This is a genomic window from Ruegeria sp. CDSA236 (assembly GCF_059611285.1).
Genome location: NZ_JBXWPG010000007.1, coordinates 54,772 through 167,580, shown reverse-complemented (window position 1 = coordinate 167,580; position 112,809 = coordinate 54,772). Strand labels below are relative to the sequence as shown.

114 protein-coding genes, 1 other RNA gene and 1 riboswitch (2 of these 116 cut by a window edge) are annotated in these 112,809 nt (G+C 58.1%); of the genes, 48 read left to right on the top strand and 67 right to left on the bottom strand.

What is annotated here, in order from left to right:
- The 4 genes from AC2FLB_RS13305 to AC2FLB_RS13290 form a co-directional block, all read right to left on the bottom strand.
- Nucleotides 1-1,893, bottom strand: partial view of a heavy metal translocating P-type ATPase gene (locus tag AC2FLB_RS13305; RefSeq protein ID WP_496709411.1) — the 5' portion only. The gene continues 285 nt to the left of window position 1, outside the view; only the first 1,893 of its 2,178 coding nucleotides appear in the window; its start codon is at nt 1,891-1,893; the stop codon falls past the left edge of the window.
- Nucleotides 1,894-1,896: 3 nt separating this feature from the next.
- Nucleotides 1,897-2,355 carry a FixH family protein gene (locus tag AC2FLB_RS13300; RefSeq protein WP_281973106.1) on the bottom strand — a complete coding sequence of 153 codons (459 nt, stop codon included), beginning with the start codon at nt 2,353-2,355 and terminating at the stop codon, nt 1,897-1,899.
- A 2-nt stretch (nt 2,356-2,357) separates the two neighbouring features.
- A complete protein-coding gene (gene ccoG / locus AC2FLB_RS13295; RefSeq protein ID WP_496706749.1) occupies nt 2,358-3,785 on the bottom strand; it encodes a cytochrome c oxidase accessory protein CcoG in 1,428 nt (475 codons plus the stop codon).
- A 100-nt stretch (nt 3,786-3,885) separates the two neighbouring features.
- Nucleotides 3,886-4,761 carry a LysR family transcriptional regulator gene (locus AC2FLB_RS13290; RefSeq protein WP_496709410.1) on the bottom strand — a complete coding sequence of 292 codons (876 nt, stop codon included), beginning with the start codon at nt 4,759-4,761 and terminating at the stop codon, nt 3,886-3,888.
- A gap of 100 nt (nt 4,762-4,861) precedes the next feature.
- Between AC2FLB_RS13290 and AC2FLB_RS13285 the strand changes: the two genes are divergently transcribed.
- Nucleotides 4,862-5,044 carry a hypothetical protein gene (locus AC2FLB_RS13285; protein ID WP_142636937.1) on the top strand — a complete coding sequence of 61 codons (183 nt, stop codon included), beginning with the start codon at nt 4,862-4,864 and terminating at the stop codon, nt 5,042-5,044.
- A gap of 103 nt (nt 5,045-5,147) precedes the next feature.
- On the opposite strand, the gene ccoP is transcribed toward AC2FLB_RS13285, so the two are convergent.
- Genes ccoP through ccoN form a run of 4 tightly spaced genes read right to left on the bottom strand, consistent with a single transcriptional unit; the run spans nt 5,148 to nt 8,582 of the window.
- Nucleotides 5,148-6,011, bottom strand: coding sequence for a cytochrome-c oxidase, cbb3-type subunit III (ccoP, locus tag AC2FLB_RS13280; protein ID WP_142636939.1), 864 nt, complete (start codon nt 6,009-6,011; stop codon nt 5,148-5,150).
- Nucleotides 6,008-6,220 carry a cbb3-type cytochrome oxidase subunit 3 gene (locus AC2FLB_RS13275; RefSeq protein ID WP_142636941.1) on the bottom strand — a complete coding sequence of 71 codons (213 nt, stop codon included), beginning with the start codon at nt 6,218-6,220 and terminating at the stop codon, nt 6,008-6,010. Before AC2FLB_RS13275 ends, ccoP begins: the two co-directional genes overlap by 4 nt.
- A gap of 11 nt (nt 6,221-6,231) precedes the next feature.
- Nucleotides 6,232-6,960, bottom strand: coding sequence for a cytochrome-c oxidase, cbb3-type subunit II (gene ccoO, locus AC2FLB_RS13270; RefSeq protein WP_142636943.1), 729 nt, complete (start codon nt 6,958-6,960; stop codon nt 6,232-6,234).
- A 14-nt stretch (nt 6,961-6,974) separates the two neighbouring features.
- Nucleotides 6,975-8,582, bottom strand: a complete 1,608-nt coding sequence (ccoN, locus tag AC2FLB_RS13265; protein WP_142636945.1) for a cytochrome-c oxidase, cbb3-type subunit I — start codon at nt 8,580-8,582, stop codon at nt 6,975-6,977.
- 195 nt (nt 8,583-8,777) lie between these two features.
- On the opposite strand from ccoN, the gene AC2FLB_RS13260 reads away from it, so the two are divergent.
- Nucleotides 8,778-9,617 carry a universal stress protein gene (locus AC2FLB_RS13260; RefSeq protein ID WP_142636947.1) on the top strand — a complete coding sequence of 280 codons (840 nt, stop codon included), beginning with the start codon at nt 8,778-8,780 and terminating at the stop codon, nt 9,615-9,617.
- 28 nt (nt 9,618-9,645) lie between these two features.
- Here the strand turns inward: AC2FLB_RS13260 and AC2FLB_RS13255 are convergent, their stop codons facing one another.
- Nucleotides 9,646-9,900: a GlsB/YeaQ/YmgE family stress response membrane protein gene (locus tag AC2FLB_RS13255; RefSeq protein WP_142636950.1), complete on the bottom strand. Its 255-nt coding sequence runs from the start codon at nt 9,898-9,900 to the stop codon at nt 9,646-9,648.
- A 72-nt stretch (nt 9,901-9,972) separates the two neighbouring features.
- Nucleotides 9,973-10,716 (bottom strand): transcriptional regulator FnrL, encoded by a 744-nt coding sequence (gene fnrL / locus AC2FLB_RS13250; RefSeq protein ID WP_281973102.1) that lies wholly within the window; start codon nt 10,714-10,716, stop codon nt 9,973-9,975.
- 61 nt (nt 10,717-10,777) lie between these two features.
- Here fnrL and hemN point away from each other — a divergent pair, with 61 nt between their 5' ends.
- Nucleotides 10,778-12,133 (top strand): oxygen-independent coproporphyrinogen III oxidase, encoded by a 1,356-nt coding sequence (hemN, locus tag AC2FLB_RS13245; protein WP_496709409.1) that lies wholly within the window; start codon nt 10,778-10,780, stop codon nt 12,131-12,133.
- A gap of 207 nt (nt 12,134-12,340) precedes the next feature.
- A complete protein-coding gene (locus AC2FLB_RS13240; protein WP_496709408.1) occupies nt 12,341-14,269 on the top strand; it encodes an elongation factor G in 1,929 nt (642 codons plus the stop codon).
- Between the two features lie 19 nt (nt 14,270-14,288).
- Here AC2FLB_RS13240 and AC2FLB_RS13235 read toward each other — a convergent pair whose 3' ends face one another.
- From AC2FLB_RS13235 to AC2FLB_RS13215, 5 genes are all read right to left on the bottom strand, one after another.
- Complete coding sequence (locus AC2FLB_RS13235) at nt 14,289-15,866, bottom strand: ABC transporter ATP-binding protein (protein WP_496709407.1); 1,578 nt, start codon at nt 15,864-15,866, stop codon at nt 14,289-14,291.
- Nucleotides 15,863-16,969, bottom strand: coding sequence for an ABC transporter permease (locus tag AC2FLB_RS13230; protein WP_142636960.1), 1,107 nt, complete (start codon nt 16,967-16,969; stop codon nt 15,863-15,865). Before AC2FLB_RS13230 ends, AC2FLB_RS13235 begins: the two co-directional genes overlap by 4 nt.
- Nucleotides 16,970-18,055 (bottom strand): microcin C ABC transporter permease YejB, encoded by a 1,086-nt coding sequence (locus AC2FLB_RS13225; RefSeq protein WP_142636962.1) that lies wholly within the window; start codon nt 18,053-18,055, stop codon nt 16,970-16,972.
- Nucleotides 18,056-18,064: 9 nt separating this feature from the next.
- Complete coding sequence (locus AC2FLB_RS13220; protein ID WP_496709406.1) at nt 18,065-19,969, bottom strand: extracellular solute-binding protein; 1,905 nt, start codon at nt 19,967-19,969, stop codon at nt 18,065-18,067.
- Between the two features lie 174 nt (nt 19,970-20,143).
- Nucleotides 20,144-20,653, bottom strand: coding sequence for a c-type cytochrome (locus AC2FLB_RS13215; RefSeq protein WP_281973121.1), 510 nt, complete (start codon nt 20,651-20,653; stop codon nt 20,144-20,146).
- A gap of 119 nt (nt 20,654-20,772) precedes the next feature.
- Here AC2FLB_RS13215 and AC2FLB_RS13210 point away from each other — a divergent pair, with 119 nt between their 5' ends.
- Nucleotides 20,773-21,606, top strand: a complete 834-nt coding sequence (locus AC2FLB_RS13210) for a prephenate dehydratase (protein WP_271949791.1) — start codon at nt 20,773-20,775, stop codon at nt 21,604-21,606.
- A gap of 1 nt (nt 21,607) precedes the next feature.
- On the opposite strand, the gene AC2FLB_RS13205 is transcribed toward AC2FLB_RS13210, so the two are convergent.
- From AC2FLB_RS13205 to nudC, 3 genes are read right to left on the bottom strand one after another with little or no spacing between them, the layout of a single operon-like run.
- Nucleotides 21,608-22,075, bottom strand: coding sequence for a GNAT family N-acetyltransferase (locus AC2FLB_RS13205; protein ID WP_496702638.1), 468 nt, complete (start codon nt 22,073-22,075; stop codon nt 21,608-21,610).
- 24 nt (nt 22,076-22,099) lie between these two features.
- Nucleotides 22,100-22,567 carry an SRPBCC family protein gene (locus AC2FLB_RS13200; protein ID WP_142636970.1) on the bottom strand — a complete coding sequence of 156 codons (468 nt, stop codon included), beginning with the start codon at nt 22,565-22,567 and terminating at the stop codon, nt 22,100-22,102.
- A 40-nt stretch (nt 22,568-22,607) separates the two neighbouring features.
- Nucleotides 22,608-23,588 carry an NAD(+) diphosphatase gene (nudC, locus tag AC2FLB_RS13195; protein ID WP_142636972.1) on the bottom strand — a complete coding sequence of 327 codons (981 nt, stop codon included), beginning with the start codon at nt 23,586-23,588 and terminating at the stop codon, nt 22,608-22,610.
- A 195-nt stretch (nt 23,589-23,783) separates the two neighbouring features.
- Between nudC and AC2FLB_RS13190 the strand changes: the two genes are divergently transcribed.
- The 3 genes from AC2FLB_RS13190 to rsgA all read left to right on the top strand — a co-directional run bounded on the left by AC2FLB_RS13190 (nt 23,784) and on the right by rsgA (nt 26,950).
- The gene (locus AC2FLB_RS13190) at nt 23,784-25,625 is read left to right on the top strand and encodes a 5'-nucleotidase C-terminal domain-containing protein (RefSeq protein WP_496709405.1); all 1,842 of its coding nucleotides are present in this window, start codon (nt 23,784-23,786) and stop codon (nt 25,623-25,625) included.
- A gap of 39 nt (nt 25,626-25,664) precedes the next feature.
- Nucleotides 25,665-25,763, top strand: an RNA gene (ffs, locus tag AC2FLB_RS13185) — signal recognition particle sRNA small type.
- 158 nt (nt 25,764-25,921) lie between these two features.
- Nucleotides 25,922-26,950 carry a ribosome small subunit-dependent GTPase A gene (rsgA, locus tag AC2FLB_RS13180; protein WP_496709404.1) on the top strand — a complete coding sequence of 343 codons (1,029 nt, stop codon included), beginning with the start codon at nt 25,922-25,924 and terminating at the stop codon, nt 26,948-26,950.
- Between the two features lie 21 nt (nt 26,951-26,971).
- Here rsgA and AC2FLB_RS13175 read toward each other — a convergent pair whose 3' ends face one another.
- Nucleotides 26,972-27,835 carry an alpha/beta hydrolase family protein gene (locus tag AC2FLB_RS13175; protein WP_496709403.1) on the bottom strand — a complete coding sequence of 288 codons (864 nt, stop codon included), beginning with the start codon at nt 27,833-27,835 and terminating at the stop codon, nt 26,972-26,974.
- 139 nt (nt 27,836-27,974) lie between these two features.
- A riboswitch (cobalamin riboswitch) is annotated at nt 27,975-28,194 on the top strand.
- Between the two features lie 83 nt (nt 28,195-28,277).
- On the opposite strand from AC2FLB_RS13175, the gene AC2FLB_RS13170 reads away from it, so the two are divergent.
- A complete protein-coding gene (locus AC2FLB_RS13170) occupies nt 28,278-28,682 on the top strand; it encodes a hypothetical protein (RefSeq protein WP_496709402.1) in 405 nt (134 codons plus the stop codon).
- A 1-nt stretch (nt 28,683) separates the two neighbouring features.
- On the opposite strand, the gene AC2FLB_RS13165 is transcribed toward AC2FLB_RS13170, so the two are convergent.
- On the bottom strand, nt 28,684-29,184 hold the full coding sequence (locus AC2FLB_RS13165; RefSeq protein ID WP_496709401.1) for a protein-tyrosine phosphatase family protein: 501 nt from the start codon (nt 29,182-29,184) through the stop codon (nt 28,684-28,686).
- Nucleotides 29,185-29,340: 156 nt separating this feature from the next.
- On the opposite strand from AC2FLB_RS13165, the gene AC2FLB_RS13160 reads away from it, so the two are divergent.
- From AC2FLB_RS13160 to AC2FLB_RS13145, 4 genes are all read left to right on the top strand, one after another.
- Entirely contained in the window at nt 29,341-31,092 is a 1,752-nt protein-coding gene (locus AC2FLB_RS13160; protein WP_496697659.1) for a DNA polymerase III subunit gamma/tau, read from the top strand.
- Between the two features lie 143 nt (nt 31,093-31,235).
- Nucleotides 31,236-31,580: a YbaB/EbfC family nucleoid-associated protein gene (locus AC2FLB_RS13155; RefSeq protein ID WP_496692484.1), complete on the top strand. Its 345-nt coding sequence runs from the start codon at nt 31,236-31,238 to the stop codon at nt 31,578-31,580.
- A 64-nt stretch (nt 31,581-31,644) separates the two neighbouring features.
- A complete protein-coding gene (gene recR, locus AC2FLB_RS13150) occupies nt 31,645-32,238 on the top strand; it encodes a recombination mediator RecR (RefSeq protein ID WP_496692485.1) in 594 nt (197 codons plus the stop codon).
- A 99-nt stretch (nt 32,239-32,337) separates the two neighbouring features.
- On the top strand, nt 32,338-32,925 hold the full coding sequence (locus AC2FLB_RS13145) for a hypothetical protein (protein WP_496692486.1): 588 nt from the start codon (nt 32,338-32,340) through the stop codon (nt 32,923-32,925).
- 369 nt (nt 32,926-33,294) lie between these two features.
- Here AC2FLB_RS13145 and AC2FLB_RS13140 read toward each other — a convergent pair whose 3' ends face one another.
- Entirely contained in the window at nt 33,295-33,924 is a 630-nt protein-coding gene (locus AC2FLB_RS13140) for a ribonuclease T2 family protein (RefSeq protein WP_496692574.1), read from the bottom strand.
- Nucleotides 33,925-34,054: 130 nt separating this feature from the next.
- On the opposite strand from AC2FLB_RS13140, the gene AC2FLB_RS13135 reads away from it, so the two are divergent.
- Both AC2FLB_RS13135 and AC2FLB_RS13130 read left to right on the top strand, forming a co-directional pair.
- Nucleotides 34,055-34,813, top strand: coding sequence for a DUF1013 domain-containing protein (locus AC2FLB_RS13135; protein ID WP_142636995.1), 759 nt, complete (start codon nt 34,055-34,057; stop codon nt 34,811-34,813).
- Nucleotides 34,814-34,864: 51 nt separating this feature from the next.
- Nucleotides 34,865-35,254 carry a hypothetical protein gene (locus AC2FLB_RS13130; protein WP_142636997.1) on the top strand — a complete coding sequence of 130 codons (390 nt, stop codon included), beginning with the start codon at nt 34,865-34,867 and terminating at the stop codon, nt 35,252-35,254.
- 42 nt (nt 35,255-35,296) lie between these two features.
- On the opposite strand, the gene AC2FLB_RS13125 is transcribed toward AC2FLB_RS13130, so the two are convergent.
- Both AC2FLB_RS13125 and AC2FLB_RS13120 read right to left on the bottom strand, forming a co-directional pair.
- A complete protein-coding gene (locus AC2FLB_RS13125) occupies nt 35,297-36,328 on the bottom strand; it encodes a permease (RefSeq protein ID WP_496692487.1) in 1,032 nt (343 codons plus the stop codon).
- On the bottom strand, nt 36,321-36,629 hold the full coding sequence (locus AC2FLB_RS13120; protein WP_142637001.1) for an ArsR/SmtB family transcription factor: 309 nt from the start codon (nt 36,627-36,629) through the stop codon (nt 36,321-36,323). The genes AC2FLB_RS13125 and AC2FLB_RS13120 overlap by 8 nt, the downstream gene beginning before the upstream one ends.
- A 135-nt stretch (nt 36,630-36,764) precedes the next feature.
- Here AC2FLB_RS13120 and pdxR point away from each other — a divergent pair, with 135 nt between their 5' ends.
- The 6 genes from pdxR (at nt 36,765) to AC2FLB_RS13090 (ending at nt 45,668) form a co-directional block, all read left to right on the top strand.
- On the top strand, nt 36,765-38,225 hold the full coding sequence (gene pdxR / locus AC2FLB_RS13115; protein WP_282021956.1) for a MocR-like pyridoxine biosynthesis transcription factor PdxR: 1,461 nt from the start codon (nt 36,765-36,767) through the stop codon (nt 38,223-38,225).
- Between the two features lie 126 nt (nt 38,226-38,351).
- Nucleotides 38,352-40,130 (top strand): sulfoacetaldehyde acetyltransferase, encoded by a 1,779-nt coding sequence (xsc, locus tag AC2FLB_RS13110; protein WP_142637005.1) that lies wholly within the window; start codon nt 38,352-38,354, stop codon nt 40,128-40,130.
- Nucleotides 40,131-40,135: 5 nt separating this feature from the next.
- Nucleotides 40,136-41,149, top strand: a complete 1,014-nt coding sequence (gene pta / locus AC2FLB_RS13105) for a phosphate acetyltransferase (RefSeq protein ID WP_496709400.1) — start codon at nt 40,136-40,138, stop codon at nt 41,147-41,149.
- A gap of 87 nt (nt 41,150-41,236) precedes the next feature.
- Complete coding sequence (locus tag AC2FLB_RS13100) at nt 41,237-44,050, top strand: molybdopterin oxidoreductase family protein (RefSeq protein WP_496709399.1); 2,814 nt, start codon at nt 41,237-41,239, stop codon at nt 44,048-44,050.
- The gene (locus AC2FLB_RS13095; protein WP_271949727.1) at nt 44,047-44,796 is read left to right on the top strand and encodes a 4Fe-4S dicluster domain-containing protein; all 750 of its coding nucleotides are present in this window, start codon (nt 44,047-44,049) and stop codon (nt 44,794-44,796) included. Before AC2FLB_RS13100 ends, AC2FLB_RS13095 begins: the two co-directional genes overlap by 4 nt.
- A complete protein-coding gene (locus AC2FLB_RS13090; protein ID WP_496709398.1) occupies nt 44,796-45,668 on the top strand; it encodes a dimethyl sulfoxide reductase anchor subunit family protein in 873 nt (290 codons plus the stop codon). Before AC2FLB_RS13095 ends, AC2FLB_RS13090 begins: the two co-directional genes overlap by 1 nt.
- Before the next feature lie 78 nt (nt 45,669-45,746).
- Here AC2FLB_RS13090 and dapA read toward each other — a convergent pair whose 3' ends face one another.
- Nucleotides 45,747-46,640 carry a 4-hydroxy-tetrahydrodipicolinate synthase gene (gene dapA / locus AC2FLB_RS13085; RefSeq protein ID WP_496709397.1) on the bottom strand — a complete coding sequence of 298 codons (894 nt, stop codon included), beginning with the start codon at nt 46,638-46,640 and terminating at the stop codon, nt 45,747-45,749.
- Between the two features lie 133 nt (nt 46,641-46,773).
- Here dapA and AC2FLB_RS13080 point away from each other — a divergent pair, with 133 nt between their 5' ends.
- Nucleotides 46,774-48,738 carry a lytic transglycosylase domain-containing protein gene (locus tag AC2FLB_RS13080; RefSeq protein WP_496692575.1) on the top strand — a complete coding sequence of 655 codons (1,965 nt, stop codon included), beginning with the start codon at nt 46,774-46,776 and terminating at the stop codon, nt 48,736-48,738.
- On the opposite strand, the gene AC2FLB_RS13075 is transcribed toward AC2FLB_RS13080, so the two are convergent.
- Nucleotides 48,712-49,581 carry a DMT family transporter gene (locus tag AC2FLB_RS13075; protein ID WP_281973084.1) on the bottom strand — a complete coding sequence of 290 codons (870 nt, stop codon included), beginning with the start codon at nt 49,579-49,581 and terminating at the stop codon, nt 48,712-48,714. The genes AC2FLB_RS13080 and AC2FLB_RS13075 overlap by 27 nt on opposite strands.
- Entirely contained in the window at nt 49,578-50,243 is a 666-nt protein-coding gene (gene mnmC2 / locus AC2FLB_RS13070; protein WP_496692492.1) for a tRNA (5-methylaminomethyl-2-thiouridine)(34)-methyltransferase MnmC2, read from the bottom strand. The genes AC2FLB_RS13075 and mnmC2 overlap by 4 nt, the downstream gene beginning before the upstream one ends.
- A gap of 49 nt (nt 50,244-50,292) precedes the next feature.
- Here mnmC2 and AC2FLB_RS13065 point away from each other — a divergent pair, with 49 nt between their 5' ends.
- Together AC2FLB_RS13065 and AC2FLB_RS13060 are read left to right on the top strand one after the other, a co-directional pair.
- Entirely contained in the window at nt 50,293-51,333 is a 1,041-nt protein-coding gene (locus tag AC2FLB_RS13065; RefSeq protein WP_496692493.1) for an NAD(P)/FAD-dependent oxidoreductase, read from the top strand.
- On the top strand, nt 51,330-51,809 hold the full coding sequence (locus AC2FLB_RS13060; protein ID WP_496692494.1) for a GNAT family N-acetyltransferase: 480 nt from the start codon (nt 51,330-51,332) through the stop codon (nt 51,807-51,809). Before AC2FLB_RS13065 ends, AC2FLB_RS13060 begins: the two co-directional genes overlap by 4 nt.
- Here AC2FLB_RS13060 and AC2FLB_RS13055 read toward each other — a convergent pair.
- The 4 genes from AC2FLB_RS13055 to AC2FLB_RS13040 form a co-directional block, all read right to left on the bottom strand.
- Entirely contained in the window at nt 51,801-52,589 is a 789-nt protein-coding gene (locus AC2FLB_RS13055) for an HTD2 family dehydratase (RefSeq protein ID WP_496692495.1), read from the bottom strand. The genes AC2FLB_RS13060 and AC2FLB_RS13055 overlap by 9 nt on opposite strands.
- Nucleotides 52,590-52,638: 49 nt before the next feature.
- A complete protein-coding gene (locus AC2FLB_RS13050; RefSeq protein WP_496692496.1) occupies nt 52,639-53,181 on the bottom strand; it encodes an NADPH-dependent FMN reductase in 543 nt (180 codons plus the stop codon).
- A gap of 115 nt (nt 53,182-53,296) precedes the next feature.
- Nucleotides 53,297-53,968 carry a YiaD family glycine zipper/OmpA-like lipoprotein gene (locus tag AC2FLB_RS13045; protein WP_142637036.1) on the bottom strand — a complete coding sequence of 224 codons (672 nt, stop codon included), beginning with the start codon at nt 53,966-53,968 and terminating at the stop codon, nt 53,297-53,299.
- Between the two features lie 117 nt (nt 53,969-54,085).
- Nucleotides 54,086-54,778 carry a helix-turn-helix transcriptional regulator gene (locus tag AC2FLB_RS13040; RefSeq protein ID WP_271949714.1) on the bottom strand — a complete coding sequence of 231 codons (693 nt, stop codon included), beginning with the start codon at nt 54,776-54,778 and terminating at the stop codon, nt 54,086-54,088.
- A gap of 103 nt (nt 54,779-54,881) precedes the next feature.
- Here AC2FLB_RS13040 and AC2FLB_RS13035 point away from each other — a divergent pair, with 103 nt between their 5' ends.
- The gene (locus AC2FLB_RS13035; RefSeq protein WP_496703340.1) at nt 54,882-55,067 is read left to right on the top strand and encodes a hypothetical protein; all 186 of its coding nucleotides are present in this window, start codon (nt 54,882-54,884) and stop codon (nt 55,065-55,067) included.
- Between the two features lie 2 nt (nt 55,068-55,069).
- Here AC2FLB_RS13035 and AC2FLB_RS13030 read toward each other — a convergent pair whose 3' ends face one another.
- A complete protein-coding gene (locus AC2FLB_RS13030; RefSeq protein WP_496709419.1) occupies nt 55,070-55,753 on the bottom strand; it encodes an RluA family pseudouridine synthase in 684 nt (227 codons plus the stop codon).
- Between the two features lie 60 nt (nt 55,754-55,813).
- On the opposite strand from AC2FLB_RS13030, the gene AC2FLB_RS13025 reads away from it, so the two are divergent.
- Both AC2FLB_RS13025 and AC2FLB_RS13020 read left to right on the top strand, forming a co-directional pair.
- Nucleotides 55,814-56,224: a nuclear transport factor 2 family protein gene (locus AC2FLB_RS13025; protein WP_142637264.1), complete on the top strand. Its 411-nt coding sequence runs from the start codon at nt 55,814-55,816 to the stop codon at nt 56,222-56,224.
- The gene (locus tag AC2FLB_RS13020; RefSeq protein WP_496709396.1) at nt 56,221-56,937 is read left to right on the top strand and encodes an SGNH/GDSL hydrolase family protein; all 717 of its coding nucleotides are present in this window, start codon (nt 56,221-56,223) and stop codon (nt 56,935-56,937) included. The genes AC2FLB_RS13025 and AC2FLB_RS13020 overlap by 4 nt, the downstream gene beginning before the upstream one ends.
- Here AC2FLB_RS13020 and rarD read toward each other — a convergent pair.
- The 10 genes from rarD to AC2FLB_RS12970 all read right to left on the bottom strand — a co-directional run bounded on the left by rarD (nt 56,928) and on the right by AC2FLB_RS12970 (nt 68,001).
- On the bottom strand, nt 56,928-57,830 hold the full coding sequence (gene rarD, locus AC2FLB_RS13015; protein ID WP_496702667.1) for an EamA family transporter RarD: 903 nt from the start codon (nt 57,828-57,830) through the stop codon (nt 56,928-56,930). The genes AC2FLB_RS13020 and rarD overlap by 10 nt on opposite strands.
- 142 nt (nt 57,831-57,972) lie before the next feature.
- Nucleotides 57,973-60,426, bottom strand: a complete 2,454-nt coding sequence (locus AC2FLB_RS13010; RefSeq protein WP_496709395.1) for a GcvT family protein — start codon at nt 60,424-60,426, stop codon at nt 57,973-57,975.
- A gap of 89 nt (nt 60,427-60,515) precedes the next feature.
- The gene (locus AC2FLB_RS13005) at nt 60,516-61,490 is read right to left on the bottom strand and encodes a GlxA family transcriptional regulator (RefSeq protein WP_496703330.1); all 975 of its coding nucleotides are present in this window, start codon (nt 61,488-61,490) and stop codon (nt 60,516-60,518) included.
- Nucleotides 61,491-61,502: 12 nt separating this feature from the next.
- On the bottom strand, nt 61,503-62,393 hold the full coding sequence (locus AC2FLB_RS13000) for a homocysteine S-methyltransferase family protein (protein WP_496703328.1): 891 nt from the start codon (nt 62,391-62,393) through the stop codon (nt 61,503-61,505).
- Nucleotides 62,394-62,405: 12 nt separating this feature from the next.
- Entirely contained in the window at nt 62,406-63,458 is a 1,053-nt protein-coding gene (locus tag AC2FLB_RS12995) for an alcohol dehydrogenase family protein (protein WP_496709394.1), read from the bottom strand.
- Nucleotides 63,459-63,460: 2 nt separating this feature from the next.
- Nucleotides 63,461-63,937, bottom strand: coding sequence for a cupin domain-containing protein (locus AC2FLB_RS12990; protein ID WP_281973075.1), 477 nt, complete (start codon nt 63,935-63,937; stop codon nt 63,461-63,463).
- Between the two features lie 19 nt (nt 63,938-63,956).
- A complete protein-coding gene (locus AC2FLB_RS12985) occupies nt 63,957-66,407 on the bottom strand; it encodes a GcvT family protein (protein WP_496709393.1) in 2,451 nt (816 codons plus the stop codon).
- A 15-nt stretch (nt 66,408-66,422) separates the two neighbouring features.
- Entirely contained in the window at nt 66,423-66,803 is a 381-nt protein-coding gene (locus AC2FLB_RS12980) for a GFA family protein (RefSeq protein WP_496697623.1), read from the bottom strand.
- A gap of 5 nt (nt 66,804-66,808) precedes the next feature.
- Nucleotides 66,809-67,432 carry a LysE family translocator gene (locus AC2FLB_RS12975; RefSeq protein WP_281973074.1) on the bottom strand — a complete coding sequence of 208 codons (624 nt, stop codon included), beginning with the start codon at nt 67,430-67,432 and terminating at the stop codon, nt 66,809-66,811.
- On the bottom strand, nt 67,432-68,001 hold the full coding sequence (locus tag AC2FLB_RS12970; RefSeq protein WP_142637059.1) for a helix-turn-helix domain-containing protein: 570 nt from the start codon (nt 67,999-68,001) through the stop codon (nt 67,432-67,434). Before AC2FLB_RS12970 ends, AC2FLB_RS12975 begins: the two co-directional genes overlap by 1 nt.
- Nucleotides 68,002-68,118: 117 nt before the next feature.
- Here AC2FLB_RS12970 and AC2FLB_RS12965 point away from each other — a divergent pair, with 117 nt between their 5' ends.
- On the top strand, nt 68,119-68,400 hold the full coding sequence (locus AC2FLB_RS12965; RefSeq protein ID WP_496692507.1) for a DUF1294 domain-containing protein: 282 nt from the start codon (nt 68,119-68,121) through the stop codon (nt 68,398-68,400).
- Nucleotides 68,401-68,439: 39 nt separating this feature from the next.
- Here AC2FLB_RS12965 and AC2FLB_RS12960 read toward each other — a convergent pair whose 3' ends face one another.
- The 3 genes from AC2FLB_RS12960 to AC2FLB_RS12950 form a co-directional block, all read right to left on the bottom strand.
- Nucleotides 68,440-68,964 (bottom strand): GNAT family N-acetyltransferase, encoded by a 525-nt coding sequence (locus tag AC2FLB_RS12960; RefSeq protein ID WP_496697618.1) that lies wholly within the window; start codon nt 68,962-68,964, stop codon nt 68,440-68,442.
- Nucleotides 68,965-69,033: 69 nt separating this feature from the next.
- Nucleotides 69,034-69,489 (bottom strand): GAF domain-containing protein, encoded by a 456-nt coding sequence (locus AC2FLB_RS12955; protein ID WP_496692509.1) that lies wholly within the window; start codon nt 69,487-69,489, stop codon nt 69,034-69,036.
- Between the two features lie 73 nt (nt 69,490-69,562).
- Nucleotides 69,563-70,735 carry a thiolase family protein gene (locus AC2FLB_RS12950; RefSeq protein ID WP_496709392.1) on the bottom strand — a complete coding sequence of 391 codons (1,173 nt, stop codon included), beginning with the start codon at nt 70,733-70,735 and terminating at the stop codon, nt 69,563-69,565.
- 100 nt (nt 70,736-70,835) lie between these two features.
- On the opposite strand from AC2FLB_RS12950, the gene AC2FLB_RS12945 reads away from it, so the two are divergent.
- The 3 genes from AC2FLB_RS12945 to AC2FLB_RS12935 all read left to right on the top strand — a co-directional run bounded on the left by AC2FLB_RS12945 (nt 70,836) and on the right by AC2FLB_RS12935 (nt 73,437).
- Entirely contained in the window at nt 70,836-71,174 is a 339-nt protein-coding gene (locus tag AC2FLB_RS12945) for an STAS domain-containing protein (RefSeq protein WP_496703315.1), read from the top strand.
- A gap of 32 nt (nt 71,175-71,206) precedes the next feature.
- Nucleotides 71,207-71,647, top strand: coding sequence for an ATP-binding protein (locus AC2FLB_RS12940; protein ID WP_496694160.1), 441 nt, complete (start codon nt 71,207-71,209; stop codon nt 71,645-71,647).
- Between the two features lie 212 nt (nt 71,648-71,859).
- Entirely contained in the window at nt 71,860-73,437 is a 1,578-nt protein-coding gene (locus AC2FLB_RS12935; RefSeq protein WP_496709391.1) for a gamma-glutamyltransferase family protein, read from the top strand.
- Nucleotides 73,438-73,471: 34 nt separating this feature from the next.
- On the opposite strand, the gene hspQ is transcribed toward AC2FLB_RS12935, so the two are convergent.
- Nucleotides 73,472-73,798 carry a heat shock protein HspQ gene (gene hspQ / locus AC2FLB_RS12930; RefSeq protein WP_142637073.1) on the bottom strand — a complete coding sequence of 109 codons (327 nt, stop codon included), beginning with the start codon at nt 73,796-73,798 and terminating at the stop codon, nt 73,472-73,474.
- An 80-nt stretch (nt 73,799-73,878) separates the two neighbouring features.
- Here hspQ and AC2FLB_RS12925 point away from each other — a divergent pair, with 80 nt between their 5' ends.
- Nucleotides 73,879-74,760 carry an AEC family transporter gene (locus tag AC2FLB_RS12925; protein WP_496677830.1) on the top strand — a complete coding sequence of 294 codons (882 nt, stop codon included), beginning with the start codon at nt 73,879-73,881 and terminating at the stop codon, nt 74,758-74,760.
- Between the two features lie 60 nt (nt 74,761-74,820).
- A complete protein-coding gene (locus AC2FLB_RS12920; protein WP_282021966.1) occupies nt 74,821-75,402 on the top strand; it encodes a transglycosylase SLT domain-containing protein in 582 nt (193 codons plus the stop codon).
- A gap of 12 nt (nt 75,403-75,414) precedes the next feature.
- Here AC2FLB_RS12920 and AC2FLB_RS12915 read toward each other — a convergent pair whose 3' ends face one another.
- The 4 genes from AC2FLB_RS12915 to AC2FLB_RS12900 form a co-directional block, all read right to left on the bottom strand.
- Entirely contained in the window at nt 75,415-76,011 is a 597-nt protein-coding gene (locus AC2FLB_RS12915) for a LolA family protein (protein ID WP_142637078.1), read from the bottom strand.
- A 39-nt stretch (nt 76,012-76,050) separates the two neighbouring features.
- A complete protein-coding gene (locus AC2FLB_RS12910) occupies nt 76,051-78,939 on the bottom strand; it encodes a DNA translocase FtsK (protein WP_496692515.1) in 2,889 nt (962 codons plus the stop codon).
- Between the two features lie 14 nt (nt 78,940-78,953).
- Nucleotides 78,954-80,135, bottom strand: coding sequence for an aminotransferase class I/II-fold pyridoxal phosphate-dependent enzyme (locus AC2FLB_RS12905; protein WP_496692516.1), 1,182 nt, complete (start codon nt 80,133-80,135; stop codon nt 78,954-78,956).
- A 107-nt stretch (nt 80,136-80,242) separates the two neighbouring features.
- Entirely contained in the window at nt 80,243-81,571 is a 1,329-nt protein-coding gene (locus AC2FLB_RS12900) for an amidase (RefSeq protein WP_496709418.1), read from the bottom strand.
- A gap of 89 nt (nt 81,572-81,660) precedes the next feature.
- On the opposite strand from AC2FLB_RS12900, the gene AC2FLB_RS12895 reads away from it, so the two are divergent.
- Entirely contained in the window at nt 81,661-82,887 is a 1,227-nt protein-coding gene (locus AC2FLB_RS12895; protein ID WP_496709417.1) for an FAD-dependent monooxygenase, read from the top strand.
- Here AC2FLB_RS12895 and AC2FLB_RS12890 read toward each other — a convergent pair.
- From AC2FLB_RS12890 to AC2FLB_RS12865, 6 genes are all read right to left on the bottom strand, one after another.
- Nucleotides 82,884-83,069: a Trm112 family protein gene (locus tag AC2FLB_RS12890; RefSeq protein ID WP_142637084.1), complete on the bottom strand. Its 186-nt coding sequence runs from the start codon at nt 83,067-83,069 to the stop codon at nt 82,884-82,886. The genes AC2FLB_RS12895 and AC2FLB_RS12890 overlap by 4 nt on opposite strands.
- Nucleotides 83,066-83,707 carry an LON peptidase substrate-binding domain-containing protein gene (locus AC2FLB_RS12885; protein WP_496692517.1) on the bottom strand — a complete coding sequence of 214 codons (642 nt, stop codon included), beginning with the start codon at nt 83,705-83,707 and terminating at the stop codon, nt 83,066-83,068. The genes AC2FLB_RS12890 and AC2FLB_RS12885 overlap by 4 nt, the downstream gene beginning before the upstream one ends.
- 27 nt (nt 83,708-83,734) lie before the next feature.
- Nucleotides 83,735-84,649, bottom strand: coding sequence for a thioredoxin (gene trxA, locus AC2FLB_RS12880; RefSeq protein ID WP_496709390.1), 915 nt, complete (start codon nt 84,647-84,649; stop codon nt 83,735-83,737).
- A 75-nt stretch (nt 84,650-84,724) separates the two neighbouring features.
- Entirely contained in the window at nt 84,725-85,513 is a 789-nt protein-coding gene (locus tag AC2FLB_RS12875; RefSeq protein ID WP_496692519.1) for an exodeoxyribonuclease III, read from the bottom strand.
- Nucleotides 85,514-85,584: 71 nt separating this feature from the next.
- Nucleotides 85,585-85,977, bottom strand: coding sequence for a GFA family protein (locus AC2FLB_RS12870; protein ID WP_496709389.1), 393 nt, complete (start codon nt 85,975-85,977; stop codon nt 85,585-85,587).
- A gap of 228 nt (nt 85,978-86,205) precedes the next feature.
- On the bottom strand, nt 86,206-86,892 hold the full coding sequence (locus tag AC2FLB_RS12865) for a response regulator transcription factor (protein ID WP_142637092.1): 687 nt from the start codon (nt 86,890-86,892) through the stop codon (nt 86,206-86,208).
- 163 nt (nt 86,893-87,055) lie between these two features.
- Between AC2FLB_RS12865 and ribA the strand changes: the two genes are divergently transcribed.
- Both ribA and AC2FLB_RS12855 read left to right on the top strand, forming a co-directional pair.
- The gene (ribA, locus tag AC2FLB_RS12860; RefSeq protein ID WP_496709388.1) at nt 87,056-88,150 is read left to right on the top strand and encodes a GTP cyclohydrolase II; all 1,095 of its coding nucleotides are present in this window, start codon (nt 87,056-87,058) and stop codon (nt 88,148-88,150) included.
- Nucleotides 88,147-88,647 (top strand): L,D-transpeptidase family protein, encoded by a 501-nt coding sequence (locus AC2FLB_RS12855; protein WP_496709387.1) that lies wholly within the window; start codon nt 88,147-88,149, stop codon nt 88,645-88,647. The genes ribA and AC2FLB_RS12855 overlap by 4 nt, the downstream gene beginning before the upstream one ends.
- On the opposite strand, the gene AC2FLB_RS12850 is transcribed toward AC2FLB_RS12855, so the two are convergent.
- Nucleotides 88,631-89,290: a YggS family pyridoxal phosphate-dependent enzyme gene (locus tag AC2FLB_RS12850; protein ID WP_496709386.1), complete on the bottom strand. Its 660-nt coding sequence runs from the start codon at nt 89,288-89,290 to the stop codon at nt 88,631-88,633. The two genes, AC2FLB_RS12855 and AC2FLB_RS12850, sit on opposite strands and share 17 nt — an antisense overlap.
- A gap of 102 nt (nt 89,291-89,392) precedes the next feature.
- Nucleotides 89,393-90,430, bottom strand: coding sequence for a porin (locus AC2FLB_RS12845; RefSeq protein WP_496692521.1), 1,038 nt, complete (start codon nt 90,428-90,430; stop codon nt 89,393-89,395).
- Between the two features lie 283 nt (nt 90,431-90,713).
- On the opposite strand from AC2FLB_RS12845, the gene AC2FLB_RS12840 reads away from it, so the two are divergent.
- From AC2FLB_RS12840 to holA, 4 genes are all read left to right on the top strand, one after another.
- Nucleotides 90,714-91,202 carry a DUF3576 domain-containing protein gene (locus AC2FLB_RS12840; RefSeq protein WP_142637277.1) on the top strand — a complete coding sequence of 163 codons (489 nt, stop codon included), beginning with the start codon at nt 90,714-90,716 and terminating at the stop codon, nt 91,200-91,202.
- Nucleotides 91,203-91,273: 71 nt separating this feature from the next.
- Nucleotides 91,274-93,988, top strand: a complete 2,715-nt coding sequence (gene leuS, locus AC2FLB_RS12835; protein ID WP_496709385.1) for a leucine--tRNA ligase — start codon at nt 91,274-91,276, stop codon at nt 93,986-93,988.
- On the top strand, nt 93,975-94,478 hold the full coding sequence (gene lptE / locus AC2FLB_RS12830) for an LPS assembly lipoprotein LptE (RefSeq protein WP_496709384.1): 504 nt from the start codon (nt 93,975-93,977) through the stop codon (nt 94,476-94,478). Before leuS ends, lptE begins: the two co-directional genes overlap by 14 nt.
- Nucleotides 94,475-95,503, top strand: coding sequence for a DNA polymerase III subunit delta (gene holA, locus AC2FLB_RS12825; RefSeq protein ID WP_271949662.1), 1,029 nt, complete (start codon nt 94,475-94,477; stop codon nt 95,501-95,503). Before lptE ends, holA begins: the two co-directional genes overlap by 4 nt.
- Here holA and AC2FLB_RS12820 read toward each other — a convergent pair.
- On the bottom strand, nt 95,500-96,672 hold the full coding sequence (locus AC2FLB_RS12820) for a TIGR03862 family flavoprotein (RefSeq protein ID WP_496709383.1): 1,173 nt from the start codon (nt 96,670-96,672) through the stop codon (nt 95,500-95,502). The two genes, holA and AC2FLB_RS12820, sit on opposite strands and share 4 nt — an antisense overlap.
- A gap of 47 nt (nt 96,673-96,719) precedes the next feature.
- Here AC2FLB_RS12820 and AC2FLB_RS12815 point away from each other — a divergent pair, with 47 nt between their 5' ends.
- Nucleotides 96,720-97,016, top strand: coding sequence for an HNH endonuclease (locus tag AC2FLB_RS12815; RefSeq protein ID WP_496692524.1), 297 nt, complete (start codon nt 96,720-96,722; stop codon nt 97,014-97,016).
- Here the strand turns inward: AC2FLB_RS12815 and AC2FLB_RS12810 are convergent, their stop codons facing one another.
- Genes AC2FLB_RS12810 through AC2FLB_RS12800 form a run of 3 tightly spaced genes read right to left on the bottom strand, consistent with a single transcriptional unit; the run spans nt 97,017 to nt 99,099 of the window.
- On the bottom strand, nt 97,017-97,754 hold the full coding sequence (locus AC2FLB_RS12810) for a VOC family protein (protein WP_496709382.1): 738 nt from the start codon (nt 97,752-97,754) through the stop codon (nt 97,017-97,019).
- Nucleotides 97,751-98,359, bottom strand: coding sequence for an enoyl-CoA hydratase/isomerase family protein (locus AC2FLB_RS12805; RefSeq protein ID WP_496709381.1), 609 nt, complete (start codon nt 98,357-98,359; stop codon nt 97,751-97,753). The genes AC2FLB_RS12810 and AC2FLB_RS12805 overlap by 4 nt, the downstream gene beginning before the upstream one ends.
- Entirely contained in the window at nt 98,356-99,099 is a 744-nt protein-coding gene (locus AC2FLB_RS12800; RefSeq protein WP_496709416.1) for an SDR family oxidoreductase, read from the bottom strand. Before AC2FLB_RS12800 ends, AC2FLB_RS12805 begins: the two co-directional genes overlap by 4 nt.
- A 139-nt stretch (nt 99,100-99,238) precedes the next feature.
- Here AC2FLB_RS12800 and AC2FLB_RS12795 point away from each other — a divergent pair, with 139 nt between their 5' ends.
- On the top strand, nt 99,239-100,768 hold the full coding sequence (locus tag AC2FLB_RS12795) for a DUF2125 domain-containing protein (protein ID WP_496709380.1): 1,530 nt from the start codon (nt 99,239-99,241) through the stop codon (nt 100,766-100,768).
- Between the two features lie 35 nt (nt 100,769-100,803).
- On the opposite strand, the gene AC2FLB_RS12790 is transcribed toward AC2FLB_RS12795, so the two are convergent.
- A complete protein-coding gene (locus AC2FLB_RS12790) occupies nt 100,804-101,547 on the bottom strand; it encodes an FkbM family methyltransferase (protein ID WP_496709379.1) in 744 nt (247 codons plus the stop codon).
- 155 nt (nt 101,548-101,702) lie between these two features.
- Here AC2FLB_RS12790 and AC2FLB_RS12785 point away from each other — a divergent pair, with 155 nt between their 5' ends.
- From AC2FLB_RS12785 to lpxK, 4 genes are read left to right on the top strand one after another with little or no spacing between them, the layout of a single operon-like run.
- Nucleotides 101,703-103,049: a TldD/PmbA family protein gene (locus tag AC2FLB_RS12785; RefSeq protein WP_496709378.1), complete on the top strand. Its 1,347-nt coding sequence runs from the start codon at nt 101,703-101,705 to the stop codon at nt 103,047-103,049.
- Entirely contained in the window at nt 103,036-103,836 is an 801-nt protein-coding gene (locus tag AC2FLB_RS12780; RefSeq protein ID WP_496709377.1) for an inositol monophosphatase family protein, read from the top strand. Before AC2FLB_RS12785 ends, AC2FLB_RS12780 begins: the two co-directional genes overlap by 14 nt.
- The gene (locus AC2FLB_RS12775) at nt 103,833-105,068 is read left to right on the top strand and encodes a 3-deoxy-D-manno-octulosonic acid transferase (RefSeq protein ID WP_496709376.1); all 1,236 of its coding nucleotides are present in this window, start codon (nt 103,833-103,835) and stop codon (nt 105,066-105,068) included. The genes AC2FLB_RS12780 and AC2FLB_RS12775 overlap by 4 nt, the downstream gene beginning before the upstream one ends.
- Nucleotides 105,055-106,053 (top strand): tetraacyldisaccharide 4'-kinase, encoded by a 999-nt coding sequence (gene lpxK, locus AC2FLB_RS12770; protein WP_496692533.1) that lies wholly within the window; start codon nt 105,055-105,057, stop codon nt 106,051-106,053. The genes AC2FLB_RS12775 and lpxK overlap by 14 nt, the downstream gene beginning before the upstream one ends.
- Nucleotides 106,054-106,089: 36 nt before the next feature.
- Here lpxK and AC2FLB_RS12765 read toward each other — a convergent pair whose 3' ends face one another.
- Together AC2FLB_RS12765 and AC2FLB_RS12760 are read right to left on the bottom strand one after the other, a co-directional pair.
- Nucleotides 106,090-106,752, bottom strand: coding sequence for a DsbA family protein (locus AC2FLB_RS12765; RefSeq protein ID WP_496677840.1), 663 nt, complete (start codon nt 106,750-106,752; stop codon nt 106,090-106,092).
- Nucleotides 106,753-106,766: 14 nt separating this feature from the next.
- Complete coding sequence (locus AC2FLB_RS12760) at nt 106,767-107,273, bottom strand: DUF721 domain-containing protein (RefSeq protein ID WP_496677841.1); 507 nt, start codon at nt 107,271-107,273, stop codon at nt 106,767-106,769.
- An 81-nt stretch (nt 107,274-107,354) separates the two neighbouring features.
- Between AC2FLB_RS12760 and mutY the strand changes: the two genes are divergently transcribed.
- Both mutY and AC2FLB_RS12750 read left to right on the top strand, forming a co-directional pair.
- Nucleotides 107,355-108,410 carry an A/G-specific adenine glycosylase gene (mutY, locus tag AC2FLB_RS12755; RefSeq protein ID WP_496709375.1) on the top strand — a complete coding sequence of 352 codons (1,056 nt, stop codon included), beginning with the start codon at nt 107,355-107,357 and terminating at the stop codon, nt 108,408-108,410.
- Between the two features lie 58 nt (nt 108,411-108,468).
- Nucleotides 108,469-109,605, top strand: a complete 1,137-nt coding sequence (locus tag AC2FLB_RS12750) for an alkane 1-monooxygenase (RefSeq protein WP_496692535.1) — start codon at nt 108,469-108,471, stop codon at nt 109,603-109,605.
- A gap of 84 nt (nt 109,606-109,689) precedes the next feature.
- Here AC2FLB_RS12750 and AC2FLB_RS12745 read toward each other — a convergent pair whose 3' ends face one another.
- The 3 genes from AC2FLB_RS12745 to rnhB form a co-directional block, all read right to left on the bottom strand.
- Nucleotides 109,690-111,072, bottom strand: coding sequence for an adenylate/guanylate cyclase domain-containing protein (locus AC2FLB_RS12745; protein WP_496709374.1), 1,383 nt, complete (start codon nt 111,070-111,072; stop codon nt 109,690-109,692).
- Nucleotides 111,073-111,218: 146 nt separating this feature from the next.
- A complete protein-coding gene (locus tag AC2FLB_RS12740) occupies nt 111,219-112,322 on the bottom strand; it encodes a site-specific DNA-methyltransferase (protein WP_142637139.1) in 1,104 nt (367 codons plus the stop codon).
- A 106-nt stretch (nt 112,323-112,428) separates the two neighbouring features.
- A protein-coding gene (rnhB, locus tag AC2FLB_RS12735) for a ribonuclease HII (protein ID WP_496692538.1) crosses the window boundary here: on the bottom strand, nt 112,429-112,809 show its 3' portion. The gene runs 237 nt beyond the window's last position; 381 of the gene's 618 nt are visible here — the last part of the coding sequence; its start codon lies off the right edge, out of view — the gene reads right to left on this strand; it ends in the stop codon at nt 112,429-112,431.

Below are 112,809 nucleotides of genomic sequence, written 5' to 3'. Positions count from 1 at the left end.
CGCCGCCGTGTCGTTCAGCCCGTCACCAACCATCAGGACGTGGCAGCCTTGATCCCGCAGGCTTTGCACATGGGTTGCCTTGTCCTGCGGCAGGGCCTGCGCAATCCATGTCTCAATCCCCAGCTTACCGGCCAGCATCTCAACCGCGCCTTGCGTATCGCCCGAGATCAAAATGACCTTTTTCCCCTCATCGCGAAACGCCTGAACCGCCTCAGCCGCACCGGCGCGCAATTTGTCCGAGAACAAGAACACTGAAGGCGCCCGCCCTGCTGACGACAGCCAGGCCGCAGTTTGTTCAGCCTCTTGCCCACCGGTCCATTCGGCGCGTCCCAGACGCACGGGATGGTCCTGAAAGATGCCTTCGGTGCCGTACCCCGGAACTTCAGAGATCCCCTCGACATTTGCGGGCGTGACCCCCGCTTGACGGGCAGCCTGCGCCAGCGCAACAGAGAGCGGGTGCGACGAGGCCTCGGCCAGTGCCAGTGCAATTTCCAGATCGCCGGGCGCATGATCCGCAAGATTGGTCAGCTCCGGCGTTCCCGAGGTCAGTGTTCCCGTCTTGTCGAACACAACCGTATCCACCTCGGCCAGGCGCTCCAACGCTGTGGCGTGTTTGATCAGCATCCCCTTGCGGAACAACCGGCCCGAGGCCGCAGTCGTCACCGCCGGCACGGCCAGACCCAGCGCACAGGGGCAGGTGATGATCAGAACCGCTGCTGCGATATTCAGCGCGGTGCGGATATCGCCGGAATAGATATACCAGCCCAGAAAGCTCAGCGCCGACAGGATATGCACGCCCGGTGCATAAAGCTTGGCTGCCTTATCCGCCAGCGAAGTATAACGCGACCGCCCAGATTCCGCGATGGCCACAAGATCGGCCATGCGGTGCAGCGAGGTATCCTCACCCACGGCTGTCGCCCGTACGGTCAATGGACCCGTTAAATTTACCTCGCCAGCACTGACCGTCAGACCGGTTTCCGCAAATACCGGCAAGGTTTCACCCGTCAGCAGCGATCGGTCGAGCTCGGATTGCCCGGAAACGATTTCGCCATCCACCGGCATCCGGCCTCCGGGACGTACCAGGATCAGATCACCCACGCTCAGCGTTGCGACGGGCGCCTCAACTTCTTGACCATCGGCCAGCCTGATCGCGCGCGGAACTTCCAACGCGGTCAACTCCTCGGCTGCGGATCGGGCGGCGGCGCGGGTACGGTAATCCAGATAGCGACCGGCCAGCAGAAAGAACGTCAGGGTCAGGGCGGCGTCAAAATAGGCGTGCTCACCACTCAGCGCGGTTTCCCACAGCGATGTGGCCAATGCCAACAGGATTGCCAACACGATCGGCACATCCATATTCAGGCGACCGACGCGCAAGGCGCTCCAGGCATTGGCAAAGAAGGGCTGCGCCGAAAACGCGATCGCAGGCAAAGCAATCGCTGCCGAAATCCAGTGGAACATGTCCCGCGTTGCATCGGTCGCCCCTGACCAGACAGAGACAGACAGCAACATTACATTCATCGAGGCAAAACCAGCCACCGCCAACCGCATCAACAGGTCGCGACCAGCCTTGTCGGACTGCGTGGCAGACAGGGATCCAGGGTCCAGCTCGTGCGCCTCAAAGCCTGCGCGTTCAAGCACCGGGATCAGATCGGCGGCCCGCAGATCGGGCGCGGCTTTGACCATCGCGCGTTTCAAGGTCAGGTTCACGCGCGCGTCCTCGACTCCGGGCTGGGCATTCAATTCACGCTCGACCGTGGCAATACAGGCCGAGCAGTGAATTCCCGGCAATGACAGCGCGATCTGCACATCCTGCGGGATCGGCCTTGCGGGCTCTGCCGGGGCGGCGATACAGCCGGGGCAAGCTGCGGTGCCAGAGGACATCTGCGCAGACATCCCCTAGCCCTTCACATAAAGCGGCACGCGCTGTGCAAACTCGGCCCCGCTGTGATCTTTGGCAACCAGCCGAATGTTCCAGTTGCCCGGACCCAGCGATGCCGGAGTCGCATATGCAGTCCCGTCGAATGTGAAATCAGGAGCAAAATCATCTTTGACATGGGTCGCGCGGCCCACAACGGCCTGCAGGTCAGCCACCTTGACCGGTGCGCCCGTCTGATCGGTTATATGCAGGATCAGCAAGCCGCCCGACATCTCGGCGCGGATAAACCAGCCCAGCGCCTGATGTTCCTTCAGGCGTTCGTTGAATTCCTGGCTGGCGACATAGGAATTCTTGACCTCGAGCCCCGGAAAGGTCTTCACCGCGCTATAGGCCAGAACCAGGTTCACCGTGATGATCACGCCAAAGGATGCAACGAACACAGCCAGCGCATGTTTGCCGGTGAATTTACGTTCAGCCATGTTCAGTTCCCTCGTCCGTTAAACGTGGTGTCCTTATAGGCGCGCTCACCGCTCTGCAGGTCTTCGACCCAGATGCGGACCGGCGTCGTATCCAAAGTTGCTGGCCCGGTGTCGCCCGATGCGACGATGTAAACACGGGTCAACTGTGCCGTGTCCGCCGTCACATTGACAGTCTCACCTTCAACCCCCTCGATCTGTATCTTCAGGGCCGGATCACCGGACAGGGTCAGTTGGAATGGGCGGTCCTCGCCATGTTTGTTCCGCAGTCGTACATCATAAGTGTTACGAATAGTGCCGTCAGAAAGGGTTACAAATGTCGGGTTTCGCACCGGCGCTACGGTCAGATCAATGTCAGACCGGATGAACAGGGCGAACAAAAGCGCGAAGCCAACCGCAGACCACATACCCGTATACATGATGGTCCGAGGCCGCAGGATGTGTTTCCAGACATTCTTGGGCGGATCACCGGCGCGTTCACTCGATTCGTCGCTCAACGCCATGTAGTCGATCAAGCCACGCGGCTTGCCAATTTTGGCCATCATGTCATCGCAGGCGTCGATGCACAGCGCACAGGTGATACATTCAAGCTGCTGACCGTCGCGGATGTCGATACCGACAGGGCAGACATTCACACAGGCCATGCAATCAATGCAGTCCCCAAGATCGGAATCCGCGGTCCGCTTGCCTTTGCCGCGCGGTTCACCGCGCCATTCGCGATACCCAACCACCAGAGTATCCTCGTCCATCATCGCGGCCTGAATGCGCGGCCAGGGACAGGCGTAAATACAGATCTGCTCGCGTGCGAACCCACCGAACAAAAAGGTCGTCCCCGTCAGGATCAATATGGTTGTATAGGCGACCGGATGTGCATTTCCGGTCACTAGATCACGGACCAGCGTTGGCGCATCAGCGAAATAGAACACCCACGCACCACCCGTTGCCAGACCAATAAACAGCCAGGCGACCCATTTGGTGACGCGCAGCCTTGCTTTGTGGAAATCCATCTTTTTCTGACGATGCAGGCGCAGACGGGCGTTTCGATCACCTTCGATCCAGCGCTCGACCAAGATATACAAATCAGTCCAGACGGTCTGCGGGCAGGCATAGCCGCACCACACGCGCCCCAGCGCCGATGTAAACAGAAACAGGCCCAGACCGGCCATGATCAGCAACCCGGCCACGAAATAGAACTCGTGCGGCCAGATCTCGATCCAGAAAAAGTAAAAGCGCCGGTTGGCCAGATCCAGCAGCACCGCCTGGTCCGGAAGGCTGGGACCGCGATCCCATCTGATCCAGGGTGTGACGTAATAGATCCCCAGCGTTACCGCCATGATGAACCATTTCAGGTTGCGAAACGGGCCGGACACGCGGCGGGGAAAGATCGGTTCGCGCGCTGCGTATAGGCTGGGGGCGGGGTCGGAATCGCTCACGGGCTGGCTCCAGATGTAGCTGTTCTACGGCGTCTTCTTCCAGATCATACGGGCAGCCACTTTGACATGGGTCAAAAGCGCATCGTAAAGACACCTTTTGTCACATCTTACCAGCTTGCCGCCTGAGCCACCTGATAAATATCTTCACCCCTGGACGAAGCGGCATATTACCGGTGACAATATGGTATCCGCGCCCGTCGGGTTCGCGGAACAGTTCGACCAATCGACCCGCAATGATATCCGCTTCGACAAAATGCCGCACGGTGGCTGTTACACCCTGCCCGGCGCGCACTCCCTCAAGCAGCAGGTTTCCCGGCAAGGCGATGCGGCCAGCGCCGGGGCTGTGGTCCACGCCGTGACGGGCCAGCCATTGCGTTGCCTCCGTTGTGCCGAACTCCTCAAGCCAGGGCAGACGGCTGAGTGCTTTAGGTGTCACAGGTGCCCGCCCAGTCAACAGGGATGGCGCGGCGACAATCACGATCGGACTTTGCAACAGCAGTTCGGCCGTCACATCGGGCCAGTCCCCTGCCCCATATCTGATCGCCAGATCCACGCCGCCCGGGCGCAGATCGACCAACCGGGGCGAGGGATCCAGCGCAAGGTGAATGCCTGGATGCTCGGCCTGAAATGCGGGCAAGCGCGGCATAAGCCATGAAGCTGCGAAAGAGGCCGTCAGCGATACGTGGACCGGGCGATCCTCGGTTGCACGCTTCAGGTCAGTGACCGCCGCACCTATGGCCCCAAATCCCAAATGCAGGGCACGCGCCAGAACCTTGCCCTCGGCCGTCAGGGTCATGGATTTACCGGATCGGTCCAGAAGGGCCAGATCCAGGTGTTTTTCAAGCGCACGCAGTTGTTGGCTGATCGCTGCGTGACTGACATTCAGCGACGCCCCTGCCTGAACAACATTTCCAGTCTCAGCAAAGGCAGAAAAGGCGCGCAAAGCCGCAAGCGGCGGCATATCCATCCAGTTCATCTGTAAGTCCTACTTACATATTGGAATGGTAATTGAGTCGCATTTATCAGGCTAAAGATCAATCCTGATAACAGCGGCAACACAATCCAGGAGGGATCAGATGCTTGCGATACTGGCACGAAGTTTCATGGTAGCCACCAAAACAGAGGCTAACGGCAAAGGCACTGGCACAGATAGCCGTGACCTTGCGCGCGGCAGTTGGCTGCCGGACCATCACTGGTGGATTGAAAAGTCTGGCCCGCGCGAAAAGGCGCATCTGGACTGCACCAATGGGGGCCTGTAGTCTGAAAATAGTAGCACCGGCTGTTCAGGAAACGCGCGAACAGAGAGAACAGCCGGTGCCTTAACCTTCGGGCGGCGAACCGTCCGAAGGTATTCTTTTGGCCTTACTGACCGCCACCCAACTGGTGGACATAGGCCGTCACAGCGCGGATCTGCGCGTCGGTAAGGCGGTTTTCCCAAGCAGGCATTACACCGAAACGGCTATTGGTCACGGTCTCAGTCAATGCCTCTGCGTCGCCACCATAGAGCCAGATCGCATCGGTCAGGTTGGGTGCGCCCTGAAAGACGTCACCAGTGCCATCCTCGCCATGACAGGACGAACAGTTATCTTCGAAGACGACCTTGCCTGCCTGCGCAGCTACGTCATCAGTCTGCGCATTGGTCAGGGACATCACGTATTGAACCACTTGGGTGATCTCGTCATGTTCCAGGATTTCGCCAAATGCAGGCATTTCGGAATAGCGCGCATCGTCGCTTTCCTCGTTGCGAATGCCATAGGCGATTGTGGTCTCGATATCCTCAAGCGAACCGCCCCACAGCCAGGCGTCATCCAGCAGGTTCGGGAATCCTGGTGCACCCTGCGCGCCTGAGCCGTGGCATTGCGCACACCAGGTACGGAACACCGCGCCCCCGGCATTCGCCGCGTATTGCTGCAGTTCGGGATCTGCCGAGATATCTTCAAGCGATGTTTCCACAAGCTTGGCGTTCCAAGGGGCATTCGCCTCTTCAAACGCAATCATCTCTTCTTGTACCAGAGCGCGAGAGGACCAGCCCAAAACGCCAGCAGTGGCGGATTGAACCAAGGGCCATGCGGGATACATGATCGTATAGATCACCGCCCAGAAGATGGTGGCGTAGAATGTCCACAACCACCAGCGCGGCATCGGGTTTTCGAATTCTTCGATACCATCCCAGCTGTGGCCGGTTGTACTCGGATCACCCGGCTGTTTTTCAGGTGTCTTGCTCATTGCCGCGCCTCCTTGGATGTGGCGGGATTGTCGTCGCCCCGCAGGGGCGCTGGTGCATCATCATGCCGAAACGGGATATTCGCGGTGTCCTTGTATTCCTTGCTGGAACCCGGGCGAAAAACCCAGATTATGATCCCAACAAAGAAAACAAAGAGCAGCAGCAACATCCAGCTATCCGCGAATTGCCGTAAGAGTGTATATTCTTCCATCACACTCTCCTTTACCGGTTCGCGTCTGGGGTGAAGGTCGAGAAATCGACCAGCGTTCCCAGCATCTGCAGATAAGCGACCATCGCATCCGCTTCAGTCAGCTCGGGCTGACCATCGAAGTTCCGCACGCTGACCTTGTCACCATAGCGTTCCAGCAGGCCGTCATAGTCACTGTCGGGATCGGCCTGCGCCCGGAAATCCGCCACGGCGTTCTCCAGCATCTCTTCGGTATAGGGCGTGCCTACCAGCGCATTCGCCTTCATGACATCACCGATATACTTACCGTCAATCTTGCGATGCTCGAGGAAGCCGTATTTCGGCATTACAGATTCAGGCACCACCGACTGCGGGTTGCGCAGGTGATCCACATGCCACTGGTCAGAATAACGACCACCGACACGGGCCAGATCAGGGCCGGTGCGTTTGGACCCCCACTGGAACGGATGATCATACATTGATTCAGCCGCCAGCGAGTAGTGGCCATAGCGCTCGACCTCATCCCGCATCGGGCGGATCATCTGACTGTGGCAGACATAGCAACCTTCGCGGATATAGATGTCACGGCCCGCCATTTCCAAGGGGGTGTAAGGGCGCATGCCCTCCACCTTTTCGATGGTGTTCTCAAGATAGAACAGCGGGGTGATCTGCACGATGCCACCGATGGTCACGACCAGGAAGCTGAAGATCAGCAGGAGGGTCGCGTTGGTCTCGAGGATCTTATGTTTGTCGAGAATTGCCATTGCTCCGGCCCTCCTTATTCAGCCGGGACCGCGACGGTCAGGCTGGCCTCTTTGGCCGGCGCTTTCCGCACAGTCATCCACAGGTTGTAGCACATGATCAGCGCCCCAGCGAGGAACATGACCCCACCCAGAGCTCGCACCACATACATCGGGAACTTGGCAGCCACGGTGTCGGCGAACGAGTTCACAAGGAAACCGTTGGCATCCACTTCGCGCCACATCAGGCCTTCCATGATACCTGTCACCCACATCGACGCGGCGTAGAGCACGATGCCGATAGTGGCGAGCCAGAAGTGCCAGCTGACCATTTGCAACGAATACAGACGCTCACGCTTCCACAAGACAGGAACCAGGAAGTACAGAGCACCAAAGGTGATCATGCCGTTCCAACCCAGCGCACCCGAATGCACGTGACCAATGGTCCAGTCGGTATAGTGGCTCAAAGAGTTAACCGCTCGGATCGACATCATCGGGCCCTCAAAAGTGGACATGCCATAGAAGCCGACCGAAATCACCATCATCCGGATCACCGGGTCCGTACGCAGCTTGTCCCACGCACCCGATAGGGTCATCAGGCCGTTGATCATGCCACCCCAGGACGGCATCCACAGCACGATCGAGAACACCATGCCCAGTGTCGAGGCCCAGTCGGGCAGCGCTGTATAGTGCAAATGGTGCGGACCAGCCCAGATATACAGGAAGATCAGCGCCCAGAAGTGGATGATCGACAGCTTGTAACTGAACACCGGACGTTCGGCCTGTTTCGGGATGAAATAGTACATCATGCCCAGGAAACCGGCAGTCAGGAAAAAGCCCACAGCATTGTGGCCGTACCACCACTGGATCATTGCGTCCTGAACGCCTGACCAGACGATGACAGATTTCGAACCCCAGATGCTGACAGGGATAGTCATGTTGTTGACCAGATGCAGCATGGCGACGGTAACGATAAAGGCCAGGTAGAACCAGTTCGCCACATAGATATGAGGCTCTTTCCGCCTGACGATTGTTCCCAGGAACACGGCAAGATAGGCCACCCAGACGATGGTCAGCCACAGATCGACATACCACTCCGGCTCGGCGTATTCCTTGGACTGGGTTCCGCCCAGCACATACCCGGTCGCAGCCAGCACAATGAACAGCTGGTAGCCCCAGAAAACGAACCATGCCAGATTGCCGCCCCACAGGCGCGCGGCGCTGGTCCGCTGGACGACGTAGAAGGACGTTGCGATTAGTGCGTTGCCGCCAAAGGCAAAGATAACCGCCGATGTATGTAGCGGACGCAATCGGCCAAAATTCAGATATCCTTGTGCCCATTCAAAGTTCAGCACCGGATAGGCCAGCTGAAAGGCGATGAATGTCCCGGCAAGAAAACCAACCACGCCCCAAAAGGCCGTCGCGATTACGCCGTAACGGACCACATCGTCCATGTATTCGCCTGAACGATCTATGAGGATATCTGGCTCATCCGTGTTTCTAAGCGTCCAGATGAACAATCCCGCGGCGATCAACATCACCAGAATTGCATGCACCTGATACGCCAAATCGCGTGCATAATTGGTCCCGATCGCTGCAAACAGCACGATCAGACCAAGCACGATCAGCTTGATGTAATTTGACATATTGCGTCCCTTTGCCATGCTCCGCGCGATTCTTTTTTGTCGCGGAACCCATTTGACTGGTCGTTGTTTTGTCCGAGGACAGCCCAAACTGCTTTGATCTGTATCAAGACAGAATAGCGAATATTATGACAAGGCTACAGAAATGATTTGGCCGGAATGTCGCGGACGGAACGGCCCTGGAGGCAAGAGGTCAAGATGGCGTATAAGTCCCTTCTCACAGTTCTAACGGAAACGGAACAATCGGCCCCGGCGCTGGCACAGATGGCAGCCCTGGCCACAGCCCAGGATGCGCATGCCGAAGCCCTGTGCCTGGGGGTCGATCGCAGTCAGACCGGTTATTACTATGCTGGCGCCAACGCGCTGATTCTGCAGGAGACCCTGTCCCGCGCCAAAGCAGAGGCCGAGGACACCCTGCACTATGCAGAGACCTATCTGAACAGTTCCGGCGTACGCTGGTCTGCGGAAAGCGGCGTGGCCCAGATTGCCGATATTGGTCGCCACGTTGCCCATCGGGCGCGGTTCTCGGACCTTGTTATTTTGCCGCAACCTTACGGAAAAGACCGCAGCGTCGAAGCAGAGCCTATCGTCGAGGCAGCCATGTTCGAAGGTCACGCTCCGGTTCTGGTCATACCCGAAAACACGACGCCTTTTGACAAGCCCGGTACTGTCTTGGTCGGCTGGAACGAAAGCGTCGAAGCCATGCGCGCAATTCGCTGCGCCCTACCCTTCCTGATCGGGGCCGATCAGGTGCGGATCGTGGTGATCGACCCACCAACGCATGGGCCGGATCGCTCGGACCCCGGTGGGTTGTTGTCCCAGATGCTGTCGCGCCACGGAGTTAAGTGCGAAATCGACGTGCTCAGCAAAACAATGTCGCGTGTATCGGACATCCTGAACCGCCATGCGACGGATACCGAAACAGATATGATCGTCATGGGCGCCTATGGGCATTCCCGATTCCGAGAAGCCATCCTGGGCGGCGCGACACGCAATATGCTGGAACAATCGACTGTTCCGGTGTTCATGGCACATTGAAACGGCAGAGCCGCCCAGCGAGCGGCTTTTATCCGCGTTTCACAAGGCCGATCAGGAAAAGCAGAATGATTGCCCCAATGGTGGCGAAAATAATTGACGAGACCAGACCGCCGCCAACGGCAAAACCAAGGGCTGGGAAAATTAGCCCGGCCAGAAATGCCCCGACAACGCCAACGATGATGTTACCAATCAAGCCGAATCCCCGGCCTTCCATGATCTTTCCGGACAACCATCCCGCGATGGCACCAATAAGCAGCATGGCCAAAAGGCTGCTGAATCCCATGACTTACTCCTGACGCAGTTTCACTGGTCCCACTAAACCACGGTTAAGACAACGGGTCACGCCGTATGTGAATCACACCAGATATCCGCCATCGGAATCGTCGCCTGCCTCTTCCATCAACCGGCCCATATCCGGAACAGATACACGGCGCTTGCCTTCTAGCAAGATGATCTCGTCTTTCTTCAAGGCGGATATCTGACGGCTGACGGTTTCCAGTGTAAGGCCAAGGTAGTCTGCCATCGCCTCGCGCGTCAGCGGAAGATCAAAAACGATTGGGCTGGAACTCCCGTTCTGCCCAATCGAAGCATCCCGGCGCGCGATGATAGACAACAGGCTTGCGATTTTTTCGCGCGCAGTCTTGCGCCCCAGCACCAGCATCCATTCACGGGCAGCGTCAAGCTCATCCAATGTCATCTGAAGCAAACGATGCGCGATATGCGGAGTAGCACCCATCAGTTCTTCGAACGGCTTCTTACGGAAACAGCACATGACAATGTCAGTCGTTGCCACGACGTCGTAAGGCGCTGAATCTCGACCGGGACGACCGACGAAATCGCTGGGCAGCAAAAGGCCAACCATCTGCGTGCGCCCATCTTCCATGGTCTGAGTCAAAGAAGCGATCCCCGACACGACCGAGCCCACGAAATTCATCTGATCACCGGACCAGATGATTGTCTGCCCAGCCTCGAAGCTGCGATAATATTTAATACCTTCAAGAAGCTCCAGCTCATGAACATCGCAATGCGCACAGACTGCTCTGTGGCGGATTGGACAATCTTCACAGTTTGTATGATCGATTTTGAAAATCTGTGTCATGCGCGTTCCCACTTGATCTCTATCAAGGTTGCTAGGCGTGCCGTCCTCTAACGGTATCGCCATGATAGTTAAACCACAACTTGCAAAGCTTGGACTATTTGACGCGAAAGTACCGCGCTACACAAGCTATCCAACAGCCCCTCACTTCAACAATGATGTGGGGGTAAACCTTTACGAAGACTGGATTACCGGCATTAAACCCGGCAGCTCCGTCTCGTTGTACATACACGTGCCCTTCTGCCGCAGGCTGTGTTGGTTTTGTGCCTGCCGAACACAGGGGACGCAAACTGACAACCCGGTCATCGCCTATGTCGACGTCCTCAAGGCCGAGCTTGATCTGCTGGCCGCGCGCCTGCCTCAAGGCGTCACCCTGTCGCGTCTGCACTGGGGCGGTGGCACACCAACGCTGTTGAATCCCGATCTGATGCGGGATCTGGCCACACGCATTCTGGATGTTGTACCGCTGGGCCCGGGTGCTGAATTCTCGGTCGAAATCGACCCGAACGAGATTGACCAGGCCCGACTGGACGCGTTGGCCGAAGCGGGCATGAACCGTGCCTCGATCGGCGTGCAGGATTTCGACGATGAGATTCAGAAAACTATCGGTCGCGTCCAAAGCTATGACACCACGCGCGCAGCTGTGGACATGATCCGTGCCCGCGGCATTACCAGCCTGAACGCTGATATCCTGTACGGTCTGCCGCATCAGACCAAATCAAGGATGACAGAAAGCGTACAGAAACTGCTGTCACTGAACCCCGACCGCGTTGCGCTGTATGGATACGCCCACGTGCCGTGGATGGCCAAACGGCAACAGTTGATTCCTTCGGACGCATTGCCCACGCCCGAGCAACGTCTGGAGCTGTTCGAGACAGCCCGTCGACTGTTCCTCTGGGATGATTACGCCGAGATCGGAATTGACCACTTTGCCACGCAGGATGATGGTCTGGCACATGCGCTCAGGGCCGGGCGACTGAAACGGAACTTTCAGGGTTATACGGATGATCAGGCCGAGGTGCTGATCGGTGTGGGCGCAAGCTCGATCTCGCGATTTCCTCAGGGCTACGCCCAGAACGCACCGGCAACATCGGCCTATACGAAAGCCATCCGCGAGGGGCGCTTTGCAACCTCGCGCGGACATTTGTTCAAAGGGCAGGACATTTTGCGCGCACGTCTGATCGAAGCGCTGATGTGTGATTTTCAGATCAATTCGGCTGAGATTCTGCGTGACCACAACATATCCGCCCAAGAGCTGACCGAGATGTACGAAAGGGCCAATGCCGACTTCAACAATCTGCTACACGTCACCAAGGATGGCCTGTTCATTCCACCCGAGGCCCGGCCGCTGACCCGAATGATTGCCCGCAGCTTTGACGCCTATGACCTGAGCAAGGCAGGCCACAGCTCGGCGATCTGATCGCTTACAGGTGGGCCCGGTTGTGCGGCCCGCCGCTTAGATACCAGTACAGGGGCTTGACGCGAGCCTCTGGTTGTCTTCACACTTGGGCGGAACGATCCGAACCCTGAGGCAGGTGAATTCGCAGTCAGTCCTCGCCCACGCAGCCGTGTGGGTCGGCCCTTTTCGTGCAGGTATTACTGCAACCTGAAAAGAGGGACATCACTCATGCGCGTATTCACCGTCCTCGGCCCCAGCCAATCTGGCAAGACAACCCTGGTCGAGGCCATAAGCCGCCTCGACAACCGACCCACCACATTCGATGTCTCCGGAACCGTGCACTTGCACGGTTTTTCTTACTTGGACGAGCCCTGGTGCGCGATCGATGTGGACGGGGGCAGCGACAATCTGGGTTATGTCGGACCAGCCATGGCGATTTCGGATGCGGCGGTTGTGGTTGTCCCGCCAGACCCAGACGCAGCTGTCTTGTGCGCGCCCTATCTGCGGCTGGTTGAAGAGGCGGGCATTCCCTGTTTCCTGTTCATCAATCGGATGGATGCCCCAAATGGCCGTATCCGGGATATCATCGCCGCGTTACAGACCTACTGCACCCAGCACATCGCCCTACGTCAGGTCCCTATACGCGACGGCGAGACAATAGTCGGCGCGGTCGATCTGATCTCGGAGCGGGCTTGGAAATATCAGGAAGGCCAGCCCTCGGCCCTGATCGAACTGCCGCACTCGGTCGAGGACCGCGAACAAGAAGCCCGCACCGAGCTGCTAGAGACGCTGTCGGATTTTGACGATCACCTGTTGGAGCAGCTGATCGAAGACAAACAGCCCGCAAGTGCCGAGATCTACGATCTGGCCGCGCAGGTTTTGCAGAACCACCAGTTGATCCCCGCCTGTCTGGGCGCGGCCAGCCATGGCAATGGCCTGACCCGCCTGATGAAAGCCCTGCGGCACGAAGCCCCTGAGTTCAACATTGCCGCCAACCGCGATGAGGCCACCGAGACTGCCCGCGCCATTGCGGGATTCGCGGACGTGAAGAAACATATCGGCAAGATCATCGTCCTTCGTGGCCTGGGAGATGGCGTGCGTGCGCATGAAGCTTTGGGAGGTGAGACAGTCGGCAATCTGACAACACTTGACGCCAAGACCCAGATTTCCCGGCTGGAGGCAGGTCAGATCGGGCTGGCCGTGAAATCCGATCACCTGATCCCCGGCAATATTTACGACAGCAAATCCGAATCTCCGTTGCCGGAATGGGCATCATCACATCCAGTCGCCCAACGTCAGATCGTATCACCCGCGCATGAGCGAGATGACGTACGCCTGTCGAACGCTCTGACCCGTCTGGTCGAGATCGACCCCGGTCTCCATCTGGAACAGGATGAGCTGACCGGCCATGCGGTGCTGGGCTCTCAAGGCCCGCAGCACATGCGCCGGATCACCGCCAAACTGGCCGAAGATTTCGGGATTGAAATCGTGGCCGACCCGATCGAGACCGCCTATCGCGAAACCATCCGTGCGCCCATCGAACACCGCCACCGTCACCGCAAGCAATCCGGTGGTGCGGGTCAGTTTGCAGATGTCGTGATCTCGGTCACGCCCATGCCGCGCGGATCAGGGTTTCAGTTCGAAGAGATCGTGAAAGGCGGTTCGGTGCCGCGCAACTATATTCCCTCAGTTGAACACGGGGCCAAGGACGCGCTGGAGCAGGGGCCCGAGGGCTTCCCTGTTGTTGATGTCAAAATCACGCTGAGTGACGGCAAACACCACAATGTGGACAGTTCCGATTATGCTTTCCGCACCGCAGGCAAGAACGCCGTACGCGAGGCGCTGCCTCAAGCCAAACCGGTGGTCCTGCAACCCATTCTGAACGCAGAGATTCACCTGCCATCCGATTTCGTCGGCGACCTTGTCCCCACGATCAGTTCCTTACAGGGTCAAGTGCTGGGATTCGAAGGCAACCCCAACGCTTCGGGCTGGGAGATTTTCAAAGCCCAACTTCCTGCCGTGGCCGAGGATGAGTTGCATCGCACCCTGGCCAGCGCCACGCGCGGCACCGGTTGGGTAAAGTTAAGCTTTGATCACTATGAAGAACTGCGCGGCCCGATACCGAAAGCGGCAACACGGGAAACCGCAAACGCGTGAAAAACACGGCGAGCGGGCTTCAGCCCGCTGCCGCAATCAATTCGCGGGTGTAATCTGTCTGCGCGTTTTCGAACAGGTCTTCGGCAGCGCCCATTTCAATCACGTCACCGTTCCGCATAACGATGACATTATGTGACATCGCCCGGACCACTTTTAGGTCATGGCTGATGAACAGATATGCCAACCCGTATTTCCGCTGCAGATCTCGCAGCAAGTCTACGATCTGCACCTGAACCGTCATGTCCAGCGCGCTTGTCGGCTCATCCAGCACCAGAAGTTTGGGACGTAGCACCATCGCACGTGCGATGGCGATACGCTGCCGCTGCCCGCCCGAGAACTCGTGCGGATACCGGTCCATCGACGCCGGGTCCAACCCCACTTCCGTCATCACATCCGCCACCAGATCGCGCGGGGCGCGGTGTGGATCAACCTTGTGGATTGCCAGACCCTCGGCGATGATTTGCATACAGGTCATGCGCGGGCTCAGGCTGCCAAACGGGTCCTGAAACACAATCTGCATATCCTTGCGCAACCGGCGCAATTCGCGTGTGGACCAACGGCGCACATCCTGGTCGCGAAAGGTGATACCACCCTCGGACGCGATCAGCCGCATGATGGCCAGCGCCAACGTGGTCTTGCCCGACCCGCTTTCGCCCACGATCCCCACGGTTTCGCCGGCGCGCACGCTGAGGCTGGCGTCATTCACCGCCTTAACATGGCCGACAGTTCGCTTGAGAAAGCCGCGCTGGATCGGGAACCAGACTTTCAGATGATCAGTGCGGGCGACCTCTTCTGCATCCGCGGCGACCGGATCGGGTTGGCCCGACGGTTCGGCCGCCAGCAATTTCCGGGTATAGGGATGCTGAGGGTTCTCGAAGATGTCCGCGGTTGCACCGGCTTCGACAATCTCTCCGTCCTTCATGACGCAAACTCGATCGGCGATCCGGCGCACGATGCCAAGGTCATGGGTGATGAACAGCATCCCCATGTTTTCGGCTTTCTGAAGGTCTGCCAGCAACTCGAGTATCTGTGCCTGAATGGTCACGTCCAGCGCCGTGGTCGGTTCATCTGCGATCAGAATGTCCGGCTTATTGGCAAGCGCCATGGCGATCATGACGCGCTGCCGTTGTCCGCCCGAAAGTTGGTGCGGATAGCTGTCCAACCGATCCTTCGGGTCCCGGATACCAACCTTCGTCAGCAACTCGACAATCCGATCACGGGCCGCGTCGCCCACCACCCCCTGATGCAGCGCCAGCGATTCTGCCATCTGCTTCTGGATCGTGTGCAACGGGTTCAACGATGTCATCGGTTCTTGAAAGATGAAACTGATGTCGTTGCCGCGCACATCCATCAGATGTTGCTCGGACGTCCCGATCATCTCTTGCCCGTCATATTTCACCGAACCTTCGACAATCGCGCTGTCTCCCAACAGCGAGACGGTCGACAAGGCGGTCACAGATTTTCCGGACCCGGATTCCCCTACCAAAGCCACGGTTTCCCCACGATCCACCGTGAAGGACACGCCCTTGACCGCCGCACTGACCTGCCCGTCCTGCCGGAACGAAACCTTGAGGTTGTTTACATCCAGCAGGCTCATGAGAAGGTCTTTCTGGGATCAAACGCATCGCGGACGCCTTCGAAAATGAAGACCAGAAGCGACAGCATGATGGCAAAGGTGAAAAAGGCGGTAAAGGCCAGCCAAGGGGCCTGCAAGTTCTGTTTTGCCTGCAAGGTCAGCTCGCCAAGTGACGGAGCCGAGGACGGCAGGCCGAAGCCCAGAAAATCCAGCGAGGCCAGCCCGCCAATCGTTCCGGTGACGATGAAGGGCATGAAGGTCAGCGTGGCGACCATTGCATTGGGCAGCATGTGGCGAAACATGATCGTCCTGTTGCTGACGCCCAACGCCCGTGCCGCCCGGACATATTCAAGGTTTCGCGCCCGCAGGAACTCAGCTCGAACAACGCCAACCAATCCGGTCCAGCTGAACAGGATCATAAGCAACACCAGCAACCAGAAACTGCGCCCTAGAATAGCGAACATGATGATGATCACATAAAGCGATGGGGTGGCCGACCAAATCTCGATGATCCGTTGAAAGATCAAATCCAGCCAGCCGCCAAAAAAGCCCTGAATGGCGCCTGCGAAGATACCGATCAGGCTGGCAACACCTGTGACCATCAGCGTGAACAGAATGGACAGACGGAACCCATAGATCACCCGTGCAAGCACATCGCGCTTGGTGTCATCGGTGCCAAGCAGGTTCTGGCCATTGGGCGGCAGTGGGGCTGCGCCCGGCCGATCAACGCTGGTTTTGAAAGAGTATGGGATCAGCGGCCAGATGGCCCAGCCGCGCTCGAACCCGTCGGCGGCAAAGGATCCGGCCTCGATCTGCTCGATAATGCCGTCAGGATCGTCAAAGCACTGATCCAAACCGCCACTGTCTATCAGACAACGCACTTCGGGGTCGCGATAGATTGCTTCGGTTTGGAAATCACCGCCAAACTCGGTCTCTGGGTAGAAATTGAAGATCGGCGTATAAAGCTCACCGCGGTATTTCACGAGGATCGGTTTGTCATTTGCGATAAATTCAGCAAATAGCGACAGGCCGAACAGGATCGAGAAGATGATAAGCGACCAGAACGCCCGGCCATTGCGACGGAAGTTGCGCCACCGGCGCTGATTCAGGGGGGAAAGCGCCATTTACCCCTCCCGCTTTTCAAAGTCGATGCGCGGATCAACCAACACATACATCAGATCACTGATGATGCCGACCACCAGACCCATTAGGCCAAAGATGAACAGCGTTCCAAAGATAACCGGGTAATCGCGCGCGACCGCCGCCTCGAACCCAAGGCGACCCAATCCATCCAGCGAAAAGATGGTTTCGATGATGATTGACCCTCCGAAAAAAACACCGATGAAGACGGCCGGAAAACCCGCGATTACGATCAGCATCGCATTGCGGAACACGTGGCCGTACAGCACCCGGCTTTCGCTCAGGCCCTTGGCGCGGGCGGTCATGACATATTGCTTTTTAATCTCGTCCAGAAACGAGTTTTTGGTCAGCAAGGTGAGCGTTGCGAAGGCCGAGATGGTCAGCGCTAGGATCGGCAACGCGATATGCCAGAAGTAATCGGCAATCTTGCCAAATACACTCAGACTGTCCCAGTTGTCCGAGGTAAGCCCCCGCAACGGAAAGATCTGCCAATAGGACCCACCGGCAAATAGCACCAACAGCAAAATGGCGAACAGAAATCCCGGGATGGCATAGGCCACGATGATGGCGCCACTGGTCCAGGTGTCAAAGCTTGATCCGTCCCTGATCGCCTTGCGAATACCCAGAGGGATCGACACCAGATAGGCAATCAGCGTCGACCAAAGCCCTAGCGAAATAGACACCGGCATCTTTTCCAGCACCAGATCGGTCACACTGATCGACCGGAAATAGCTCTCGCCAAAATCCAGAGTCAGGTAATTACCCATCATATTCAGAAACCGTTCCAAGGGCGGTTTGTCGAACCCGAATTCTTTTTCCAGTTCTTCGATGAATTCAGGCGGCAAGCCACGCCCGCCGATATAGCGGTCATTTGTGCCGCCGGTCTGCTGTTCGATATCGCCGCCACCGCCAGCGATACCTTCAAATACATCTCCACCACCCTCCATCTGGGCGATGATCTGTTCAATCGGGCCGCCTGGCACAAACTGCACAAGGGTGAAGTTGACGATCATGATTCCCAGCAGTGTGGGAATGACCAGCAGCAGGCGTCTTAGAATATATGCTCCCATTTGGGCGGATTACCTCAAGGCGCCGGAGGATTTCAACTGGGCTTCCTGCTCGGCGTTGATCCACCACAGGTCTTCGACTCCCAATGAATAAGGCGGCAGGTTTTCCGGGTATTCATACATGTCCCAATAGGCAACCCAGTATTTGCCCAAATACCAAGTGGGCACCATGATCCGCTTGGCCCGCAGAACACGGTCCAGGGCGCGAACATTGGCAAACAACTCTTCGCTGTTGGTCGCTGCCACGATGTTGTCGATCAACGGTTCAATATCCGGGCCATACGCACCAGACGGGTTGAATACGGAATACGAGGCCGCCTCGGTTCCGAATTGCTGGTACAGTCCCGTCGAAGGTTGCAGCGAACTTGGGTACCCGCCGAAAATCATGTCGAAATCCCGGTCACGGCGGCGCAGGGTGAATTGCGCATTGTCCACACGATTGTAGGTCGCATCTATGCCCATCGTCCTCAGGTTAGCGACAAATGGCTGGATGATACGATCAAGAGTCGGCTGGTCTGACAGAAATTCTATGGCCAGTACTTCACCGTTTTGATTGCGGCGGATACCGTCTTCGCCCACCTGCCAACCGGCCTCATCCAGCAGCTTCATCGCGGCGCGCAGATTGCGACGATCATTCTGACGCTCGGCGCGGGATTCATGGGCAACGACCGGTAGGTCGGTCAGTACCGCAGGGTCCAGCGCATCGCCGAGGCTTTGCAGAACCTCCAGTTCTCGCCCCTCGGGCAGCCCCGTCGCCTCTAGGTGAGTTCCCTGCCAGAATGAGTCGCGCTGCTGAAACAGGCCATATTGCAAGCTTTCATTCGTCCATTCGAAGTTGAATCCTAACTGGACGGCTTCGCGCACCTTGGGATCCTGAAATTGCGGTCGGTCCAGGTTCATGACAAAGCCCGAAGCGTTGGGGACATCCCCGTCTTCCAGCTCTACCCGAACCACTGTTCCGTTTGCTATGGCAGGAAAATCATAGGCCGTTGCCCAGCTTTTCGAGTTGTTTTCCTGGCGCAGTGTGAACGTGCCCGCCTTGAACCCTTCCATCGCAGCAATCGAGTCCGCGAAATATTCGATCCGGATGGAGCCATAGTTGTTGCGGCCAACATTCACATTAACGTGGTCGCCCCAATAGTCCGGGTTGCGCTTGTAGACGATGCGCCGGTTGATGTCATAGCTGTCCAAAACATAAGGTCCGGATCCGATACCCGGCTCAAGCCGGGATTTGTCGAGCCGCCGGTTTTCGGGGTCTGCCTCAAACCAGGCCTTGGAAAACACAGATGTCCCGGCAACCTGACTTATTAGGCCACGGCGCGGGATATCCGGTGCGAAGTAGAATTTAACCCGATGATCATCCAGCGCTTCGGCACGCGGAATCATCTCGCGGACGGCGTCGGCATAGGATTTTAACCCCTGTTCCAGCAGCAGATTATGCGAAAACACAACATCTTCGGCAGTCACCGGGGTTCCATCGGAAAACCGTGCCTCAGGTCGCATGTTGAAGATGACCCAATCCTGACTTTCCGGGTATTCAAGGCTTTCTGCCAGCAGACCGTAGTAAGTGGCCGTTTCATCATAGGACGCGACCATGAGGGATTCATACTGATCCGCAGAACGCGCACCCGCGCGGCCCTGCCGCGTGTAGGGGTTGAAACTGTCAAATGTCCCTTGTGCTGCATAAGACAACTCTCCGCCGCGCGGCGCATCAGGATTTACATAGTCGAAATGGGCAAACCCTTCAGGGTATTTCAAATCGCCAAATTCCGAGAATCCGTGGCTTTTGATGATGGTCTCTTCGGCAAACAGTTGAGAGGTCATGAGCGCAAGCAGCAAAAAGCCGGTAATCGGTATGGTCAACCAACCTCTGAAATCCAATGCACGTGCCTGAACAATCTGTCGGTTGGATTCCATTTGGCTCATCCCCTGTTGCGTCACTTCTTATAGTCTTGCGCCTGAACGAAGCTAAAGGTCCAGCGTTGACTGATTCAAGTTTAGAATGCGTGAGCGCATTGTGAAGGTTTCTTCATACAAAAAAAGCCGCTGCACGGGGCAGCGGCTTTGAATTTCAGATGTGCCGGTCTGGCATCAGTTGCCGATTGTCTGCAGATAGGCAATCAGATCGGCACGGTCCTGCGGTTTTTTCAGGCCAGCAAAACTCATGGATGTGCCCGAGATATAGCTGCTTGGCTTGGTCAGGAAGGCATCCAGTGCTTCGGGTGTCCAGTTGCCGCCATGGGCCTGCATCGGTGGCGAATAGCCGGTAAAACCGCTGGCCGTTGCGACAGGGCGGTCAACGACACCATACAGATAGGGGCCTGTGCCGTTTGCACCGTCTTCCAGCTTGTGACACGCGGTACACTTGCGGAAAACTTTGGCGCCTTTTTCAACGTCGGCGGCGGCCAGAAGCTCTTCAAATACTACCTCTTCACCGTTGGCGCTTTCGCCTGCGCTTTCGGTTTCGATGATGTACGAAGCCGTCTCGCCATGGGCATCGGCGTGGTAAAGCTCTTCTGCGGCCCATTTGGCCAGAAGCAGCACCAGGAAGGTGCCAAACAGGCCTGCTGCGGCCTTGGTAACTGTCATCGTGTCGAACATTGATCGCGAGTCCATTTCAGCTGTCTGCGGGGTGTCTAAGGCTTCCCCTTACAAGAGGCAAGGTATAGACACCGCGACTAAACGCCCAATTCTGGAACTTGTTGCACGGAATCGACCAAATGACAAAACGTATCGCATTTCAGGGAGAACCCGGTGCCTATAGCCACGAGGCATGCCGAAACGCTCGTCCCGATATGGAGGCCCTGCCCTGCCGCACATTTGAGGATGTGATCGAATCAGTTCGGTCCGGCAAAGCAGACCTGGCGATGCTTCCGGTCGAAAACACGACCTATGGGCGGGTGGCCGATATTCACCGCCTGCTGCCCCATAGCGGGTTGCATATCATCGACGAAGCTTTTGTTCGCGTACACATCAATTTGTTGGCCGTCCCCGGTGCCAAGCTGAGCGACATCACCGAAGCGCATTCGCATCTGGTACTGCTGCCACAATGCGCTGGGTTCCTGAAGCAGCACGGCATTCACGGACGCGTCAGCCCGGACAATGCCCGCGCCGCGCGCGAGGTTTCCGAGGCTGCCGAACTGCATTCTGCCGCGCTGGCCAGCGAGTTGGCCGGAGAGATCTATAACCTGAACGTCCTTGCCCGCCATATCGAGGACAGCGACGACAACACCACGCGTTTTTTGATCATGTCACGCGATGCGGACCTGTCGCGGCGCGGGGCGCATGGGATGATCACCAGCTTTGTGTTTCAGGTCCGCAACATCCCGGCCGCGCTGTATAAGGCGATGGGCGGGTTCGCCACCAATGGTGTCAACATGACCAAGCTGGAAAGCTATATGGTCGACGGGTCGTTCACGGCCACTCAGTTCTATGCGGATATTGTCGGGCACCCGGACGATCGCAATGTGCAACTGGCCCTGGAAGAGCTGGAACATTTTACCACCAATGTCGAGATTCTGGGCGTCTATCCGGCAGTCCAGCCGCGCGGCTAGCTCAACCCAGCCGGTATTTCTTGCACATCGCCCCTTCATGTGAGCGGTAATCGACAAATCCCATGGCCGCGTAATAGGCCAGGCCTTCGGCATTTTGCGCGCCAATGGTCGCGTCTATTGCAGGCAGACCTGCGGCGCGGGCCGCCAGCAGCGTTTCCTGAAATAGGGCCCGCCCGACCCCCATGCGCGCGGCTGATGGACGTATATGTGTTCCGATGATGCCCCAACCGGCTGTTACGCCATAAGGGTTTCCGTCGACGGCCAGTTTCAGCGCCTGAAAGCCCAATACCTGTGAACCCTGCACCGCCACGGTGCATTGGATGCTGCCGTGGTGGCTGATGTAATGCTCTTTGGCAAAACCCTCATCGCTGGGTTTGGTGCGCTTACCGGCGGTCACGATCTCTTGCAGGACCTCGGAAATACCTTTGGCGTCATCCACAACAGCGCTGCGCAATATCACATCAGACATTCAGGGCCTCTTGTCTCGGAATTCTCAAGAACCGTGCAGATGACGTTCTTCCATTTCCCGCGCGAATTCGCTGAGGCGGGCCTGAAACTGTCGCCGGAACCGCGACTGACCCAATCTGAGCGATTGCAGCAACAGCCGTGCAGGCAGGGATTTGGCCGATAGCGACATATCCACGGTCAGCCGGGTTCTACGTTGCGACAGGGCCAGAAACTCGACCCTGGTTGAGCCATTCATTCCCTTGCTTGCCGCCTCGAACCGCATATGGGTCGGTGGATCACATTCGGCCATATTGATTTCCACGCGCCGGGGCTTTCCGCGCATACGGAACTCGGTCTCCCAGGATGTACCGGGCACAACGCCCATATGCCCTGACAAACGCCGGACCTCGATCCCGCGGCGCATTGCCATCCGCTCGAACCGTTCGAAATCCGCAAACATTTCGAACACGGCGTTGACAGGGGCCTGAATATCTTCACGTGCGGAGAATTGCATGGTGGGTTATCGTTCTCTTGCCTATTCGCCCAGTATTTTGTCAGTCGAGCGTATCTGCAAGCCAGTTTTGCAGCAGAAAATGCGCAATCGCGCCTTTGCGCGCTGGCAGAAGGCTGGGATGTTCCCCAGCAAAGACCTGCATCATTTCAGCCTTATTCACCCATATCGCGTCTTCGATTTCAACCGGGTCTATAGTGATTTCTTGCGACAATGCCTCGCCTGCACAGCCAAACATCAGTGACGCCGGAAAGGGCCAGGGCTGGCTGGAAAGATAGGTTACTTGCCCGACGGGGACACCGGCCTCTTCCATCACCTCTCTGCGCACCGCCGCTTCCAGCGTTTCTCCGGGTTCGACAAATCCGGCCAGTAGCGAATACATCCCTTCAGGCCATCCCGGGGATCGCCCCATCAGCACCGAATTCCTATATGTGATCAACATGATGACCACCGGGTCGGTGCGTGGGAAATGCTGCCCCCCACACGACGGGCAACTGCGTTGCCATCCTGCTTGCGCCATATCGCTGGCGGCGCCGCAACGAGCGCAAAACCTATGGGTTTCATGCCAGGCGATGACCGCCTTGGCGGAAGCCGAAAGTTCGGCATCACGTGGGGAAAGGCGCGCCATGATGCGGCGCAATTCGACAAAAACCTGACCTTCAGGCAAATCCGGGTGCTGTTGCTCTGATCGGTCGAAGAATGCTCCAAGCTCGGACAGGTCAACGCCCTCGGGCATCCAATCGGATATATCAAAGGCAAAAACCGGAACCTCATCCGAGAGACCAAGCAATACTGGCGCTGGGACGATCCCACCGGGACCATTTGCGATCAGCTCGTGCAAGACAGGTAACAAGCAGAGTTGATCAAGGGCCTCTCCTTGAACCAGCAGCTTTCCGCGCCACAGCAACAGGCATTTCGCTTTCGGATGTGCTCGCGCTGCTGCCATCGCGTCGACGTCTCCACGAAGATGTGCGGCACGATCCAGCCCTGATCCACCAAACGTTACCTGTTCCGCGTTCTTCATTTAAGTTCCTCTGGTTCGCCTGCACAGGGCTGCCATGACAGCTTCGGTGTTGCAACGACAATTCCACGACCGAAAACCGAGGCGATCCCGTCAAATTACCGCAAGTGCATAAAAAAATTTGCACTTACTATGCTTTTTGTTGAAGTTGTTATTCATAAAACTGCCAAAAGTAGAGTATTGAAAACAATTTCGCATTTGTCTGATCAGTCTGTAGGTATCCGGATTTTGGCGACCACCGATCTGCACATGAACCTGTGCAGTTTTGATTATTACGCGGATCAAGACGAACCTACGATCGGATTGACCCGAACGGCCAGCCTGATCCGGCAGGCGCGGAACGAGGCTGAGGCAGACGGAGATATCGTCTTGCTCTTCGACAACGGAGACGCTCTGCAGGGTACACCGTTGGGGGATTGGGCTGCCGATCCCGCCAATGCGCCGCACATCCTGATGCAGGCCTTCGGCAGCCTGGGATATGACGCGATTGGCCTGGGAAACCACGACTTCGGATTCGGGCTTCAATTCTTACAGCACGTTATCTCTGACGCCCCCTGCCCTGTGCTCAGCAGCAATGCCTTGCGCACGAATGGACCACAGATCTGGCAAGATCATGTCATTTTGCACAAAGAGATCCCTGGCGCGCCGACACCTATGGCCCTGAAGATTGGTGTATTTTCGGTCCTCCCCCCTCAGACAGCACAATGGGAGGCGCACAAGCTGCACGACACCCTTACCACTCAGGACATCCTGACTTGTGCGGCAAACAAAGTCAGAAAGCTCCAAGACGAAAATTGCGACCTGATCATCGCGTTGGCCCATACCGGTTTCGGACCGGACACGTCACAACAGAATATGGAAAACGCGATTATTCCGCTGGCCGAAATCGAAGGTATCGACGCAATAATTGCTGGCCATTCCCATTTGACCTATCCCGCCAAGGCCGGCTCTGAAAACACTCTGGTGCATGGCAAACCAGTTGTCTTACCCGGAACGGCCGGATCGCATCTGGGGGTGGTCGACCTGAAACTTCACTCGGCAGAGCGCGGCGGCTGGACCGTTGGCGAAGCCCGGGCGGCGCTGCGACCGATATCTGCGGGGCGTCCCGACGAAATCGTATCACTGGCGCCCGAAGATCCGGAATTGTTGCATCTCTTTTCCTCTGGTCATGCCGAAACCCGCAGGCGAGCGGGCCAGCCGGTCGGCCGCACCCCGCACCATCTGCACAGCTATTTCAGCTTTTGCACCGAGGACCGTGGGCTGAGGCTGGTCGCCGCCGCCCAGGCTGCCGCGTTACGTCTGTGTATGTCCGAAACCGACCTGGCAGATATTCCGATTTTATCGGCGGTTTCACCTTCGAAATTCGGCGGTCGGGCCGGGCCGCGATTCTATACGGATGTTAAGCCTGGCGAGATATTCCTGCGTAACGTGGTTGACCTGCATGTTTTTCCAAACGAATTGCAGGGTGTCATTGTATCCGGTGACCAAATCGTGGACTGGCTTGAGATGTCCGCAGCTGTTTTCAACCAGATTTCGACCGGATCTGCATCCGAACTTATTTGCGAAAATCGGGTGGGTCACAACTTTGATGTGCTATACGGGCTGTCCTGCATAATTGATCTGACACAACCTCCGCGTTTCGACGATATGGGCACCTTGATCAACGCCGAAAACCGGCGCGTTTCAGAGGTTCTGGTCGGTGCCACCCCCATTGCACCGGATCAGCAATTTGCCGTCGCGCTTAACAATTATCGCGCCAGCGGGGGCGGGCATTTCCCATTTGCGGGTAATGCGCAACGTATCGACATGCCCATCCTGCCGGTCCAGCAAGCCCTGCTGGATTATCTGTCAGGCACCTTGGTCAGCGATCCGCTGGAAGAGGCCCAGGAACCCTTCAGGATCACCAGTAACACTGGTACGCAAGCGATCTTACGCACCGGTCCAAATGCCCACCGACATCTGCAGGACATTCAGGAATTTGATCCACAAGTCCTTGGAACCGACGAAAATGGCTTTTTACGGATTCTTCTGACCTTCTGACGGGTTGTGTTTTTCCGGCCAACTGCCTATATCCACCCTCGAGAGGTTGGCGCGGGCGAGCGCCTCGCCAACCTGGTCAGATCCGGAAGGAAGCAGCCACAACGAGCCCCGCTTGGGTCGATGTCCAACCTCTCACTTACGCGCAACGACTGCCGCAGGAGGGACTTTATGATTGTAGCAATGACCCTTCGGGCAGAGCGTTTCCGGGACTAACCCCCGCTCTTGCCTGAACACGTTACCGATGGGTGCGCGCCTGCCACCCTGATGGTTTCCTGTATCTGAACACAGGCAGAACAATGTCCAAAACACTTTCGGACCTGGGATGGTCCTCTCATTTTGCAGCCCAACATGCTGTGAACCCTACCTGCACACCGCATCGCATCAACGCCGTCCATCGTGATCGCCTGATCGGCCTGAATGCGCTTGGCGGCACATCTGATCTGACCCCTGACCGATCAACCGGCGAATTTGCGGTTGGCGATTGGGTCCTTGCGGATGATCAAAACCGCATTCGGCATCTTTTGGAGCGCAAAAGCCTCTTGCAACGCCGGGCCGCAGGCACCGGTGCGCAGGTTCAGCTGATCGCGGCGAATGTGGACGTGCTGTATATCGTCAGTTCCTGCAATGCCGATTTCAATCTGGCACGGCTAGAGCGTTATCTGGCGCTGGCGCATCAGGCCGGGTGCTATCCGGTTGTTGTCCTGACCAAGGCCGACAGCTGCCCTGACCCAGAGAGCTATGCCAGTCAGGCCAGTTCGCTGGCTCGGTTTCTGACCGTTCTAACCGTCAACGCGCTGGAGGCGTCAGAGATTGATCCGATCCTGTCCTGGTGCCCTGCCGGGCAAACTGCTGCTTTGGTCGGCTCATCCGGTGTCGGCAAAACCACATTGGCGAACGCCATGACTGGTCAGGCCGGGACAACGGCGGGGATCCGCGAGGATGACGCACGGGGTCGCCACACCACGACCCATCGTGCGCTTCACCCGATGCGAAACGGGGGGTGGCTGATTGATACGCCAGGAATGCGCGCCCTGCGTTTGATGGATGCCCAAGACGGCGTGGATGAGGTTTTCTCAGACCTTCTGGAATTGGCTGCGACCTGCCGGTTTTCAGATTGCCAGCATCAGGCCGAACCCGGTTGCGCCGTGCAAGAGGCGATTGCCGATGGCCTGCTCTCGCCGGACCGGCTGGAACGCTGGAACAAGCTGCGGCGCGAGGATCAGAGGAACTCTGAAACCCTTGCGCAATCCCGGGCGCGCGACAAAGCCTTTGGTAAAATGGTGCGGTCTGTCATGCATGACAAAAAGTCTCGCAACAGACCCTAACGGGGACGGAAAAGCGCGTCTTCAGGCAATCAACCGGGGCCAAAGCGCCTGATTTCTGCGGGCAAAGGCACCGATATGACCGATCTCGGGCACTCCGATCTCTTTCGGAGACAGCAGATGCCGCCGCGCCTTTGGTCCATACAGATCGGCAAGCCGCCAGACAGCGTCTGGCGGCACCATCTGGTCGTCCTCGAAGGTGAACAGGTCCACCGGCGTATTCGATTGCGCCCATCTCGCTTCGGGCAGAGCGTCACCGATCTGCGGCACATAATTCTGCGGCGCCGTGCACCAGCTACGCCATTGCCAATAGACCGGACCAGGCAAATCGGCACCGATCCCCACCGCTTTGCCCGGCAGATAGCCCAGCGCATTCACTGCCAGACGCCCATGCACATGCCAGAACATCCACGCCAGCCCGCGATAGGGCCAGGGATGGTCGGACAGAGTAACCAGCCCCGAACATACACAGATCATCCGGTCGATCTGATCAATGTCTGGCTGCACCGGCCCCAGCAAGCCGCCAAGGGAATGACCGATGCTCCACTGCAAAGCGTCCGGGAACCGCCTGCGCATCTCAGCCCGTGCGGCGGGCATGTCGACCAAGGCCCAATCCGCCATGGTCACCTCGGAGGTTTTGAGTTTGTCGCGCAGCGAATGCCCGAAATCGCTGTAGTCATAGGTCAAACAGGCAATACCCTGTTCGGCGGCCAGCCAACGGGCAAAATGCTGGTAATATTCGCGCGGCACTGCAGTTGCGCTGTGAATCACCACGGCGATCTTCGGCTCGGTTGCAGGCAGATACAGCCGTGCCGACAGGCTGGCAGAGCCTGAGGCAAAGTCAAAGTCAAAGTCCTTAGTCTGGACGCAGGGCGTGGTATCAAGCATGGCGCCTCCGACAAATTCTGAACTACTCGGTTCACTCAACAATCGGCCCGATTTCGGCCACCAGAGTCAAGATTTCATCAAGATGACCAAACGTCCGGTTTGCACCCCAACAGGTGGCTTGACTCGGGGTCTGCATAGCCGCTAGCGATGTGGTGATGGTTCTTGCCCCGGAAATGGGGCGGGATGAAAAGGGAACACGGTGCGGTCTGCCCCGGCGATGCCGGAAAGGGCCAACTCCGCGACTGCCCCCGCAACTGTAAGCGGTGAGCAATGCCGAAATACCACTGGCCCCAGGGCTGGGAAGGTCGGCAAAGCGACGACCCGCAAGTCAGGAGACCTGCCATCGTATCGAAACCGAAACTCGGGCGGGGTGTCCGGGCAGGTCGTCAGCGCGCTGTCACACCTGATCCTCACCCTTCGTCCTGCGCGCGGAGGGCGCATTATGATCTGGAAGACAAAGACACATGAATTCACCGCAACCGTCTGTCAGAGGACCGGGAAACCCTGCCCCGCCCTTGCCCGAATGGCACGCGCCATGGCCGAGGCGATGGCGACGGCAAGGCCTGCGACATCCAAAACATTCGAGGTCGAAGGTACCAGCGATCTGACCCATTGCACCGAAGGCTGCACGGCCCGTTTTCGGGCCCAATCAGAACAGATCAGGGTCTATTGCGGCACCAGCACAGACACGCCGACAGAAAAGCTGGACGCCTATGGCGACATGATGTTCGGGCCGGAGTTCACCCAGAAATCCGCTGGTTTTCTGTCAGAACCACCCTGTGCGATGCTCGACGTTTCGACCCTGCCGCCGCGCAGCGACAGTATTCCGTATCAAGTGTCTGCCTGATTCAAGGAAGGGTTCGGGCCGGCAACCCGGCCCAGTCCTTTTGCGCGTCGGTTTCCACCGCGCAGGGCCGAACCGCACGCAACCGCCGAAGCGCTTGGTCAGGCGCTTCGCCGCATTCCACCATTAGCCGCATCACAACCATCCCCGAGCGTCCGCACCCACCGCGGCAATGCACCAGCACCTTGCCGCCACTGGCAAGGACATGTCGGACGGCTGCGCTGGCTTGCGGCCAAAGCGCCTCAACCTCAGGCGTGGGGGCGCCGAAATCGGAGACCGGAAGGTGGACCCAGGCAACCCGTTCGCACTGCAGGTCCGCCTCGAATGAACGCGCGCCGGAATGCTGGAACTCATCCAGAGTAGTCATCGAGATGACCAGGTCCGGCGCCCAATCCCGGATTACTGCGAAATCCCCAGCATAATCGCCCGTGACACCCGGCAGTGGGCACAGAGCGATCTGCCCTTTGCCCAATCCAAGAGGGTGAATTGCAAAACTCTCCAACACAGCTCCTTTTCCTGCATCACCACATGGGGCTAAAGCCCCTCATGATTTACCGGCTCTGATACAACTTGCCAAAACGAAATTCCTTTTCGCGCGCGGTGGACGCGGACGGCGGGGGTCTCTACGCTGCAAACCTGACACGAATCCAACAGAGCAGACATGACCGACACGCCCAGCCCCGCCTATCAGGTTCTCGCGCGGAAATACCGCCCGGAAACTTTTGCTGACCTCGTCGGTCAGAACGCAATGGTGCGCACGCTGAAAAACGCGTTCGAGGCCGACCGGATTGCACAAGCCTTCATCATGACCGGCATCCGCGGCACCGGTAAGACAACCACGGCCCGGATCATCGCCAAGGGCATGAACTGCATCGGTCCTGATGGGCAAGGCAAGCCCACGACCGAGCCTTGCGGCCAGTGCGAACATTGCGTCGCCATCATGGAAGGTCGCCATGTCGACGTGATGGAAATGGACGCCGCCAGCCGAACCGGCGTGAATGATATCCGCGAAATCATCGACTCGGTCCGATACCGCGCCGCCAGTGCGCGCTATAAGATCTACATCATCGACGAGGTTCACATGCTTTCGACCAGCGCGTTCAACGCGCTGCTCAAGACGTTGGAAGAACCTCCTGCGCATGTGAAGTTCATCTTTGCCACGACCGAAATCCGCAAAGTCCCGGTGACTGTTCTGTCGCGGTGCCAACGATTTGACCTGCGCCGGATCGAACCCGAGGACATGATTGGCCTGCTCAATAAGATCGCAGCGGCTGAGAAGGCACAGATCGCGGATGATGCCCTGGCACTGATCACCCGCGCGGCCGAAGGGTCGGCGCGCGACGCAACTTCGCTGCTGGATCAGGCAATCAGCCATGGGGCCGGTGAAACCAGCGCCGATCAGGTGCGCGCGATGCTGGGTCTGGCCGACCGAGGCCGGGTATTGGACTTGATGGAAATGATCCTGCGAGGGGATGCAGCAAACGCGCTGACTGAATTGGGCGGGCAATATGCCGAAGGGGCCGATCCGCTATCCGTGCTGCGCGATCTGGCCGAAATCACGCACTGGGTTTCGGTTGTGAAGATCACGCCAGACGCAGCCGAGGACCCGACGGTTTCCCCCGATGAACGTGCTCGTGGTCAGCAAATGGCCGAGGCCCTGCCAATGCGCGTTTTGACCCGGATGTGGCAGATGTTGCTGAAAGCGCTGGAAGAGGTATCGGCCGCGCCAAATGCCATGATGGCTGCTGAAATGGCCGTTATCCGCCTGACCCATGTTGCCGACTTGCCCAGCCCCGAAGAGCTGATCAAGCGCCTGCAGGACAACCCGCCACCGCCTCCGAATGGCGGTCCTGGCGGTGGTATGGCCGTGCCCTCTCAGGCTCCGGTACAAGCGGCATCATCTTCTTACGTGTCCGCAACTAGCAGCCCCGCCGGCGCGCCTTCGGCCGCTCTGGCTCATGATATCCAATCGGCGCTGGCACGGTATCCGAGTTTTGACCACGTGGTTGAATTGATCCGCACCAATCGGGATGTGAAACTTCTGGTCGAGGTCGAAAACGGGGTGCGGCTGGTTTCTTACCAACCGGGGCGGATCGAATTCACCCCGACACAGAACGCACCCACAGATCTGGCAGCGAGACTGGGTTCGTCGCTGCAACGATGGACTGGCAACCGCTGGGCTGTGTCGATTGTGGCCGATGGTGAGGTTGCGACCATCGCCGAGATTCGAGACGCCGCCGAGCTGGCGTTGAAAGCAGAGGCTGAGAAACACCCGTTGGTTCAGGCGGTGCTCATGCAATTTCCGAAGGCACGCATAAAGCGGATTGAAACACCGGAAGAACGTGCCGCCAAAGTGGAAACCGAGGCGCTGCCCGAGGTCGAAGACGAATGGGACCCGTTCGAGGAAGACTGAAACCGTCCCATCTGACCCAACTGGAAGCCTCCCGGGCCCAACGGGAGGAAAGGCCTTGACGACGGGCGGGAGCCAGCTCGGCCCTTGTGCCGCGCCGACCGCGCCCGTATTTAGGCGTCAAACCGGATATTAGGAGAATACCGATGCTCAAAGGACTCGGCGGCCTGGGTGACATGGCCAAGATGATGAAATCCGCGCAGGATCTACAGACCAAGATGACGGATATGCAGGAAGAGCTGAATACCATCATGGTTGTCGGCGAATCCGGTGCAGGGCTGGTCAAGGCAACAGCCACGGCCAAGGGAGAGCTGAAAGGTCTCGATATCGACCCGTCAATCTTTAACGGCGACGACAAGGAAGTGGTCGAAGATCTGATCCTGGCCGCCATCAAAGATGCTCAGGCCAAGGCCGCTGAACGGTCGCAGGCTGAGATGGCTAAGCTGACCGAAGGTATGGGCCTGCCCGCAGACATCAAGCTGCCGTTCTGATAGGCACTCCTGACGAAATACCGGCCGGGCCCAACTGCCCGGCCCTTATGCAGGAGCAAGCGCGGTGAGTTCGAACAGCGATATCGACAATCTGATCGACCTGATGGCCAAACTGCCGGGCCTCGGCCCACGTTCGGCCCGTCGCGCAGTGCTGCATCTGATCCGCAAACGCGCCCTTCTGCTGACACCGCTTGCGGACGCAATGCAACAGGTTGCCATCACTGCCCGTGAGTGCCTGAATTGCGGCAATGTAGGCACCTCGGACATCTGTGATATCTGCGATAGCGAAGTCCGCGCGACCGGAGAGCTGTGCGTCGTCGAAGACGTCGCCGACCTTTGGGCGATGGAACGCGCCGCAGTTTTCAAAGGCCGCTATCACGTGCTGGGCGGCACCTTGTCGGCGCTGGACGGGATAGGCCCGGATGAGCTGCGCATCCCCCGCCTCAAGGACCGGGTCACCGCAGAGGGGATCACCGAGGTCATTCTGGCTCTGAACGCCACCGTCGACGGCCAGACCACCGCTCATTACATCGCCGATCAGTTGGAGGGACAGGTGCGCCTGACGTCGCTGGCGCAGGGTGTGCCGATTGGCGGCGAGTTGGACTATCTGGATGACGGGACAATTACGGCGGCGCTGAGGGCGCGGAAGGAAGTATAAGTTCAATAATTGAAAAAGGCTGGGTAAGTAAGCGCACCTTGTCCATCGCCTAGACTTCTCTTAGGACTTTTCCTGAAATAGTTTTTTGGAATAGTATTTATGCAGCCCAAAGAAGACGAACAACAAATTTTCGTAGTTGTGATTGATGAAACTTACGGAGATTCCGAAGAAAGTTGGGAGGAAAGCGAACGATACAGGCGCGATCTCGAGACCGAGTTCTCTGCCGACTTCATCGAGGCAAACGTTGGGCCGGGCGCCGACATCCCAGCGTTTTTGACAATTATTGCAACTTCCACTGTCCCGGTTTGGACTTTATTGCTGAGCGCCTTTTTTCTGGGGAAGCCCATAAACGAGAACCTTGAAAGTTGGGGGGAAATTGCGAAGAAAATTAAGAAGTTTTTTGGTCGACCGGTGCTACTCGCTCGTCACGGAGCGTCTGTCCTCGCTGTAGAGGCGGTGATGGACGATATTGGCGGTATGCCCAAAACTATTGAGCTTCTGAGTTATCGAGTTAGGCATATTGGAGACAACGAAAGCTTGGAACAGATGCCAAGAAGCGATCAAATATCGGAAAGTCCAGACACACTCTACCTTGGCTACCTTGTTCACATTTTTGAGATTGAAGCTGATGCGATTCAGTACCGCGTTCGCGTTGATGGCAAGAAATGCGAAGTCCTAAAGCTCTGAGAGTGCATCTTAAGTAAGCAGCAAAACCTCCCAAATCTAATTTTCTACCTCCTGATGATTTTTTGGCCTCTGTTGGCTAGAATCTGACAATGAAAGCCTTTCAATTATTCGTCCTGGGAGCATCAGTGACCCGCCTTCTCGCCCTCACCCTCGCCACCTTCACTGTTGCCACCGCGGCGCTCGTGCAGGACCTCGCCGACAAAGGCATTGTCGACGGCTGGAACATCATGATGGCCCCGCGCTAGGACACGGGTGCCTCATCCAGTCGATCTATCAGGACCTCCCGGTCGTGCGGCTGGGCTATGACACGCTGGAAGCGACCGTGTTTTCAAGACGCGCATTCGTTAGCGCGACTGCCATCCGAACCCTCTATCGAATCGGATCAAAAAGCGCGTCTTTGGCCGCGCAGTCCTTGATCACATCCCGGCCACAAGGCACCGGTTCAAGATCGCGGGACAGGCACAGGCGCACCTCTTCGATATAGCCTTGTTTGCAGGTGACGGTGATCATGTCGCGCTCCAGCCCCGGATTGACCTTTAGAAACGCTTCTTCCACGACAGATGCGGGCAGTTTTACAGATGTGTCCAACTGGCGGAACACCTTTGGACGCTCGACCGACCCATAGGCCTGCCGCGACAAGGTGTAATAGTCCGAAGCGCTTAGGCCCGAGCAGGTGCCGTGCTTCTTCCATTGATGCCAGGCAAGGCCGGAACTGCCTTGAATATCTTCCATTTCACGGGTCATAGTCCGCGTCGGCGAGGCCTCGGCCGTGCGGCAATAAGATGGCCAGCCCTGATGGAATTGCGGCCAAAGCCCGTGTAGAATCCAGCCGTGATCATGCCGTACATCACACTGATCCGACCCACGCGCGTCGCCTTCGCGCGCGCACCAGTTCGGCGACCAGCTCAGCGCCAGGACATAGTAGTCGAACGCGCCCGGTTTTTCACCCTCGGCCAGCGCCGTCATTGCACTAAAAACCCATAGAACCAGCCAGCGCATTCGCCTCTTCCCTTCTTGCCCTGCCGCGACTATATACAGCCCAAGTTCCCCGACAACGGAAACCTGCCCCAAGATCACGGGGCCGCCGAATTCCGGCGACGGGAAAGATGTATGCATAGGAGACGGGCTGATGGCAAAACCGCTTATGGCCAAGGCAACAGCCGTATGGCTAGTAGACAACACAACGATCAGCTTCAAGCAGATCGCGGATTTCGTAGGAATGCACGAGTTGGAAGTGCAGGGCATCGCCGATGGCGATGTGGCCGCTGGCGTCAAAGGGTTCGACCCGATCGCCAACAACCAGCTTACGCAGGAAGAGATTGACGTGGCGCAGGGCAACCCGCTGCACAAGCTGAAGCTCAAGTTCAACCCCGCTGCCAGTGGCGAGGAAAAACGTCGTGGCCCGCGCTATACCCCGCTGTCCAAGCGTCAGGACCGTCCGAACTCGATCCTGTGGCTGGTCAAGTTCCACCCCGAACTCAGCGACGGTCAGATTGCCAAGCTGGTTGGCACCACCAAGCCGACCATCCAGTCGATCCGCGAACGGACGCACTGGAACATCTCGAACATGCAACCGATTGACCCCGTCGCTCTGGGCTTGTGTAAACAGTCCGAGCTGGACGCAATCGTGCAGAAAGCCGCCGCCAAGAAAGCTGCTGAAGGTGGCGTCATGAGCGATGATGAACGCCGCAAGCTGGTTTCGACCGAGCAGTCACTGGAAATGGACGCAGCGCCCAAAATTCCAACGGCGATCGAGGGTCTCGAGACCTTCTCGTTGTCTGATGACTCCCCCGAGGAGAAAGAAGAGCCGATCATCGACGCCGACAGTTTCTTCAACTTGCCCAAAGGCGAGGCCGAGGATGAAGACGAAAGCGATCCGCGTTTCTGATACGCAGACAGCCCCGGTCAAACTGGCCGGGGCTTTTTTGACGAGACTCTGATGCTGAACATACTGTCTGCCATTTTTGGCCCACACCGCGCCGTGACAATCTATGCCTTCCTAAGAACCTGGGGCCTGCTCGTGTTCGGTGTCGTAGGCGTTATCGCAGTTGCCGCAGCCCTGCTGTTGCTGAACGACGACGGCACGCATGAACACGAAGCCTTCATGACCGTCCCGGTTCTGTCCGCCACCGCTATCAACGGCGACCTCAAGAACGGGGTGATTGCCTCGGTACGTTTACCCGACGGGTCCGCGACGTCGATCACTTCGACCGAGGCCCCGATTTCCCAGACCGTCGGCCAAAGCGCCTGTGTCGAAAAGCGGGTCTATGTGGAAAGTGGCGAACCAAGGTATCGCTTCAAACTTCCGCGTTATTGCGAAGCAAGCTGACAAAGCAAAACCGCCCGGTGTCCACACCGGGCGGTTTTTCCTTCAGATCATCTGAAAGATGATTCCTGCGATCACTGCGCCGACTATCCCCAGGCCCAGATAGGTCGCAAACACTTTCGGCCTGACCAGCGACCATACCGCAGCCATGGCCGGGATCGAGCTGACCGCACCCGCGATCATAAAGGACATTGCTGCCCCGGCGCTCATCCCCTGCTCCATCAGACCTGCCAATAGCGGCGGCGCGACGTATGAGTTCAGATAGGCCGGCATCCCAACAAGTGCCGCGATGATTATGGGCAACACGCCGTCTCCTCCGACCGCGCGTGCGATCAGATCAGCGGGTACATAATTGATCAGCAACGCCTCGAGAACATAGGCAAGCGCCAGCCATTTCAACAAGAACAGGCCGTTCCGAAAAAACTCGCTACGAAATCTATTCCGGCGCGCAGGGTCATGCCAGAATTTCCAAACCGGTTTGTCCTCTTGCTTAGGTCCACAACTGCCGCATCCAGCTGGTTGGTAGTTCCGCAAAGGTTGAGTCAACACACCGCTGCGCGTCATGGTGCGCACGACGAATCCGCCAAACAGGCCAAGTGCCACTGCGGCTATGGCTTTTCCGATAGCAAAGGGCCATCCCAATGCGCCAGCCGTAATCAATAGCGTCGGCGGGTCGATCAGCGGAGAGCTGAGCCAGAACGCCATAACCGCAGACAGTGGCGCCCCAAGCGCCAGTAAACCAGCAATGAACGGGATGACCTCGCAGGAACAGAATGGGGCCAACCCGCCAAACAGGGCAGCCAAAAGGATCATCCGCGTTTCGCGGCCTTCAAAGGCTCGGGCCACCATGACTTCGGCACCGGTGGCCTTGAGGTATGACAACAGCAGCACAGCAAACAGAATATATTGGCCGGTATGGGCCAGTGCCTTACCGGCAAATGTTATCACCTCGGTAAGATTGCCTGGGTCGAGTATCGCCACCGCGATCAGAATGGCGACAATCACCGCCCATGGGGTTTTGATCAGGTCGAAGACGGTTTTGAACGGAGCCCGAGGGCTCTGAGTAAGGTCAGCCATCGTTTGCCGCCTTTCCAGTTTCGTCCGCACAACATTCCGACAGAATGAACTGCGCGAGGTTTCTGAGATGGTCATACCGGGCACGGTTGATCGTGGTGCGCCCGATCTTTTCCTGTTCGACAACGTCACCGGCCGCAAGAAACCGGAGGTGATGGGCCAGCGTCGACGGGGCGATGCCGGTCCTCTCTTGGATCTCACCTACGGTCAGCCCGGCCTCTCCGGCGCGAACGAGTGTCTTGAGGACTTTCAGTCGCGCCTCTGACCCCATCGCCGAAAATCCTGCTGCAGCGGTTTCCCACATATCCACAACTCCAATAAACTAGATTTCTAGTTATATAGAGATATGGAAAGGCGCCGTCAACAAATTCTGATCAGAATTCGTGAAAAGGACGTAAGTCCAGATTGCTCAATCAATAAGGCCACTCTATAAGGTCTTATGGGGATTTCAGTAGATACGTTCTTTCTAGAGCTGAATGGGCAAGGCACCTTGCAGGCCCAGATTCAGCAAATGATTGCAGAAGGTATCCTGTCAGGCCGTTTCCATGTCGGAGAAAAACTGCCCTCGTCGCGTAAACTGGCCTCGCATCTGGGTGTCAGCCGGATCACCGTGACATTGGCTTATACCGAGCTGTTGGCCAATGACTACCTGACGGCCCGGGGCCGATCTGGGTATTATGTGTCGGAAAATGCGCCAGTACCGCCTAAATACACGCCCATCCAACGGGGCACTGAGACCGTGGATTGGGACAAGGCGCTGGCCCGCCGGTTTGTAGATTCGGATGTGTTGCCCAAGCCCTGGAATTGGCGGGACTATACCTATCCTTTTATCTATGGTCAGGCGGACCGAACCCTGTTCGATCATGCCAACTGGCGGCTATGTGCAGTGCGGGCATTGGGGCACAAGGATTTCGAATCGCTGACCCGCGACTATGTCGATCAGGACGATCCGTTGCTGATCGAGTTCATCGCCCGCCACACTCTGCCCCGCCGTGGAATCTCGGCACGCCCCGAAGAAATATTGATCACACTGGGGGCGCAGAACGCACTTTGGCTGGCGTCGCGCATTCTGCTGACTCACAATCACACCGCCGTCATCGAAGACCCCTGTTACTATGCGCTGCGCAGCCTGTTGAACCATTGGGACTGCGCAGTCGTACCCATTGGCGTGGACAAGGATGGCCTGCCACCCGAGGCGCTGCCCGATGAAACGGATGTCATCTTCACCACGCCCAGCCATCAGAGCCCGACAACCGCAACAATGCCGATCACCCGCCGCCGCCAACTTTTGGATCGTGCCCGGGATCTGGACGCAATGGTGGTCGAGGATGACTATGAATTCGAAATGGCGTTTCTCGGGGCGCCCTCACCCGCGCTGAAGTCCATGGACCGGGATGGACGTGTCATCTATGTGGGCAGCTTCTCAAAATCGCTGTTCCCTGGATTGCGCCTTGGTTACATGGTTGGATCCGAGCCATTTATCCGCGAGGCGCGCGCGCTGCGCTCTTTGGTGCTGCGCCACCCGCCGGGCCACATTCAGCGCACTGCAGCGTATTTTCTGTCTCTGGGACATTACGATGCTCAGATCAGGCGCATGTCCAAAGAGCTGTCCAAGCGGCGGGATGCAATGGACAAGGCTATCGACGAATACGGGCTGTCGGTGGCGGGGCGCGGTGTGATGGGCGGATCTTCGATGTGGATGTCCGCTCCCGAACATGTCGACATGTCCCAGCTGGCGCGCAGCCTGCAAAACCAAAGCGTTCACATCGAGCCTGGTGCACCGTTTTTCGCAGGGCCGGATAGGCCACAGAACTTCTACCGGCTCGGATACTCATCCATCGCGCCCGACCGCATCGCTCCGGGCGTGAAGCTGATCGCGGATGCCATCCAAACGCAGTAGCCCGCGTCTGGACCTAATCCGCATTTCGTTTTGGACCTAACGCCATTCCGTCCCTTGGGCCACAACCGTACCCAAAGGCTGGGCTGATCGTCCGGCTTCATCCACAAATCCGCGGAGACAAATCAGATGAAAATGACCACCGAAGAGGCCTTTGTTAAAGTTCTGCAGATGCACGGGATCGAGCATGCGTTTGGGATCATCGGTTCGGCGATGATGCCGATCTCGGATATTTTTGGAAAAGCTGGCATTACCTTCTGGGATTGCGCACACGAAGGCTCGGGTGGGATGATGGCTGACGGGTACACACGCGCCACCGGCAAAATGTCGATGATGATCGCGCAGAACGGACCCGGGATCACAAACTTTGTTACTGCCGTCAAAACCGCCTACTGGAACCACACCCCGCTGCTGCTGGTAACCCCGCAGGCCGCAAACAAGACCATGGGTCAGGGCGGTTTCCAGGAGATGGAACAGATGCGCATGTTTGCAGACTGCGTCTGCTACCAGGAAGAAGTACGCGACCCTTCGCGGATGGCCGAAGTTCTGAGTCGCGTTATCACCAAAGCCAAGCGCGCCTCGGCACCGGCACAGATCAATGTTCCACGTGATTTCTTCACTCAGGTTGTCGATATCGAACTGCCTGCCGTAGTTGAATTTGAACTGCCTTCTGGCGGCGCATCAGCCGTTACCGAAGCCGCCGCGCTGCTGTCGGATGCCAAGAACCCTGTCATCCTGAACGGCGCGGGCACGGTTCTGTCCGCTGGCGGCATCGAAGCCTCGAAAGCACTGGCCGAGCGTCTGGACGCCCCGGTTTGTGTTGGCTACCAGCACAATGACGCCTTCCCGGGCTCGCACCCGCTGTTTGCTGGCCCGTTGGGTTACAATGGCTCGAAAGCCGGTATGGAGCTGATAAAAGAAGCAGACGTGGTTCTGTGTCTCGGCACTCGCCTGAACCCGTTCTCGACTCTTCCTGGCTATGGTATGGAATACTGGCCGGCGAATGCAAAGATCATTCAGGTTGACATTAACCCCGACCGCATTGGCCTGACCAAGAAGGTATCTGTCGGTATTGTTGGCGACGCAGCCACCGTTGCAACCAATATCCTGGCACAGCTGTCGGACACCGCAGGTGACGAAGGACGCGATGCACGCAAAGCGAAGATTGCGGAAACCAAGTCACGCTGGGCGCAGGAATTGACTTCGATGGACCACGAGCAGGACGATCCGGGCACAACCTGGAACGAACGCGCCCGTGCAGCCAAGCCCGACTGGATGAGCCCGCGCATGGCGTGGCGCGCCATTCAGGCAGCCCTGCCGAAAGAGGCGATCATCTCGTCCGACATCGGCAATAACTGTGCCATCGGCAACGCCTACCCATCCTTTGAAGCGGGCCGCAAATATCTGGCCCCCGGGCTGTTCGGCCCCTGTGGATACGGATTGCCATCTGTCATGGGTGCCAAGATCGGTTGCCCGGATGTGCCTGTCGTTGGGTTCTCGGGTGACGGCGCCTTTGGTATTGCTGTAACCGAACTGACCGCAATCGGCCGCGATGAATGGCCCGCAGTCACCCAGATCGTTTTCCGCAACTATCAGTGGGGTGCTGAAAAGCGCAACTCGACCCTGTGGTTCGACGACAATTTTGTTGGAACCGAACTGGACACCAAAGTGTCCTATGCCGGTATCGCTCAGGCCTGTGGCCTGAAAGGTGTCGTGGCCCGCACACAGGATGAGCTGACTGCAGCCCTGAATCAGGCCATTGAGGATCAGAAGAATGGGATCACCACGCTGATCGAAGCAATGATCAACCAGGAACTGGGCGAGCCGTTCCGTCGGGACGCAATGAAGAAACCGGTCGCGGTGGCAGGCATCAGCAATGACGACATGGAACCGCAGGCCGGGGTATAATCCGCGTGAAACCGCTGCGCGCCATTCTCGGGACGGCCAGCGCGTCGGACAAGATCATCGCCCTGTCAGAGGGCGATGATCCCCGCGTCGTGGAAGGTGCGGTCAGGGCCGTAAAAGAGGACGTTGCACGGATCATCCTGATCGGCGACGGGGCCAAAATTTCGGCCCTTCTGGATGCGCATGAAGGATTTGATCCCACTCGGATACACATTCTTGACCCGGCGCATTCCTCAATCACCACGGAACTGGCTGAAGCGCTGTTTAATCGCCGCAAGCACAAGGGCATGACCCTTGAAGAGGCAGGGCAACAGATCACCAACCGGCTGACCTTTGCCGCCATGCTGGTGCATCAGGGTATCGCTGACGGCACCGTGGGCGGAGCGGTTGAAACCACCTCTGACACAGTTCGCGCGGCGTTGCAGATCATCGGAACAGCGCCGGGTACAACAATGGTATCCAGTTTTTTTCTCATGCTGTTCTGCCAGGATCATCACGAGGTCAAAGGCGCGCGCATCTTTGCCGATTGTGGTCTGGTGGTGGATCCAAACGCCGAAGAAATGGCGGAAATTGCCCGCGCATCGGCCGCATCCTATTCAGCTTTGACTGGAAACACGGCGCGTGTGGCGATGCTGTCTTTTTCCACCTCGGGAAGCGCCGAACATCCAAAAGTATCCAAGGTCGTCGAGGCAACCCGGATCGCACGCGAAAAAGATCCGAACCTTCTGATCGACGGAGAGCTGCAGTTCGATGCCGCCTTTGTCCCCGAGGTTGCGGCGCAAAAGGCGACGGATTCGCCACTGAAGGGCGAAGCGAATGTCTTTGTCTTCCCCAGCCTGAATGCGGGCAATCTGGGCTATAAGATCGCACAGCGCATCGGAGGGGTTGAGGCAATCGGGCCAGTCCTACAAGGCCTGGCCAAGCCGGCAAATGATCTATCGCGCGGCTGTACGGCAGAGGACATCCTTCACATGATCGCCGTGACTGCTGTTCAAGCACAACATGGCGAAAACGGAATATAAGTCTCGACAAGTCCGTGAAAAACAAATTTTATTCCGGTTCCCGGCAATACTCGGGGGAATACCGGTCTGCAAACTACAGGGGCGCCTATGAACCAGCCAGTGATTGACACCTCGCCCAAAGTCTCGGACGAGATCCGGCAGACCACCTGTTACATGTGCGCCTGTCGCTGTGGCATCAACGTTCACATGAAAGACGGCAAGGTCGCCTATATCGAGGGCAACCGAGACCACCCGGTGAACAAAGGCGTTCTGTGCGCCAAAGGGTCCGCGGGCATTATGCAGGTTAACGCGCCGTCGCGCCTACGCAAACCGCTGCGCCGTGTCGGCCCGCGCGGATCGGGCGAGTTCCGCGAGATCGAGTGGGACGAAGCGATCAGCACAGCCGTCGGCTGGATGAATGAGCTGCACGAGACAGCGCCGCAAAAGCTGGCCTTCTTTACCGGTCGCGACCAAAGCCAAAGCTTCACCAGCTTCTGGGCTCAGAATTTCGGCACCCCAAACTATGCGGCCCATGGCGGCTTCTGTTCCGTCAACATGGCCGCAGGCGGCATCTACACCATGGGCGGCGCGTTTTGGGAGTTTGGCCAGCCCGACTGGGACCACACCAAGCTATTCATGCTGTTCGGCGTAGCCGAAGACCACGACAGCAACCCGATCAAGATGGGCATCGGCAAGATCAAGGCACGCGGCGCACGGGTGATCGGTGTGAACCCGATTCGATCAGGCTATAACGCCGTCGCCGATGACTGGGTCGGGATTACGCCCGGCACCGACGGGCTGTTCATCCTGTCGCTGATCCATGTGCTGATGAAGGCCGGCAAGATCGACCTGGATTACCTCTGCCGTTATACCAACGCGCCTGTTCTGGTGAACGCATCCGAAGGCCCCGACAAAGGTCTGTTCTTGCGCGATAGTGACGGCAAACCGCTGGTGATCGACCGGGCCACAGGCGAACTCACTGCGTTCGACAAGCCGGGCGTACGCCCGGACTTGTCGGCTACTTACGAAAAGGACGGCGTCACCCATCGCCCGGTTTTCCACCTGATGGCCGAGAAATACCTAAGCGACGAGCACGCCCCTGAGGCCGTGGCTGACCGCTGTGGCATCCCGGCCAGTCGCATTCGCGCCATCGCGGCGGAAATCGCCCGCGTCGCCTTTGATGAGGCGATCGAGCTGGATCAGGAATGGACCGATTTCCGCGGCGAAACCCATGCTAAGATGATCGGTCGCCCGGTCAGCTTCCACGCCATGCGTGGCATCTCGGCCCATGCCAACGGGTTCCAGACCTGCCGCGCGCTGCACGTGCTGCAGATCATCCTCGGCACCGTCGAAGTTCCAGGCGGTTTCCGCTTCAAACCGCCCTATCCCAAACCAGTCGAGGCACACCCAACCCCGCATGGCGACCGCCGCCCCGGCAGACCCCTGGAAGGCCCCCATCTAGGCTTCCCCCGCGGGCCCGAAGACCTGTTGCTGGACGACTGCGGCACTCCCCAACGGATCGACAAAGCATTCACATGGGAAAACCCGATGTCAGCCCATGGGCTGATGCATATGGTAATCTCAAACGCCGCCGCCGGTGATCCCTACAAGATCGACACGCTGTTCATGTATATGGCGAATATGTCGTGGAACTCCTCCATGAACACCAAAGGTGTGATGGAGATGCTGACCGCCAAGACCGAAGACGGCAAATATGTCATCCCAAACATCATCTATTCCGATGCCTATTCCTCGGAAATGGTGGCCTATGCCGACTTGATCCTGCCCGACACCACCTATCTTGAACGGCACGACTGCATCTCGCTGCTCGACCGCCCGATCTGCGAGGCAGACGCCGCCGCCGACGCAATCCGCTGGCCGGTGATCGAGCCCGACCGCGACGTGCGAGGCTTTCAGTCGGTGCTGGTGGAACTGGCCAACCGCATGAGCTTGCCAGGCTTTACCAACGAAGACGGTACGCCGAAGTGGAAAGACTACGCTGACTATATCGTTAACCATCAGCGAAAGCCCGGTATCGGCCCGCTGGCCGGGTTTCGAGGCGAAAATGGCGACAAGGAAGGTCGTGGCGAGGTCAACCCCGACCAGCTAAATCGCTACATCGAAAATGGCGGCTTCTACGTCGCGCATATCCCCGAAGGGGCGGATTACTACAAACCCTGGAACGCTGCCTATCAGGATTGGGCAGTGGGGATGGGAATCTACGACAGCCCGCAACCCTATCTGTTCCAGCTCTATTCAGAACCGATGCGCAAGTTCCAGCTGGCCGCCGAAGGCCACGGGGACCGGCAACCGCCGGAAAATCTGCGCCAGCGCCTCAAGGACACCATGGACCCGCTGCCGATCTGGTACGAAACCGATCAGCAGGGCAATGAAGGTTTCACAATCAATGCCCTGACTCAGCGCCCGATGGCGATGTATCACTCATGGGGCACCCAAAACGCCTGGCTGCGCCAGCTACACGGGCGCAACCCGCTTTATGTGCCAACCAAACTGATGCGCGAACACGGGATGCAGGACGGCGACTGGGCCAAAGTCACGTCTCCGCACGGGGAAATTACTGTTCCGGTCATGGAGATGGCCGCGCTGAATGAAAATACTGTCTGGACTTGGAATGCCATAGGCAAACGCAAAGGTGCTTGGGCCCTGCAGGAAGACGCACCAGAGGCCACCAAAGGCTTTTTGCTGAACCACCTGATCCACGAACTGCTGCCGTCAAAAGGCGATGGAATGCGTTGGGCCAATTCTGATCCGATTACAGGCCAAGCGGCTTGGTTCGACCTGAAGGTCAGGATCGAAAAGGCAACGCCACCTTCGGATGCAGAAAGCCAGCCCGAATTCAAACCGATCAAATCACCGGTCGGCACCGGACCAAAAGATCTGGCGTGGAAGGTAGGAAAATGACCCAGCTCCCCCAATCCACAGACAAGAAAATGGGTCTGGTCATCGACCTGGACACCTGTGTCGGCTGCCATGCCTGCGTGATTTCCTGCAAAGGTTGGAACACTGAAAACTACGGCGCGCCCCTGTCGGATCAGGACGCTTATGGCGGCAACCCGTCCGGCACCTTCCTGAACCGGGTACATTCCTACGAGGTCCAACCCGAACAGGGTCACGCCCAGCTGATCCACTTCCCCAAATCCTGCCTCCATTGCGAGGACGCGCCCTGCGTCACCGTCTGCCCCACTGGGGCCAGCTATAAGCGGGTCGAGGACGGTATCGTATTGGTCAATGAAAGCGACTGTATCGGCTGCGGGCTTTGCGCCTGGTCCTGCCCTTACGGCGCGCGTGAGATGGATATGGCCGAGGGCGTGATGAAGAAATGCACCCTCTGCGTGGATCGCATCTATAACGAGAACATACCCGAAGTGGACCGCGTGCCATCCTGTGTGCGGACCTGCCCCGCCGGAGCCCGCCATTTCGGTGATCTGGGCGACGCAGATAGCGATGTCAGCAAATTGGTCGCCGAACGTGGTGGCATGGATCTGATGCCTGAAATGGGCACCAAGCCCGTCAACAAATACCTGCCACCTCGCCCTAAAGATCAGATCGAGGACCAGATCGACATTCTCGCGCCCCTTCTGGCCCCGGTAGCCGAAGAGCCCAAGGGCTTTCTGGGTTGGCTCGACAAGACACTGGAGAAGCTCTGATGCATCCGGCCCCATCCGTCATTATCTTCACCACCTTGTCCGGTCTGGGCTTTGGGCTGCTGTTTTTTCTGGGCCTTGGGATGCCGGATGTCACCGGGTGGGTGGCCTTCGTATTCTATGCCATGGCCTTTGGCCTGTCGGTGGGTGGGCTGATGGCCTCGACCTTTCACCTGGGCCATCCTGAACGTGCGTGGAAAGCATTCACCCAATGGCGGTCAAGCTGGCTCAGCCGTGAGGGTTGGTGCGCAGTGATCGCCTTGATTCTTATGGGCTTCTACGCGCTGGGCGCTGTCATCTTTGGTCAGCGTTGGGGTGTTCTGGGCGTCCTTGGCGCGTTGTTTTCGCTGGCAACAGTTTTCACCACCTCAATGATCTACACCCAGCTCAAGACAATCCCACGTTGGAACATGAAACTGACACCAATCATGTTTCTGAGCTTCAGCCTTGCCGGTGGCTCGCTTCTGGCCGGTCAGGTCAGCCTTGCCGTCCCTCTGTTGGTGATCGCTGCCGTTGCGCAGACATTATACTGGTGGCAAGGGGATAAGGCATTTGCGAACTCAGGAACAAACCTTGGCACCGCTACGGGTTTGGGGCAGCGCGGGGCAGTGCGTGCGTTTGAGCCTCCACATACAGGTACAAACTATCTTCTGCGCGAATTTGTCCACGTGGTTGGCAGGAAACATGCGGACAAATTGCGGGTCATCTCGTTTGTGCTGGCCTTCCTATTGCCGGTCATCCTGCTGATCCTGCCGTTCAACCACTTCTTCGCTCTTCTGGCTGCGCTGTCGCATGTGGCAGGCGTTGCAGTTTCGCGCTGGCTGTTCTTTGCGCAGGCCGAGCATGTCGTGGGTCTGTATTACGGCAAACGGTAAAGAAGGGGGCCAGCCCCCTTCTTGGCCCTAACAGGCCAATTCATCCCCCGAGGTATTTTTGGCCAGATGAAGATCGGATCAGGCCAAGAACACCCCTGGTTCCAGCAGACCTGCGTGGTTCATGGCTGCGTCGATGGCTGTTTTGGTGCTGTCGTCCAACGTGGTCAGGGGCGAGCGAACTTCTTCGCTGCACAGGCCCAGCTTGCTGAGGGCGTATTTGGCCCCGACCAGACCGGGTTCGATAAAGATCGCCTCATGCAGAGGCATCAGGCGGTCCTGATAAGTCAGCGCTTTGGCATAATCCCCCTGCAGGGTAGCCTGCTGGAATTCGGCACATAGCTTGGGCGCAACATTCGCCGTGACCGAGATACAGCCCACACCACCATGCGCATTGAAACCCAGCGCCGTGGCGTCTTCGCCCGACAGTTGGCAGAACTCGGGCCCGCAAGAGGCGCGCTGTTGGCTGACACGCCCCAAATCTCCGGTTGCGTCTTTAACCCCAACGATCCTTGGCAACTCGGCCAGCTCACCCATCGTCTGGGGCGTCATGTCGATGACGGAACGGCCTGGAATGTTGTAGATGATGATCGGAATATCAGAACAATCATGTAGGGTACGGAAATGCTGAATTAGGCCCTTCTGGGTCGGCTTGTTGTAATACGGGGTCACCACCAGAGCGGCATTCGCGCCGACTTGCTGCGCAAATTGAACGAATCGGATTGCCTCGACCGTGTTGTTCGAGCCCGCACCAGCGATCACCGGGACACGACCGGCTGCGGCACTGACAACTTCTGCCACCACCGTTTCGTGTTCTTCATGGCTGAGGGTTGGGCTTTCACCGGTGGTCCCCACCGGCACCAAACCGGTCGAGCCTTCCTGAATTTGCCATTCCACCAAACGTTTGAGCGTGCCCAGATCCAACTCGCCATTCGAAAACGGGGTAACGAGGGCTGGCATCGAGCCTTTGAACATGACACGCTCCTTGCTGTGCGGTTAGCAATTTTTGCGCCTTGGGCAATCACATTCCTAGCAATGTGTGTTGATCCCGCTGGCGCAAGGTTTATCCTAAATGGCTCTATCCTTGGTTGGTTGGGAAATGCAAGGCATGACACGCGTTCTGGCGCTTTTGACAGCGGTGATTCTGGCATCCTTCGGGCCGGCCCAAGCCGACTCGGTGGGCGATCTGCGCGCTGGCATGTATGAAATGCGCAAGGGCGATTGGAACGCCGCGCTGCAAGAGGCAGGCCCGCGCGGATCTGTGTCACGTGACATCATCGTATGGCATTGGCTGCGCGAGGGGTTCGGAAGCTCGGGCGATGTGCTGGTATTTCTGAACCGCAGGCCGGATTGGCCGGGGCTGGCATGGTTACGACGCGAAAGCGAACCCGCCTTTACCGGGGCTGACCCGGACCGGGTGTTGAAATTCTACGCCGGCACTGCCCCACAAACGGCGGAAGGGGCGCTGAATTTCGCCGTAGCGCTGAAGGCTAAGGGACGGCAGGGTGATGCGCAGGCGGATATCGTAACCGCCTGGCGTACGATGCCGATGGGATCGGGCCTGCAGAAAGACTATATCGAGAACTTTGAAACATTGCTGAAACCCCACCACGCGGCGCGGCTAGACCGGATGCTGTGGGACGGTCATCTGATCAGCGCAGGACAAATGCTGCCATTGGTGAATGACGATCAGCGCAAGCTGGCCGAGGCGCGGATTGCATTGCAAAAACGTGCGCCGGGTGTTGATGCCAAAGTAGGGGCGGTTCCCGAATCCGTGGCCGGATCGGCAGGGCTTGCCTTTGACCGCTTTGTCTGGCGAGATAAAAAGGAACTGGATGACAGCGCGATTGATCTGATGCTGGCGCGGTCATCCAGCCCGGATGCTCTGGGCGAGCCAGGCAAATGGGCCGAGGGCCGTCGCCGACTGGCACGGCTTGAGATGCGCAACGGTGATGTGAGCCGCGCATACAAGATTGCCTCTAGACACCATATGACGCCGGACATGGGCTATGCTTATGCCGATCTTGAATGGCTTTCCGGATTCCTTGCCCTGCGTCGGTTGAATGATCCGGCAACGGCTGTGCGGCATTTCCAAAACTTCTCGGGCGCGGTGCAGTCACCGATTTCCAAGGGACGCGGCGGGTATTGGCTAGGTCGGGCCTATGCCGCGCAGGGGGATGCGGAAAAGGCTTATGAGGCCTATGCCATGGGTGCTGATCACCAGACCTCGTTCTACGGGCTTCTTGCCGCCGAACGGATAGGGCGCCCCTTCGACAGCGATCTGGCAAACCCGCGAAGGGCACCGCACTGGAAACAAGCGGAGTTTGCCGATTCCAGCGTTCTGGAAGCGGGGCTATTGCTGTTGCGCGCAGGTGAGGCAAACCTATCCGAGCGGTTCCTGACCCATCTGGTTGAGGGGCTCGACCCCGTTCAGGCAAGCCAACTGGGCGATCTGGTCATCGAACTGAACGAACCACATCTGGCGGTGATGATCGCCAAGCGCGCCGCGACCACCGGCGTTGTCCTGCCCGCCGCGTATTACCCGGTTCATCCCGTGGCAGATCTGGGCCTGCCCATGGCCAAAGAAATGACGCTAGCAATCGCCCGGCGCGAAAGCGAGTTTGACCCGGTTGTCATCAGCGGCGCGGGCGCGCGCGGGCTTATGCAGGTGATGCCCGCGACGGCGAAAGTTGTGGCCCGGAACATGGGCATTCTAAGCAGCCACCAAACCGGAAAACTGACTTCGGACTGGCGATATAACGCCAAATTGGGGGCGAATTACCTGTCCGAGCTGGCAGCAGAATTCAACGGCAATGTGGTGATGATGGCGGCGGGGTATAATGCCGGACCGGGCAGGCCGATCTCGTGGATGAAACGCAATGGCGACCCGCGCCGGGGTGAGGCCGATATCGTCGACTGGATCGAATTCATACCCTTCAGCGAGACCCGCAACTATGTCATGCGCGTCGCCGAAAGCCTGCCTGTGTATCGCGCACGGTTGGGGCAGCAGGCGTTGCCGGTGCCATTTTCCGAGGAACTGATCGGGTCAACTCTGGCGTCGTTCGCGCCATAAGGTGAACAATCCGGCGGCAATAACCAATGTGGCCCCTGCAACAACCGCGGGTCTCAAGCTTTCACCAAAGACCGAGATTCCCAGAATGGCGCTCCACATCAGGTGAAAATAGGCAAAGGGCTGAACGGCGCTGGCCTCGGCCATTTCGTAGCACTTAATCAACAACCAATGTCCCAGAACTCCGGTCAGGCAGAGCAGGCCCATCCAAAGCCAGTCACCGCCCTGCATAGGCTCCCAAAACCACACGCCCACGGCCGTCATGGCAACCGCCCCGGCGATGCCGGTCCAGAAAAAACTGGTGGCGGTAGTGTCGCGCCGCGCCGCATAGCGGGTCAGCAGGCCATAGACGGCAAACATCAGGGCCGAGATCAACGGGATCACCGCCCACGGATTGAACACTCCCACCCCGGGCTGCAAAATGATCAGAACACCAATACATCCCACGCCGATAGCCGACCACCGACGCCAGCCGACCTTCTCACCCAGAACGGGTCCGCTGAGCGCCGCCACCAGCAGGGGGTAACAGATAAATACGGCTTGGCTTTCGATCAGCCCCAGGATGGTGAAGGCATAGACTGCGACGCAGATTTCCCCCGCCAAGAGCACCCCGCGCAGGATCTGCAGCCCAAGCTGGCTGGTGCGGGCCGTGGCCGCGATACCGCCGGGCGCACGTAGCGCCAGAGCGACGACAAATGCTGCGAAGAACCAATAGCGGATCATCACGACCATATAGGTGTTATAAGTCCCGGCCAGATGGCGCGAGATACCGTCCTGCAGCGCAAAAACCACAGTCGCCGCGATCATCAGCGCGATACCGGCGCGAGTGTTGTTCTGTTGGGTCATGGCTTGACCGCCCGCGTCATGTGACGCTTGCGCCCATAGCCCGGCGCGCGGGTGACGTTGAACCCCGCGTCTTGGAGCCCGCGCCGGACGAACCCAGCGGCGGTATAGGTGGCGGCGGTTCCATTGGGCGCCGTGTGGTCGGATACCTGCTGCATCAGCTCTGCGCCCCAAAGCTCGGGGTTTTTGGCAGGCGAAAACCCATCCAGAAACCACGCATCCGCCTGCCCCGACCATGCGGACAGGGTGGACCGCGCGTCGCCCTCGATAACCTCAAGCCGCAGGGTGCCCAGATCGCAGGTACCGCCCTGCCATTGGGACAGGAACCGGTCGGCCCAAGGGGACAACTCAGGAAAGACGGCCAGAGCGCGCGACATGTCGTCTGGCGCCATTGGATAGGCTTCGAAACTGGTGAATGTCAGCGGGGTCGTTTGGCCAGCCTTTTCCCATTCGGCCCAGACGGTCAGCATATTCAGGCCGGTGCCAAACCCGAGCTCGGTAATGTGAAACCCCGGCGCAAACCGCGCGGGCAGGTCATTGCCCGCCAAAAACACATGCCGCGTCTCCTCCAGCCCGTTCTGCAACGAGAAATAGGGGTCGTCGAAACGGTCCGAGACGGGTATCTGCCCGTCTTTCCAAGTCAGTTCGGCGCGCTGGTCTGCCATCGGGGAATCCTGTAGCTAAGCGGCGCGACACTGAACAAGGACAAGGGGAATGGCAATGGTCGATGTGACGGTGCGAGGCGCGGGCATTTTTGGCCTTTCGATCGCCTGGGCCTGCGCAAAACGCGGCGCAAAAGTTCAGATCATTGACCCTTTTGGGCCCGGTGCAGGATCCAGTGGCGGTTTGGTCGGGGCTTTGGCACCACATGTGCCCGAGAATTGGAATGCCAAGAAAGCTTTTCAATTCGAAAGCCTGATCATGGCCGAACCCTTCTGGAAACAGGTTGAGGCGACCGGAGGCGTCTCAGCCGGATATGCCCGGTTGGGAAGGCTACAGCCCATCGCAGATAGCCGCACGCTGGATCTGGCCCATGCACGTACGGTCACCGCCGCAGAGCTTTGGCAGGGGCGGGCCGAATGGCGCGTTGTTGCAATGGATGAGGTCGGGTCGTGGTGCCCTCCCAGCCCCACCGGCTTTGTAATCCACGACACGCTTAGCGCCCGGATGCACCCAAGGCGGGCATGTTCTGCACTGGTTTCGGCGCTGGCGGTGATGGGGGTTGAGGTCAAAACCGATGCGGCCAATCAAGGGCATATCATTCACGCCACCGGGCTTTCTGGCCTGCTAGAACTGAACGACGCCTTTGGCAAAACGGTCGGCAATGGCGTCAAGGGACAGGCGGCTTTGCTGCGGTTCGATGCCGGGGACGTCTCCCAGCTGTTTGCAGATGCCGTTCACATTATCCCGCATGCGGATGGCACATTGGCCATCGGATCGACCTCGGAACGGGACTATGACGACCCAACCAGCACCGATGCGGCGCTGGATGATGTCCTGGATCGGGCCACGCGGGCGGTTCCGGTCCTGCACGGTGCCGAAGTGATCGAACGCTGGGCCGGGATCCGACCCCGCAGCAAAAGCCGAGCGCCGATGTTGGGTGCACATCCGCTGCACGCCGGAGAATTCATCGCCAATGGAGGGTTCAAGATCGGCTTTGGCATGGCGCCCAAAGTGGCAGAAGTCATGGCCGAACTGGTGCTTGAAGGGCGCGATGAAATCCCCGCAGATTTTCAACCCGAGGCTTCTTTGTGACCTCCCTCGACAACACCCCAGTTCGCCTGCAACCAGACGATCCTATATTGCCACAGGTGTTACGCCTGATCCGCCACAGCTTTGCATTCATGGAGGGGCGTATAGACCCGCCCTCGTCAATGCATCGCCTGACCGAGGAAACGCTTCGGCAACAGGCCCGCGACCACGAGGTTTGGATCATAGGCAATCGCCCGGATGCGGTCGTCTTTCTGACACCCAAACAGGACAGCCTGTATCTGAGCAAACTGGCTGTGGACGAAACCCGACGTGGTCAGGGGCTGGCACAGCGTCTGGTCGATCTGGCATCCGCGCGGGCGGTTGAAATAGGTTTTGCTACGCTGGAACTGAAGACACGGGTCGAATTGGTCGAAAACCATGCCTCCTTTGCCCGGATGGGCTTTGTCAAAACGGCGGAAACGGCGCATCCCGGGTTCACCCGGGCGACCTCGATTACCATGCAGAAACATTTAGGCTGAGGCTTCGGCAATCATACATTGGCGCCCGTCTGCCGCACGCACCCACAGGGTATTGCCCTTCCGGCACAGGCTCGCAGTTTCGAAATGCATCAATGCCGAGGTTGCGCGGAAAGAAAACTGCGCTAATGGGCCCATCACATCTTCCGCAAACAACATCAGGTGCTGCGCTAAAAGCGGGCCATGCACGACCAGCCCGGCATATCCTTCGACATCACGGGCATAGTCGATGTCATAGTGAATACGGTGTCCGTTAAATGTCAGGGCCGAGTAGCGAAACAGCATTGTGCTGTCGAAGGACAGCTCGCGATGTTCGGTTTCATCCTGCCTGGCCAGTGGTGCCGGAGGGGTGGCCGTATCTGCCGAGGGGTCTTGGCGGTAAACCAGATCCTGCCATTCGGTCAGGCGCAGCGCACCGCCCTGCCAAACCTCGTGGCGCAACGTGACAAAGCCCAAGGGGCCGGTGCGTCCTGATTTCAAACTCGAACTTTCACATAGCGATCGCCGTTCGGCTAACTGACCTGCTATCAGAGGCGCGAAAAACTCCAAGCGTCCGCCTGCCCACATTCTGCGGGGTAGGCCCATATCGGGGATCAGGCCCCCGACATTGGGATGTCCGTCGCGCCCAAGTTGGCCGGGTGGCTGCGGAGTCCAGAAATACAGGTGATGAAAGAACGGCGGCAACGCAGTGCCGCCCCTCACAGTTGCCTGTTTCCCAAGCGCCACCTGCAACGCGCCAGCACGGGCTGCGTCCATCACATCTGTCTGAATTTCCATCGACATAGCGCAAGATTAGGCGGCCTGCCCCCTACGGGCAAGCAAACCGGCAGTTTCAGAAACCGGCCTCTGACCGCAAGTTCTTCATCAAGGTCCGAAGGGCGTTTTCATAGCGTTCGTTAACCAGCTTGCCCTGCGCGTCGAATTCGTTCGAACTGTCGGCCAGATGAATTTCCGGCCCTTGCAAGATGCGCGTCTGGAACGGAACCATATAGCTGCGCAGTATCATCTGTGCACGTTCACCGCCGGCACGACCCGCAGCGGCAGACATCACCGCAACCGGCTTGTTCGCCCAAGGCTTGTCCTTGGTGCGGCTGACCCAGTCCAGCGCATTCTTCAACACACCTGACGGCGCTTTATTATATTCCGGCGTCGAAATGATGACCGCATCCGCACGGGCAATCTGATCCGCCAAAATCTGGACGGTCTCGGGAACCCCTTCGCCTTCTTCAAGATCACCGTCATATAATGGCAAGTTCAGATCGGCCTCGATATGAGTGCCCGGCTCAAACAGCCGCGCCGCCTCGCGAAGCAGTTTTCGGTTGGTAGCATTTTGGCGCAGTGAACCTGACAGGCTCAGAAGGATCGGTTCGGACATAAAAGGTCTCCGTTCAGGCGTTTTCCAGAAGGTAGCCCCTGATCACCGCCAGCCAAAGCCCAGTTGACGCGCAGTCAATGTGCAATAACGGGCACCTAGACGGTGCCCGGTCACATCAGGTGTTGCCGTTGGGGATGATTTCGATATCAACCCGACGATTCCGCGCCTTCCCTTCGGGTGTGAGATTCGAGGCCGCAGGTCGGTTCTCACCCAATCCGATGGTGCTGATACGGGCCCCGTTCACACCATTGGCTTGCAGAACATCCGCCACGGACCTAGCCCGACGCTCAGATAGGGCCTGATTATAAGAGGCTTCGCCATCACTGTCCGTATGGCCAATGACCTGAACGGCCGAGTTGGGATATCTCACCAAATTCTGACCCACCCGGACCAAATCAGAACGCAATGCAGGCCGCACGGTCGAGCTGTCGGTGTCAAAGGTGATGTCGTTGGGGACGGTAACAATCAGGCGGTCGCCCGCGTTGACGATTGTGATGCCGTCATTTGCCAGCTGCTGGCGCAACTCAGCCGCCTGGCGGTCCAGTTGATTGCCGATAAGGCCGCCACCTGCTGCACCGATTGCACCACCAGCCAGCGCACCCAGAAGCGGATCCGAGTCGTTCGCAATGGCCCCGACACCGGCACCAACCAACCCACCCAAAAGCGCACCCTGTTTGGTATTTTGGTTGGGGTCCGAGGGCAAGTTCAGCGTTCCGGGGTCGGTGCAGCCCGCCAAGAACAAGGCCGAGCAAAGCCCAGCAGAAACAACAAGCTTGGAAATCGTCATGATATCACCTTCTGCTCAGAGGCCCGTTTGCCGGGTCCCATTGTTTGGCACAGTATATCGCGCTGCCCCCCCGCAGGCTCAAGCAACAATCAGGTGATATCGGCGAATACCCGCCGCTCAATGGGCCTCGGCAGGGGAACCCCATTGGTTCTGCTCCTGCCAGATCTCCCGCAGCGGCTGCCCTTGGCCGCAGAAATGATCGTCAACCATTTCGCAGGCCCAGACGCGATCGGTCCGAAAATGGCGAAAACCGTTGCGCAATTCGCACCACGCAACCAGCATCGTGCACTCGATGTGATAGATCAGGGCAACCGGACGGACGACCCGTTCGGAGCGAACGTCTTGCGAGCTGACATATGTGAGGCGAAGCTTGCGCTCGTCCCGGATGGCTTCGCGGTAATTCACGACCGGGATACAGCCCTTGGCCGGATCATCAACCGGAGCCCCCCAAGGCGCGACCTGCAACCAGTCGGGACTTGCGCGCAGGCCTTCTATTTTCCGGCATATGCGTTTGGCGGCCTCCTGCAGGGTACTGTCGCCGGTCCGTGCCAGCATTGACAGACCGACCCAAAGCGCCTCGACCTCTTCAGCGTCGAAATTCAGCGGTGGCAAGTCATAGCCTCGCCGCATCAGATACCCGACGCCGGCTTCGCCCTCGATCGGTGTGCGTTGGGCCTGCAGTGCCGCGATGTCGCGATACACCGTGCGCACCGAGACTTCGAGCTTTTGCGCCAGCATCTCAGCGGTAACCGGAGCGTCGGCGGCACGCAGAATCTGGATGATTTCAAACAGGCGGGACGAACGGCGCATGGCAAACTCCGGTTTCTCTGCTGACACCTTAGCACACCCCCCTGACAACGCGCTGTCAGGAGTGATGCGGGATGCTGGTTCAACAATTCACAGGAGATTACTGATGCCCAGCCTCGACAATCACGTAATGATGACACTGCAACTGGGACGCTGGTCCCAGGACCATACCCTGCGCGCCTTTGAAATCGAACGCGAGATCATGGCCAGCCGACAGCCCTGCGCTCCTAGGAAACGGGTCAGACGATTTTCACTGGGCAATCTCAAACTGCTTTGGACCAACCCCGCCTGACTCTAGAACTCGGCATTTGCGCGAAACTTCATCGACGCCCCGCCATCGGGGTTCTTCAGCCGCAATTCCTCGGAATGCAACATCAGGCGCGGGAAGGCCCGCGCCTCACCTTTTGCATAGAACGGATCACCCAAAATCGGATGGCCCAGCGCCAGCATGTGAACCCGCAGCTGGTGCGAGCGCCCGGTTTTCGGGAACAGGCGTATGCGGGTAGTGTTGCCTTCATATTTGACCACGCGCCAATCCGTCACCGCAGGCTTGCCAGTGTCATGGCACACCATCTGCAGCGGCCTGTTGGGCCAGTCTACAATCAACGGCAGATCAACAGTTCCGGTCTTTGACTCTACCATGCCCCAGACGCGGGCAATATAGGTCTTACGAGTTTGACGCTGTTCGAACTGCATGCTCAGATTGCGCTGAGCATGAGGGGTTTGGGCAAAAACCATCACGCCCGAAGTGTCGCGGTCCAACCTGTGCACAAGCAGGGCTTGCGGGAACGCCGCCTGCACACGGGTCAACAGACAATCGGCCAGATGCTCTCCTCGACCCGGTACGGACAAAAGCCCCGAGGGCTTGTTCACCACAATCAGATGCGCATCTTCGTGCAGCACATCCAGCGGTGTTTTCGGGGGATCGTAGGTCTCGCTCATGCGGGTCTGCCTATCGCAAGCGACAACCTCCCGCAACGTCGTGCTTGCCTGAACTGAATAGTTCAGCAAATCATGCGACAACTCGGAGGAGAAACCATGCACCCGACAATCGAACAACTAAAAGATGTCATCACAAAAGGCGATGAAAGTCTGATTCACGAGTTTCTGGCCGAAGACGTGCGTTTTCTGCCGCCGACCTACTACAGCACCTGGGCCGGGCGCGAACCCGTGGCGGCTCTGCTGGGGCATGTTGGGCAGGTATTCTCGGACTTCAGCTATCGTCGGATCATGGGTGAAGGCAAAGACTGGGCGCTGGAATTTCAGTGCAAGGTTGGTGATCTGGATGCGGTTGGTGTGGACTTGATCCGGCTGAATGATGAAGGCTTGATCGAAAAGTTCGAAGTGGTCATGCGCCCACTTAAAACTATTGCAGCCCTGCGCACCGAGATGATGGCACGCGTGGCAAAAGACCCTCGCTTTATCAATTTTAAGGACGCTTTGGGTTGACCAAGCCTGCCCGGATCGGAGCTGATCAGTTTCTGAGACTACCGCTGTTGCCACTATTGGCGGCACAGGGGATTTCAGTTCGACGAAAGGCGCGGTTCCTGCCCGAACCGACCGGGCCGCGCGAAGGCCGTGAAGGGCGCGGCCCGCGTTTGCGGTTGCTAATCGCAGGCGACAGCTCGGCAGCAGGTGTTGGCGCTGGCACCCAGGCGCAGGCTTTGTCCGGGCAGTTGGTCGCACAGCTAGCAAAAAGCCACAGTGTCGAATGGCGGCTCGAGGCTATGACAGGGCATACAACGCTGGATACACTGAAACGCCTTGACGGTCTGACAGATCAATTTGATGCCGCCATTACGGCGCTTGGCGTCAATGACGTCACCCGTGGCGTCACTAAAAAGCGGTTCGTCGAACACCAATCCCGTCTGATGCACCTGATCACCGACCAGCTTGGAGCCCGGCGTGTCATTGTAACGGCCGTTCCCCAGATAGGTCGGTTTCCCGCCTTACCGCAACCGCTTGCCTGGGTGCTGGGGCGTCAGGCAGCCCGCCTGGACCAAGGCCTGCAACAGATTGCGACCGGCTTCCCGCAAATCCGCCATCTGTCCATTGATTTACCCGACGACCCGGCGCTGGCCGCACCGGACGGCTATCATCCGAGCCCCAAAGCCTATGCGATCTGGGCGCAGAAGGCTGCCGAATTGCTGCGTCAGACCTGAGCGCGTATCTGCCGGATCATCGGGATCGAATAGACCACAAGTGCGGCCCAGATCAGCGGAAACGCAATCATGCGGCCACGGTCAATCTGCTCTCCAAAAACCGCGATGGCAGTCACAAAAATCATGGTCGGCGCGATGTATTGCAGGATGCCCATCGTCGACAGGCGCACCAGTTTGGCACCATTGGCATAGATCAGCAATGGCACCGCGGTCACCACCCCTGCCCCGGCCAGCAGCATGGTGTCGGTTGCGACCAGCCCGAAATGCCCCGTCCCGTTGATCCCCAGCCAAGTCACATAAACCAATGCGGGGATCAGCAGGATCAGCACTTCCAGCAAGAACCCCTGATTTGGCCCGATGGGGAGTGAGCGTTTGAAGAAGGCGTAGAACCCCCAGCTGAACATAAGCCCCAGCGCCGCCCAAGGCAGGCTTCCGGCCTCTACAACAAGAACCACCACCCCGGCTGCGGCCAACCCAACAGCAATCAGCTGCGTCCGGTTCAAAGGTTCGCGCAGCAGCACCGCGCCCAGCGCGATACTGAACAGCGGATTTATGTAATAGCCCAGCGCTGCGTCCAGCGCATGCCCACTGGCAATCGCCCAGACATAGATCGCCCAGTTCACCGATATCAAAGCAGCTGTCAGGCAGGCCATACCCAGCATCTTGGGATCGCGCAGAGCTGACTTCAAATCCCGCGTCCGGCCCAGTGCGATCAGCAATAGCCCGGCCAAAGGCACCGACCAGATGATACGATGCGCCACAACCTCAACCGGCGCGATATGGGCCATCGCCTTCATGTATAACGGCAAAAAACCCCACAAAACATAGGCCGTTACCGCCAGAACAAGTCCTTTTGGCGTATCGGCATTTTGTGTGGGTGTTGCGTCAGCCATTGCGGATCTCCGGGAATACCGGTCGTCTTTACGGCAACCCGGACATACTTGGGAACCGCGAAAACTGTGAAGCAACCCATCAGGATTTTTGATATGTGAGACCAGAACAAAGCCGGAGCGCCGCAGCGCTCCGACAATTTGATTACACTTTGACGCGTTCGGATTTCGGATCGTACATCGGTTTCAACGACGCCTCGGCCATTACCTTCACGCCGCACACGTCGATCTCATAGGTTGACCCCAGAACATCCGCCGCCTTCTCACCCTCGCAGGGCACATAGCCCATACCGATAGCGCCACCCAAAGTATGACCATAATTGCCCGAGCTGAGATAACCGACATATTCCCCGTCCCGCACGATCGGTTCATTATGGAACAACAGCGGTTCCGGGTCGGTCAGGCGGAACTGAACCAGACGGTTTTTGGGCCCGCTTTCCTTGCGGGCAATCACTGCTTCGCGCCCGATAAAGTCACAGCCTTTGTCCACCTTGATCGCAAAACCAAGCCCGGCATCCACGACGTTGTCCTCGCACGTGATGTCATGACCAAAATGGCGAAAGCCCTTTTCGATCCGGCAACTGTCCATCATGTGCATGCCACAGAGTTTCAGGTCCATGTCCTGACCGGCCTCATGCAGCGTTTCGAACACATGGCCCGCCATATCGGCGGACATGTAGATCTCCCATCCCAGCTCGCCCACATAGGTCACCCGATGAGCGCGGGCCAGGCCCATGCCGATCTCGATCTCTTGTGCGGTGCCAAAGGGGTTGGTCGCGTTCGAGAAATCCGCCGGCGAGACCTTTTCCAGCAAAGCCCGCGCATTGGGGCCCATCACGGCCAAAACGCCTTCGCCAGCGGTAACATCGGTTATGACCACGTTGAAGCTACCCACATGGCGCATCATCCAGGTCTGATCCGCCAGCCGCGTCGCCGCCGGGGTCACGACCAGATAGGCGGTCTCGGTCAGACGGGTCACCGTCACATCCGCCTCGATCCCGCCGGTGCGGTTTAGGAACTGGGTATAGACGATCTTGCCGTTCGGCACCGAATAATCGCCGCCCCCGATATAGTTCATGAACGCCTCGGCATCCGGTCCTTCAACGCGAATCTTGCCAAAAGAAGACATGTCGTACATGCCAACATTCTCGCGCACCGCGCGGTGTTCAGCAGCTGAGTTCTCGAACCAATTCTGACGTTTCCAACTGTACTGGTATTCGCGCTCCTGCCCCGGATTTGCGTACCAGTTTGCACGCTCCCAGCCCGCCAGTTCACCAAACACCGCGCCCTGCTCTTTCAGATGGTGATGGAACGGGGTGCGCCGAACACCGCGCGCAGTGGCTTTCTGGCGATAGGGGTAGTGGTCGGCATAAAGCAGGCCCAGCGTCTCTTTCGAACGCTCAAACAGATATTGCTTATTGCCCTGAAACGGCTGCATCCGGCTGATATCCACATCGCCCAGATCAAACGGTTTCTCGCCGCTATCCATCCATTCCGCCAGCGCCATGCCCGCACCGCCCGCAGATTGAATGCCGATCGAGTTGAAGCCCGCTGCGACCCAGACATTGTCCATCTCGGGCGCGAGACCCAGATGATAAGCGTCATCCGGAGTAAAGGATTCAGGGCCGTTGAAAAAGGTATGAATGCCCGCCTCGGCCAACATCGGCATCCGGTTACACGCCGCTTCTAGAATGGGCTCAAAATGATCAAAATCTTCGGGCAGCTGATCGAATTCGAAACTGTCCGGGATGCCCTTCATCGCCCAAGGTTTGGCATTAGGCTCAAACGCGCCCAGCAGGATTTTACCGGCATCTTCCTTGTAATAGGCGCATTCATCGGGCACTCGCAGAACCGGCAGTTGCGAAAGTCCGTCAATGCCTTCGGTGACGATGTAGAAATGTTCGCAGGCGTGCAGCGGGACGTTCACACCGGCCATGCGGCCAACCTCATGCCCCCACATGCCGGCACAGTTCACCACCATGTCGCATTCAATATGACCCGAAGCGCTGCCGTCATCGGCAACCCAGTCCACACCGGTCACAGTGCGACCTTGTTTAGTGATGTCGGTGACCTTCACTCGTTCCTTGGTAATGGCACCGCGTTGCCGCGCGCCCTTAGCCAGGGCCAGCGCGATATTGGCCGGGTCACCCTGCCCGTCCAGCGGAAGATAGACCGCGCCCTTGACGTCTTCGACATTCAGATGCGGATACATCTCTTTGACGCGGTCATTGGAAATCTCTTCGACCTCGACGCCAAAGGCGCGGGCCATGGCGGCCAGGCGATAGATCTCTTCACGGCGTTCCTCGGTCAGCGCCACGGTGATCGATCCACAGCGCCTAAGCCCGGTGGACACACCGGTTTCCTCTTCCAGCGCGCCGTAAAGCTCCTGCGTGTATTTCGCCAGTTTGGTCATGTTGGACGAGGCCCGCAGCTGAGCGATCAGACCCGCCGCATGCCATGTGGTGCCGCTGGTCAACTGCTTGCGTTCAAGCAGCACAACATCACTCCAACCTTTCTTGGTCAGATGATAGGCGACCGAGCATCCGATGACGCCGCCGCCGATGATGACAACTCGGGCTTTGTTTGGAAGATCAACCATCCTGAGGTCTCCGCTGAATCAGGTTTTGGGCACGTTGCCATGGAAGATCGACAATAAATGCACCAAAAGCGTCATGTTATGGGCGATTTTCACCTATGTGACGCAGCCCGTCTTTCGCGTCTCAGAACAAAGGGCGTGACCCCGAAAAAGCTTTTGTAAACCGAGGAGAAACCGTTCGGAAAGCCGCAGGCCAGACCGATTTCCCGAACGCTCATCGTGGTGTTCAGCAGCAGGTTGTTAGCCTTCGCCAGCCGCATCTCGCGATAGAAACCGTTTGGACTGGTGCCAAAGAAAGCTTTGAATTTTCGCTCAAGCGATCGGTTCGAAAGATTTAACGCCTCGACAATTTGCTGGATGGGTAAGGGGTCTTCGATATTGGCCTGCATCAGCTTGATACATTGATCCAGCTTGGCGTCCCCAGTAGCTGTCAGTTGCGCCCCCGAGAAAGGCTGCATCGATGAAAAGTCGCGGATGTTTTCGTGCAGCATGATATTGGCCACCGTCATCTTGGCAGGCCCTGAGATGTGGCGTCCGATCACGGACAAAGCAATATCGGTTGTCGCCTCCATCCCTGCGCAGGTCACGACCTGGCCCTGTTCTGTGGCTATCGACAGCTTCGCCTCGAACCGGGCCCCGCGTTCACTCAGGAAAGAGGCGTTTTCCCAATGGGTCGCCATGTCTGCGGAGCCGAATTCGTCGATATAGCGGCTGGCAGCTTCGGCCAGCAAAAAGACCTGAGCACCTCGGAACGTATAGTCCGATACAACCCGTCCGATGGACAGATCGGGGTGGTCAGGGTCGGAATTTCCGATCACAAACAGATAATCCGCCTTGGGATGGGTTGATACGGGTTCAGTTTGGACCGTCGCATCGCTGCTGCTGGCAACGGGCCCACCTTTCAGAGACCGATAGGTAAAGCTGAAGGGCGGGTTGGGGCAGACGCGGTTGGCCAGCCTCAGAACCTCAATCAATGCGGCAAGTTCCAACAGCACATAGCCTGGCGCGACCAGAACATCGAAATGTGTCTGCGCCTTGTCGGTCAAGCTATCTGGTCGTTGCCGCATCTTTACCCCCCTTCAGACGATGCTGTGGCCAGCAGCGCATAGCCGATCTGCCAGTCGCTGAATGTGATCGGGACCGACTTCGCAGCATCCGCCGATGATAGTTGCACCCTGCGCCACCCACCCCATCGCCTGATCAGCATATTCATCCGGCCCAAGGTCGTGGCGCTGTTGCAGCGCATCAACGGTTGGGGCGTCTTGCAGAAATTCCTGGGTAATCCCGGTGAAGCCATTGGCATATGCCCCAAACGGACGCCCGAAGGTAGCGATAATATTCAGCGCAGCAGGCACCGCCTCCGGGCGTGAGCAGTTGATCAGCACGGCCTCAGGCGTAAAGCGATCAACCAAAGATGCTATTCCCGACAATGGCTCACCCGACCGCAGCCGCGTCCCATCATCATCCACCACGGACAGCGCCAGCCAGACCGGCTTGTCTGCCTGTTCCGTTCCACGCAACGCGCCTTCGGCCTCTTGCACCGACGACACGGTTTCGATCAGGAACAGATCAACGCGATCTGCCATCATCGCCACCAGTTCGGAGAATTTCTCTGCCGCCTCTTCGACCTCTGGATTCAGGTCCGGCCGGTAAGAGGCGAGAAGCGGACCCAAAGCCCCAGCGATGCGCCTACCCGCCGGGCGCGCACGCTCGGCCTGCGACAGGGCCGCCTCGATCAGATCTGGCAGCTGATCACCCAAGCCGACACGGTCCAGACGCGACCGGTGAACAGCATAGGTATTTGTCGTGGCCACAGTCGCACCGCGTGAGAAATAATCCGCATGCACATCCCCGACCAACTCGGGATGGTCCATCATCACCCGGGTCGACCACAAAGGCGTCGGCGCATCGCCGCTGCGTTTGACCAGTTCCTGCCCGATAGACCCATCCAGAAGGGTTATGTCTGCCATCAATGAACCTCCTCAGGGAACCAGAACCAGTTTTCCCGGAAACGTTTTTGACTGAAAATCCTCTTGCGCCGTCGCAATGTCTTTCAGCGGATAGGTTTTTGAAATCAGCGGCTTGATCCGCCCCGCATTGATCAGTTCGACCAGGCGACCGAAGACCTCGAACGGCTGATGGGTGCTACCGTGAATGGTAATGTCGCGCAGATAGATATCCCGCAGATCGGCTTGAACAATCGGGCCAGCAATCGCACCCGCAACGGCATAGTGACCGCCGGGTTTCAGCGCCAGGATCAGATCAGCCCATGCAGGCCCGCCCACCACGTCAATGACCACGTCGAACATGTCGGTGGGCAGCGACGCATCCCGGTCGAACGTGGCGGTCGCGCCCTGGCTTTTCACCGCTTCGGCCTTGGCCGCACCGGTCACGCCCCAGACCGAGGCACCGCGCAGCGCCGCCAGTTGCACGGCGGCAAGGCCCACACCGCCCGACGCCCCGGTGATCAGCACCTTTTGTCCGGCAGTCACACCGGCCCGCACCAGCATAGCCTCGGCGGTTCCAAAGGCGCAGGGGATGGCAGCGATTTCAATGTCGGACAGGGGTGAGGCGCTGACATCATAAAGGTCATCGGCCTGCACCAAACAATATTGCGCAAAGGCGCCGTCAATCTCGGACCCAAGCACGATGAAGCCTGTCGGGTTGCCCGGTCGCGGACGTGGCAGGTTGATCGGACAGGTCACGCGCTGGCCCGGGGTGAACCCAGTCTCGGGCCCCGCGATTTCGACGATGCCGCAAAGGTCGCCGCCCTGAATGCGCGGGAAGTTCAACGCGCCGCCCCAGCCTCCGGCTTCGACCTCTTGATCCACGGCATCTGTGGCGCCGGTCACGTCTGAGGAATACCAGCCGATACGGGTGTTGATATCGGTGTTGTTCACCCCGGCTGCGGCCACACGGACCAGAACCTGCCCCGGCGCAGGGGTTGGGACGGGTATATCGTCACGCCATTCCAGCGCCTCGGGCCCGCCGTGACAGGTCAGGAATACACCGGACATCGTTTTAGGCAGTGTCATGATCAAACCTCGTCATCGGGATGAGGCGGCACAGAGCCCATCGGGACAATGTCATACCGCGCGTTCAATTCGGCCATTTTCACCTCATCGGCGAAGTCCGCCTCGGTCATCTTGGCCAGCTCAGCAAGGAAGCCGTCAAAACCGGCAGGCTGGAAAATCATCAGCATCTTGGCTGGTGCTTTACCAGCAACGCGGCAGGCATGCGGCATACCGGGCGGCACATGCATCGTGCTGCCCGGCCCACAGCGATGCCAGTCGCCATCAACGTAGAAGTCCACTTCGCCTTCCAGAAAATAGAAGCTTTCGGCATGGGTTTCATGGCGATGAAGGCCAAGTGCAAAGCTGGCCTTCAGATTGTCTTCCATGAGCGTATAGGCGCCATCAGTATCCCGGGTCGAAACCTTCACAAATGTGTGGTCATTTTCCCAGTCGTAATTGAGGCCCTCTCCGGGCCCCAGTTTTGAATAACGCGTGCTCATGCAGGTCTCCTTCGGGCGATCAGGCGCGCAGCCGCTCGTTTTCTGGATCCCAGAGCGGTTTATCGTCCTGTACCACGGCGCGCCGCTTTTCACCGAAGATTTCAACCTCAAGCTCGGTGCCTGTCACCGCCAGTTCAGGACGGATCATGCCCAGGGCAACGGATTGACCAACGCGGTACCCCCACGCGCCCGAGGTGGTTTCGCCAACGATCTCGCCGTTGTGCCAGATACAGGACATATAGGGCGCGTCCGCGTCACCAGCATCGACCAGCATGGTGGCAAACGCCTTTTTCACGCCCTGCTGCTTTTCGTTCAGGATCGCGGCCTTGCCGGGGAAGTCCTGCGGTTTGTCAAGTTTGACGAACCGTTCCAACCCGCCTTCCAACAGAGAGTAATCAGTGGACAGATCGCCTTTCCAAGCCCGATAACCCTTTTCGATGCGCAGAGAGTTCAGGGCGTACATCCCGAACGGTTTGGCACCAGCGTCAAGGATCGCTCCATAGATCGCGGGCATATGGTCGTTCAGCGCGTGAACCTCCCAGCCAAGTTCTCCTGCAAACGAGACGCGGATCAGGAAGGCGGGCTGGCCTGCGACGGTGGCGGATTGATGGGTCAGCCAGCCGCTGGACAGGTCCGCATCGCTCAGCCCCGCCAGAATGTCGCGCGATTTTGGACCTGTCACGATCAGCGTGTCACGAGTGGTGGTGACATCCTCGACGGTGACGCCAGTGGGCATTGCCTCGGTCAGGATATCGCGGTCATGCCATTGCGCTGTAGCGGCCGTGATCATGACGAACTCGTCATCGCCGAGGCGGATACAGGACATTTCGGTCAGGATCCGGCCGCGACCATCTGAGATATAGACCAGGTTGATGCGACCCACCTTGGGCAAACCGCCGGTGACCAGCGACCGCAGCGCCTCGGCGGCACCCTCACCTTTTACGATGAAACGCGAAAATCCGGGCAAGTCCAATACGCCGCAATGATCACGGACAGCCTCGCACTCTTCCTTGATCCGCTTCTCCCATGGCCCCGAACGGCCCCAGGTATGGGTCGCTTCTTCAGAGGTATCGTCGCCCGGTTGCGCAAACCAGTTGGCGCGTTCCCAGCCGTTATAGGGCCCCATCACGCCGCCCAATTCCTTGACCTTGGTGTGGACAGGCGACAGCTTTTTGTCGCGCGCGGCGGGCCATTCATGGTGCGGGAAATGCATGGCGTATTCGTTGCCATAGACCTCAAGCCCCTTCTGGTTGCAGTAATCCTGATCGGTGTAATCGGTGTAACGGCGCGGATCGACGGCCCACATATCCCACTCAGTTGCGCCATCGACGATCCATTCGGCCAGCACCTTGCCGGCACCACCGCCCTGCGCGATGCCGAAGGTAAAGGTATGCGCCTCAAACGCGTTGGTCACGCCCGGCATCGGGCCAACCAGCGGCAGCCCGTCCGGCGCGTAGGGGATGGGTCCGTTGATCACCCGACCCACACCCGAGGTCCCCATCAGCGGCACCCGCTCCATCGCGTCGGTGACGATGTCTTCGATCCGGTCCAGATCGTCATTCCATAGCTGGAAACTGAAATCCTCGGGCATCGGATCATCCTCGGTCATCCAGTGGCCCTTGCAGTTGGGCTCATAGGGGCCGAGGTTGAATCCGTTCTTCTCCTGCCGAAGGTAATACGAGATATCCACGTCGCGCAGCAGCGGCAGCTTTTTACCGCCATTGGCCTTGGACCATTCCTCGATCTCTGGCACTTCGTCGGTCAGCAGGTACTGGTGGCTCATCACCATGGCCGGAACGGTGCGACCGCCGAAGGGTTTGAACCATTCACCCACACGCTGGGCGTAATACCCGGCGGCATTGACCACGTGGTCCGCTTCGATATCGCCCTTGTCAGTATGCACGATCCAGGTCTTGTCTTCCTTCTGGGTCACACCCGTGGCCGGGCAGAAACGCAGGATCTTCGCCCCCATGTCGCGCGCACCCTTGGCCAGTGCCTGGGTCAACTGCGCCGGGTCGATATCGCCATCGGTCGGGTCGAACAGAACACCCTCAAGGTCATGAGTTTCCAGGAACGGGTAATGCTCTTTGGCTTGTTCGGGTGACCACATCTCCATCTCGATGCCCTGATAACGGCCCATCGCCATTGCCCGCTCGAACTCCTGCACCCGCTCTTTCGAATGGGCCAACCGGATTGAGCCGGACTGGTGATAGTTCATCGGATAGTCGACCTCTTCACCCAGCCGCGCATAAAGCTCGGTCGAATAGCGCTGCATGTTCATGATCGCCCAAGAGGTCGAAAAGGTCGGCACGTTGCCAGCTGCATGCCAGGTCGACCCGGCGGTCAGCTCGTTTTTCTCTAGCAGAACACAATCGGTCCAGCCCTTTTTGGCCAGATGAAACAGGGACGATGTCCCCACCACTCCGCCACCGATAATAACCACGCGGGCTTTTGTCGGAAAATCACTCATGTCTTTCAGTCCCTGTTACTGTGCCTCTTGAGGCAGATCGTCCGTGATGTTGTAATAATCGCCTTTGTCAGCCACAAAGATATGGCGGGCGAGGGTCAGTCCGGTGGGTGCATCTAGCGCCCCCATAGCAATGGCAATCCGGTCTTCGTCCTTATGCTGCCAGAACAGGTAAGAGCCGCAGGCGTTGCAAAATCCCCGTCGGGCGATGTCGGAAGCACGAAACCAGCTCAGCGTATCGCTGGCGGTGAAGGTGATGTCGTCTTGATGGGCCGAGGTCGAGGCCCAGACATGACCCGACTGTTTGCGGCATTGACCGCAATGGCAGGCCGAGGCGGCAGGAAGATCGCCTTCGATCTTGAACGCAACCGAGCCGCACAGACAGGAACCTGTATGCATTTCGCTTATCCCCTTGCTGCTGGCGCGCTGGTGGTGCCCAGCAACACGCCATAAATGATGAAACAGGTGGCCATGACCCGGCGCACCCAGATGTTGAACACGGCCCCCAGCGCGGCCCGCCCCATAAGCGCACCTAGAAGAGTGAACCCGATGTAGCTGAGCGTTGTGATGATCAGCGCCGTTGGCATGATGACCAACATTTGCTCCCAGATCGGCACATCCGGCTGCACGAATTGCGAGAATGCAGCAAGATAACCCGCGACGCTTTTGGGGTTGATTGTCGCGACGGCCAGCGCGTGCAGATAGACATGCCGTGCAGGGCGTTCGGAAATAGGGGCGGGATTTGCTGCAGCCTTCCAGCCTCGGACACCCAGCCAGATCAGAAACCCTGCGCCCACCAGCTTGGCGATGAAGAATCCGGTGGGTGAGGCCGCGATCAAGGCCGTCACCCCAAGCGCCGACAAAACCAAAAAGGCGCTGGCTTGGGTCAGGATCGCCAAGACACCCAGCATCGCTTTTGCGAAGGGCAGGCTCATCCCGTTCGAGATACAGTTCACCGCGTTAGGCCCCGGTGTGGTTACAAACACCACCCAGAACAGCGCGAATATGGTCCAGGCCTCGAAACTCATCAGTACACCGGAGGGGCGATGACCCAGATGACCACAGCGGGCTCATCATGAGGGTTCGCCCAAATATAGGGTTCGTTCTTGATCCGAAAACTGTCACCGGGCCCAACCGAAAAGCTTTGCGCGCCGATGGTCAGATTCAACTGACCGGAAATCACATAGCCAACCTCTTGCGTGGGGCGGTCCGCCGGATTCTGCATCTTGGAATGCGGCTCAAAGGTGGAATGCACCATCTCAAAATCGTCAGTCAGATCGGGTGACAGCAGTTCCTCGATCAGACCTTCTTCGCCCGACCCCATAGGGCGGCGCGACCCGGCGCGCACGACATAGCCTTGTTCATTGGCGGGGGCGGCAGAATGGGCGAACAGCATGGACATCGGCACACCCAGACATTCCGCGATCTGACGCAGGTCTGAAATTGACGGTTCGGACTTGTCGCGTTCAACCTGGCTGAGCCATCCGACCGACCGGTTCAACCGCTCTGCGATCTCGGTCAGCGTCAACCCACGCGCCTTACGCAATGCGCGAATGTCGGCTCCGAGCGTTGCACTGTGGGGGGCTTGGCTGTTCACCGAACTCTCCGATATCTGGTGAAATTTTCCTCGTGTTTTTCACGATGCCGCGAATCGGTGAAAATTCCAAGCATTTTTTCACTTGGGAAAATCGACGCATTTAGCTATCCGTCAGCTATGTGGATTGCGGTTATATACCTGTGGGTCATCAACGGCCTGACTTTGCTGGCCTTTGGCTGGGACAAGCTGCGCGCCAGACGCAGAAAAAGCCGGGTTCCGGAACGCAGGCTATTGTGGCTGGCTGCACTGGGCGGCAGTCCCGGTGCCCTGGTCGGGCGTTGGATTTTCAATCACAAGTCCCGAAAAGGTCGGTTTTCCCTGTCGCTATTTGCGATCTTTGCGACTCAGGTCGGGCTGGCATATTTCCTAATCACGGAAATTCTGCCTGACATTCTGTAGTTGGCTTGATCCGCAAGCCACGTAAGATCCCGATGGGATCTAGGAAATGTCGCAGACATACATATCGGTATCGTCGGTGGAGTGCGCTGAGGATCGCGTGAACCCCGATTTCTGTAGCACACGGGCAGAGGCGGGATTGCTGTGCTCGACCCCGGCCAAAACCCGAATGGCGCGGCTCGTGCCGCAGGCCGCGATAAAGCCGGACACAAGTTCGGTTGCATAGCCACAGCCCCAGGCTCGTTCGGCAAACAGATATCCAAGGTGGATGGTTGGTGCGGCCTGATCTTCGGGTTCTGAGGCCAGTATCAGCAGTCCGATCAGCTGATTATTTTGCCTTAGCCGAACAAGAAGAACATCGCTTTCGGTCTTGCGTGCCGCGATCCAGTCGGTCATCCCGCTGGGCGTTTCTTCGACCTGCATCGAAGGCGGCAGGGGCTCAAGAACCGCTGGTGTCAGGACGGCTGCCAACTCGGCCGTCAACGCTGAAAGGCGACCAGCTTCAGAGACTTCCACTTGCCAGTGGCAGACGGCAAGCCGCTCTGTGGTGAATTGGTCCGGGATCATGCCTTGGCCAGTCGCAATTAGTGTCCATTCCAGTCTAACAGACGGGCCGATTTTGCGTCAGGCCCCTCTTTACTCGCCCGAAAACGCCTTTGACAATATGGCAGACAGCTTTTCTGCGTCCTCATCCGTGAACGCATCCGGCTGGTCACTGTCGATGTCAAAAACCGCGATGACCTCGCCCGAGGCATTGCGCACCGGAAGCACCAGTTCGGACTGCGTAGACGAGGCGCAGGCGATGTGACCTGGAAACGCATGCACATCCGCCACCAACTGTACCTTTCCGGTCCGCGCCGCGGCACCACAGACACCGCGCCCGAAGGGAATAACCAGACACCCGTGACCACCCTGATAGGGGCCTATTTTCAAAATGCCCGGATCTGTTACGCGATAGAACCCCGTCCAGTCAAACCGATCATCGGCGTGATGAACTTCACAGGCGATTGTCGCCATCAGAGCAACTTGATCTGTCTCGCCTGCGGTTAGGGCGACGATTGTCTTGGTCAGCGTATCGTAATCAACGGTCATGGGGGGCGGGTCCGGTCAGTGATCTTGTAAACAGGTTCTACAGCACCGGACCTATGGTGGAATCGGCCCCGCGTCAAACGCGCTCAATCGCGATTGCAGTGCCCTCTCCACCACCGATGCAGATCGCCGCCACGCCGCGTTTCAGATCCCGCTTTTCCAACGCGTTCAGCAGGGTGACCATGATACGCGCCCCCGAGGCGCCGATAGGATGACCCAGGGCGCATGCACCACCATTCACATTTACCTTGTCACGCGTCAGACCCATCTCATGCATGAATGCCATCGGCACCACGGCAAAGGCTTCGTTTACCTCCCACAGATCCACATCATCATTGGACCAGCCGATTTTGGCCAAAAGCTTTTGCGCAGCGGGAACTGGCGCAGTCGTGAACAATCCCGGAGCCTGCGCATGGCTGGAATGACCCAGAATGCGCGCCCGAACCGAGAGACCTTGCGCTTCGGCGGCTTCAGCTGACGCCAGAACCAGAGCTGCCGCCCCATCAGAGATCGACGACGCGTTGGCCGCCGTCACCGTTCCACCCTTGCGAAAAGCCGGTTTCAGCGAAGGTATCTTTTCCGGGCGGGCGGTTTTCGGCTGCTCGTCCGCGGACTGCGTGACCTCGCCTTTCCTTGTGCGGACGGTTACCGGAGTGATTTCACCGTCGAACGCGCCGCTGTCCTGCGCGGCCAGCGCGTTGGATAGGGACTGCAGGGCGTACTCGTCCTGCGCTTCGCGGGTGAACTGGAACGCCTCGGCACAGTCTTCTGCGAAAGTGCCCATCAGACGACCTTTGTCGTAGGCGTCCTCCAGCCCGTCCAGAAACATGTGGTCGACGACCTGAGCGTGCCCCAAGCGCGCACCGTCACGCATTTTGGGCAACAGGTAGGGCGCGTTCGTCATACTCTCCATCCCGCCTGCGATCATTGTGTTGGCATGGCCCAATGCGATCTGATCGAAGGCCATCATCGCAGCCTTCATCCCCGATCCGCACATCTTGTTGAGCGTCGTGGCCGGGACCTCTTGGCCCAAACCGGCTGCAAACCCAGCCTGACGTGCAGGGGCCTGACCCTGCCCGGCTGGCAGAACGCAGCCCATCAGCACTTCGTCAACCGTATCAGCACCGGCACCCTGCAGCGCAGCCCGGATCGCGGCTCCGCCCAGATCGGCGGCAGAAACACCATCGAACATTCCTTGAAATCCACCTATCGGGGTACGTGCTGCTCCGGCGATTACAACTTGCTTCATCTGGGCGCTCCTAAATTCTTGTCATTCAATGGATACCGAATGGTAAGAATTCCCGTCTAGCGTATTTCTACGAGCGATTTCAGTTAAAGGACCGTCACGTATGGGCCTGTCCAGTACTACGACCAACAATATTCAAATAATTACAGTACAATCCAACCGGATTGATGCCGCAATGGCCATTCAGTTCAAAGAAAACATGCGCACGGAAACCGAAGGTGGGTCTGTGCGTGTGGTTCTGGACCTCAGCGGCGTCGAATTTATCGATTCCAGTGGTTTGGGCGCCATTGTCGCCGCCATGAAACAACTCGGGGCTGAACGGCGCCTGGATCTGGCAGGTCTTCAGCCTTTTGTGGAAAAGGTGTTTCGTCTTACCCGCATGGACACAGTGTTCAAGCTTTACCCAACGATGGATGACGCACTGTCCGGTGCGCCGGATTGAACACAAGGAGAAACTGAACAGGCGCTAGGCTAATGTGTAACGGCATCAGTTTCGATTTGAGCTTCGCTGCGACCGAGGTCGAAGCAAGTTCTGGCATTGCCAAGTTGAGCCAGGCACTGTCGTCTAAAGGGCTGCCTGCACACAAAGCGGCTGATGTCAGAATTGCCCTGGCCGAAGCCATTAACAATGTCGTTGAACACGCCTATGCCGGAACCACGCCCGCCAGCGTAAAGGTACACTGCCGCCTGCATCAGAACTGGTTGGAAATCCTCATCTCGGATACCGGCAATCCCCTTCCTGGCTTTCGCGTACCAGAAGGTGCACCTGCACCTCTGGGGGAAAGACGTGAAGACCTGCCCGAGGGGGGATTTGGATGGTTTCTGATCCACCAACTGACCAGTGAAATCCGCTATGACCGTAGCGAAGGCTGCAACCGGTTGTCACTGCGATTCAGTTTTCTCGACCCGGATTAGGGCTATAAAACGTCACAATAAGGCCCTTTTCGAACCATTGTAGCGCCGCAAACAAAGATCAAAGTCTTAACTGTAGCTCAGATAGCTTCCCTCGGCATCGTATGTCACAGCCCCCACCCAGTGAACGATGCCGAGGAACTTCCCCTTTGATTTGACTGGACAATACCCGGACGCGCGATACCTTCTGCGCGATCACACGGGAAGGCAGCGCAATGCGGGATTTTCAGGCACCAGGCAGATCCGAAGTTTTTTCGACCGAAGGGATGTGCGCCACATCTCACCCGCTGGCAGCCCAAGCGGCCCTTGGCATTCTACAGCAAGGTGGCAACGCGATGGACGCAGCCATCGCCGGGGCAGTGCTTTTGGGATTTTGCGAACCACAAATGACCGGCCTGGGCGGAGATTGCTTTGTTCTGTACAACCGCGCCGGAGAAGATGAGGTTCGGGCCCTCAACGGCTCTGGCCGGGCACCGGCAGCAGCCAACGCTGGCAGCTTGCGCGATAAGGGACTGACTGCAGTTCCGCTCAATACACCGGATGCGGTCACCATTCCCGGCGCAGTCGAGGCGTTCTGCCAGCTGGCCGAAACCGAGGGCAAACTAGGGCTGGACGCCATCCTGCAACCCGCCATCCGCTATGCAGACCAGGGCGTGCCGGTCGCCCCACGTGTGGCTTTTGATTGGGGCCCGGGTGCTAACACGTTGCAGGGGGCAGCCAGGAACCACTATCTGCTGAAAGGAGACGTTCCAAAGACCGGAGACATGTTCCGGTCCGCCGGGCAGGCAGAAGTGCTGCGCAGAATCGCCAAATACGGACGAGAGGCGTTTTACGCGGGCGAGGTCGCTGAAGATATTATCTCGACCCTGACGGCCATGGGCGGGGTACACACAGCCGAAGATCTGGACGCGACCGCTGCCACACCTACAGTTCCGGTCGCAGGGCACTATCGTGGCTTGGACCTGCTGGAACATCCGCCCAATGGCCAAGGTGCAACCGCCCTTTTGCTGCTGAATATCCTCAAGAACTTTGACCTCGGATCCATGGATCCGCTATCCGCAGAGCGTCTGCATATCGAGGCCGAAGCCTCAAAACTCGCCTACGATGCCCGCAACAGGTTCATCGCCGATCCGGATCATACGACACACGCAGACAGGTTTTGGGACCAGACAACAGCCGATCGGCTGGCAGAGCTTATCAATCCAAACCATGCCATGCCCGCTGCTGCCCCACTGACCGAAGCCATCCACAAGGACACGGTTTATATCACGGTGGTCGACAGGGACAGGATGGCGGTATCGCTGATCTATTCGATCTTTCATAGCTTTGGATCCGGTATCGCTTCTGAGAAATTCGGCATTCTGCTGCAAAACCGTGGGTCTGGATTCACGTTGCAATCAGGCCATCCGAACGAGTTCGGCGGCGGCAAACGTCCGATGCACACAATCATTCCCGGCATGTTGAAACAGAAAGGCAAAATCCTGATGCCCTTCGGTGTGATGGGTGGCGCCTTTCAGCCCACAGGGCATGCAAAGCTGGTCTCGCTACTAACCGACGATGAGTTTGCGCTGCAGCAGGCCATAGACACACCGCGCGCCTTTGCAGACGGACCTGTCTTGAAACTGGAACGCGGAATTCCGCGTAATGTTGCGCAACAATTATCTGAAATCGGCCACAAAGTTTTGATTTCAGAAACACCTCTTGGCGGGGCTCAAGCGATCCGAATCCAGAAGAGCGGCGTTTTGCAAGGCGCAAGCGATCCACGAAAAGATGGGTGCGCGCTTGGTTATTGACAGTATGGGCCCGGCTTCACCCACGCTTCCAATTTTAGTTCAAATGGAAATGCAACGGATATGCGCCGTTTTCAAACGGACCAAACATATCAGGGATATCCGGATGCTCGACCGGTTCTCCGGACTGGTCAGCAATCAGATTTTGTTCAGAAACATAAGCAACATAGAAGGATTGGTCATTTTCCGCCAACAGATGATAAAACGGCTGATCCTTGATCGGCCTGCTGTCTTCGGGAATGGCCTGATACCATTCTTCGGTATTTGAAAACTCTGGGTCCACGTCAAAAATCACCCCTCGGAAGGGATGTTTTTTGTGGCGGACGACTTGGCCCAGCCGGTACTTTGCTTGTGTCTTTAGCATCACGTTTGCCCCCAAAGGTCTTACTACCCGTTTCCTCATAGGAATGCCAATCATTGATCTAAAATAATGGGAAACAGTCTGTGAACCTCTTACTGACAGTACTCGAAATCGTGGCCCCGGTCTTCCTCTTGGCGGGGATCGGGTTTGCCTGGGTCAAACTTGGCTTTGAATACAGGCTGCAATTTGTGACCCGCCTTGCGGTGACGCTCGCCGTGCCCAGCCTGATTTTCGTGGCCCTGATGCAAACCCAGATCCCGCCCGGAGAGCTGACCCGTTTCACTTTGGCCGCCATCACAGGCCATGTCGGGCTGGCGGTCGCATTTGGCGTATTTGTCCGGGCCAGCAAGCTGGAAAGGCGCACCTATCTGGCGCCGCTGATATTCGGCAACACGGGGAATCTGGGCCTGCCTCTGGCCATTTTCGCATTTGGGCAGGCAGGCTTGGGTTTCGCGGTGATATTTCTGGCCGTTACCGCCCTGTTTTCCTTTACTTACGGGATCTACCTGGTGGCGGGAAAAGGCGCTTTCGGCAAGGTAGCACGTGAACCCATGGTTTGGGCTACTCTGCTGGGGGCGCTGTTTCTGTGGCAGGGCTGGCAAACACCTGTCTTCGTGACCAATACGCTGGACCTGCTGGGACAGATGGCGATTCCGATGATGCTGATCACGCTTGGTGTTGCGATTGCGCGGCTGACCACCAGAAAGCTAGGGCAAGCGGTCTGGCTATCGGCGTTGAAACTGGTCGTGTGTTTTGCCTTGGCATGGGCAATCGCAAAAGGGTTTGATCTGGATAACGTCGCGTTCGGCGTTCTGGTGGTGCAGATGTGTACGCCGGTTGCCGTAACCTCATACCTGCTGGCCGAACGGTTCGAGGCGGATTCTGACGCGGTTGCGGGGCTGGTTATGGTCTCAACCCTGATGTCCGTCGGCGCTTTGCCTATAATTCTAGCTATTGTTCTGTAGCGATTGTGATTTCCTAATCGCTCAATCTGCGCTAGAATGAAGAAAAAAGGCACGAGGCACATGAGCAGAATTCTTATCGTACTCTTCGGGGTGCTGCTTTTGGCATCCTGCGGGGGTGGCTCCAACCAGCCACCCAGCAAGCTGAATGATGCATGCAGCATTGCGCGTGAACGGCCCGAATATATCAAGGCGTTCAAAAGCACCGAGCGGAAATGGGGAATCCCCGTTCACGTTCAGATGGCAACGATCTATCAGGAAAGCCGGTATCGCCACGATGCGCGAACGCCCCATCAATATGTTCTGGGTGTGATTCCGATGGGCCGTCAGAGCAGCGCCTATGGCTTCAGCCAGGCGCTGGACGGGACATGGGATGAGTATCAGCGCGAAACCGGCAAACGCCGGGCCAAGCGGGACCGTATCCGCGACGCTTCGGATTTCATCGGCTGGTACATGAACAAAAGCTATGAGCGGAATGGCATCCAGCCAAGCGACACGCGCAATCAGTATCTGGCCTATCATGAAGGCCATACCGGTTATGCCCGCGGCAGCCATTACAGCAAGACGTGGTTGCTGAACGTGGCCAATGATGTGGATGCGCGCGCCCGGATGTACCAGGCGCAACTGTCAGGCTGTCGTTACTGAACAAACAGCGGGTCAGCGATTGCCTGACCCGCTTCTGTTCTTGTTCGAAAACAAGCTGCTGCTTAGATTTTTTTCGGTATCAAGCTGACCCAGCAGAACCGTTGTCTGTCCGCCTGCATTATCGTGGATCACCCATTTTCGCAGCTCAACCGGATCGCCGGTGAACATCAGCTCAATTCGACCGGAGTCAGGGTTTTTCGGGTCCTGTGCTGTCACGACAGTGGCCGTTCCGTCAAAGTCATGCCCAACCACCATATTAGCCTGACCCAGATCGACATTCCGTGCCAGAACCAGAGACAGAGGTGTTCGCTTTAACGGATACTGCTCGGGCGGTTGATTGGATTTCGGATCGAATATCTGAACGGTGCCAGCGCGCGCCAACACAACGGCGCTGTCTGGCGGGTCATATTCGAACCGCATCTTTCCAGGCCGTGCGATCCACAGCTTTCCTGTGCTCAGTGAGCCATCATCATTGACCTGTGTAAATGTCGTCTCGACAGTTTTCAGACCATTCAGGTAATTCGATATCTGCGACAGCGGCAACTTGTCCGCAGCCCAGGCGGCGGGTGTGGCCAGTGTCAGTGCAAGGGCAAAAGCAATCTGTTTCATAAGACCCAGATAAGCGCTCTGCCCTTGTTATTAAATATCCTATTGCTCTGGCACCAGGATTTCGCGTTTTCCGACGTGATTTGCCGATGAAACAATGCCTTCGTCCTCCATCTGCTCAACCAGACGCGCAGCTTTGTTATAGCCAATGGCAAGTTTCCGCTGGATATACGAGGTCGAGCATTTGCGATCCTTGATCACAATCGCCACGGCCTGATCGTACAGGGCGTCTTCGCCATTGGTGTTGCCCCCGGTGTTCAAACCCAGAACAGCGTCGATATTATCAGCCTTTTCCTCGGTCGGTCCATCGACCACACCGCTCATATAATCCGGCGGGCCGAATTGCTTCAGATGGTTGACGATTTCCTCGACCTCTTCATCCGAGACAAACGGACCGTGGCAACGTGTGATCTTCGCACCACCCGCCATATACAGCATGTCACCCTGCCCCAGCAGTTGTTCGGCGCCCATTTCACCAAGAATGGTGCGGCTATCGATCTTTGACGTCACCTGGAAGGAAATCCGGGTCGGAAAGTTCGCCTTGATCGTGCCGGTAATCACATCGACCGAGGGGCGCTGCGTGGCCATGATCAGGTGGATACCCGAGGCCCGCGCCATCTGCGCCAGACGTTGGATGCAGGCCTCGATCTCTTTGCCCGCGACCATCATCAGGTCGGCCATCTCGTCGACAATAACAACGATATAGGGCATCGACTCGGGTGCGAATTCCTCGGTCTCGAACATCGGTTCACCCGTTTCGTCGTCAAAACCGGTCTGGACCGTGCGGCTGAACATCTCGCCCTTTGACAGCGCGTCTTTCACCCGGCCGTTATAGCCCGCGATGTTACGCACACCCATCTTGGACATTTTGCGATAGCGATCCTCCATCTCGCCCACGACCCATTTCAAGGCGACAACCGCCTTCTTCGGGTCTGTCACAACCGGAGAAAGCAGATGCGGGATGCCGTCATAGACCGACAATTCCAGCATCTTGGGGTCGATCATGATCAGGCGGCATTCATCCGGCGTCAGCTTATACAGCAGCGACAGGATCATCGTGTTGATCGCCACCGATTTACCGGAACCGGTGGTCCCCGCGATCAGCAGGTGGGGCATCTTGGCCAGATTGGCCACAACGGATTCACCGCCGATATCCTTGCCCAGCGCCAAAGGCAGCGCCTGATTGCCGTCTCCGAAGTCACGGCTCGAAAGGATTTCGCGCAGCACCACCATTTCACGGTTTTCATTGGGCAGTTCGATCCCGATGACCGAGCGGCCCGGCAGGGTCGAAACCCGCGCCGACAGGGCCGACATCGAGCGGGCAATGTCATCCGACAGACCAATAACGCGGCTGGCTTTCAAACCCGGAGCCGGCTCAAGTTCGTACATGGTGACAACCGGACCGGGGCGGACGCTGACGATCTCACCTTTGACGCCATAGTCATCCAGCACATTTTCCAACATCCGCGCATTCTCTTCCAGGGCCTCATCGCTCAGGTGATGGCGCTGAATGCTGGAGGGGTTGGACAGCAGGCCCAGCGGAGGCAGTTCGAAATCGGAGTGCTTTTCCTCGAACGACAACGCGGGCTGCGCCTCGGCCTGGGCCCGGCGCGAGGGCGGCGGGGTGCGGCGCACGGGTTGCGCAACCACAGGCTTACGCGGCTCGGCCACGGGGATTTTCATCGCTGGGCGGGCTTGCGGCATCTCATCGGCGTCATCCTCGAAAACGGCCTCGTCATCGAAATCTGGCTCGGGCGCAAAATCCTGATGCAGCGGTTCCTGCCATTCTGTTTCAGGCTTCGCTGACAGCATCGGCTCGGGCGGCAGCCCGGTTGATGTCACTGGCGGCTCTGGCGGCAGTTCGTCGGCATGACCTGCATTCAGGATCAACGGATCAGGTCCACGGCCCCGCCCTTTGGTCAGCGGCAGGTCGGGATCGGGCTCAGGAGCCATCTCTCCGACTGCAACCTTACGGTTGCGCACGGCGGCAGAAATCTTTGAACGGATACGGTCCTCGCCCGGCATTTCCTCGTAACCCGCGACAGGTTCACGGTCGATCAGCTCGGGTTCGGGCATAGGGTCCGGGCGACGGATCAGATCAGGAATGCGCGACAGAAGGCCGGTCTTTACCGGTTCGGGCGCTTCCAGAAGTGGCTCGTCGAAAACAGGGTCCGCAAAGGCAATCTCGTCGTCGAACACGGCCCCTTCGGCGCGGGCCATCTTGCGTTCGTCCCATTGGGCACGACGTTCGCGCGCAGCCTCCGCTGTTGCGGCAGCCCCACGGCCCAGCAGATTCATCAGTATGTCATAGGACATGACCAGCCCCAGCAGAAAGGCACGAATCCCCTTGCGCACGTCGTCCTTGGTGAAACCAAGAACAAACACACCCAGCGTCAGCATCCCAATAGCCATCGCCAGAGACATCAGCTTGACAATAAAATGCGAGGATATGGGCAACAAGGTCAGGAAGGCACCCATGACCGTATCCCCAAACAATCCACCCAGACCAAAACTATGCGTTACGCGCCAAGCCTCACCCGGCACTAATGTCGCCGCATAGACCGAGACAATGGCGATCCAGATCGGTGCAAATATCAGGCGCGCGACGGCACGATCTTCACCGAAATGCCCGGCAAAACGCACACCCCAGCCGATCAACACCAACGCGATGCTCCAACTGCCCCAACCGACAATCATGAACAATGGCGCCGCGATCGAGGCACCAACACGCCCCATCCAGTTTTGCACTGGTGCATCCGTCGACACCATCCAGTTCGGGTCATCCGGTGTGTAGGACCAGATCATTGCCGCCGAAGCCAACCCAAGTAGGATCAGGGCGATGCCGATCAACTCTTTGCTGCGCCTCTCGATGGCGGCCTGAGTCGTGCTGTCCAGCAATGGATCGCGGTTGCGCGCGTTATATGATGCCATTTTGCCCTCGTACCTCACGAATAAATGCAGTCGCGGAGCGTGATCAGCCCCTGCCGCATCTCTGTTTTTGGGGCCACCATAGCGACCCGGATAAATTGCTCGCCCGGGTTTTGCCCCGGATCACCTTGAGAAAGATATGCCCCCGGCAGCACCCGAACTCCGGTCTGCTGCCACAGTTTCAATGCGGTTTCCTCGCCATTCTCGACCGGCAGCCACAGAAAGAACCCTGCCTCGGGCGGCATATAGCCCTGGATGCCTGCAAACACCTGGTCTGCGATGGCGTATTTTTCCTGATAGAGCGCGCGATTCTCGTCCACATGCGCCTCATCGGCCCAGAGCCTTGCGGCGGCGGCCTGCAACGGCAGCGGCAATGGCGCGCCTGCATAATTGCGTAACTGCTTGACCCGCTTGATCGTTTCCGGCCCGCCTGCAATCAGGCCAGACCGCAGCCCGGCCACGTTCGACCGCTTTGACAGCGAGTTGAACAGGGTGATCCGTTCAGGATCAGCGCCCAGTTCCTTTGCGACCGTCAGAACACCTGTAGGCGCTGTGTCACGGTAGATCTCGGAATAGCATTCATCGGCGAAGATACGGAAATCATATGTCTCAGCCAGCCGGATCAACTCGGCCCAATATTCGCGCGTGGCAACTGCGCCCTGCGGGTTGGCTGGTGAGCAGATATAAGCGGCGACAGTGCGGTTCAGCACATCCGTGGGCAATCCCGCATAGTCCGGCAGATGATCTGTGGCCGCCGTGGCCGGGACAAAAACCGGATCAGCCCCGACCGAGATCGAGGCAACCATATAGACCTGATAGAACGGGTTCGGGCACAGAACGACCGGTTTTTGTCCGTATTTCTGTTCGGGGCACAGCGCCATGGCGGCGTTATACAACCCTTCGCGCGTCCCGTTCAGGGCCATAACCTGCGTGTCCGGATCCATCGTGACGCCATAACGGCGTGCAATCCAGTCAGTGATCGCACCGCGCAGCTCGGCCGAACCCTCATTCGGCGGATATCCCTGAAAACCGGCAGCATTTTCCGCAATCACGTCGCTGACCCAGGCCGGAAAAGCGTGCATCGGCGCACCAATGGTCATGTGAATCACTTCACCGCCCGGTTGGTGATGATCCAACAGGGTGCGCAGGCGCGGGAATGCGTATTCCGGAAGGTTCGAAAACCGCTCGGGGAAATTCATAACTACTGCCTCAATATCGGGATCATTTCGCCCCGTTTTCAAGCAGGTTACAGGCCGGGCGGGGCTTCGTCCAGACAAAGCGGTGCCGAATCAGGGGATTGTGGCATTCAGGCCAATGCGGCCTCGGCCGCGGAACCAAGCCGCAAAAGCGCCTCTTCGGACCCCGGATAACCCATCATCATCAGCCCGCAGCCCGGTTTTCCGGTCGGCAAGGTCAGCGCTGCCAGCCCCATGAGGTTGCCTATCCGGGTGTTCCGCAAAGCCAGCAGGTTTTCGGTGACGTAATAGTCATGATCGCTCATCAGCCGTTCAAGATTGGGCGGCAGGATCGGTGCAGTTGGGGCCAAAACGGCGTCAAACCCGGCAGTGGCCACGTCCCATGCACCGCGACACGCCTTCAGCCTTGACCAGGCTGCAACATAATCGGGGCCCGAAGCAATTCGTCCGGCACGGAACCGTTCGAGTATTTCGGGATACATCACATCTGGGTTGGCCTCGATCACATCGCGCCACAGGCCATAGGCTTCGGTGGTGTAAAGAACCCCCGACAGCCCCATCGCGTCGGTCAGTTCAGGGACCTCAAGAGGCAGGATATCTGCACCGGCCTCACGCAACCGATCCAAGGCATCCTCGTAAGCGACACGCGGCTCTGCGCGCAAATCATCCTTGGCGACAGTCTGTAAATCCGCGAAACGACGCCCCTTTAGATTGGCTCCGCGCAAATCAGCTGGCGTACCGCCCTCCAGCATGGCCAGCATATGGGCCGCATCTTCGACCGAGCGGGCCAGCGGTCCAACGGTATCAAACCGCAGGCACAACGGGACTGTACCCTCCAGGCTGACCCGCCCGGCGGTGGTTTTCAGCCCAACCAAATTGTTCCAGGCTGACGGTATCCGCACTGACCCACCAGTATCCGAGCCGATCGCGCAAGCCGCCAATCCCCAAGCCACGGATGCCGCAGCCCCCGAAGATGATCCTCCGGGAACCGCATCCTCATCATCTATGCAGGGCGGCGTTCCGGTGATTGGATTCAAACCCAGGCCGGAAAAGGCCAGCTCGCTCATATGGGTTTTGCCAAGGCATACAGCGCCCATGGCACTGGCATTTCGCAGCACGATTGCATCAGTTTTGGGAACCCGGTCTTTCAGCAGTGCCGTTCCTGCCTCGGTGGCAGTCCCGGCAGTATCGAACAGGTCTTTCCAACTGATCGGCACCCCATCCAACAATGATCGGCGCAATCCCAGCTTGGCCCGTTCCTGCGCCGCCTCAGCCTCGGCTCGGGCGCGCGCTTCGGTCACGCGGGCATAGATTCGGTCGCGATGCGGGTGGGCTGCTACCGCAGTCAGAAAGGTCTCTGTCAGTTCAACCGGGTCAATCTGGCCCATGCCAATGCCCCGACCCAGATCACAAGCCGTCATCGACAACCAATCCTGCATCACTGCCCCCTTCGATTTCTGCATTCCCAGCGACGGTAGCGACAGGACCGCACATGGACAATCCCGAATGGGCGCGCATAGTGCGCAGCATGGAACAGAGCTCGGATATCCTGATCGTCGGCGGCGGCCTGAATGGCCCCGCTTTGGCTTTGGCACTGGCACAAACAGGGCACAGAGTTACCGTCATTGACGCGCTGGCCGAAAAGGTTCGCAAAAATGCGGCTTTTGACGGCAGAGCCTATGCGTTGGCCCTGGCTTCGCAGCGCCTGCTAGAGGCGATTGGGGTTTGGACACGGGTTGCCAAACACGCCCAGCCAATGCTCGAAATCAAGGTCACCGATGGCCATGCTGGCGCTGGCCCGTCGCCGTTTTTCATGCATTTCGACCATGCCGAGATCGAAGAAGGTCCGATGGGCTTTATGGTCGAAGACCGCCACCTGCGCCGTGCCTTTCTGGACGCGATGGCCGCGGAAAAGGCCATTACCCAGATCAGCGGCAAGACGGTAGTGTCACAGCAGACCTCGGGAACAGGCGTCAGCCTGACATTGGATGATGGCGCGGTCGTCAAGGGTGCGCTGCTGATCGGATGCGATGGGCGTCGCAGCGGCACAGCGGAACGTGCCGGGATCAAACGCACAGGATGGGATTACGGGCAGACCGCGCTGGTCTGCGCCATCGAACATGACTTGCCGCATCACGGCATCGCGCATCAGTTCTTCATGCCACCCGGCCCTTTGGCCATTCTGCCTCTGACCGGCAATCGCAGCTCTATCGTCTGGAGCGAGCGAACAGAAATGGCCAAGCGCATCAACGCCCTGCCCGAGGAGGACTATCTGCAGGTCCTGCGCCCCAGATTCGGCGATTTCCTGGGCGAAATCCGTCTGGCCGGAGATCGGTTTACCTATCCGCTGAACCTGACCATCGCCAACTCTTTCATCGGAGAACGGATGGCACTGGTCGGAGACGCAGCCCATGGAATGCACCCGATTGCAGGCCAAGGCCTGAATGCGGGCCTGCGCGACGTGGGCGCCCTGGCCGAGGTGCTGACCCTGGCCGGACGGCGCGGGGAAGATATTAGTTCGCCACTGGTTTTGGAGCGTTTTCAGGAATGGCGACGGTTTGATACCGCGTCTTTGGCGATGGCGACGGATGTGTTCAACAAGCTGTTTTCCAACGACAATCCTCTACTACGGATCGGACGGGATATCGGGATGGGCGTCGTCGGGTCACTACCCGGCCTGCGTCGCGGTTTCGTGCGCGAGGCCGCTGGCCTGACTGGGGACCTGCCAAAACTACTGCAGGGTCGGGCGATCTAGTCCAGCTCTCGCGCCTCATCCACCAACATGACGGGAATGCCATTGCGGATCGGAAAGGCCAAACCCGCCGCTTTTGACACCAGTTCCTGTTTTTCAGCGTCATAATGCAGCGTTGTATGCGTCTTTGGACAAATTAGCGCCTCAAGCATGTGGCGGTCAAAAGCGTGTTCAACGGTGGTCATTGTAGTGTTTCCTCATTCGCTCCGCCGCGCATGGCGAATTCAATCAGTGTCACCAAAGTCTCGCGCCGGGTGCGCAAACAGGGAGCCTCTAGCAAGGCTTGTTTTTCTTCCGGATCAAAATCCAGCAACATCGACAGCGAATTCACAAGCAGTTCATCATTCGCGTCTTTCAACATATCCCAATCAGCCGACAACTTTCGCGACGAAAAGAACTTTTCCAACAGCTTCATAAGCCCCACGCGATCAAACCCCTCGTCGTGCTCGACCTTGCCAAGATCACGGTCAAACCCGCGCCAGGTCACGTTACAACGGCGGTATGGGGTAAATGCATCCAACTCGGCCTGAATACGGAACCGGGAGATGCCAGTCAGAGTGATCAGATAGCGGCCGTCTTCAGTTTCGGAAAACTGCGTCACCCGCCCCGCGCAGCCAATTTGGTGCAGCTTGTTTTCGTTGCTTTGACAGGGATTCGGTTGAACCAACCCGATCAACCGTTCCTGGGTTTTCAAAGCGTCGTCCAGCATCTGCAGATAGCGCGGCTCAAATATATGCAGCGGCAAGCGCGATCGGGGCAGCAACAGCGCCCCGGGCAAAGGGAAAACGGATACCGTTTCCGGCAGATCAGCGGGATGCATCATGTACCCGAGTGTAGCTCTGATCCAGAATTAGGCAAATATCATCGAGCTGAGCTTGCGCCGCCCGTTCAGAACAATCGGATCATTAGGTTTGAGCGCATCAAATATCGTGAACAGCTGAGACTTGGCCGCGCCGTCGTTCCATTCACGGTCGCGGCGGAACATTTCCAGCAGCTGCGCCACCGACTCTTCAACCTCGCCATTGGCATGCAGGGCCTGCGCCAGATCGAACCGTGCCTGATGATTGTCAGGATCGGCCTCAACCGCTGCGGTCAATTCGGCCACCGGGCCGGCATCTGCCGCTTGCTTGGCCAGTTCCAACTGTGCGTTTGCCGCTTCAAGCTCTGGCGATGTGGAAATCTCCGCCGGGGCACCGTTCAAAATTGCCTCGGCCTGCTCCAAATCGCCAGTGGCGATATGCGCGCGTACCAGCCCGCCATAGGCAGCGGCATGGTTGGGATCTTCGCCCAGAATGGCGGCAAAGGTCTGTGCAGCATCCGCCGCGGCACCTTCAGTCAACATTTCTTCGGCAGCCTCGACAGCATCGCCCAGTTGACCACCCGGGCTTTCGCCGCCTGTCGCCTCGATCACGCGATCGACAAATGCTTTGATCTCGGATCCGGGCACTGCGCCCTGAAATCCGTCGATCGGTTGGCCTTTGTGAAAGGCATACACGGTCGGGATAGACTGAACGCGCATCTGTGAGGCTATCATCTGCGCCTCGTCCACATTGACTTTGACCATCTTGACCGCACCCTTGGCGGCGGTCACAGCCTCTTCCAACAGCGGGCCAAGCGTTTTGCACGGGCCGCACCACGGCGCCCAGAAATCAACGATGACCGGCACGTCCTGCGAGGCTTCGACCACATCCGCCATGAAAGTGGCTTCGGTCCCGTCCTTGATCAGATCGGTGGCGGGGGTGTCTGCGCCGTTCAGAAGGTCCATGGCTGTCACTCTTTCGATTAAACTTGCGCTCTATATGCAGTCGCTTGACCCGGAAACCAAGGGCAGAGTTTCACGTCAGACGTCAAAGGTCGCAAAGACCGGGGCGTGATCACTGGGCTTTTCCCACCCGCGCGCGTTGCGCAGAACGCGGCTGGAATGGCCTGCATTCGAGATATCCGGCGTCGCCCAGACGTGATCCAGCCGCCGCCCCTTGTCGGCCACGTCCCAATCCCGCGCGCGGTAGGACCACCAGCTATAAAGCTGCCCTTCGGGGATGTCCTGCCGGGTGACATCGACCCAACCGCCTGAGTCCTGTGTTTCGGCCAAAGCCTCGACCTCGACCGGTGTATGCGAAACGACCTTGAGCAACTGTTTGTGCGACCAGACATCATCCTCACGCGGAGCGATGTTCAGATCACCAACCAGAATGGATTTTTCCGGCTTTTCCGCGTGGAACCAGTCACGCATATCGGTCAGGTAATCCAGCTTCTGGCCAAATTTCTCATTCACCTCACGATCCGGCACATCCCCGCCCGCAGGCACATAGAAATTGTGGATCGTCACACCGTTTTCCAGCCGCCCCGCGATATGGCGCGCATGGCCGAGATCTGCGAAATCCATGTCGCCCGCCTCGACCATCGGCAGGCGAGACAGGATCGCAACGCCGTTGTAGCCCTTTTGCCCGCGCGCAACCATGTGAGTGTAACCCAGTTCGGCGAACCCTTCGGTGGGGATCTTGTCCACCGGAGACTTGCATTCCTGCAGGCACAGAACATCCGGCGCCTCTTCGCGCAACAATTTCAGCACGATAGGCTCGCGCAGGCGGACCGAGTTGATGTTCCATGTGGCAAGAGTAAAAGGCATAGGGGACTCCTCTGTCGCGGTTGGCGCACCCTAACGCGGCGCATTCTCAGGTGCCATCGTAAAAGAAAATATCAGGACGGATGCCCGGACGATTGGGGTGCATCATCGCAAATCTTGTACCAATGCGGTTTTTCGGAAACATTCTCGTGAAACTGGACTGTCAGCTCAAACGGGGTATCCAGCGCATTGGCCGCGATTGGAAAACTGTCGGCATCAGCCAGAATTTCACCAAGCGACGTCCCACAGGTATCGCAGAAACACCTGCCATATTTATAGGGCGGTTCAGGCTGGTAAGTGACAACTCGGTCCTTACCGTCCAGCCAAACAACATCATCTTTCTTGACGAAGACAACAGTGCTTGCACCTGCCTTCCGACAACGCGAACAATGGCATGTTCCCATAACCGAAGGTTCACTGGTAAGTTGGAATTTTACGGCGCCACACAGGCAACTTCCATGAATCACTTTCGCCTCCAATTTTGCACTCCAGAAATAGAACATTACATGAACATATACTTTGTCGCAATCCGCTAGGAGCCGCAAAACATTTTGCAGCACAAACAAAAAAGGCCGGGCCATCAGGCCCGGCAGTCCAACAGGGAGGTACATGTCATTACCCGGACATGTACGGGTTGGGAGTAACTTAAAGATGTCTACAGGGTATCACTTTGATCCAAGTCAATCCACATCAAGTTACGATACCAAGCGATATCCACCCGATTCTGTGACCAAAAGGCGCGCGTTGGATGGATCGGGCTCGATCTTCTGACGCAGGCGATAGATATGAGTTTCCAGCGTATGTGTGGTGACACCGGCATTATAGCCCCAGACCTCATGCAGCAGAATGTCACGGGCGACGACACCGTCGGCGGACCGGTACAGGAACTTGAGGATATTGGTTTCCTTCTCGGTCAGTCGAATCTTGCGGTCTTCGTCGGTGATCAGCATCTTCATCGCCGGCTTGAACGTATAAGGCCCGAGTACAAATACCGCGTCTTCTGATTGTTCATGCTGGCGCAGCTGCGCACGGATACGTGCCAGAAGGACCGGAAACTTGAACGGCTTGGGAACATAGTCATTGGCACCGGCATCCAAACCCAGGATGGTGTCCGCGTCACTGTCATGACCGGTCAGCATCAGGATCGGGCTTTTCACACCTTGCTTGCGCATCAGGCGGCACAGCTCGCGCCCATCCGTGTCGGGCAAGCCAACATCCAGAATGACCAGATCGTAAATCGCCTCGCGAGCCCGCTCCATGGCTGATGCCCCGTCCGACGCTTCGAATACATCAAAATCCTCGGTCATCACGAGCTGTTCGCTCAACGCTTCGCGCAGATCCTCATCATCATCCACTAGCAGGATTTTCTTTAACTGTGCCATATCCGGTCCTCCTAAGCCCTTTTCCACCACTTGCGCGCGAAAGATGCAATCAACAAGGTTTGCTGCAACCGTTTCACGCCCTCGTGTCTCAGGATGAGGAATTGTTTCACATTTCCTTTTGATCAGGCTACATGAAGGGCTGATCGTTACAGGGTAACAATAGATGAGTCTTATCCCGGATATCTCGGAACTGCTTGCTCGGGCACGGGCTGACCTGCGCATGGGCTTGCCGGTCGCCCTGACGGATGACACCGGCTTTAGCGTACTGGCCATTGCGTCGGAAACGCTGAGCGCACAGCGGCTTGCCGACTTGCAAGGTCTGGGTGGCGATCCTGTTGTCGCAGTGACTGTCCGACGGGCCGAGACATTAAAGGCACGGGCCTATGACGGTGACCTGGCGCGCGTGATCGTTCCGGCAGATGCCGATGTTGCCTGGGTGCAGGCGGTGGCCGATCCCTCGGACGATCTGAACGCGCCTATGAAAGGCCCACTGATGACAGAGCGTCAGGGCAACGCCAATCTGCATCGCATTGCCATTGCTTTGACCAAGTCAGCCCACCTTCTGCCAGCGGCAATCGTTGTTCCTGTCCAAGAAGGCCGAAACTTCGCTACTGCACATGGCCTGACATGTATAGACCATACCCGCGCCGCGCCACATCTGTCGGATCGAAGCATTTTGAATGAGGTCGTGGCCGCCCGACTGCCGATGGAGGTATCCGAAGCCGGGCGCCTGCACGTTTTTCGCCCTGAAGATGGCGGCGAGGAACATTACGCAATAGAGATCGGCCGCCCCGACCGCAGCAAACCGGTATTGGCTCGGCTGCATTCGGCCTGCTTCACCGGTGATCTGATGGGCAGCCTGAAATGTGATTGCGGCCCACAACTGCGTGGGGCCCTGGCCCAGATGGGGTCTGAAGGGGCAGGAGTACTTCTGTATCTGAATCAGGAAGGCCGCGGGATTGGCTTGGCCAACAAGATGCGCGCCTATTTCCTGCAGGATCAAGGGTTCGATACAGTCGAGGCCAATCACCGTCTCGGGTTCGAGGATGACGAGCGCGATTTCCGTCTGGGCTCGGATATCCTGAAATTGCTCGGCTTCAGTTCCGTAAGGCTGTTGACCAACAACCCCGCCAAGATCGCGATGATGGAGAAGACCGGCATCGCCGTCACCGAGCGCGTCCCGCTGAAAGTCGGCGAAACTGCCCATAACCGCGACTATCTGGCCACCAAAGCAGCCAAGTCGGGACATTTGCTGTGACACCCGCAGATCTGGTTCTAACCCGCCGCGGCGTTCGTTTTCGCGGCGGGTATTTTCCCTGTTCGATCGGGAAAGGTGGGTTAAGCAACAGCAAGCGTGAGGGGGACGGCGCCACGCCGACCGGCTGCCTCTACATCGTTGGTATGCTGTACCGGCCCGACCGGCTCGCAAGACCGTCGCCTTGGGCCATCCCAATCGGTCCTCAGGACCTCTGGTCAGATGATGTGCAAGACACGCAGTACAATCATATGGTCAGCACACCTTATCCTTTCAGCCACGAAAAACTGCGCCGCGCGGACCCGCTTTACGATCTGGTTCTGATCACTGACTGGAACTGGCCCAATGCGGTGGCCGGGCGCGGTTCAGCAATTTTCCTGCATCAATGGCGACGGCCCGGTTTTCCTACAGAAGGCTGCGTTGCCTTTCGGCGCGACCATCTGCGGTGGATCGCACGTCGAATCGAGCCAGGCACGCGGCTGATTATCCCTCAGGCTTAACTCGTTCGCCGAAAATGGCCGAGCCGATGCGCACATGGGTCGCGCCAAGTGCAATGGCCTGCTCGAAATCGCTGCTCATCCCCATGGATAGCCCTTTCAGACCATTGCGTTCAGCTATCTTGGCAAGCAAGGCGAAATGCAGAGATGGCTCTTCCTCGACAGGCGGAATGCACATCAGGCCCTGAATCGGAAGGTCGAGCCCGCGGCAATCGGCAATAAATGCGTCTGCCTCAGTGGGCAGAATTCCTGCCTTTTGATCCTCTTCACCGGTATTGACCTGAATGAACAGGTCCGGGCAAGTGCCGACCTCTTGCGCGAGCCGGGCCAGAGTATTGGCCAGTTTGGGGCGGTCAACAGAATGGATCGTGCTGAACAGATCCAACGCCTGACGGGCTTTGTTCGTTTGCAACGGCCCAATCAGATGTAAATCGACATCCGGGTACTGCAATTTGAATTCCGGCCATTTTCCGACGGCTTCTTGAACCCTGTTTTCACCGAAACAGCGATGCCCTAAAGCAAGCACTTCCGCTACACGCTCATTCGGCTGAACCTTTGACACGGCGATCAGCTTCACGGCCCCGACGTCCCGCCCCGAGGCAGTTTCGGCTTTGGTTATCCGGGCAGATATTTCTTGCAGCGACATTTGGGTCCTCGATCAGTTATGGGCGAAGAAAAACACTATGTCGGACAAAAAGAAAAGGGCAGGTCCGAAGACCTGCCCTTAAACCTTGCGGCTCAGATCAACTTAGAAGTTGAACTGTGCACCAAAGTCGGCACGTGTGGTCGAGTCGTCGCAGACGTCACAGTCGCTGACACCTACACCACCGCGCAGCGATACACCGCCACCCAGGTCGTAGATGGCGCCGATGCCGTACTGCTGCGTGTCCGCATCAGCGTTACCGTCACCGTAGGCGAAGGTCAGAGTGGTCGCGGCGCCAACATTGTAGGCACCCGATACACCCCAAGCAGTGCCGTCGGTGGCGTCAACTTCGGTTTTATCGTCAGCAACAAACAGCGTACCCGAGAAGTCGCCGAATTCTGCACCCAGGGTGAAGACCAGCAGGCTTGGATCGTCGCCACCAGTGCCCGCGTCAGTTTGACCATAGGCCAGCGCTGCAGTGATGTTGTTGAAGGTGTAAGTCGCGCTTACGTCCCAACGATCCGCGTCGGTTGTGCTGCCACCACCGTTAAAGATAGTTGCTTGGTCGTACGACGCACCAAAGGCGAAATCACCAACTGCGTACTGGAAGAACACAGCGTTCGAACCCGAACCGGTCGACGAGTAACCCAGGAAGCTATAGTCAACGGCAGAATACTGACCGATGAAGTTTTCCAGGCCAGGCTCGTTACCGTAGTAGTTTGCCAAGTTGTCGAAAGAACCAGCAACGTTGCCGGCGTCAACACGCAGACCACCGTAGATGACCGAGAAGCGCGCGCCGTTCAGGCCAGCCGAGTTGGCTTCGCCGGTGGACGAGTCTTCGTCAGCCTGCAGACGTACACGAGCCGAGAACTCAACGCCGCCATCGGTTTCGGCTGTGCCGTCGATGTTCAAGCGGAAGCGCGAGACCAGGATTGCGTCGTCAGTGTCGTTCGCGAACACGTTAACGTTCTGAACAGTTGCACTACTTGCAGTAGTGGTGGTGGTAGTGGTGGTGGTGGTGGCCGCTGTGCGGTCCTCCTGATAACCAATACCAAAACGGCCGTAGCCGCTGAACTTAACTTCGGCCGCTGCAACACTTGCGGTTGCAATCAGTGCGGTCGATGCGAAGAGAACTTTTTTCATCTTGTTTCCCTCGGTTTCAAAAGTTTTTTAACTCGACACGTGCTTAGGCACATGTCTCAGCACGGGAACCGTTTCGCCCTTTTTGCCCCTGTCACGCAAGCTTGGCATAAAAACTGACGCGCATTGGCCTAGAATTGGTGCAAGGATGCCACAGTCTGATTTGCCCACTGAATCAACCCCGAAGCCTGCTCTGGATGTGACAAGATTAAGCTTGTTGACGAACCAGACCTTGTCTAGGAGTAACGTGAATAACCTAAAACCAACGAAACGGAACCTGTCCAACATGCGCCTGCAGACAATTTTCGGTTTGATCATAGTGACAGCCGCGGTGTCGGCTTGCGGACAGAATCGCAACGCAGAACCCAGTGCAACGCCACTCAATGTGGATGGCGGTCGCTCGGACGAGCGTGAGCTGAACGATCCGAATCGCTCAACGATCTGGGATGTATTCAACACCGCAGACGCCGAGCAGGTTACCAATGTGAACCGCTATCTGTGGGCTGCCTCGCTGGATGTCCTTAACTTTCTGCCTGTGCAGGAAGTCGATCCCTTTACCGGTGTAATCGTAACAGGTTACGGCACGCCTCCGGGTGGCGGACGGCAATACAGGGCCACGGTTCACATCAGCGATCCCGCCCTGGCGGCACGATCCTTGTCGGTTGCGCTGCAGACCAGCGGGGGTGCCCCGGTCAGCGCGGCAACCACACGCGCAATCGAAGATGCAATCCTGTCCCGCGCCCGTCAGCTGCGCATTGCGGACAACAAGCTCTAGCAACCCGCTTCAAATCACAATATTACCACGCCGGGTTCATGCCCGGCGTTTTCATTACGAAGGACCGCACGATGTCGCGCTATTCGGCCACCGAAATCGAAGCAAAATGGCAAGAGGCCTGGGACAAGGCCGGAATCTTCACCGCCAACCACAAGGCGGACAAGCCGAAATACTATGTGCTTGAAATGTTCCCCTACCCGTCTGGCCGCATCCATATGGGACATGTGCGCAACTATACGATGGGCGACGTAATCGCGCGCCACAAGCTTGCGACCGGCCATAACGTGCTGCACCCGATGGGATGGGACGCGTTCGGGATGCCTGCAGAAAACGCTGCGATGGCTATTGGCGGTCACCCGAAAGACTGGACCTATGGCAACATCGCCGACATGCGCAGCCAGATGAAGCCTCTGGGCCTGTCCATCGACTGGTCGCGCGAATTTGCCACCTGCGACCCGGAATATTACGGCCAGCAGCAGGCGCTGTTTCTGGATATGCTCAAGGCCGGTCTGGTTTACCGCAAGAACGCCGTGGTGAACTGGGATCCGGTCGATATGACCGTACTGGCCAATGAACAAGTCGAAGGCGGGCGCGGCTGGCGCTCGGGCGCATTGGTTGAACGGCGCGAGCTGACGCAATGGTTCTTCAAGATCAGCGATTACTCTGAGGAATTGCTGGATGCGCTGGACACGCTGGAGAACTGGCCTGCAAAAGTGCGCCTGATGCAGGAAAACTGGATCGGCAAGTCGCGCGGGCTGCAGTTTGGCTTTGAACGCATCGATGGTGGTGAGCCAATCGCCGTCTATACAACGCGCCCCGATACACTGATGGGTGCGTCTTTCGTCGGCATCTCGCCGGACCATCCGATTGCCAAGCAACTTGAGGCCGAAAACCCCGAAGTGGCTGAGTTCGTTGCCGAATGCCGCAAGGGCGGCACCACGGAAGAGGCCATAGAGACCGCCGAAAAGCTGGGCTATGACACTGGTATCAAGGTCAAACACCCGCTGGATCCGAATTGGGAGCTGCCGGTCTGGATCGCCAATTTCATCCTGATGGATTACGGCACCGGCGCCATCTTTGCCTGCCCGGCCCACGACCAGCGCGACCTGGATTTCTGCCGTAAGTACGGTTTGCCCGTCGTCGACACGTTCTTTGCGCTTGATAATGACACGCCGGTCGACAAAACCGCATTCGTTCCGCCGAAAACCGAAAAAGTCCGCTGGGTAAACCATTTTGCCGGGCTGACCGACGCCACGGGTGATGACGCAATCAACACCACCGTCGATTTCGCCGAAAAAGCGGGCTGGGGCGAAGGCGTTACCAAATACCGTCTGCGCGATTGGGGTCTGTCGCGTCAGCGCTATTGGGGGTGCCCGATTCCCGTGGTGCATTGCGAATCCTGCGGCGTGGTGCCCGAAAAGAAAGAAAACTTGCCGATCCGCCTGCCCGACGATGTCACTTTTGACAAACCGGGCAATCCTCTGGACCGCCACCCGACCTGGCGCGACTGCGCCTGCCCGTCTTGCGGTGCGCCATCCAAGCGAGAAACCGACACGATGGATACGTTCGTCGATTCGTCGTGGTATTTCGCCCGCTTTACGGCTCCGCACGCGGAAACGCCGACCGATCTGGCCGAGGCTGAATACTGGATGAATGTCGATCAGTATATCGGCGGCATCGAACACGCTATCCTGCACTTGCTCTATTCCCGCTTCTTTGCGCGGGCAATGCAGATCACTGGCCATTTGCCGAAAAAGGCCATCGAGCCCTTTGATGCCTTGTTCACCCAAGGCATGGTCACGCATGAGATGTACTGTGGCGCGGTAATGACCGAACTGCCTGGAACGAAACAATCACACGGGCGCACTGTTGAATCCCTTGGTGGCACTCGCATGGAATTCTTCTACCCAGAGGATGTCATTAGGTTTGAATTTGAAGGTAAACCTGAAGCTATTCTTCGAGGGTTTGTTGAAGAAAATGGAGTTGATCTCAATGACTCCAATGCAGTTATCGAATTGTGGAAAAAAGCTCGTTTCCACGAACTTTCGAGCATTGGAGAATTAGAGCCCACATTACAAGTTATCCCCTCGGCCAAGATGTCGAAATCCAAGAAAAACGTGGTCGACCCGGTCAGCATTATCTCGGCCTTCGGCGCGGATACCGCGCGCTGGTTCGTGTTATCCGATTCACCGCCCGAGCGGGATGTGGAGTGGACAGCATCAGGCGCAGAGGCTGCATTCAAGCACCTGAACCGTGTCTGGAACCTCTGCGACAAGATCGGCGCGATGGACCCCGAGGCAAAAGGCGACGGGGATCAAGACCTGCTGCGCGAGATGCACAAAGCCATCCATGACGTGACGCTTGGTGTTGAAAGCTTCGGCTTTAATGCCGCCATTGCAAAGCTCTATGCGTTTACCAATACGTTGGCAAAATCCAAAGCGGGTGCAGCGGCCCAAAAGCAGGCGATAAAGACGCTGGCACAGTTGATGTCGCCGATGACACCACATCTGGCCGAAGATATCTGGGCGCATCAGGGCGGCGAAGGTTTGATCGCAACAGCCCCCTGGCCTGTCGCGGACGAAGCTATGCTGGTCGATGACACTGTAACCCTGCCGATCCAGATCAACGGCAAACGCCGCGCGGAAATCAGCGTTCCAAAAGATATGGACAAGGCAGAGGTTGAAAAAATCGCGCTCAGCACCGAAGCTGTGCAAAAGGCACTGGACGGTGCCGCGCCGAAGAAAGTGATCGTTGTTCCAGGTCGGATCGTGAATGTCGTTGTTTAATCGCAGAAGCCTTTTGTTGGTGCCGCTGGCTGCTTGCTTGCTGGCGGCCGCATGCGGGTTCCAACCCGTTTACGCGCCGGGCGGAACAGGTGAAGCATTGCATGGTAAAGTTGCTGTAACTGAGCCAAATTCCGTGGAAAGCTATTTGCTTGTCCAGAATTTGGAACAGCGGCTGGGCCGGGATGCGAGCGCACAAAAGCTGTATGATCTGGATGTTAAGGTTGCTACGGCCACGCAATCTGCAGCGATCACGACTACCAACGAGACGAACCGGTATACAATCGAAGGGCGCGCGGAATTTTCCCTCAGGTCCGCTGAAACCGGGCGGATTCTGGTATCAGGAAATGTCCATGATTTCGTGGGCTATTCCGCTGCAGGCTCAACCGTCTCGACGCTTGCAGACGAACGTGACGCGACCGAGCGGCTGATGATCATCCTGTCTGATCAAATCGTGAACCGCCTTTATGCAGCACCGGGCCTGACCCAATGAAGCTCAGCCCGCGCGAGGCTGAGGGGTATTTCGCCAAACCGGACGCGGGCAAGGCAGGGTTGTTGATTTACGGATCCGATGCGATGCGTGTGGCCTTGAAACGGCAACAGGTCTTGTCAGCCCTGCTGGGAGAAGGCGCCGAAGAGGAAATGCGCCTGACCCGAATGCCAGGTGGTGATCTGCGCGGGGAACCGGCACTGTTGCTGGACGCGGTCAAGGCTGTCGGGTTCTTCCCCGGCCCACGTGCAGTTTTCGTCGAAGATGCAACTGATGTCGCCGCCCCAGCCATCATTACCGCATTCGAGGATTGGGCAACGGGCGACGCTCAGATCATCGTGACTGCCGGGCAGCTCAAACCCAGCTCAAAGATCCGTAAGGCATTCGAGTCGCATCCCGCAGCCTATGCCGTTGGGATCTATGACGATCCGCCCTCTAGGGCCGAGGTTGAACGGGTTCTGGCACAGGCCGGAGTCAATAACATTCCACCGGATGCAATGTCGGCCATCACCGAACTTGCCACGGCCATCAGCCCCGGGGACTTTACGCAAACCATTGAAAAATTGTCTCTTTACAAGCGCGGAGACGATACTGAATTGGCTCTCGAAGATATCGAGGCCTGTGCACCCAGCTCGACCGAGGCCGCTCTGGACGATGTCCTGAACGTGGTCGCCGAAGGCAGAGCCGGAGAGATTAGCCCGCTGATACGACGGCTGCAATCGCAAGGTACAAATGCGGTCAGCCTGTGTATCGGAGCAACCCGACACTTTCGAACGCTTTACGCCTGTGCCGCCGATCCCGGTGGTGCGGCACAGGGCGTCGGCAAGTTGCGCCCACCCGTCTATGGAAAGCGGCGTGATCGTATTCTGCGGCAAGCACAGGGATGGGGGGCACCCAAACTGCAGACCGCTTTGACCGTTCTGACTGATACGGATCTGTCATTGCGGTCAGCTGGGCAAACGGCCCCAGCCATGGCTTTGGTCGAACGTGCCATGATCCGTCTGGCGATGCTGGCAAAGTCGCGTTAAGCGGTCCGCGCCAGCCAGTTTGCAGCTGATCGCCCGGCCCATCGCCCTGTCGCCAGACAGGTAGTTAGCAGATACCCACCAGTCGGAGCTTCCCAATCCAGCATCTCGCCGGCACAAAACATTCCGGGCCTGGATTTCAGCATCAACCCTTCGTCCAAAGCGCCTTGCCGAACACCTCCAACGGTTGAGATTGCCTCATCCATTGGCCGCAACCCCGCGTGGCTGAGGGGCAGAGATTTCAACGTTTCGACACTCAGACCGCTTCCCCTGTTCATCTCGTGATACAGAGCGATCTTTTGCGGAGACAGATGCAGAGATTTCTTCATCCATTGCGACTGCGTCGTCTTGGATTTCTTGGTTGCAATTTTCTGCTGCAAGGTAGTTACATCCAGATCGGGAACCAGATCAACACTCAACGGCGCTCCTTCTCGCAAAGCGGGCGTCAGGGAATAGAGCCCTCCGCCTTCAAGGCCTTTGGATGAAATCGTCGCCTCGCCGCGACTGATCACACCCCCGGCAGTCCACCCAACGGATTTGATCGCAGCCCCGTAATGCGGCTGCATATGTGCGCTCCAATCCACTGACAGGGCCGAGTTCGCCGGGGCAAATGGCGACAGGTCGACACCCGCCCCTTGCAGCAGCGGGGCCCAGGCGCCATCCGATCCCAACCGCGCCCAGCTTGCGCCGCCCATCGCCAGAATGGTCGCGTCTGCCTTGATCTGCTGGAGGCCTTCCGGAGTGTCGAATTCCAGGGCATCGCCGTTCCAGCCAGTCCACCGCCACCGGGTCTTGATTTGCACCCCCGCCGCATCAAGCCGCCCCAGCCACGCCCGCAACAGTGGTGAGGCCTTCATCGCCTTTGGAAACACCCGCCCGGTTGAGCCTGTAAACACCTCTTGCCCCAGATCGCGCGCCCAGTCCTGAACGGCGGTGGCATCAAACTCCGCCAGCATGGGGCGCAGCCACTCAGCACCGGGGCCATAAGACAACAAAAGTGTTTCGAGCGATTCATCCTTGGTCAGGTTCAGGCCGGACTTGCCCGCCATCAAAAGCTTTCGGGCGACCGAGGGTTTGGCCTCGGCCACCAGCACATCATGACCTGCGGCGGCCAGTTCACCCGCCGCCATCAGGCCCGCTGGCCCGCCTCCGATCACGACGGCTTGTGCCATTGCTGTCCTCTTGCCTTTTGCGCCCTGCGGCGCGACGTTACGCTGATATGACCGACCGCGACCCGATCTGCCCCCTCTGCGACCGGCCGATCCCCGATGGGAACGGCAGCCAGCACCATCTGATCCCAAAACTGAAAGGGGGCAAGGGCGGTCCCACGGTTTTTCTGCATGTGATCTGCCACAAAGAGATCCACGCCACCCTGACCGAAGCGGAACTGGCGCGGGATTTCAACACGGTTGAAGCTTTGCGCACCCACCCTCGTCTTGAGAGATTCCTAAACTGGGTCCGCAAACGCCCCGCCGGGTTTCGATCGAAAGTGCCAGGAAAACGGCGTGGCCGGTGATCAACCCGGCAGGACCGGGTCGCCAAAGGCATCATGGCCGGGCTGGGCCAGGCCCTGCATCTCGAGCCCGCGGAAATCGGGAGTCCGAACAAACGCGGCCCCGGCGGTGTGCTGAAACTCAAGCGTGGTATAGGGGCGTTTCCAAAGCCATTCGCGGTTCTCAACGGACCATAGGTCCGCATTTGGGGGAACCTCGTCGGTGAAGGCATAAAAGTGCAGGTCAAACCCATATTGCGCCACATCCTGCACAGACAACAGCCGCATCCCCTGTGCACGGCAAAACGCATCCTCGGCCGCGATATCCCCGGTGCGCAAGGTGATCTGTCCAATCCGCGCATCGGCGAAAGGGGCCTTGGGATCGGCGGCATTGTCCGGGCGATTGCCCCGGAAATCATGTTGCAAAAGCTCGATCCCGAAACCCTCGGGGTCGGTCAGGTGGCACATATAGCCGATATCCAGAAACTGGTCCGGCTCTGAAACCTCGATGCCTTTTTCGCGCAGATAGGCGGCCGCCAGATCAACATCCGGCAGGGTGATGCCGATCTTCCAATATCTCTGGCCCCGATCATGTGTGTACCCGCCCCCGCCGGGCATCAGCAGCAGATCGGTATCCTGTCCGGCATAGCCCAGCCGCTGGCTTGCGCCCTGTCTGCGCGCGGTCATGCCCAGCGCACCCTCGTAAAATCCGGCAAGGCGGTCCGTGTCAGCCACACGCAGGCGCAGGGCGGACAACCTCATGAACATAACCGCGCAATACCGGCCGCAATTTCGGGATCAGCAGCGACACTGTCGGCCACCAGATCACGGGCAGTCTGCATCAGAGCATCGGGCGCGACCACGCGGTCGACCAGACCAAAGGTATAGGCCTCATCGGCGGTGATCTTTTGCCCGGCCATCAGGATCATCTTTGCCCGTGCAGGTCCGATCAGTGCGGCCATACGCACCGGATCAGAGGGCTGCGGCAGAAATCCCAGCTTCATCACCGGGTAAAAGAATTTGGCCGTCGGAACCGCGATGCGGATATCGCAGGCCAGCACCATGCCATTGGCCCCACCCGCCAGCGTTCCGTTCAGCGCGGCAACCGTCAGGCAGGGCAGCGCCGCGATGGCCCCCGACAACCTCTCCCACAGGTCCGAGCTCGCCAGACCGGCGCGCGCCTCTTCCAGATCGGCCCCGGCGCTGAACACCTTGCCAGCCCCGGTCAGGATCAACGCACGGGCGTCGGTCGCGGCCTCGGCAATCTCGCACAGCTCGGTCAGCATCGCAGCGGTCAGCGCATTTGCCTTGTCGGGGTTGTTGAGCGTGACTGTCCACAGCCCGTCCGCCTTGTTCAGTTCAATCACGTCAATCCAACCCTTTGCCGAATATCCTCGCGCCGCAGCGAAATTTCGGTTCCCAGAAACTCATCCGCGTCTGACGAACACATCCACAACAGCGCCCGCGCCGGCCAATCGGCGGGGATATGATCGGTCCAATCCAACTGGCTGACGGCGTTGATCCCGCTGGCCTTGATGACCCGCTGCATATCGGTTGCAACCGTGCCGGGCGACAGGCCCATGGCGCGGATCTCATTTGAGGATTCCTCAAGATGCAGACATTCCGTCAGCATCTTGGCACCGGCCTTCGATGCGCAATAATGGCTCCAGGCCTCGACTGGGTTCGACGCCGCACCGGAAGAGACCGTCAGGACAGTCCCCCCACCCGCAGCGCGCATAACCGGCAGCGCGGCACGCATTCCGTGAAATACACCCTTGAGGTTGATGTCGATCGCCTTGCCCCATGAGGCAACATCAGCGCTGGATAAATGGAAGATCGGGTCTATGACACCCGCATTGCCGATCAGAACATCCAGTCCGCCAAACTTGTTTACACACTCTGCCACGGCCAGCTCGACCTGGGCGAAGTCACTGACGTCGCAGGCCAGTGCAATGGCGTTTTCACCAAGCGACGACGCCAATATCTGAATTTGATCCCGATTACGCGCCACTAGCACGACATTAGCCCCTGCTGCGGCAAATACGCGCCCTGCCTCGGCCCCGATGCCGCGACTGGCCCCAGTGATCAGTACGGTTTTCCCCTGCATAAGGTTCCAGTACCTCCATTGTCCTGAGAATTTATGAACCTCTATCCTGCGAACGGGGAATGGGTCCAGCCCTTCCCCCTTGACGCCCGCCGCCACCGGCATCACCATGCGCGCAAATTTGATCAAGAAGGGTTCTATGATGTCCGTTTTTCTCCGCCGCACCTGCGGCGCAGTTCTGGCCTACACTGTCATTTCGCAGGGGGCGCTTGCCGACGTTACTCCACAGGAAGTCTGGGATGACTGGCAGTCCTATCTGGCGCAGATGGGCTATACTGTATCAGGTGACCAGACAGATACCGGCAATGGTATCACCATCGAAAACCTGACGATGTCGATGGATCTCCCGGAAGAAGAGGGATCGTTCAGCATGGCCATGCCTGAAATGACCCTCACCGACAATGGCGACGGGAGCGTCAATATTGGTGTCCCGGAAAGTTTCCCCATGACCGTCACCGGCAATGTCGATGGTCAGGACGAGTCATTTACAGTCGATATCGAATACCTCCACAGCGGGCTTGTTATGACCGTCTCTGGCGATCCGGATGATGTGACTTACGATTACTCTGCAGACAGCCTTGGAATCAAACTGGGTAACATCGAAGTCGACGGTGAAACGTTGCCGCCCGAAGTGGTTGGTGGCTACCTTGAAATGGCGGATGTGAGCGGCAGCTCGCAAATGAAGATCGGCGAAAACCGCGATGTCGACCAAAGCTTTACGGCATCAGAGATGACCTACAGCTTGGCATTTCAGGATCCCGAAAGCGACGACGCTGGAAAATTCGACGGCACGCTTGGCGATCTGGCCTTCGACGGCACCAGCATTATCCCTTCAGATTTCAATTTCTCTGACCCGCAGGCATTCTATGACGCTGGCTTTGCCTTCTCGGGTCTCTTTACTTACGGATCAGGCCAGTCTTCGATGGCGGGCAGCAGCGAAGGCGAAGACTTTTCGATGGCCAGCGAATCCGAAGGCGGACGGCTTTCCGGCAGCATCGACGCCAACCGAATTGCTTATGACGTCGAACAAAACAGCGCCAAAATTGCTGTAACAACGGCGGAACTGCCCTTTCCAATCGAAATTGCCATGGAAAGTGGCGGTTTCAAGTTCGAATTCCCGGTACAGGAATCCGAAGAGATTCAACCCTTTGGGCTGGCGATAAACTTGACGGACTTCACTATGTCAGACGTGCTGTGGAGCATTTTTGACCCTGCAGCCGCCCTGCCACGCGATCCGGCCACGATTGCGCTGGACCTTTCCGGTACGGCCAAAGTGCTGACCAACTTCTTTGACCCCGAGGCCGTAGAGGCGCTTGAGTTTGCGGACGAAGCGCCGGGTGAATTGCACTCTCTGACGATCAACGAGTTGCTGGTCTCTATGGTCGGTGCGGAACTGTCCGGCGATGGCGACTTCACCTTCGACAATTCCAACACTGAGGAACTGGGCGGTCTGCCGACCCCCGCTGGCGTTGCGAACCTGCAACTGGTTGGTGCGAATGCCCTGATCGACACTCTGATCGGTATGGGTCTGATTGCCGAGCAAGACGCAATGGGCGCGCGAATGATGATGGGTCTCATGGCAGTGCCAGGGGAAGAGCCCGACACGCTGAATTCGACAATCGAGTTCAAAGAAGATGGTCAAATTCTGGCCAATGGACAGCGCATCAAATAAAAGAAACAGGGAAGGCGGCCCGTCTGCCTTCCCTTTTACGACGAGCGCCGGCGAACACGCCGGAACAGCACCGACCCACCGCTGCTGACACGTTGATCGTAGGCAAACCCAAGTGCCGAAAGATGATCGAAACAAGCCTTGATCCCATGCAATCCGATCTTACGGGTGTGGACCTCAAGATAGACTTTCTGGACATTCACAAGATCGACCCCGTCGAACAGAAACTTCTCGCCCCCTTCGATATCGACGATCAGCACGTTGGCTTCAAAGTCCCGCAGAATTTCTGACAGAGGACGTTCCGGCACGCTGACCTCTCTGACATAGTCCGGATCAGGGTCCAGAGATGAGGACCAGAACGGTTCGCGTATGTAAAATCGGGCGGTTCCGGGAACCCGTGTATCGCCGAGGGCAACCGCGTTCACCACCTCGACATTCGCAATGTCATTTGCCTTGTGGACACGGCCGATGAATTCACACAGCGTCGGGTTCGCCTCGATGCACATTGCGTGGCGTACACCAAGTTGCGTCACCAGATAGGATGAGATGAAGCCGATCCCAGCGCCCAGCTCTACCACGCGATCCTTCGCGTCGATGAATTTCGGCAGACCGGTCACTTCGTCTTTTTCGTAACGCTCGGCCAGGATTGAACGCTTGACCTTAGGCGTAATGATCTGCGGATCATCGGGGATCGCAACCCCGCGCAGCGATAGATTGTTCTGCATGTTGTGGCCTGCCCGTTCTTCCTGCCCAGTCGTCTCATTCTCATCCAGTTGGATCAACTACTAACCTACGGCTACGGACAAAACAGCGGAATTATTGCAGCCACATGCGAAATTCGCCTTTCTGGCCTTTCTGCAAACCCCCGAAAATGACCGCAGGTCTTGCGGGACGGACGGGCGGACGATAGGTCCAAAGAAACAAGACCGGAGGCCACATGACGCGCACACCCGAAGAGATCAGCCAACACCTGCTGGATGCCGCCCGAAAGGCCGGGGCCGAGGCTGCGGATGCCATCGTGCTGGACGGGTCTTCGGTCTCGGTAGAGGTACGCTCTGGCGCGCTTGAGGCCGCCGAGCGGTCCGAGGGCACCGATCTGGGGCTGCGGGTGTTTCTGGGCAAGCGTCAGGCCATCGTCTCAAGTTCCGACAGCCGCCCCGAAACCCTGACGGCCATGGCCGAACGCGCCGTTGCCATGGCCCGCGAAGCGCCCGAAGACCCGTTTACCGGTCTGGCGGATGAGGCTCAGCTGATCCGGGATTGGGATATTCAAGCGCTGGAACTGCGCGATCCTGCGCCCGAACCTACAGCCGAAGACCTATTGCAGGACGCTTTGGCAGCAGAATCCGCGGCGCTTACGGTCGACGGTGTCACTCAAGTGTCGGATGCCGCAGCTGCCTATGGCACCCACCGCGTGCATCTGGCCGCAACCAACGGCTTTTCCGGCGGGTATGAGCGCAGCAGCCGGTCGACCTCCTGCGTGGCAATCTCGGGCCAGGGCACCGGGATGGAGCGCGATTATGACGGCGACAGCCGCACATTCCAAAGTGATTTGCGCAGCCCGGACGAGATTGGCCGAAACGCAGGCGAACGTGCTGTGGCACAGGTCGGCGCGCGCAAGCCTGCAACAGGCGTCTATCCGGTTCTGTTCGATGAACGGATTTCATCTTCGTTGATCGGGCATCTTCTGGGCGCCAGCAACGGTATCTCCATCGCGCGCGGCTCGTCCTGGTTGTCGGATTGTCTTGGACAGCAGGTTCTGCCGGAATATCTTTCGCTGATCGAAGACCCACATCGCCCGCGCATGTCCGGGTCGCGCCCCTTTGATGCCGAAGGCTTGCCCACACAACGCCGGGCGATCATCGAAAACGGTGTATTGACGGGCTGGACATTGGACCTGTCCAGCGCACGCAAGCTCAAGATGGCCTCGACAGGAAATGCTACGCGGGGCGTGTCTGGGCCTCCGTCACCAAGCAACTGGAACCTGAGCCTGACACAGGGCGAGCACAGCCGCGCAGAGCTGCTGCGCGATATGGGAACAGGATTGTTGGTAACGTCGATGATCGGATCGACCATCAACCCCAATACAGGAGATTACTCTCGTGGGGCTTCGGGCTTTTGGGTCGAAAACGGAGAGATCACCCATCCGGTCAACGAATGCACCATCGCCGGAAATCTGCGCGATATGCTTCTGCGGATTATTCCGGCGAATGACGCCCGCCCCTATTTGTCGCGTGTGGTCCCATCGTTGCTGATCGAGGGAATGACACTTGCCGGCAACTGACCTGCCCCTGCTGATTGACGCCGCGCGCGAGTCTGGAAAGATCGCAACACGGTATTCCGGGGCAAAAGCACAACGCTGGGATAAGCCCGATGGTGCAGGCCCGGTAACCGAGGCTGATCTGGCCGTGAACGCGATGCTCGAACAGCGCTTGCCCTCTGCGCGACCGGGTTACGGCTGGCTCAGCGAAGAGACCGAGGACACCCAGCATCGCCTGTCCCAGGACCGGGTTTTTATCATTGACCCGATCGACGGCACCCGTAGCTTCACCGAAGGTTCCTCAACCTGGGCGCATTCCCTGGCTGTGGCGGAACATGGTCAGGTGACGGCGGCGGTCATTTACCTGCCCTTACGTGACCTGTTGTATGCAGCGGCCAAGGGCCAAGGGGCCACACTAAACGGCGCGCCGATTGTCGTATCGGACACCCAAGACATCACGACGGCCGAGATTCTGGCCGCAAAACCCAATCTGGACAGCCGGCACTGGTGTCAGGGCCGGGTTCCTCAATTCCGTCGAAACTATCGCCCGTCGCTTGCCTATCGGTTGGCATTGGTCGGGCAGGGTCGCTTTGACGGAATGTTGACACTGCGCCCCAGCTGGGAATGGGACATCGCGGCAGGGGATTTGATCGTCCAAGAGGCAGGTGGCATATGTACGGACCGGCTTGGCGCCCCACTGCGCTTTAACAACCCACATCCGCGCCTGAATGGTGTCATCGCGGCAAACCCGCCATTGCACCGGCAACTGGCGGATCAGATTGACCCAGACAGTGCGGGCATTGCGCCATGAGCAAACCGCGATCCCTTAGTCTGGCGGCCTATCGCGTGCTTTCGTGGGGCGTACCCGGCAACGGGGACCAACCCTATGTGCCCCGACCATCAGGAGATCTGATCTGGATTCACATCGCCAATCCGGGTCGCCTTCGCGCGATGATGGATTTCTGCCACAGGCTGCTGCAGTCGCGCCCGGGCCTGTCGGTTGTCCTGTCGGCCCCACCCGAAGCGGACCTGAGTCAGTGGGACTGCGCGAAATACATTCTTGTGAACCTACCTTCGGAACAAACCGGCGCCGCGCGGGTGTTTCTGGACTATTGGCGTCCGAATATTGGCATTTGGGTTGGCGGCGGGCTGATGCCCAATGTGATTACCCGTGCCCACGAGCGCGAAGTGCCGTTGATCCTGATCGAAGCTGAAATCGACCTGAACACCGCGCGTGGGACCCGGTGGCTGCCCGATATCAGCAGGTACACTCTCGATTGCTTTCAACGAATTCTGGCTACCAGCAACGAAACGGCCCGGCAGATCCGCAAATTGGGAATCGCCTTCACCAAGGTCAGCGAGGCGCCTCCTCTGCTGATAAGTCCGAACCCTTCTCCGTGGCCCGAAGACGAACTGATCGAAACCAATCACGCCTTTTCAAGCAGACCCATATGGCTCGCGGCCTGGGTGAAGGATAAAGAGTTCATCTCGGTCCTCAGCGCCCACCGTCAGGCCATGCGGATGCTGCCCCGGTTGACCTTAATCCTGCATGTCGCCGACATACAGGAAGCCGCCCCACTGCACCGGCGGCTCGAAGCCATGGACTTGCGCTGCATCAACTGGGACGATGGCGGCATGATTGAAGATACCACACAGGTCGTCTTGTCCTCGGACCCAGAGGTTTTGGGCTTGTGGTACCGTGTTTCGGCAGTGTCCTTTATCGGCAACTCGCTCGAACGGGGCGACGGGGGACAGGATCCGTTTGGTGCGACCGCCCTGGGATCGGCTGTCATACATGGCCCACATGTTGACCAGCATCAGACAGCCTACGATCAGCTGGACCAGGCAGGCGCCGCTTTAACGGTCCGAACCGCAACCGAACTTGGGGATGCCGTGGTAGAGCTACTTGCGCCTGACCGCGCGGCGGATATGGCTTTGGCAGGCTGGCAGATCGTGACCGACGGCGCGCCGCAATCAGATCAGCTGATCGAACTGGTACAGGACTATCTGGACGAACGGAGCACCGACGATGCGGGCACCTGACTTTTGGAACACCGCTCCGGATCAGTTGGACCTCAGGGCCCGGCTGCTGTCCCCGTTGGGACGGGTTTATGCGGCGGCGACAGCCCGCAGGCTGGCCTCGGAAACAGGTTTCAACCCAGGCGTCCCCGTTATCTGCATTGGAAACCTGAATGCAGGCGGGACCGGCAAAACACCAACCGTGATCTGGATGATCGAACAGCTGCGGGACGCGTGGCATCAGACCCATGTTGTCACCCGAGGCCACGGCGGCGCACTGACAGGACCTGTGCGCGTCGATCCTGGCAAACATACGGCGGCAGAAGTCGGGGATGAACCGCTGCTGCTGGCCGCATTTGCGGATGTCTGGGTGGCCAAGGACCGCGCCGCGGGCGCAAAAGCCGCTGCCCAGGCCGGGGCAACGGTAATCCTGTTGGATGACGGGTTTCAGAACCCCTCGGTTGCCAAAGATTTTTCGGTCATCGTAGTGGATGCCGTACGTGGTTTCGGCAACGGATTGTGCCTGCCTGCGGGTCCATTACGCGAGCCTGTTGATGTCGGATTGCAACGGGCCGATCTGGTGTTGTCGCTGGGCGGCTCAGACGCGCAGACACAGTTCGCCGCCCGCTGGGGGGGAAATCTGACGGTTCCACATGCGACCGGTGCGGTCGAACCGCTGCAGACCGGAATGGATTGGACGGGCACGCCGGTTCTCGCCTTTGCAGGAATTGGTCATCCGGAAAAGTTCTTTGCCACATTGCGCCAACAGGGCACCACCCTGCTGCGGGCCGAGGCGCTGGACGATCACCAGCCCCTGACACCGGCCTTGATGACACGGCTAGAGAATGAAGCGCGCCTGCTCGGCGCTCAGATGGTCACGACGGAAAAAGATGCGGTCCGCCTGCCAGCCGCCTTTCGCAGCAAAGTCATCACCCTGCCCGTCCGGCTGAATATGGACGAGGGCGACCGGGTCAAACAGTTGCTACTGCAGGTCGCGCCTTCGCCCTGAAGGCGACCGACCCTGACAGGCCGGTCGTATTTGGATTTAGCTGCCCAGTTCGGCGTCGATCAGCTTTTTGAATTCTTCGTAAGACTGATTGTCGACCTTCTTGCCGTTCACAATAAAGGATGGGGTTGCTCTGATGTCGTCGCGTTCTGCGTTCTCCTGATACCAGGCCACCAAGGTCTGCGCACGATTTCCGTCCTGCAGGCAAGCATCAAGCTGGTCATTGGTGATCCCAGCTAAACGTCCGATCTTGCGCAGTTCATCCACGATCTCCGCAGGTCCACCGGCACGGGTCCATTCAGCCTGATCCTTGTAGATCAAGTCGGAGATGCCGAAGAACTTCTCGGGGCCGCCGCAGCGCGCGACCATCGAGGCCCAAAGTCCGTATTTGTCAAAATACACTTCGCGGTAGGTAAACTTGACCTTGCCGGTGTCGATGTAGTCTTTTTTGATTTTCTTCAGCGGCCCCTGATGAAAACTCGCGCAATGCGGACAGGTATAGGATGCATATTCGATGATCTCGACGGGCGCGTCCGCGGACCCTTGCACCATTTCGATGATGGTCGAAGTGTCCAGATCGGCCTGTTGTGCCTCGGCGCTGCTGACCAGCGGGTTGGACGGAGAGGAATTTGACAGCGACAGCCAATAGCCACCTGCGGCTATGGCGACAGCCGCGCAGATTCCGATTGCAATACGGCTCATGAATCAGCCCTTTCTCAGCGTTTTTGCTTGGATAAAACGTTACGGCCCAGACGTTCAAGGGCTGTACGCAGATCGCCATCATGGACGCCCTGCGCAGCCCGGTCTGCCTCGGCTGCAATTTCTGGTTCGATTGTGGGTTTCACCTGTTTCGGCTTGTGGTCGAAGCTGGCCTGCCCCTCGGCAAATCCTGTAGGAGCCGTCTGGGTGATGCGCACCCGACTAATCGCATTATAGCCATAGACCGCATTCACCTTACCGCGCAGCTGTTCCTTCTGCATTTCCAGCATCGGCGCCTGCGGGCCGGTGGTCAGCACCGTCAGCGTGGCCCCCATACCGCCCTTGCCATAGCCTACGTTAACCGGCCGCGCGATCGAGGCCACATCCTGTCCGACGATCTCGGCCCAATGGGTCAACAGGCGTGAAACGGCGAATCCCCGGCTTTCCCCGGCGCGCCTGATCTGGCCGTTCAGCAATGTCGCAGTACGTTTAAAGCCGCGTGTCGAAGAACGTCTGGGCTGCATCTGGTTTCCAACTCCTGTCTCTCTATTGTAAAGGGCAGAACACCGGGCGCCAGCGAAACCCGACAAGGAGATATGTAAAACTTGCGTGACACCCACGAAATTGACTTCAGCGATGAGTTGCTGGCCTGGTACGACCGCAATGCCCGTGAAATGCCATGGCGCATCGGTCCTGCCGATAGGTCTTCCGGAATGCGTCCTGACCCCTATCGGGTTTGGCTGTCCGAAATCATGCTACAGCAGACAACTGTGGCAGCGGTGCGCGACTATTTCCTGCGGTTCACATCTCGGTGGCCGACAGTTGAATCACTGGCCGCAGCGCCTGACGAGCAGGTCATGGGGGAATGGGCCGGTCTGGGATATTATGCCCGCGCCCGCAATCTGCTGAAATGCGCGCGCGTTGTGGTTGAAAGCCATGATGGCTGTTTTCCCGACTCACACGATGAGCTGCTGAACCTGCCGGGCATAGGCCCGTATACAGCCGCCGCGATTGCAGCCATTGCCTTTGATCGTCCGGAAACCGTGTTGGACGGCAATGTCGAACGTGTCATGGCCCGCCTATACGACATTCACGATCCGCTGCCGGGGTCAAAACCACAGCTCAAGCAACGTGCAGCTGCATTGACCCCAGCGGTGCGTCCGGGCGACTATGCACAGGCCGTGATGGATCTGGGTGCGACTGTCTGCACCCCAAGATCCCCGGCATGCGGGATATGTCCAATGCGCACGCGTTGCCGCTCCCACGCTGCGGGTACCCAGGCCGATCTGCCCCGCAAAACACCGAAAAAGCCAAAACCCACACGTTATGGCCATGTCTACATCACCCAGACAGCGGACGGGGCGATGTTGCTTGAACGCCGCCCAGACAAAGGGCTTTTGGGCGGTATGCTGGGATGGCCGGGATCCGAATGGTCCGATGCGCCGTCTGACACCGCGCCGTTTGCGGCGGACTGGCGCGTTCTACCGGGCGAAGTGCGCCACACGTTCACGCATTTCCACCTGATCCTGCAGGTTTGGGCAACCTCTTTACCGCCCGGTGCGGCACCGGAGGACATGATCTTGCTTGATAAACATGCCTTTCGGCCCAGCGATCTTCCGACGGTCATGCGCAAGGCATTTGACCTCTGGCGCAACCAGTAACACATTATGCTGAAACACGACCTACGGATAGTCTGTCCCGCGTCGACCGGAGCTTTTGATGATCGCATCTGAAACATTGACTCGCTGGCAATCCACCCTTCCATTCTGGGTCTCGTTTTTGCTGATTCCATTGATTTGGGCCACGGCCTTTGTGGGTGGCTGGTGGGTCTTGCTGGTGCCGCTTTCAACATGGTGGATATTTGCCGCGCTGGATCAGCTCACCGGGCTCGACCTCGAAAATGCGGACCCAGAGACGCCGGACAGCATGTTGCGCTGGTATATCCTGCTGACCAAAGCCTGGGTTCCGGTACAGTTCCTGACCCTTTACGGGCTGCTTTGGTATGTGACGCACAGCTCTCACCTGTCTTCACCAGAAAAGATCGGCCTGTTCTTTGGCATGGGTGTGATCTCGGGAACGATTGGAATCAACTACAGCCACGAACTGATGCACCAGAAGGGCCGGCTGGAGCGCGGGCTTGGCGACATCCTACTGGCCATGGTCTTGTACTCGCACTTCCGGTCCGAACATTTGCTGGTTCACCACCGCTATGTCGGAACCCCGCGCGATCCGGTAACAGCACGGTACAACGAAGGCTTTCATCGCTTCTATCCGCGTGTTCTGTGGCAATGTCTGGCCTCCGCCTTTCATGCTGAGCGCGAGAAACTGGCGCGCAAGGACCGCCCCTGGACGGACCGCACAAACCCGTTCTGGCGTTATTGGATATTACAGGGCGGCTTGCTGGCGTTGGCAGGTTTGATTGGCGGATGGTCCGGCCTTGTCCTGTTTCTGATTCAGGCCGGCGTCGCCATCTGGCAGCTTGAACTGGTGAACTATGTCGAACATTACGGGCTGACCCGAAAATATCTGGGCCAGGGGAAGTACGAACACGTCCTGCCCTGTCATTCGTGGAACGCGTCGCAAAAAGCGTCGAACTGGCTGCTGATCAATCTACAGCGCCACTCGGACCATCACTACAAACCCAACCGTCGATTTCCACTGCTTCAACATCACGATCAGAACACCGCACCGCAACTGCCCTACGGATACCCAGTGATGACGATCGCCGCGATGATCCCACCGCTCTGGCGGCGTGTCATGAACCCCCGTGTGCGGGATTGGCGCCGCCGGTACTACCCCGAAGTCACAGACTGGCAACCCTACAACAAGTCACAAAACCCGATGCCAGGGTCCTGACCGCAGCGCGCCTCGGCGCGCTGCCCGGCCCAACGACTGGCCCTGCGTCTTTGATGCGTGATCCATCGACGAGAGAGCCATGAGCTACATCACCCAGATATCCATCGGGTATTCAACACCGCGCACAGGGTGGCCCTTGTTTTCGGTAAATTCGGCTGTCAGTTCGGAGGCACTGCTCCCTTCCTGCTCAAGCTGCAGGCGCACCGCATCACTCAGCACGATCCGGGCCTGCAGCTCGCGGGTCATTGCCTCAAGTTTCGCAGCGACATTTACCGCATCACCGATCACAGCAAATTCCAGACGGTTGGCGCCAATATCCCCCAGAACAACCGAGCCATAATGGACACCGATGCCAACATGAATCTCGGGCTCTCCGGCACGTCTACGTTCTATGTTCCACCGGTCAATCACAGTCACCATGCCGCGCGCGCAGGATACCGCGTTGGTCGCATCCAACGGTGTCGTCACCGGGGTTCCGAAAGTTGCCATAAGACCATCGCCCAAGTACTTGTCCAATGTCCCATGATGGCGGAACACTTCGGCCTCCATCCTGGCGTGAAATCCACGCAGCACCTCGATCACGTCATAAGGATCACGACCCGCCGCATATTTGGTGAACCCCACAATATCGATGAAGAGCACTGCGACATTCTCTTTTCGCACCTGTTTGAGCGGATCATCATTTTGGCTCAGTTCCTCCACCACATTTGGTGAGAAATATCGCGACAGGTTCGCTCGTTCCCGTTCCAACCCAGCATTGGTCATCAGCAAATGATTGAGTCGCCGCATCGACACGCCCAGCGTCACCGCCACCATCAGGAACACAATCACTTGCTGTATTCGGTCGTGAACCTCAAAGCTGTTTGGATCCAACATCTCGGCTACATCCGGATACCCCTGCAAGGCCTCGGCCACTTTCTCACTTATGCCGGGAATCGGAAACGCAACCCACCAGGCAATCACCCATCCGGTAGTCCAGATTATTGCAGTCCATGTGCCTATGGCAATCACCGTGCGCCAGGAATAGGCCATGGTTCCTGCTGCAAGAATGACGAAGAAATACTGAAAGTTGTCAAACCGGAATTGCATTGCCAATGGGCGCACATCATCGCTGAACGGGTTGGGAATGATCATCCCCAAAGTCATAATCAAAAGGTCAACAAAGATTAGTAGCAACTCTGTCCGAGATTGCCCCACACGGCCTGCCCGTCGGATCATCCAACCATTTGCGCAAATCAGCAAAAGGATGAAATGATACCAAAGGACCTCCCAATGCGGGTTCAGGTATATCAGCAAAAGGCCAGTCAGACCCATTGCGATCCAGCGGGCCCGGACAGCAAGCTCCAGCCCCTCGCGCTTGTGCCGTTCCAGCGCAGCTTCGGTGTATTTATTCTCGATTTCTACTTCGTTCGGACGGGTGAAAAAGAACCGCCTAGCCCGAGGTTCGCTGGCTGCTGTGTCCGACATTGCGAAAGCTCCTACACTGCGCCGATTGCTTCATTAGGCTCATATCGGAACTCATCAGGGAAAGAAACAAAAGACCCCGCCGTTGATCGGCGGGGCAAGGCTTAGTGCCTTGTGTCAGGCCACAGGCACCGGCGGTATTGGTGAAATCAGTTGTGCATCTCGGACCGGATTTGCTGACGCAAGACGTCGATCGGCACGGTTTTGCCGTCGCGCTTGAAGCACCAGTAAGTCCAGCCATTGCACGAGGGCGCATTCTCAAGATGGGCACCGACCTGATGGATCGAACCCTTGATGTTTTGCCCCACAAGCGTGCCATCGGCGCGGACCTTGGCCTTGTGACGCTGGTTCATGGAATAGAGTTCCTCGCCCGGGCGTAGCATGCCGCGTTCGACCAACTGGCCAAAGGGCACGCGTGGCTCGGCGCGTTTGCTGGCGCTGACCTCCAGCGCCTCGCGGTCGAATTTACGCACTTTCGCGATGCGCTTTTCGGCCACTTTGCGATAACTTTCTTCGCGCTCGATCCCGATGAATTCGCGACCCAGCATCTTGGCCACGGCCCCCGTAGTCCCGGTGCCAAAGAACGGGTCCAGAATAACGTCACCCGGATTGGTTGATCCAACCAGCACGCGGTGCAGCAATGATTCTGGTTTCTGCGTCGGATGCGCCTTGTCGCCGTTTTCATCCTTGAGCCGTTCATGGCCAGTGCAGATCGGCAGCACCCAGTCGCTGCGCATCTGGACGCCTTCGTTCAACGCTTTCAGTGCCTCATAGTTGAAGGTGTATTTCGCCCCTTCACGCTTGGAGGCCCAGATCATTGTCTCATGCGCATTGGTGAACCGCTTGCCACGGAAATTCGGCATCGGGTTCGATTTGCGCCAAACTACATCGTTGAGGATCCAATACCCAGCATCCTGCAACGCAGACCCAACGCGGAAAATGTTGTGATACGATCCAATCACCCAGATCGCGCCATTGGGCTTCAGCAGACGATGGGCCGCCTTCAGCCATTCCCGCGTGAACTGGTCGTAGACGCCAAAGCTGGAAAACTGGTCCCAGTGATCATCGACTGCATCCACTTGGCTGTTATCGGGGCGGTGCAGTTGCCCTTTCAACTGCAGGTTATATGGGGGATCGGCAAAAATCAGGTCAACCGATGCCTCGGGCAGACTGTTCATCACTTCGATGCAGTCCCCGGATAGAATCGTGTTTACAGGGAGCGCTGTCGCGCCCTTTTTGGTGGTCGTTGTCATATCGCTGCCTCAAGTTCCACGGCGCTTATGCGCTCATTTGGTTGAGACAAGGATGAGTCAAAGACGATTCGCCGTCAATTTCTTTTTTGAATCAGCGGCTTACGATTTACTCTTGATACAACATATTGTGGACGGGCTTGAACGAAACTCTATGGTGAGGGGTCACACCAAGATTTCGCAGCGCATCCTTGTGTTGTTTTGACGGATAACCGGCATTTGTCTCCCAGCCGTATCCCGGATGCTGTTGCGCCAAATCCACCATCAGTTGATCGCGCCAGTTTTTGGCAAGGATCGAAGCTGCGGCGATCGACACGGAATGGGCATCGCCTTTGACCACTGCCTGTGCCGGAATGGCCAGTCCGCGCGGAATCATATTTCCGTCGATCAACAGATAATCAGGGGGGGGATCCAGCGCCGCCACCGCGCGCTCCATTGCCAGATGCGAGGCACGCAAGATGTTGTGCTCATCAATCTCGGCCACCGAAGC

Bases quoted from the DNA above. Each gene is read 5' to 3' on its own strand.
- AC2FLB_RS13065 (WP_496692493.1), top strand. From the start codon at position 50,293: ATGGCAATGGTCGATGTGACGGTGCGAGGCGCGGGCATTTTTGGCCTT.
- AC2FLB_RS12940 (WP_496694160.1), top strand. From the start codon at position 71,207: ATGTGTAACGGCATCAGTTTCGATTTGAGCTTCGCTGCGACCGAGGTC.
- AC2FLB_RS12955 (WP_496692509.1), bottom strand. From the start codon at position 69,489: ATGACCGTTGATTACGATACGCTGACCAAGACAATCGTCGCCCTAACC.
- AC2FLB_RS12965 (WP_496692507.1), top strand. From the start codon at position 68,119: ATGTGGATTGCGGTTATATACCTGTGGGTCATCAACGGCCTGACTTTG.
- AC2FLB_RS13100 (WP_496709399.1), top strand. From the start codon at position 41,237: ATGAACCAGCCAGTGATTGACACCTCGCCCAAAGTCTCGGACGAGATC.
- AC2FLB_RS13220 (WP_496709406.1), bottom strand. From the start codon at position 19,969: ATGGAATCCAACCGACAGATTGTTCAGGCACGTGCATTGGATTTCAGA.
- ccoP (WP_142636939.1), bottom strand. From the start codon at position 6,011: ATGAGCAAGACACCTGAAAAACAGCCGGGTGATCCGAGTACAACCGGC.
- AC2FLB_RS12990 (WP_281973075.1), bottom strand. From the start codon at position 63,937: ATGAGCACGCGTTATTCAAAACTGGGGCCCGGAGAGGGCCTCAATTAC.
- hspQ (WP_142637073.1), bottom strand. From the start codon at position 73,798: ATGCTAAAGACACAAGCAAAGTACCGGCTGGGCCAAGTCGTCCGCCAC.
- AC2FLB_RS12815 (WP_496692524.1), top strand. From the start codon at position 96,720: ATGACCGACCGCGACCCGATCTGCCCCCTCTGCGACCGGCCGATCCCC.
- AC2FLB_RS13055 (WP_496692495.1), bottom strand. From the start codon at position 52,589: ATGTCGATGGAAATTCAGACAGATGTGATGGACGCAGCCCGTGCTGGC.
- AC2FLB_RS12785 (WP_496709378.1), top strand. From the start codon at position 101,703: ATGACGCGCACACCCGAAGAGATCAGCCAACACCTGCTGGATGCCGCC.
- AC2FLB_RS12840 (WP_142637277.1), top strand. From the start codon at position 90,714: ATGCGCCTGCAGACAATTTTCGGTTTGATCATAGTGACAGCCGCGGTG.
- AC2FLB_RS13040 (WP_271949714.1), bottom strand. From the start codon at position 54,778: ATGCGCCGTTCGTCCCGCCTGTTTGAAATCATCCAGATTCTGCGTGCC.
- AC2FLB_RS12980 (WP_496697623.1), bottom strand. From the start codon at position 66,803: ATGCATACAGGTTCCTGTCTGTGCGGCTCGGTTGCGTTCAAGATCGAA.
- AC2FLB_RS12900 (WP_496709418.1), bottom strand. From the start codon at position 81,571: ATGCAGGATTGGTTGTCGATGACGGCTTGTGATCTGGGTCGGGGCATT.
- AC2FLB_RS12845 (WP_496692521.1), bottom strand. From the start codon at position 90,430: ATGAAAAAAGTTCTCTTCGCATCGACCGCACTGATTGCAACCGCAAGT.
- lpxK (WP_496692533.1), top strand. From the start codon at position 105,055: ATGCGGGCACCTGACTTTTGGAACACCGCTCCGGATCAGTTGGACCTC.
- AC2FLB_RS12935 (WP_496709391.1), top strand. From the start codon at position 71,860: ATGCGGGATTTTCAGGCACCAGGCAGATCCGAAGTTTTTTCGACCGAA.
- AC2FLB_RS12865 (WP_142637092.1), bottom strand. From the start codon at position 86,892: ATGGCACAGTTAAAGAAAATCCTGCTAGTGGATGATGATGAGGATCTG.
- AC2FLB_RS13260 (WP_142636947.1), top strand. From the start codon at position 8,778: ATGGCGTATAAGTCCCTTCTCACAGTTCTAACGGAAACGGAACAATCG.
- AC2FLB_RS13120 (WP_142637001.1), bottom strand. From the start codon at position 36,629: ATGTGGGAAACCGCTGCAGCAGGATTTTCGGCGATGGGGTCAGAGGCG.
- AC2FLB_RS12775 (WP_496709376.1), top strand. From the start codon at position 103,833: ATGAGCAAACCGCGATCCCTTAGTCTGGCGGCCTATCGCGTGCTTTCG.
- AC2FLB_RS13170 (WP_496709402.1), top strand. From the start codon at position 28,278: ATGATCTGGAAGACAAAGACACATGAATTCACCGCAACCGTCTGTCAG.
- rsgA (WP_496709404.1), top strand. From the start codon at position 25,922: ATGTCCAAAACACTTTCGGACCTGGGATGGTCCTCTCATTTTGCAGCC.
- AC2FLB_RS13210 (WP_271949791.1), top strand. From the start codon at position 20,773: ATGACAAAACGTATCGCATTTCAGGGAGAACCCGGTGCCTATAGCCAC.
- ribA (WP_496709388.1), top strand. From the start codon at position 87,056: ATGAGTCTTATCCCGGATATCTCGGAACTGCTTGCTCGGGCACGGGCT.
- AC2FLB_RS12875 (WP_496692519.1), bottom strand. From the start codon at position 85,513: ATGCCTTTTACTCTTGCCACATGGAACATCAACTCGGTCCGCCTGCGC.
- AC2FLB_RS13145 (WP_496692486.1), top strand. From the start codon at position 32,338: ATGCAGCCCAAAGAAGACGAACAACAAATTTTCGTAGTTGTGATTGAT.
- rarD (WP_496702667.1), bottom strand. From the start codon at position 57,830: ATGGCTGACGCAACACCCACACAAAATGCCGATACGCCAAAAGGACTT.
- AC2FLB_RS12745 (WP_496709374.1), bottom strand. From the start codon at position 111,072: ATGTCGGACACAGCAGCCAGCGAACCTCGGGCTAGGCGGTTCTTTTTC.
- mnmC2 (WP_496692492.1), bottom strand. From the start codon at position 50,243: ATGGCAGACCAGCGCGCCGAACTGACTTGGAAAGACGGGCAGATACCC.
- AC2FLB_RS12895 (WP_496709417.1), top strand. From the start codon at position 81,661: ATGGAACAGAGCTCGGATATCCTGATCGTCGGCGGCGGCCTGAATGGC.
- AC2FLB_RS12750 (WP_496692535.1), top strand. From the start codon at position 108,469: ATGATCGCATCTGAAACATTGACTCGCTGGCAATCCACCCTTCCATTC.
- AC2FLB_RS13075 (WP_281973084.1), bottom strand. From the start codon at position 49,581: ATGACCCAACAGAACAACACTCGCGCCGGTATCGCGCTGATGATCGCG.
- nudC (WP_142636972.1), bottom strand. From the start codon at position 23,588: ATGAAGAACGCGGAACAGGTAACGTTTGGTGGATCAGGGCTGGATCGT.
- holA (WP_271949662.1), top strand. From the start codon at position 94,475: ATGAAGCTCAGCCCGCGCGAGGCTGAGGGGTATTTCGCCAAACCGGAC.
- AC2FLB_RS13235 (WP_496709407.1), bottom strand. From the start codon at position 15,866: ATGAGCCTGCTGGATGTAAACAACCTCAAGGTTTCGTTCCGGCAGGAC.
- AC2FLB_RS13140 (WP_496692574.1), bottom strand. From the start codon at position 33,924: ATGCGCTGGCTGGTTCTATGGGTTTTTAGTGCAATGACGGCGCTGGCC.
- hemN (WP_496709409.1), top strand. From the start codon at position 10,778: ATGATAGTTAAACCACAACTTGCAAAGCTTGGACTATTTGACGCGAAA.
- AC2FLB_RS13290 (WP_496709410.1), bottom strand. From the start codon at position 4,761: ATGAACTGGATGGATATGCCGCCGCTTGCGGCTTTGCGCGCCTTTTCT.
- AC2FLB_RS12890 (WP_142637084.1), bottom strand. From the start codon at position 83,069: ATGACCACCGTTGAACACGCTTTTGACCGCCACATGCTTGAGGCGCTA.
- AC2FLB_RS13080 (WP_496692575.1), top strand. From the start codon at position 46,774: ATGACACGCGTTCTGGCGCTTTTGACAGCGGTGATTCTGGCATCCTTC.
- AC2FLB_RS13125 (WP_496692487.1), bottom strand. From the start codon at position 36,328: ATGGCTGACCTTACTCAGAGCCCTCGGGCTCCGTTCAAAACCGTCTTC.
- AC2FLB_RS12905 (WP_496692516.1), bottom strand. From the start codon at position 80,135: ATGAATTTCCCCGAGCGGTTTTCGAACCTTCCGGAATACGCATTCCCG.
- AC2FLB_RS13300 (WP_281973106.1), bottom strand. From the start codon at position 2,355: ATGGCTGAACGTAAATTCACCGGCAAACATGCGCTGGCTGTGTTCGTT.
- AC2FLB_RS12795 (WP_496709380.1), top strand. From the start codon at position 99,239: ATGTCCGTTTTTCTCCGCCGCACCTGCGGCGCAGTTCTGGCCTACACT.
- AC2FLB_RS12960 (WP_496697618.1), bottom strand. From the start codon at position 68,964: ATGATCCCGGACCAATTCACCACAGAGCGGCTTGCCGTCTGCCACTGG.
- AC2FLB_RS12885 (WP_496692517.1), bottom strand. From the start codon at position 83,707: ATGATGCATCCCGCTGATCTGCCGGAAACGGTATCCGTTTTCCCTTTG.
- AC2FLB_RS12950 (WP_496709392.1), bottom strand. From the start codon at position 70,735: ATGAAGCAAGTTGTAATCGCCGGAGCAGCACGTACCCCGATAGGTGGA.
- AC2FLB_RS12975 (WP_281973074.1), bottom strand. From the start codon at position 67,432: ATGAGTTTCGAGGCCTGGACCATATTCGCGCTGTTCTGGGTGGTGTTT.
- AC2FLB_RS13045 (WP_142637036.1), bottom strand. From the start codon at position 53,968: ATGACGATTTCCAAGCTTGTTGTTTCTGCTGGGCTTTGCTCGGCCTTG.
- AC2FLB_RS12765 (WP_496677840.1), bottom strand. From the start codon at position 106,752: ATGAGCCGTATTGCAATCGGAATCTGCGCGGCTGTCGCCATAGCCGCA.
- AC2FLB_RS13135 (WP_142636995.1), top strand. From the start codon at position 34,055: ATGGCAAAACCGCTTATGGCCAAGGCAACAGCCGTATGGCTAGTAGAC.
- AC2FLB_RS13035 (WP_496703340.1), top strand. From the start codon at position 54,882: ATGCCCAGCCTCGACAATCACGTAATGATGACACTGCAACTGGGACGC.
- lptE (WP_496709384.1), top strand. From the start codon at position 93,975: ATGTCGTTGTTTAATCGCAGAAGCCTTTTGTTGGTGCCGCTGGCTGCT.
- AC2FLB_RS12850 (WP_496709386.1), bottom strand. From the start codon at position 89,290: ATGTCGCTGCAAGAAATATCTGCCCGGATAACCAAAGCCGAAACTGCC.
- fnrL (WP_281973102.1), bottom strand. From the start codon at position 10,716: ATGACACAGATTTTCAAAATCGATCATACAAACTGTGAAGATTGTCCA.
- AC2FLB_RS13285 (WP_142636937.1), top strand. From the start codon at position 4,862: ATGCTTGCGATACTGGCACGAAGTTTCATGGTAGCCACCAAAACAGAG.
- AC2FLB_RS13205 (WP_496702638.1), bottom strand. From the start codon at position 22,075: ATGTCTGATGTGATATTGCGCAGCGCTGTTGTGGATGACGCCAAAGGT.
- AC2FLB_RS13090 (WP_496709398.1), top strand. From the start codon at position 44,796: ATGCATCCGGCCCCATCCGTCATTATCTTCACCACCTTGTCCGGTCTG.
- AC2FLB_RS13000 (WP_496703328.1), bottom strand. From the start codon at position 62,393: ATGGCAGACATAACCCTTCTGGATGGGTCTATCGGGCAGGAACTGGTC.
- AC2FLB_RS13155 (WP_496692484.1), top strand. From the start codon at position 31,236: ATGCTCAAAGGACTCGGCGGCCTGGGTGACATGGCCAAGATGATGAAA.
- AC2FLB_RS13095 (WP_271949727.1), top strand. From the start codon at position 44,047: ATGACCCAGCTCCCCCAATCCACAGACAAGAAAATGGGTCTGGTCATC.
- AC2FLB_RS13225 (WP_142636962.1), bottom strand. From the start codon at position 18,055: ATGGGAGCATATATTCTAAGACGCCTGCTGCTGGTCATTCCCACACTG.
- AC2FLB_RS12985 (WP_496709393.1), bottom strand. From the start codon at position 66,407: ATGAGTGATTTTCCGACAAAAGCCCGCGTGGTTATTATCGGTGGCGGA.
- AC2FLB_RS13175 (WP_496709403.1), bottom strand. From the start codon at position 27,835: ATGCTTGATACCACGCCCTGCGTCCAGACTAAGGACTTTGACTTTGAC.
- AC2FLB_RS12910 (WP_496692515.1), bottom strand. From the start codon at position 78,939: ATGGCATCATATAACGCGCGCAACCGCGATCCATTGCTGGACAGCACG.
- AC2FLB_RS13025 (WP_142637264.1), top strand. From the start codon at position 55,814: ATGCACCCGACAATCGAACAACTAAAAGATGTCATCACAAAAGGCGAT.
- pdxR (WP_282021956.1), top strand. From the start codon at position 36,765: ATGGGGATTTCAGTAGATACGTTCTTTCTAGAGCTGAATGGGCAAGGC.
- AC2FLB_RS13005 (WP_496703330.1), bottom strand. From the start codon at position 61,490: ATGCGGCAACGACCAGATAGCTTGACCGACAAGGCGCAGACACATTTC.
- AC2FLB_RS12945 (WP_496703315.1), top strand. From the start codon at position 70,836: ATGGGCCTGTCCAGTACTACGACCAACAATATTCAAATAATTACAGTA.
- AC2FLB_RS13275 (WP_142636941.1), bottom strand. From the start codon at position 6,220: ATGGAAGAATATACACTCTTACGGCAATTCGCGGATAGCTGGATGTTG.
- ccoO (WP_142636943.1), bottom strand. From the start codon at position 6,960: ATGGCAATTCTCGACAAACATAAGATCCTCGAGACCAACGCGACCCTC.
- AC2FLB_RS13050 (WP_496692496.1), bottom strand. From the start codon at position 53,181: ATGTCCGAACCGATCCTTCTGAGCCTGTCAGGTTCACTGCGCCAAAAT.
- AC2FLB_RS13130 (WP_142636997.1), top strand. From the start codon at position 34,865: ATGCTGAACATACTGTCTGCCATTTTTGGCCCACACCGCGCCGTGACA.
- leuS (WP_496709385.1), top strand. From the start codon at position 91,274: ATGTCGCGCTATTCGGCCACCGAAATCGAAGCAAAATGGCAAGAGGCC.
- AC2FLB_RS13200 (WP_142636970.1), bottom strand. From the start codon at position 22,567: ATGCAATTCTCCGCACGTGAAGATATTCAGGCCCCTGTCAACGCCGTG.
- AC2FLB_RS13160 (WP_496697659.1), top strand. From the start codon at position 29,341: ATGACCGACACGCCCAGCCCCGCCTATCAGGTTCTCGCGCGGAAATAC.
- AC2FLB_RS12915 (WP_142637078.1), bottom strand. From the start codon at position 76,011: ATGAAACAGATTGCTTTTGCCCTTGCACTGACACTGGCCACACCCGCC.
- AC2FLB_RS13240 (WP_496709408.1), top strand. From the start codon at position 12,341: ATGCGCGTATTCACCGTCCTCGGCCCCAGCCAATCTGGCAAGACAACC.
- AC2FLB_RS12810 (WP_496709382.1), bottom strand. From the start codon at position 97,754: ATGAGGTTGTCCGCCCTGCGCCTGCGTGTGGCTGACACGGACCGCCTT.
- AC2FLB_RS12740 (WP_142637139.1), bottom strand. From the start codon at position 112,322: ATGACAACGACCACCAAAAAGGGCGCGACAGCGCTCCCTGTAAACACG.
- AC2FLB_RS12995 (WP_496709394.1), bottom strand. From the start codon at position 63,458: ATGACACTGCCTAAAACGATGTCCGGTGTATTCCTGACCTGTCACGGC.
- AC2FLB_RS12800 (WP_496709416.1), bottom strand. From the start codon at position 99,099: ATGCAGGGGAAAACCGTACTGATCACTGGGGCCAGTCGCGGCATCGGG.
- ccoN (WP_142636945.1), bottom strand. From the start codon at position 8,582: ATGTCAAATTACATCAAGCTGATCGTGCTTGGTCTGATCGTGCTGTTT.
- AC2FLB_RS13010 (WP_496709395.1), bottom strand. From the start codon at position 60,426: ATGGTTGATCTTCCAAACAAAGCCCGAGTTGTCATCATCGGCGGCGGC.
- dapA (WP_496709397.1), bottom strand. From the start codon at position 46,640: ATGTTCAAAGGCTCGATGCCAGCCCTCGTTACCCCGTTTTCGAATGGC.
- xsc (WP_142637005.1), top strand. From the start codon at position 38,352: ATGAAAATGACCACCGAAGAGGCCTTTGTTAAAGTTCTGCAGATGCAC.
- AC2FLB_RS13255 (WP_142636950.1), bottom strand. From the start codon at position 9,900: ATGGGATTCAGCAGCCTTTTGGCCATGCTGCTTATTGGTGCCATCGCG.
- AC2FLB_RS13230 (WP_142636960.1), bottom strand. From the start codon at position 16,969: ATGGCGCTTTCCCCCCTGAATCAGCGCCGGTGGCGCAACTTCCGTCGC.
- AC2FLB_RS12920 (WP_282021966.1), top strand. From the start codon at position 74,821: ATGAGCAGAATTCTTATCGTACTCTTCGGGGTGCTGCTTTTGGCATCC.
- AC2FLB_RS13215 (WP_281973121.1), bottom strand. From the start codon at position 20,653: ATGTTCGACACGATGACAGTTACCAAGGCCGCAGCAGGCCTGTTTGGC.
- trxA (WP_496709390.1), bottom strand. From the start codon at position 84,649: ATGGACCTTCTGAACGGCGCAGACACCCCCGCCACCGATCTGATCAAG.
- AC2FLB_RS12820 (WP_496709383.1), bottom strand. From the start codon at position 96,672: ATGGCACAAGCCGTCGTGATCGGAGGCGGGCCAGCGGGCCTGATGGCG.
- AC2FLB_RS12760 (WP_496677841.1), bottom strand. From the start codon at position 107,273: ATGCAGCCCAGACGTTCTTCGACACGCGGCTTTAAACGTACTGCGACA.